The sequence below is a fragment of the Fodinicola acaciae genome (assembly GCF_010993745.1).
Classification (GTDB): domain Bacteria; phylum Actinomycetota; class Actinomycetes; order Mycobacteriales; family HKI-0501; genus Fodinicola; species Fodinicola acaciae.
This window is the reverse complement of sequence record NZ_WOTN01000001.1, coordinates 1-115343: the sequence shown is the minus strand read 5'-3', so window position 1 is coordinate 115343 and position 115343 is coordinate 1. Positions and strand designations below refer to the sequence as shown.

At 68.2% G+C, this 115343-nt stretch carries 96 protein-coding genes and 2 pseudogenes (1 of these 98 running past the window's edge); 63 read left to right on the top strand and 35 right to left on the bottom strand.

Annotation, left to right across the window (positions count from 1 at the left end):
• The 7 genes and pseudogenes from GNX95_RS44110 to GNX95_RS00465 all read left to right on the top strand — a co-directional run.
• Positions 1–3 (top strand): annotated as a pseudogene (locus GNX95_RS44110) (MFS transporter) (its annotated part extends 300 nt beyond the left edge of the window); the annotation flags it as partial.
• A gap of 70 nt (positions 4–73) precedes the next feature.
• The gene (locus GNX95_RS42320) at positions 74–367 is read left to right on the top strand and encodes a hypothetical protein (RefSeq protein WP_163504840.1); all 294 of its coding nucleotides are present in this window, start codon (positions 74–76) and stop codon (positions 365–367) included.
• Positions 348–569 carry a hypothetical protein gene (locus GNX95_RS42315; RefSeq protein WP_163504839.1) on the top strand — a complete coding sequence of 74 codons (222 nt, stop codon included), beginning with the start codon at positions 348–350 and terminating at the stop codon, positions 567–569. The genes GNX95_RS42320 and GNX95_RS42315 overlap by 20 nt, the downstream gene beginning before the upstream one ends.
• Positions 570–595: 26 nt before the next feature.
• The gene (gene glgX / locus GNX95_RS00480; protein WP_163507732.1) at positions 596–2728 is read left to right on the top strand and encodes a glycogen debranching protein GlgX; all 2133 of its coding nucleotides are present in this window, start codon (positions 596–598) and stop codon (positions 2726–2728) included.
• 111 nt (positions 2729–2839) lie between these two features.
• A complete protein-coding gene (gene treY, locus GNX95_RS00475; protein WP_163504838.1) occupies positions 2840–5155 on the top strand; it encodes a malto-oligosyltrehalose synthase in 2316 nt (771 codons plus the stop codon).
• Between the two features lie 263 nt (positions 5156–5418).
• Positions 5419–6564, top strand: a complete 1146-nt coding sequence (locus tag GNX95_RS00470; protein WP_163504836.1) for a thioester domain-containing protein — start codon at positions 5419–5421, stop codon at positions 6562–6564.
• 362 nt (positions 6565–6926) lie between these two features.
• Positions 6927–7976 (top strand): thioester domain-containing protein, encoded by a 1050-nt coding sequence (locus GNX95_RS00465; protein WP_163504834.1) that lies wholly within the window; start codon positions 6927–6929, stop codon positions 7974–7976.
• A gap of 409 nt (positions 7977–8385) precedes the next feature.
• On the opposite strand, the gene GNX95_RS00460 is transcribed toward GNX95_RS00465, so the two are convergent.
• Positions 8386–9102: an ABC transporter permease gene (locus tag GNX95_RS00460; RefSeq protein WP_163504831.1), complete on the bottom strand. Its 717-nt coding sequence runs from the start codon at positions 9100–9102 to the stop codon at positions 8386–8388.
• Positions 9092–9892, bottom strand: a complete 801-nt coding sequence (locus GNX95_RS00455; protein WP_163504829.1) for an ABC transporter ATP-binding protein — start codon at positions 9890–9892, stop codon at positions 9092–9094. The genes GNX95_RS00460 and GNX95_RS00455 overlap by 11 nt, the downstream gene beginning before the upstream one ends.
• A 48-nt stretch (positions 9893–9940) precedes the next feature.
• Between GNX95_RS00455 and GNX95_RS00450 the strand changes: the two genes are divergently transcribed.
• Genes GNX95_RS00450 through GNX95_RS00440 form a run of 3 tightly spaced genes read left to right on the top strand, consistent with a single transcriptional unit; the run spans position 9941 to position 13104 of the window.
• Positions 9941–10570, top strand: coding sequence for a TetR/AcrR family transcriptional regulator (locus GNX95_RS00450; protein WP_163504827.1), 630 nt, complete (start codon positions 9941–9943; stop codon positions 10568–10570).
• Between the two features lie 10 nt (positions 10571–10580).
• The gene (gene treZ / locus GNX95_RS00445) at positions 10581–12299 is read left to right on the top strand and encodes a malto-oligosyltrehalose trehalohydrolase (protein ID WP_163504825.1); all 1719 of its coding nucleotides are present in this window, start codon (positions 10581–10583) and stop codon (positions 12297–12299) included.
• 40 nt (positions 12300–12339) lie between these two features.
• Entirely contained in the window at positions 12340–13104 is a 765-nt protein-coding gene (locus GNX95_RS00440) for an SDR family NAD(P)-dependent oxidoreductase (RefSeq protein ID WP_163504823.1), read from the top strand.
• A gap of 4 nt (positions 13105–13108) precedes the next feature.
• On the opposite strand, the gene GNX95_RS00435 is transcribed toward GNX95_RS00440, so the two are convergent.
• Genes GNX95_RS00435 through GNX95_RS00425 form a run of 3 tightly spaced genes read right to left on the bottom strand, consistent with a single transcriptional unit; the run spans position 13109 to position 15421 of the window.
• Entirely contained in the window at positions 13109–13783 is a 675-nt protein-coding gene (locus GNX95_RS00435) for a response regulator (protein ID WP_163504821.1), read from the bottom strand.
• Positions 13762–14925: a sensor histidine kinase gene (locus GNX95_RS00430; RefSeq protein ID WP_163504818.1), complete on the bottom strand. Its 1164-nt coding sequence runs from the start codon at positions 14923–14925 to the stop codon at positions 13762–13764. The genes GNX95_RS00435 and GNX95_RS00430 overlap by 22 nt, the downstream gene beginning before the upstream one ends.
• 13 nt (positions 14926–14938) lie before the next feature.
• Positions 14939–15421: a hypothetical protein gene (locus tag GNX95_RS00425; protein WP_163504816.1), complete on the bottom strand. Its 483-nt coding sequence runs from the start codon at positions 15419–15421 to the stop codon at positions 14939–14941.
• A 146-nt stretch (positions 15422–15567) separates the two neighbouring features.
• Between GNX95_RS00425 and GNX95_RS00420 the strand changes: the two genes are divergently transcribed.
• Together GNX95_RS00420 and GNX95_RS00415 are read left to right on the top strand one after the other, a co-directional pair.
• Positions 15568–18522, top strand: coding sequence for a helix-turn-helix transcriptional regulator (locus GNX95_RS00420; RefSeq protein ID WP_163504814.1), 2955 nt, complete (start codon positions 15568–15570; stop codon positions 18520–18522).
• Between the two features lie 25 nt (positions 18523–18547).
• Complete coding sequence (locus GNX95_RS00415) at positions 18548–19279, top strand: pyrimidine reductase family protein (protein ID WP_163504812.1); 732 nt, start codon at positions 18548–18550, stop codon at positions 19277–19279.
• Positions 19280–19283: 4 nt separating this feature from the next.
• Here GNX95_RS00415 and GNX95_RS00410 read toward each other — a convergent pair whose 3' ends face one another.
• On the bottom strand, positions 19284–20342 hold the full coding sequence (locus tag GNX95_RS00410; RefSeq protein WP_163504810.1) for an ATP-dependent DNA ligase: 1059 nt from the start codon (positions 20340–20342) through the stop codon (positions 19284–19286).
• 80 nt (positions 20343–20422) lie between these two features.
• On the opposite strand from GNX95_RS00410, the gene GNX95_RS00405 reads away from it, so the two are divergent.
• The gene (locus GNX95_RS00405; RefSeq protein WP_163504808.1) at positions 20423–21970 is read left to right on the top strand and encodes an alpha/beta hydrolase; all 1548 of its coding nucleotides are present in this window, start codon (positions 20423–20425) and stop codon (positions 21968–21970) included.
• On the opposite strand, the gene GNX95_RS00400 is transcribed toward GNX95_RS00405, so the two are convergent.
• On the bottom strand, positions 21967–22164 hold the full coding sequence (locus GNX95_RS00400; protein WP_163504806.1) for a hypothetical protein: 198 nt from the start codon (positions 22162–22164) through the stop codon (positions 21967–21969). The two genes, GNX95_RS00405 and GNX95_RS00400, sit on opposite strands and share 4 nt — an antisense overlap.
• 754 nt (positions 22165–22918) lie before the next feature.
• Positions 22919–24112 carry a cytochrome P450 gene (locus GNX95_RS00395; RefSeq protein ID WP_163504804.1) on the bottom strand — a complete coding sequence of 398 codons (1194 nt, stop codon included), beginning with the start codon at positions 24110–24112 and terminating at the stop codon, positions 22919–22921.
• A 142-nt stretch (positions 24113–24254) separates the two neighbouring features.
• Here GNX95_RS00395 and GNX95_RS00390 point away from each other — a divergent pair, with 142 nt between their 5' ends.
• The gene (locus tag GNX95_RS00390; protein WP_163504802.1) at positions 24255–25148 is read left to right on the top strand and encodes a hypothetical protein; all 894 of its coding nucleotides are present in this window, start codon (positions 24255–24257) and stop codon (positions 25146–25148) included.
• On the opposite strand, the gene GNX95_RS00385 is transcribed toward GNX95_RS00390, so the two are convergent.
• Positions 25145–26179, bottom strand: coding sequence for a DNA polymerase domain-containing protein (locus GNX95_RS00385; RefSeq protein WP_163504800.1), 1035 nt, complete (start codon positions 26177–26179; stop codon positions 25145–25147). The two genes, GNX95_RS00390 and GNX95_RS00385, sit on opposite strands and share 4 nt — an antisense overlap.
• Positions 26180–26308: 129 nt before the next feature.
• On the opposite strand from GNX95_RS00385, the gene GNX95_RS00380 reads away from it, so the two are divergent.
• From GNX95_RS00380 to GNX95_RS00370, 3 genes are all read left to right on the top strand, one after another.
• Positions 26309–28669, top strand: a complete 2361-nt coding sequence (locus GNX95_RS00380) for a lamin tail domain-containing protein (protein WP_222853310.1) — start codon at positions 26309–26311, stop codon at positions 28667–28669.
• A gap of 112 nt (positions 28670–28781) precedes the next feature.
• Positions 28782–29189: a peptide-methionine (R)-S-oxide reductase MsrB gene (gene msrB / locus GNX95_RS00375; RefSeq protein ID WP_163504798.1), complete on the top strand. Its 408-nt coding sequence runs from the start codon at positions 28782–28784 to the stop codon at positions 29187–29189.
• A 268-nt stretch (positions 29190–29457) separates the two neighbouring features.
• Positions 29458–30192 carry an ArsR/SmtB family transcription factor gene (locus tag GNX95_RS00370; protein WP_163507729.1) on the top strand — a complete coding sequence of 245 codons (735 nt, stop codon included), beginning with the start codon at positions 29458–29460 and terminating at the stop codon, positions 30190–30192.
• 2 nt (positions 30193–30194) lie between these two features.
• Here the strand turns inward: GNX95_RS00370 and hemQ are convergent, their stop codons facing one another.
• Positions 30195–30902, bottom strand: a complete 708-nt coding sequence (hemQ, locus tag GNX95_RS00365) for a hydrogen peroxide-dependent heme synthase (RefSeq protein ID WP_163504796.1) — start codon at positions 30900–30902, stop codon at positions 30195–30197.
• A complete protein-coding gene (hemG, locus tag GNX95_RS00360) occupies positions 30895–32301 on the bottom strand; it encodes a protoporphyrinogen oxidase (RefSeq protein WP_222853309.1) in 1407 nt (468 codons plus the stop codon). The genes hemQ and hemG overlap by 8 nt, the downstream gene beginning before the upstream one ends.
• A 95-nt stretch (positions 32302–32396) precedes the next feature.
• Between hemG and GNX95_RS00355 the strand changes: the two genes are divergently transcribed.
• Positions 32397–33284, top strand: coding sequence for a DUF4349 domain-containing protein (locus tag GNX95_RS00355; protein WP_163504792.1), 888 nt, complete (start codon positions 32397–32399; stop codon positions 33282–33284).
• A 1-nt stretch (position 33285) separates the two neighbouring features.
• On the opposite strand, the gene hemE is transcribed toward GNX95_RS00355, so the two are convergent.
• A complete protein-coding gene (gene hemE / locus GNX95_RS00350; RefSeq protein ID WP_163504790.1) occupies positions 33286–34323 on the bottom strand; it encodes a uroporphyrinogen decarboxylase in 1038 nt (345 codons plus the stop codon).
• Between the two features lie 76 nt (positions 34324–34399).
• Between hemE and GNX95_RS00345 the strand changes: the two genes are divergently transcribed.
• The 10 genes from GNX95_RS00345 (at position 34400) to GNX95_RS00300 (ending at position 44863) form a co-directional block, all read left to right on the top strand.
• Positions 34400–34972 (top strand): DUF3000 domain-containing protein, encoded by a 573-nt coding sequence (locus tag GNX95_RS00345; protein ID WP_187369577.1) that lies wholly within the window; start codon positions 34400–34402, stop codon positions 34970–34972.
• A 57-nt stretch (positions 34973–35029) separates the two neighbouring features.
• Positions 35030–35461 (top strand): YbaB/EbfC family nucleoid-associated protein, encoded by a 432-nt coding sequence (locus GNX95_RS00340; protein WP_163504786.1) that lies wholly within the window; start codon positions 35030–35032, stop codon positions 35459–35461.
• Complete coding sequence (locus tag GNX95_RS00335; protein ID WP_163504785.1) at positions 35458–35775, top strand: WXG100 family type VII secretion target; 318 nt, start codon at positions 35458–35460, stop codon at positions 35773–35775. The genes GNX95_RS00340 and GNX95_RS00335 overlap by 4 nt, the downstream gene beginning before the upstream one ends.
• A gap of 5 nt (positions 35776–35780) precedes the next feature.
• Positions 35781–36773 carry a WXG100-like domain-containing protein gene (locus tag GNX95_RS00330; protein WP_163504783.1) on the top strand — a complete coding sequence of 331 codons (993 nt, stop codon included), beginning with the start codon at positions 35781–35783 and terminating at the stop codon, positions 36771–36773.
• Positions 36770–37291 (top strand): hypothetical protein, encoded by a 522-nt coding sequence (locus GNX95_RS00325; protein ID WP_163504781.1) that lies wholly within the window; start codon positions 36770–36772, stop codon positions 37289–37291. The genes GNX95_RS00330 and GNX95_RS00325 overlap by 4 nt, the downstream gene beginning before the upstream one ends.
• Positions 37288–38994, top strand: a complete 1707-nt coding sequence (locus GNX95_RS00320) for a hypothetical protein (protein WP_163504779.1) — start codon at positions 37288–37290, stop codon at positions 38992–38994. Before GNX95_RS00325 ends, GNX95_RS00320 begins: the two co-directional genes overlap by 4 nt.
• Positions 38984–39841: a hypothetical protein gene (locus tag GNX95_RS00315; RefSeq protein ID WP_163504777.1), complete on the top strand. Its 858-nt coding sequence runs from the start codon at positions 38984–38986 to the stop codon at positions 39839–39841. The genes GNX95_RS00320 and GNX95_RS00315 overlap by 11 nt, the downstream gene beginning before the upstream one ends.
• A gap of 51 nt (positions 39842–39892) precedes the next feature.
• The gene (locus GNX95_RS00310) at positions 39893–41182 is read left to right on the top strand and encodes an HRDC domain-containing protein (RefSeq protein ID WP_222853308.1); all 1290 of its coding nucleotides are present in this window, start codon (positions 39893–39895) and stop codon (positions 41180–41182) included.
• Between the two features lie 364 nt (positions 41183–41546).
• Positions 41547–42758 carry a thiolase family protein gene (locus GNX95_RS00305; RefSeq protein WP_163504775.1) on the top strand — a complete coding sequence of 404 codons (1212 nt, stop codon included), beginning with the start codon at positions 41547–41549 and terminating at the stop codon, positions 42756–42758.
• Positions 42758–44863, top strand: a complete 2106-nt coding sequence (locus GNX95_RS00300; RefSeq protein WP_163504773.1) for a 3-hydroxyacyl-CoA dehydrogenase NAD-binding domain-containing protein — start codon at positions 42758–42760, stop codon at positions 44861–44863. The genes GNX95_RS00305 and GNX95_RS00300 overlap by 1 nt, the downstream gene beginning before the upstream one ends.
• Before the next feature lie 246 nt (positions 44864–45109).
• Here the strand turns inward: GNX95_RS00300 and GNX95_RS00295 are convergent, their stop codons facing one another.
• From GNX95_RS00295 to GNX95_RS00285, 3 genes are read right to left on the bottom strand one after another with little or no spacing between them, the layout of a single operon-like run.
• Positions 45110–46333: a HAMP domain-containing sensor histidine kinase gene (locus GNX95_RS00295; protein ID WP_222853307.1), complete on the bottom strand. Its 1224-nt coding sequence runs from the start codon at positions 46331–46333 to the stop codon at positions 45110–45112.
• Positions 46330–46992: a response regulator transcription factor gene (locus GNX95_RS00290; protein ID WP_163504771.1), complete on the bottom strand. Its 663-nt coding sequence runs from the start codon at positions 46990–46992 to the stop codon at positions 46330–46332. The genes GNX95_RS00295 and GNX95_RS00290 overlap by 4 nt, the downstream gene beginning before the upstream one ends.
• Before the next feature lie 45 nt (positions 46993–47037).
• Positions 47038–47592 carry a TetR/AcrR family transcriptional regulator gene (locus GNX95_RS00285; RefSeq protein ID WP_246281468.1) on the bottom strand — a complete coding sequence of 185 codons (555 nt, stop codon included), beginning with the start codon at positions 47590–47592 and terminating at the stop codon, positions 47038–47040.
• 57 nt (positions 47593–47649) lie between these two features.
• Between GNX95_RS00285 and GNX95_RS00280 the strand changes: the two genes are divergently transcribed.
• Positions 47650–48186 (top strand): hypothetical protein, encoded by a 537-nt coding sequence (locus GNX95_RS00280; RefSeq protein WP_163504769.1) that lies wholly within the window; start codon positions 47650–47652, stop codon positions 48184–48186.
• 890 nt (positions 48187–49076) lie between these two features.
• On the opposite strand, the gene dxs is transcribed toward GNX95_RS00280, so the two are convergent.
• Positions 49077–50984, bottom strand: a complete 1908-nt coding sequence (dxs, locus tag GNX95_RS00275; protein WP_222853591.1) for a 1-deoxy-D-xylulose-5-phosphate synthase — start codon at positions 50982–50984, stop codon at positions 49077–49079.
• A gap of 322 nt (positions 50985–51306) precedes the next feature.
• On the opposite strand from dxs, the gene GNX95_RS00270 reads away from it, so the two are divergent.
• Positions 51307–52029: a metal-dependent hydrolase gene (locus GNX95_RS00270; RefSeq protein WP_163504767.1), complete on the top strand. Its 723-nt coding sequence runs from the start codon at positions 51307–51309 to the stop codon at positions 52027–52029.
• A gap of 63 nt (positions 52030–52092) precedes the next feature.
• Here the strand turns inward: GNX95_RS00270 and GNX95_RS00265 are convergent, their stop codons facing one another.
• The 3 genes from GNX95_RS00265 to GNX95_RS00255 form a co-directional block, all read right to left on the bottom strand.
• Positions 52093–53370, bottom strand: a complete 1278-nt coding sequence (locus tag GNX95_RS00265) for a sugar ABC transporter permease (RefSeq protein ID WP_163504765.1) — start codon at positions 53368–53370, stop codon at positions 52093–52095.
• A complete protein-coding gene (locus GNX95_RS00260; protein WP_163504763.1) occupies positions 53367–54191 on the bottom strand; it encodes an ATP-binding cassette domain-containing protein in 825 nt (274 codons plus the stop codon). Before GNX95_RS00260 ends, GNX95_RS00265 begins: the two co-directional genes overlap by 4 nt.
• A gap of 88 nt (positions 54192–54279) precedes the next feature.
• Positions 54280–55407, bottom strand: coding sequence for a substrate-binding domain-containing protein (locus GNX95_RS00255; protein WP_222853305.1), 1128 nt, complete (start codon positions 55405–55407; stop codon positions 54280–54282).
• A 251-nt stretch (positions 55408–55658) separates the two neighbouring features.
• Here GNX95_RS00255 and GNX95_RS00250 point away from each other — a divergent pair, with 251 nt between their 5' ends.
• Positions 55659–56870, top strand: coding sequence for an ROK family transcriptional regulator (locus GNX95_RS00250; RefSeq protein WP_163504761.1), 1212 nt, complete (start codon positions 55659–55661; stop codon positions 56868–56870).
• A gap of 880 nt (positions 56871–57750) precedes the next feature.
• On the opposite strand, the gene GNX95_RS00245 is transcribed toward GNX95_RS00250, so the two are convergent.
• Both GNX95_RS00245 and GNX95_RS00240 read right to left on the bottom strand, forming a co-directional pair.
• On the bottom strand, positions 57751–59043 hold the full coding sequence (locus tag GNX95_RS00245; protein ID WP_163504758.1) for a class I SAM-dependent RNA methyltransferase: 1293 nt from the start codon (positions 59041–59043) through the stop codon (positions 57751–57753).
• The gene (locus tag GNX95_RS00240; protein WP_163504756.1) at positions 59040–61073 is read right to left on the bottom strand and encodes an APC family permease; all 2034 of its coding nucleotides are present in this window, start codon (positions 61071–61073) and stop codon (positions 59040–59042) included. Before GNX95_RS00240 ends, GNX95_RS00245 begins: the two co-directional genes overlap by 4 nt.
• A gap of 141 nt (positions 61074–61214) precedes the next feature.
• Here GNX95_RS00240 and GNX95_RS00235 point away from each other — a divergent pair, with 141 nt between their 5' ends.
• Both GNX95_RS00235 and GNX95_RS00230 read left to right on the top strand, forming a co-directional pair.
• On the top strand, positions 61215–61880 hold the full coding sequence (locus GNX95_RS00235) for a potassium channel family protein (protein ID WP_163504754.1): 666 nt from the start codon (positions 61215–61217) through the stop codon (positions 61878–61880).
• A complete protein-coding gene (locus tag GNX95_RS00230; protein WP_163504752.1) occupies positions 61881–62546 on the top strand; it encodes a potassium channel family protein in 666 nt (221 codons plus the stop codon).
• A 9-nt stretch (positions 62547–62555) separates the two neighbouring features.
• Here the strand turns inward: GNX95_RS00230 and GNX95_RS00225 are convergent, their stop codons facing one another.
• The 3 genes from GNX95_RS00225 to GNX95_RS00215 are packed head-to-tail and all read right to left on the bottom strand — an operon-like array spanning position 62556 to position 66236.
• A complete protein-coding gene (locus GNX95_RS00225; RefSeq protein WP_163504750.1) occupies positions 62556–63296 on the bottom strand; it encodes a DUF3159 domain-containing protein in 741 nt (246 codons plus the stop codon).
• Positions 63293–63664, bottom strand: a complete 372-nt coding sequence (locus GNX95_RS00220; protein ID WP_163504748.1) for an OB-fold nucleic acid binding domain-containing protein — start codon at positions 63662–63664, stop codon at positions 63293–63295. Before GNX95_RS00220 ends, GNX95_RS00225 begins: the two co-directional genes overlap by 4 nt.
• Before the next feature lie 52 nt (positions 63665–63716).
• The gene (locus GNX95_RS00215; protein WP_163504746.1) at positions 63717–66236 is read right to left on the bottom strand and encodes a sensor histidine kinase; all 2520 of its coding nucleotides are present in this window, start codon (positions 66234–66236) and stop codon (positions 63717–63719) included.
• Between the two features lie 259 nt (positions 66237–66495).
• Between GNX95_RS00215 and kdpF the strand changes: the two genes are divergently transcribed.
• The 5 genes from kdpF to GNX95_RS00190 all read left to right on the top strand — a co-directional run bounded on the left by kdpF (position 66496) and on the right by GNX95_RS00190 (position 73525).
• On the top strand, positions 66496–66594 hold the full coding sequence (gene kdpF / locus GNX95_RS00210) for a K(+)-transporting ATPase subunit F (RefSeq protein ID WP_222853304.1): 99 nt from the start codon (positions 66496–66498) through the stop codon (positions 66592–66594).
• On the top strand, positions 66594–68240 hold the full coding sequence (gene kdpA, locus GNX95_RS00205) for a potassium-transporting ATPase subunit KdpA (protein ID WP_163504744.1): 1647 nt from the start codon (positions 66594–66596) through the stop codon (positions 68238–68240). The genes kdpF and kdpA overlap by 1 nt, the downstream gene beginning before the upstream one ends.
• Before the next feature lie 11 nt (positions 68241–68251).
• Positions 68252–70369, top strand: coding sequence for a potassium-transporting ATPase subunit KdpB (gene kdpB / locus GNX95_RS00200; protein ID WP_163504742.1), 2118 nt, complete (start codon positions 68252–68254; stop codon positions 70367–70369).
• A 7-nt stretch (positions 70370–70376) separates the two neighbouring features.
• The gene (gene kdpC / locus GNX95_RS00195) at positions 70377–70988 is read left to right on the top strand and encodes a potassium-transporting ATPase subunit KdpC (protein WP_163504740.1); all 612 of its coding nucleotides are present in this window, start codon (positions 70377–70379) and stop codon (positions 70986–70988) included.
• Positions 70989–71884: 896 nt separating this feature from the next.
• On the top strand, positions 71885–73525 hold the full coding sequence (locus GNX95_RS00190; RefSeq protein ID WP_163504738.1) for a 3-keto-alpha-glucoside-1,2-lyase-like domain-containing protein: 1641 nt from the start codon (positions 71885–71887) through the stop codon (positions 73523–73525).
• Here the strand turns inward: GNX95_RS00190 and GNX95_RS00185 are convergent.
• Genes GNX95_RS00185 through GNX95_RS00175 form a run of 3 tightly spaced genes read right to left on the bottom strand, consistent with a single transcriptional unit; the run spans position 73509 to position 75267 of the window.
• On the bottom strand, positions 73509–74441 hold the full coding sequence (locus tag GNX95_RS00185; protein ID WP_222853303.1) for a DUF3710 domain-containing protein: 933 nt from the start codon (positions 74439–74441) through the stop codon (positions 73509–73511). The two genes, GNX95_RS00190 and GNX95_RS00185, sit on opposite strands and share 17 nt — an antisense overlap.
• Positions 74442–74444: 3 nt before the next feature.
• Entirely contained in the window at positions 74445–74927 is a 483-nt protein-coding gene (gene dut / locus GNX95_RS00180; RefSeq protein ID WP_163504737.1) for a dUTP diphosphatase, read from the bottom strand.
• Positions 74928–74964: 37 nt separating this feature from the next.
• Positions 74965–75267, bottom strand: a complete 303-nt coding sequence (locus tag GNX95_RS00175; RefSeq protein WP_163504734.1) for a DUF4193 domain-containing protein — start codon at positions 75265–75267, stop codon at positions 74965–74967.
• A 409-nt stretch (positions 75268–75676) separates the two neighbouring features.
• Here GNX95_RS00175 and GNX95_RS00170 point away from each other — a divergent pair, with 409 nt between their 5' ends.
• Together GNX95_RS00170 and GNX95_RS00165 are read left to right on the top strand one after the other, a co-directional pair.
• Complete coding sequence (locus GNX95_RS00170) at positions 75677–76753, top strand: phosphotransferase family protein (RefSeq protein ID WP_222853302.1); 1077 nt, start codon at positions 75677–75679, stop codon at positions 76751–76753.
• Between the two features lie 161 nt (positions 76754–76914).
• Entirely contained in the window at positions 76915–77445 is a 531-nt protein-coding gene (locus GNX95_RS00165; RefSeq protein ID WP_163504732.1) for a LytR C-terminal domain-containing protein, read from the top strand.
• 4 nt (positions 77446–77449) lie between these two features.
• Here GNX95_RS00165 and GNX95_RS00160 read toward each other — a convergent pair whose 3' ends face one another.
• Positions 77450–78292: an inositol monophosphatase family protein gene (locus tag GNX95_RS00160; protein ID WP_163504730.1), complete on the bottom strand. Its 843-nt coding sequence runs from the start codon at positions 78290–78292 to the stop codon at positions 77450–77452.
• Between the two features lie 78 nt (positions 78293–78370).
• On the opposite strand from GNX95_RS00160, the gene ppgK reads away from it, so the two are divergent.
• The 5 genes from ppgK to GNX95_RS00135 all read left to right on the top strand — a co-directional run bounded on the left by ppgK (position 78371) and on the right by GNX95_RS00135 (position 86857).
• Positions 78371–79120 carry a polyphosphate--glucose phosphotransferase gene (gene ppgK / locus GNX95_RS00155; protein WP_163504728.1) on the top strand — a complete coding sequence of 250 codons (750 nt, stop codon included), beginning with the start codon at positions 78371–78373 and terminating at the stop codon, positions 79118–79120.
• 263 nt (positions 79121–79383) lie between these two features.
• Entirely contained in the window at positions 79384–80979 is a 1596-nt protein-coding gene (locus GNX95_RS00150; RefSeq protein WP_163504726.1) for an RNA polymerase sigma factor, read from the top strand.
• 775 nt (positions 80980–81754) lie between these two features.
• Entirely contained in the window at positions 81755–83857 is a 2103-nt protein-coding gene (locus tag GNX95_RS00145; RefSeq protein ID WP_163504724.1) for an outer membrane protein assembly factor BamB family protein, read from the top strand.
• Positions 83854–85887 carry a protein kinase domain-containing protein gene (locus GNX95_RS00140; RefSeq protein WP_163504722.1) on the top strand — a complete coding sequence of 678 codons (2034 nt, stop codon included), beginning with the start codon at positions 83854–83856 and terminating at the stop codon, positions 85885–85887. Before GNX95_RS00145 ends, GNX95_RS00140 begins: the two co-directional genes overlap by 4 nt.
• 88 nt (positions 85888–85975) lie before the next feature.
• Positions 85976–86857 (top strand): universal stress protein, encoded by an 882-nt coding sequence (locus tag GNX95_RS00135; protein ID WP_163504720.1) that lies wholly within the window; start codon positions 85976–85978, stop codon positions 86855–86857.
• On the opposite strand, the gene GNX95_RS00130 is transcribed toward GNX95_RS00135, so the two are convergent.
• Positions 86858–87262, bottom strand: a complete 405-nt coding sequence (locus GNX95_RS00130; RefSeq protein WP_163504718.1) for a pyridoxamine 5'-phosphate oxidase family protein — start codon at positions 87260–87262, stop codon at positions 86858–86860.
• A gap of 3 nt (positions 87263–87265) precedes the next feature.
• Entirely contained in the window at positions 87266–88045 is a 780-nt protein-coding gene (locus tag GNX95_RS00125; protein ID WP_163504717.1) for a universal stress protein, read from the bottom strand.
• Positions 88046–88263: 218 nt separating this feature from the next.
• Between GNX95_RS00125 and GNX95_RS00120 the strand changes: the two genes are divergently transcribed.
• Positions 88264–89196 carry a universal stress protein gene (locus GNX95_RS00120; RefSeq protein WP_163504716.1) on the top strand — a complete coding sequence of 311 codons (933 nt, stop codon included), beginning with the start codon at positions 88264–88266 and terminating at the stop codon, positions 89194–89196.
• Positions 89197–89249: 53 nt separating this feature from the next.
• The gene (locus tag GNX95_RS00115; RefSeq protein ID WP_163504715.1) at positions 89250–90086 is read left to right on the top strand and encodes a siderophore-interacting protein; all 837 of its coding nucleotides are present in this window, start codon (positions 89250–89252) and stop codon (positions 90084–90086) included.
• Between the two features lie 288 nt (positions 90087–90374).
• Here GNX95_RS00115 and GNX95_RS00110 read toward each other — a convergent pair whose 3' ends face one another.
• Positions 90375–92669, bottom strand: coding sequence for a glycoside hydrolase family 43 protein (locus tag GNX95_RS00110; RefSeq protein ID WP_163504714.1), 2295 nt, complete (start codon positions 92667–92669; stop codon positions 90375–90377).
• Between the two features lie 391 nt (positions 92670–93060).
• Here GNX95_RS00110 and GNX95_RS00105 point away from each other — a divergent pair, with 391 nt between their 5' ends.
• From GNX95_RS00105 to GNX95_RS00050, 11 genes and pseudogenes are all read left to right on the top strand, one after another.
• On the top strand, positions 93061–93258 hold the full coding sequence (locus GNX95_RS00105) for a DUF7455 domain-containing protein (RefSeq protein WP_163504713.1): 198 nt from the start codon (positions 93061–93063) through the stop codon (positions 93256–93258).
• Positions 93259–93313: 55 nt separating this feature from the next.
• Positions 93314–93943 (top strand): hypothetical protein, encoded by a 630-nt coding sequence (locus GNX95_RS00100; protein WP_163504711.1) that lies wholly within the window; start codon positions 93314–93316, stop codon positions 93941–93943.
• Between the two features lie 416 nt (positions 93944–94359).
• Positions 94360–94734: a hypothetical protein gene (locus GNX95_RS00095; RefSeq protein WP_163504709.1), complete on the top strand. Its 375-nt coding sequence runs from the start codon at positions 94360–94362 to the stop codon at positions 94732–94734.
• Between the two features lie 166 nt (positions 94735–94900).
• Positions 94901–96511 carry an ABC transporter substrate-binding protein gene (locus GNX95_RS00090; RefSeq protein ID WP_222853301.1) on the top strand — a complete coding sequence of 537 codons (1611 nt, stop codon included), beginning with the start codon at positions 94901–94903 and terminating at the stop codon, positions 96509–96511.
• Entirely contained in the window at positions 96508–97452 is a 945-nt protein-coding gene (locus GNX95_RS00085; RefSeq protein WP_163504708.1) for an ABC transporter permease, read from the top strand. The genes GNX95_RS00090 and GNX95_RS00085 overlap by 4 nt, the downstream gene beginning before the upstream one ends.
• Complete coding sequence (locus GNX95_RS00080) at positions 97449–98327, top strand: ABC transporter permease (protein ID WP_163504706.1); 879 nt, start codon at positions 97449–97451, stop codon at positions 98325–98327. Before GNX95_RS00085 ends, GNX95_RS00080 begins: the two co-directional genes overlap by 4 nt.
• Positions 98324–99124, top strand: a complete 801-nt coding sequence (locus tag GNX95_RS00075) for a creatininase family protein (RefSeq protein ID WP_163504704.1) — start codon at positions 98324–98326, stop codon at positions 99122–99124. Before GNX95_RS00080 ends, GNX95_RS00075 begins: the two co-directional genes overlap by 4 nt.
• 10 nt (positions 99125–99134) lie before the next feature.
• Positions 99135–101050, top strand: a pseudogene (locus GNX95_RS44105) (ABC transporter ATP-binding protein).
• A 2-nt stretch (positions 101051–101052) separates the two neighbouring features.
• Positions 101053–101844, top strand: coding sequence for a carbon-nitrogen hydrolase family protein (locus GNX95_RS00060; RefSeq protein WP_163504699.1), 792 nt, complete (start codon positions 101053–101055; stop codon positions 101842–101844).
• A 5-nt stretch (positions 101845–101849) separates the two neighbouring features.
• Positions 101850–103211: an aminotransferase-like domain-containing protein gene (locus GNX95_RS00055; RefSeq protein ID WP_163504698.1), complete on the top strand. Its 1362-nt coding sequence runs from the start codon at positions 101850–101852 to the stop codon at positions 103209–103211.
• Positions 103212–103558: 347 nt separating this feature from the next.
• A complete protein-coding gene (locus tag GNX95_RS00050; RefSeq protein WP_163504697.1) occupies positions 103559–104764 on the top strand; it encodes an IS110 family RNA-guided transposase in 1206 nt (401 codons plus the stop codon).
• Here the strand turns inward: GNX95_RS00050 and GNX95_RS00045 are convergent.
• Together GNX95_RS00045 and GNX95_RS00040 are read right to left on the bottom strand one after the other, a co-directional pair.
• Complete coding sequence (locus GNX95_RS00045; RefSeq protein WP_187369575.1) at positions 104751–105338, bottom strand: hypothetical protein; 588 nt, start codon at positions 105336–105338, stop codon at positions 104751–104753. The two genes, GNX95_RS00050 and GNX95_RS00045, sit on opposite strands and share 14 nt — an antisense overlap.
• A gap of 2 nt (positions 105339–105340) precedes the next feature.
• Positions 105341–105799, bottom strand: a complete 459-nt coding sequence (locus GNX95_RS00040) for a hypothetical protein (RefSeq protein ID WP_163504696.1) — start codon at positions 105797–105799, stop codon at positions 105341–105343.
• An 80-nt stretch (positions 105800–105879) separates the two neighbouring features.
• Between GNX95_RS00040 and GNX95_RS00035 the strand changes: the two genes are divergently transcribed.
• Positions 105880–107268 (top strand): toll/interleukin-1 receptor domain-containing protein, encoded by a 1389-nt coding sequence (locus GNX95_RS00035; RefSeq protein ID WP_163504695.1) that lies wholly within the window; start codon positions 105880–105882, stop codon positions 107266–107268.
• A gap of 5 nt (positions 107269–107273) precedes the next feature.
• Here GNX95_RS00035 and GNX95_RS00030 read toward each other — a convergent pair whose 3' ends face one another.
• Positions 107274–108239 (bottom strand): LacI family DNA-binding transcriptional regulator, encoded by a 966-nt coding sequence (locus tag GNX95_RS00030; protein WP_222853300.1) that lies wholly within the window; start codon positions 108237–108239, stop codon positions 107274–107276.
• A gap of 212 nt (positions 108240–108451) precedes the next feature.
• On the opposite strand from GNX95_RS00030, the gene GNX95_RS00025 reads away from it, so the two are divergent.
• From GNX95_RS00025 to GNX95_RS00010, 4 genes are read left to right on the top strand one after another with little or no spacing between them, the layout of a single operon-like run.
• Positions 108452–110287, top strand: coding sequence for a glycoside hydrolase family 127 protein (locus tag GNX95_RS00025; RefSeq protein WP_163504693.1), 1836 nt, complete (start codon positions 108452–108454; stop codon positions 110285–110287).
• Entirely contained in the window at positions 110284–111546 is a 1263-nt protein-coding gene (locus tag GNX95_RS00020; protein WP_163504691.1) for an ABC transporter substrate-binding protein, read from the top strand. Before GNX95_RS00025 ends, GNX95_RS00020 begins: the two co-directional genes overlap by 4 nt.
• Before the next feature lie 16 nt (positions 111547–111562).
• Positions 111563–112459, top strand: a complete 897-nt coding sequence (locus GNX95_RS00015) for a carbohydrate ABC transporter permease (RefSeq protein WP_163504689.1) — start codon at positions 111563–111565, stop codon at positions 112457–112459.
• A 10-nt stretch (positions 112460–112469) separates the two neighbouring features.
• The gene (locus tag GNX95_RS00010) at positions 112470–113369 is read left to right on the top strand and encodes a carbohydrate ABC transporter permease (protein WP_163504687.1); all 900 of its coding nucleotides are present in this window, start codon (positions 112470–112472) and stop codon (positions 113367–113369) included.
• A gap of 309 nt (positions 113370–113678) precedes the next feature.
• Here the strand turns inward: GNX95_RS00010 and GNX95_RS00005 are convergent, their stop codons facing one another.
• Positions 113679–115016 (bottom strand): IS701 family transposase, encoded by a 1338-nt coding sequence (locus GNX95_RS00005; RefSeq protein WP_425483885.1) that lies wholly within the window; start codon positions 115014–115016, stop codon positions 113679–113681.
• Between the last annotated feature and the right edge of the window lie 327 nt (positions 115017–115343).

Here is a 115343-nt window from a genome sequence, read left to right as displayed (position 1 = left end):
CCGGAAGGACCGGCGCGCAACCGCGCTTTGCTGATCTACGCCGGCACCGGCGCCGCCGGCTTCAGCCGCCGCGATGCTCCTGATCATCTTCGACGTCACGCGACTGGAGCGGCCGTCGCTGCTGACGGCCGCGGCGTTCGCCGCCGGCGGCGTCCTGCTGGCCGGGTTCGTGGCGATCGAGCGGCGGTCGCGTACGCCGCTGGTCCGGCTGGCCATCCTCCGGTCCGGCCCGCTCGTACGCGCGAACGTGGCCGTCGGCGGCCTGTTCCTCGCGGTCCTCGCGTACGCCTTCTTCCTGCCTGCTCTTCACGTCGTTCGAGTTCGGCGCGGCGATCGGTCTGTCCGCGGTGACGGTCGTACGCGGTGAGAACCTCGTGCTGGACGGTTACCGCACGGCGCTGGTCGTGCCGTTCGTGGCGGTGCTGCTCGCGACCGCGGTGCTGGCGATCGGCCTGCGGCGGCGGCCGGTCGTGAGCCAGGTCTCACGGCGGTTGTCCACCAGGGCAGATGTGGCGGGCCCGTGGGTAGGGCCGACCGGTCCGCCGGAGAAGGTCGGACCCGACCGCTAAAGTCCTTCGACGTGACACAGCCGAGCATGACCCGGGTCCCGTGGCCCGGGGCTGCCTACCCGCTTGGCGCCACCTACGACGGCGCCGGCACCAACTTCGCGCTCTTCTCCGAGGTCGCGGAGCAGGTCGAGCTGTGCCTGATCGACGCGGACGGTGGCGAGACGCGCTATGAGCTGGAGGAGGTCGACGGCTACGTCTGGCACGGCTACATGCCCGACATCCAGCCCGGCCAGCGCTACGGCTATCGCGTGCACGGGCCGTACGACCCCGGCCGCGGCCTGCGCTGCGACCCCGCCAAGCTGCTGCTCGACCCGTACGGCAAGGCCTTCGACGGCACCATCGACGACTCCGACGCGGTGTTCTCGTACGACCTCAACGACCCGCAGCGGCGCAACGAGAAGGACTCGCTCGGCCACACGATGACCTCCGTCGTCGTCAACCCGTACTTCGACTGGGGTGCCGACCGGCAGCCGCACCGGCCCTACCACGAGACGGTGATCTACGAGGCGCACGTGCGCGGCATGACGATCCGGCATCCGGCGGTGCCGCCGGAGCAGCGCGGCACGTACGCGGGGCTGGCGCATCCGGCCGTCATCGAGCACCTGAAGTCGCTCGGCGTGACCGCGATCGAGCTGATGCCGGTGCACCAGTTCGTCCAGGACCGCGCGCTGGCCGAGCGCGGCCTGCGCAACTACTGGGGTTACAACTCGATCGGCTTCCTGGCACCGGACGCGTCGTACGCCGCGTCGACCGCTCCCGGTGGCTGCGTGGCCGAGTTCAAGTCGATGGTCAAGACGCTGCACGAGGCCGGCATCGAGGTCATCCTCGACGTGGTCTACAACCACACCGCCGAAGGCAACCACCTCGGGCCGACGCTGGCCTTCCGCGGCATCGACAACGCCGCGTACTACCGGCTGACCGACGACAATCCGACGTACTACATGGATTACACCGGCACCGGCAACTCCTTGAACGTACGGCATCCGCACACCCTGCAGCTGATCATGGACTCGCTGCGCTACTGGGTCACCGAGATGCACGTCGACGGCTTCCGCTTCGACCTGGCCTCGGCGCTGGCGCGCGAGCTGCACGACGTCGACAAGCTGTCGGCGTTTTTCGACCTTGTCCAACAGGATCCGACGGTCAGCCAGGTGAAGCTGATCGCCGAGCCGTGGGACGTCGGCCAGGGCGGCTACCAGGTCGGCAACTTCCCTCCACTGTGGACGGAGTGGAACGGCAAATACCGCGACACCGTACGGGATTTCTGGCGCGGCGAGCCGGCGACGCTGGGCGAGCTGGCCAGCCGGCTCACCGGTTCCTCGGACCTGTATCAGGACGACGGCCGGTGGCCACTCGCGAGCATCAACTTCGTCACCGCGCACGATGGCTTCACGCTCGCGGATCTCGTGTCCTACAACGAAAAACACAACGAGGCTAACGGCGAGCACAACAACGACGGGGAAAGCTACAACCGGTCGTGGAACTGCGGCGTCGAGGGGCCGTCGTCGGATCCCGAAGTTGTGGGTCTGCGCGCCCGGCAGGTGCGCAACTTCCTCGCCACCTTGCTGCTGTCGCAAGGCGTGCCGATGATCTCGCACGGCGACGAGCTGGGTCGTACGCAGCACGGCAACAACAACGCGTACTGCCAGGACAACGAGCTGGCCTGGGTCGACTGGAGCATGGCCGAGACCAACGCCGACCTGGTCGAGTTCACCGCGCGCGCCGCGCGTATCCGCCGCGAGCATCCGGTCTTCCGGCGCCGGCGGTTCTTCGCCGGCAAGCCGGTCCGTTCCGGCGGACAGCTCGACGACATCGGCTGGTTCACCCCGTCCGGCACCGAGATGACCATCGACGACTGGGACTCCGGCTTCGGGCGGTCGCTCGCGGTTTTCCTGAACGGCAACGGCATCGCCGAGCGTGACCAGCGCGGGCAGCAGGTCGTCGACGACTCGTTTTTGCTGTGCCTGAACGGACACGACGAGGATCTCGACTTCACCACGCCGGACGGCGACTATGCCAAGCAGTGGACGGTCGAGCTCGACACCGCCGCGCCGACCGGTGCCGGCGTCGACGACAACGGCGACGCCTTGACCGTGGTGGCGGGCAAAGCCGTGACCGTACCGGCGCGGTCGCTGCTCCTGCTGCGCAAGACCGAATAGCTCCGTCGTCGCATTGACGTCTGCTGGGTTGGCCGGTCGATATCAGGGTAAATCGGGCATGTGATAGGCCAACTGGGCGACATCGACACCGCGACGACCAGGGAGAAGCTTGTGACGACGAGGCCCGTACTGTCCACCTACCGGCTGCAGCTGCGGCGTGAGCTGGATTTCGCCGCGGCCGCCGAGCTGGTGGACTATCTCGCCGGCCTCGGCGTCACGCATCTCTACGCCTCGCCGATCCTGCAGGCGACCGCCGGCTCGGCGCACGGCTATGACGTTGTCGACCCGACGCGGATTTCCGCCGACCTCGGTGGACCCGACGGCTTCGACGCGTTGGTCGAGCGGTTGCACGCGGCCGGCCTCGGCGTCATCGTCGACATCGTCCCCAACCACATGGGGGTGGAGATCCCGAAACAGAACCCGTGGTGGTGGGACGTACTGAAAAACGGCCGCCGGTCGGCGTACGCGCATTATTTCGACATCGACTGGACGCAGCCGCGGATCGCGTTGCCGATCCTCGGTGCCGACCCCGGCGAGTTGGAGAAGCTGCGCGTCGAGGACGACGAGCTGGTCTATGGCGACCACCGGTTGCCGATCGCTGACGACACGGCCGACGGCACGCCGGTCGAGGTGCACGGCCGGCAGCATTACGAGCTGGTGCCGTGGAACGCCGGCCGGGTCGGCTATCGCCGGTTCTTCATGGTGAACACGCTGGCCGGCGTACGCCAGGAGGATCCCGAGGTTTTCCAGGCCTGTCACCAACAGATCGTGCCGCGGGTCGCGCGCGGCCAGATCGACGGCCTGCGCGTCGACCACCCCGACGGCATGGCCGCGCCGGCAGCGTACCTGCGCAGGCTCGCCGAGCAGCTGCCAGCCGCCTGGATCGTCGCGGAGAAAATCCTGGCCGCCGACGAACAGCTCGACCCGGAGCTGCCGGTCGCCGGCACCACCGGCTATGACCGGATGCGGCTCATCGACGGCGTTTTCGTCGATCCGGCCGGTGAATCCGCACTGTCCACAGTGGCCGGACGGGTGACCGGTGACGCCGGCGACCGGGCCAGCCTGGACCTCGCGGAGCACGAGCTGAAGCTGCGCACCGCGACCAACGGCCTACGACCGGAATTGCGGCGAATTGCCCGACTTATCCCGGAAACTCCGGGCGGCCTGGACGCCGTCATCGAGGCTTTGGCGCAACTTTCCGCGTGTCTGCCGGTGTATCGCGCCGACTATCCGTCGACGTCCGCTATTCTCGCGGCTTCACTGGCCGAGGCGGTGCGCCGCGCACCGCGGCTCGAGCCGGAGTTTTCGGCCGTCGGCGCGGCACTCGCCGCCGGAGGGGAGGTCGCGGCCAGGTTTCACCAGACCACCGGCGCCATCACCGCGAAGTCCGTCGAGGACCTGCTTTTCTACCGTACGGCCAGACTGTCCTCGCTCAACGAGGTCGGCGGTGACCCTCGCCGGTTCTCCGTGTCACCGGGCGAGTTTCACCTTCGGGTGGCCGAGCAGGCCGTCAGTTGGCCGGCCGGCATGACCACACTGTCCACACACGACACCAAGCGATCGGTGGACGTACGGACCAGGATCGCGGTGCTGGCGGAAATCCCCGACGTCTGGGGCCAGGCGGTCGACGACTGGATCGCACAGCTGCCGCCGCCGGAGCCGAGCATCGGCTATCTGCTGCTGCAAACCCTGGTCGGCGTTTGGCATCCGGATGACAAATTCAATGCCGCGCGTTTGCATGCGTACGCTGAAAAAGCGGCGCGCGAGGCGGAGGTCGCCACCAGCTGGAACGCCGTCGACACCGACTTCGAGCAGCGGATGCACGGCTGGCTGGACACTGTCCTCAATGGACAGATCGGTGCGCAGATCGGCACCCTAGCTGCGAAAATCGCGCCGGACGGCTGGTCGAACTCACTCGGCGCGACGCTCCTGCAGCTGGCCGGTCCCGGCGTACCCGACACCTATGCGGGCTGCGAATTATGGGATGACTCACTCGTCGATCCGGACAACCGCCGGCCGGTAGATTTCGCCCTGCGCCGGGAAATGCTTTCCCGGCTGGTGCAGGCGCCTGCCGTGGATGCCAGTGGCGCGGCCAAACTTTGGCTCATTTCGCGCGCGCTGCGCGTACGCAAGGAGCTGGCGCACGTCTTCGTCGGCGGCGGCTATCTGCCGCTGACCGCGTACGGCCCGGCCGCCGGTCACGCACTTTCCTTCTGCCGCTTGGATTCCTTCGGCTCGCCGGCCGCGATCGCGGTCGCCACCCGACTGCCGGCCGGCCTGCGCCGCGCCGGCGGCTGGCGCGACACCGAGCTGGTGCTACCCGGCCAGACCTGGACCGATGCCTTAACAGGCACGGTTTTTCGGGGAACCGTAACGATGTCTCACCTTCTGGCGCGACTGCCGGTCGCGTTGCTCACTCGCCGCTGACCGTACAACTACCAAGAGACACCAAAACTCGGTGTCCACATCCGGCCATCCAGCCCGGGCAACCTTTCGGCCACATCGGAAAAGACGACTTTTCCCCTGGTCAAAGGGTTTTGCGGGGTGTCGCTGCAACACGCCGGCACGGAGCGTGTATACATACCGTGCCAGCGATCTTGCTGGCGTCCCATTCCACCGGCCTCTCAACGGCGAGGAGATCTGGCCAGATGCACAAAGCCCTACGGCAACTACTCACAAAAACGCTGGCGGTGACAGCGACGGCCGCCATCGTGGCGGTCGGCATGGGCGCCGCTCCGGCGCAGGCCGACACCAGCACGGTGAACGGCATCGGCACGGCGGCCAAGATGATCACGGCCGAGACCACCAAGGGTCTCGACGTACTCATCAAGGGAAAGAAGGTCGCGACCGGGCTGCACTCCCTGAAGCCGGCCAAGGCCACCAAGTCGACGGACCGGATCAGGACCTACTGCGCCGACTACTCGGTCGCCGTCAAGGCGGACGTGTCGTTTGTCGAGAACAGCTGGAAAAACTATCCGGCTCCGGTGGGTAGCGTCGCCATCGAGCAGAACCTGATCAAGGTCAGCTGGATCATCCAGCACTCCTACCCCAACGTCGGCAGCCTCGGCACCATCTCCAAGCTGCTGAACGTCAAGCTGATCAGCGAACAGGTCGCGATCGCGGCCACGCAGCTGGCGATCTGGCACTACACCAACGGAATCGTGCCGGACGGCGACAACAACGCGCTCGTACTGACGCTGTACCAGTACCTGATCAAGGGCGCCGACGCCAACGCGCTGGTGAGCAAGCTGACCGAGCCGCTCGGTTCGCTGACCCTGATCCCGCTCGGTGCGACCCACGGTCACGCCGGCGGCCTGATCGGTCCGTTCCTGGTCAAGACCACGGCCAAGCTGGCCATCCTGAAGCTGGAGGGCCTCAGCGGCCTGCAGCTGGTCGACGCGCGCGGCAACACCATTGAGAAGGTCGCCAACGACACCAAGGTGTGGGTGAAGGTCAAGGCCACGCTGAAGGCCGGCAAGGCCAACATCTTCGCCACCGTCAACCTCGGCGTCAACGCCGGCCGGCTGTTCACCGGCGGTCCCGGCACGCAGTCGCAGATCGTCGCCGGCGACAGCACCACGCCGACCGTGGTCACCGTCGGCATCAGCTGGGACAAGGACAAGGACCACGGCGGCGACAACCCGACCGCCTCCGCGTCCAACGGCGGCAATGGCGGAAACGGCGACAAGCCGACTCCGAGCACCAGCAACGCCAGCGCCGGCGGCAGCCTGCCGATCACCGGTTCCAACGTCGCGCTGTTCGCCGGTGTCGGTGCCGTTCTGCTGCTCCTGGGTGGCGGGCTGTTCTTCTTCGCCCGTAAGCGCCGCTCGGCGTAATCACCACGCCTACCCGAAACCCCACTGGGTAGACACCTCGCCGGGCCCCGGCCGCGTCCCGTACGCGGCCGGGGCCCGGCGGTTTTTGCGATATTGATGAGCAAAACAAATACCATGGCATTTATCCGCGAACACTACTTTTTCGTGCGAATCAGACATAAGCCGTACGCGAAAGTATTTCCGCTGGTGGGGAACTAATTAGTAGGTTCCGCGTAACACCACGCCAGCGACCGTGTATATCTATTGCGCCAGGGTCTGATCTCTGGCTCCCTTCGAAGGCTCTCAACGGCGAGGAGACCCGGTCTATGCGAAGTGTTTCTCGAAGAATTCTCGGCGTAACCGCCGCATTGCTGGCAGTGTTCATGATCGGCTTCGCAGCCAATCCGGTCCAGGCCGACGAAGGCGTGACCGGCAAGTTCCTCGGATCGGGCACGTCGGGCGGAAACGTCTACCTCAACGGTGGCGACAAGGCCTACACCGCGCTGCTCCAGATCAAGCTGGACAAGGGTGAGGTCCTCAACACCTACTGCATCGACCAGAAGACGCACACTCAGTCCGGTGCGCCGATGGTCGAGGACGACTGGTCGACCTATCCCGAGGACAACAAGTTCAAAACGCAGCCGGAAAAGGTCAACTGGATCCTGCAGAACTCCTACCCGCATGTCAGCGATCTCGCCGCTCTGGCCAAGGCTGCCGGCATCGACAGCCTGAAGACCTCTGAGGCGATCGCCGGCACGCAGGCCGCCATCTGGCACTTCAGCAATGGTGTCGAGCTCGATGCGAAGAAGAACAAGCCCAACGTGGTGAAGCTGTACGACTACCTGACCGGCGCGAAGAACACCGGCATCAAGGTGCAGCCGGCGCCGTCGCTGCAGATCACCCCGGACAAGGCGACCGGCGAGTCGGGCGACAAGATCGGTCCGTTCACCGTGAAGACCAGTGAGTCCTCGGTGCCGCTGACCGTCGACTCCAAGACCAAGGGTGTCACCCTTGTCGACAAGAACGGCAAGGTCGTCAAGTCGGCCGCCAACGGTGGCAAGGTCTACCTGAAGGTCCCGGCCAACGCTGACGCCGGCACGGCCACCATCACCGGTGCGCTGAAGGAGGCCGACATCCAGACCGGCCGCCTGTTCCGCGGCACGAAGGTCAAGACGCAGACCCTGATCGTCGCCACGACGACCAAGGCCAAGGCGGAGAAGTCGGTCGAGGCCAGCTGGAAGAAGGGTACGCAGCCGTCGGAGTCGCCGAGCGCGAGCACCCCGGCTCCGAGCACCCCGGCTCCGTCGACCTCGCCGGCCGGTGGCAGCCTGCCGGTCACCGGTACGAACGTCGCTCTGTTCGCCGGTGTCGGCGCGGTTCTGCTGCTCATCGGTGGCGGCCTGTTCCTGGTCGCTCGTAAGCGCCGTGCGTAGTTAGATCCCCCGCACGCTCCCGGACCCCCCACCGGGAGTGCACAACCGGGCCCCGGTCGCGTTCCCCCCAATGCGACCGGGGCCCGAGCGCGTCTGCGGGTTTTTCCGCAGCTCATCGCGGGCCTGCGTCGGCCGACCAAACAAGTACGTTGTCGACCTCCGTTCAGAGGAGCCCGATGAGCAACGAGACGTTCTGGTCGAGTGACCGCAGCTTCCACCTTTGGCGATATGGCGTCGGCCATCACAATTTGCGATGCGTACGTACGGCAATCGCGAGGACGGCACCGTAGAACTCTTCTTCGAAGCCGTGGAGCGGATCGAGAGGATCTTGCCATCTACCGCGCGACGGATGGCGATCAACACACGCCGTCGAAGTTTGGATCTATGCGTGGCAACGCCTAGCCGCGGGCTAGCGGAGGCGGAGGTAGGTGACGGTGGCGGCGGCTGTGGTGCAGAGGGCCAGCACTGAGAGGCCGAGAGCGGTCGTGGCACCGTCGCCGGTGAGAGCGGCACGCAGAGACGACACAGCCCAGTAGGCGGGAGAAAGTGGCGCGAGTACGTGCAGCCAAGCAGGCAACAGCGCGAGAGGGATGAGAGCACCACCAAAGGCGGACAGAAAGAAAGAGCCGATGTCCTGTACGGCCGACAGTGCGCCAGATGTCTTCACCAGAGCACCGAGAGCGAAGCCGAGGCTGAGTACGGTGCAGCTCCACACCAGGACCACAGCCGACAGCAGGCCGACAGAACGAAAGTCGACGCCGTACGCGACATAGCCAAACGCCAGGACGATCACCTGCTGCACCACCAAAACCGCCAGCAGGGGCGTGGTTTTGCCAATCATGATCTCGAACGGCCTTGCGGTCGCGCGCAGGCGATCCCAAGTGCCCCACAGCCGCTCGGAAAGTACGTTCGTGCCAACAATGCCGGTGGTCAGCAGGCTCACGAGCACCAGGATCCCGGCGATCACACCAATAGTGCCGGAGGGACCGGCGGCGGCTTCGTAGATTGGCTTCAGGGCGGCAATCATCGCGACCGGCATCAGCAGTCGCGCGACGACAGGGCCGGGCTGGGCCAGCAGCAGGCCGGTGTTGTGTCGGATCAGAGCCAAAGTGCGGTTAGGCCGCATCGCGTGCCTCCGTGATGGACATGAACAGGTCGTCCAGCGACGGACGCGAGATCTCGACCGCGGTTGGTACGCGGCCGGTCGCGAGCAGGTCGGCCAGAGCGTGGCCGGGGTCGGCGGTCTGGATGTCGACACCAGCGTCGTCGGCAAAACTGACCCGCAGGCGGCCAGGAAGGTGACGAAGCAACGACTCCTGACTCCCCCGTCGTACGATCCGGCCGGCATGCAAAATGGCCAGGCTGGCGCCCAAATCCACCAGCTCAGGCAAATAATGCGTCGTGTAAACCACAGCGGCACCGGCGGCGGCGCGAGCACGTACGGCGGAGAGCAGCGCCGCGCGAGTCGATGGGTCGGCGCCGACGGTCGGCTCGTCGAGGAGCAGCACCGGCGGATCGCCGATCAGCGCACAGGCGGCCTGCGTACGTCGTTGCTGGCCACCGGAAAGCCGGCCGACGACCCGATCCAGCACCGGCGACAGGCCCAACTCCTCGGCGACCTCCTCGATCGCGGCACGACCCACGCCGGCCAGCGACGCGAAAAGCCGTAGCTGCGCGCGTACGGTCAGCGTCGGATAGACGCACGTTTCCTGCGGCGACACGCCGACCCGACCAGAGACCGACAACGACCCGCTGTCGATCCGTTCCAGACCGCACACAGCGCGGACGAACGTGCTCTTGCCGGCACCGTTGTGGCCGATCAGACCACAGATCTCGCCGGCGGAGACAGTCAGCGACAGCCCGTCCAGAGCGGTCACGGGACCGTACGCCTTCACCACATCACGAGCGATCAGCATGCCTCACCTCTAAATGATCTACGCCGTATAGATCTACACTGTATAACCATGCCCGACCGCAAGCAAGAAATCATCGACGCCGCGCTGGAGATCGCCGGCCGGGACGGCGTGCCGGCCGTCTCGATGCGTGCGGTCGCCGAGAAGATCGGCGTCACGCCGATGGCGCTCTATCCGCACATCGGCAACAAGGACGGCCTGCTCGACGCGATGATCGGCCGGCTCCTCGGCAGCCTGCCGCGCCCCGATGCGGACGCGAGCTGGCAGGACCGGCTGGCGGCCATCGCGCACGGCGTACGCGACCTCGCGCACCGCCATCCGGGTTGCCTGGAGCTGATCTTCGCCCGGCCGGCCGTGACGCCTGACGCCATCCGTTTCGTCGACGCGGTTTTCGCCGCGTTGCTCGACGCCGGCGTGCCGCCCGCGGAGGTCGCGCGCGTCGAGCGGCTGACGTCGACGGCGATCATCGGCTTTGCGATGTCGGAGGTCAACGGTCGGTTCGCGGCAACCCGTGAGCCGCCGAGCAAGCGCGCTGCCTGGGCCACCGCGGCGGAGCTGCCGGCGCACCACGCGCTCAAGCCGCACCTGGACCGGAAAGTCGACTGGGACGCGGAGTTCGAGGCCGACCTCGCCGACCTGGCCGCGATGATCGAAGCTGTCGCACGCCGCGCGGTCAGGTAGCGTGGCGGTCGTGACGGAGACTTTTCGTGTCTGGGCCCCGGTCCCCCGGCGCGTACGAGTCCTCGTCGACGGCGCGACCAGCGCGATGGAGCCGGCCGGTGGTGGCTGGTGGCAGTCCACTGTGGACAGTGCCGGCCCCGGCAGCCGCTATGGCTTCCTGCTCGACGACGCGACCGAGCCGGTCGCCGACCCGCGTTCGCTGTGGCAGCCGGACGGCGTCCACGGCCTGTCGGCGGTCTATCACCACAGCTACGAGTGGTCGGACCAGTCGTGGCCCGGCCGCGCGCTGCCTGGCGGCATCGTCTACGAGCTGCACATCGGCACGTTCACACCGGATGGCACACTCGACTCGGCGATCGGCCGCCTCGACCATCTGGTCGAGCTCGGCGTGGATTTCGTGGAGCTGATGCCGATGAACGCGTTCAACGGCGTCTGGGGTTGGGGCTACGACGGCGTGCTCTGGTATGCCGTGCACCAGCCGTACGGCGGCCCGGACGCGTTGAAACGGTTCGTAGAGGCGTGCCACCAGCGCGGTCTGGCGGTGATTCTGGACGCGGTTTACAACCACCTCGGGCCCAGTGGCGGACATCTGGACGAGTTCGGGCCGTATTTCGCCGGCCGGACGATCTGGGGGCCGACGCTGAACCTGAGCGGACCGGATTCCGACGAGGTCCGCCGCTATGTGCTCGACAACGTCACCAGTTGGCTGCGCGATTTCCACCTCGACGGCCTGCGGCTGGACGCCGTGCACGCGCTCAGCGACAACCGCGCCGTCCACATTCTTGAGGAAATGGCGGCGGAAGTCGACGTGCTGTCGGCGCAGGTACGCCGGCCGCTGACGCTGATCGCCGAGTCGGATCTCAACGACCCGCGGGTGGTCACGCCGCGACCGGCCGGCTATGGCCTTGCCGCGCAATGGAATGACGACATCCACCACTGCCTGCGCGCGGCACTGACCGGCGAGCGTCGCGGATATTACGTCGATTTCGGCAGCATCGAGGCATTGGCCAAGGCTCTGGAGCGAGTGTTTTTCCACGACGGCACGTATTCCACGTTTCGACGGCGACATCACGGCCGGCCGGTCGACACGCTGACCACGCCGGCGCATCGCTTTCTGGCGTACACCTGCGATCACGACCAGATCGGCAACCGCGCGGCCGGCGACCGGCTGTCGACACACCTTTCCGTCGGCCTGCTCGGTGTCGCGGCTGCGATCGTGCTGACCTCGCCGTACACACCGATGCTGTTCATGGGCGAGGAATGGGGATCGCGTACGCCGTTCCAGTTTTTCTCCTCACATCCCGAGCCGGCGCTGGTCGAGAGCACTCGAGCCGGCCGGATCGCGGAGTTCGCCGAGCACGGCTGGGATGCGGCCGAGGTGGCCGATCCGATGGATCCGGCGACGTTCCAGCGGTCGAAGCTCGACTGGTCCGAGGTGGACAGCGCTCCTTTGCTGGAGATCTATCGCAAACTGATCGCGCTGCGGCGGTCGTACGGGCAGCTCAGCGATCCCCGGCTCGACCGGTTTTCGGTTGATTTCAACGAAGACGAGCGCTGGCTGGTATTGCATCGCGGCGATCTCCGTGTCATCGCCAATCTGTCGACGGAGCCGCGTACCGTCCGGATCGCTGGCGAGCTCCTGCTGACCAATGGTCCGTCCACTGTGGACAGTGAGGCGACGACTGTCGGCGGCGAATGTTTCGCTGTGGTGCAAGTCAAAGACCGATAAGCGCCAGCGTAGGCACCTGCCGGCTGTCAGGCTCGTGGACATGACAGAGCGGTTCACAGACAAGGTCATCATCGTCACCGGCGGCAACTCCGGCGTCGGTCGTGCCGTCGCCGAGCGCGTCGCGGCCGAAGGCGCCGTCGCGGTCATCGCCGCGCGACGCAAGGACGTCGGCGAACAGGTCGCGGGCGATATTCGTGCCAGCGGCGGAAAATCGCTGTTCGTCCAGACGGACGCGACCGTCGAGGAGGAGGTCGAGGCGCTCATACGCACCACCGTCGAGGAGTTCGGACGGCTGGACGGAGCGTTCAACAACGCCGGCGGCGTGAACGCGGCCGGGCCGGTCGGCGGCATCGCCAGCGAGTCGTGGCAGGCCGAGTTGGCGCAAAACCTGACCAGCGTGTTTTACGGCCTGAAATATGAGATCCCGGCGATTCTGGAGTCCGGACGCGGCGGTGCCGTGCTCAACCACGCGTCGAATCTGGGTGTTGTCGGCATGGCCGAAGTCGCGCCTTATGTGGCGGCGAAACACGGTGTCGTCGGGCTGACGAAAGCCGTCGCGCTGGAGGTCGCGGCCGCCGGCGTACGCGTGAACGCGCTGACGACCGGCGGCGTGGACACGCCGCTTTTCCGTACGTCCATGGGGACGACGCCGGAAGCCATCGCCTTCATCGAAGGCCTGCATCCGGTGGGCCGGATCTCGCGGCCGGAGGAGATCGCCGCGTTCGCCGCCTTCCTGCTCAGCGAGGAGTCCACCTTCGTCACCGGCGCCACGCTGGCGGTCGACGGCGGCTTCACCGCTCGCTAGAGTCCTAACGCACCAGGCCGTGGCGGTAGGCGTACGCGACCGCCTGCGCGCGGTCGCGTACGGCCGTCTTGGCGAACAGGTGGTTGACGTGCGTCTTCACGGTCGCCTCGGAGACCACCAGCCGCTCGGCGATCTCGGTGTTGGACAGGCCGGCGGCGATCAGCGTCAGCACCTCCAACTCGCGCTCGGTCAGGCCGTCCGGCGGCGGACCGGTGTGCTCGGCCGGAGCCGGCGCGGCGTCGCCGCCGGGCAGCATGTCCAGCAGCCTGGCCTGTACGCCCGGGTCGAGGTCGGCCGAGCCGCCGGCGACCCGGTTGATCGCGCGGCCGATCTCCTCGGCGCCGGCGTCCTTGGTCAGATAGCCGCGCGCGCCGGCGCGCAGGGCGGCCAGCACCGACGAGTCGTCGGCGTACGTCGTGAGGACGACCACCTGCGTACGCGGATGGTCGCGGCGCACCTTGCGGGTCGCGTCGACGCCGTCCATGTGCGGCATCCGCAGGTCCATCAGCACCACGTCCGGGTCGAGCGAGGCCACCAGAGCGACCGCCTCGCCGCCGTCGGCCGCCGTGCCGACCACCTCGATGCCGTCGATCAGCGACAGCAGGAAGCTCAACCCGTCCCTGACCACCCGCTGGTCGTCGGCGATGACGACCCTGATCAGGTCGGAATCCTCAGCCACACCCGGAAGCCCTTCCCGTCCGCCGCCGGGCCGGCCTCGACGCGGCCGCCAAGCAGCTCGGCGCGTTCGGCCATCCCGGCGAGTCCGTACCCGCCTCCGGATTCTGCCAGCGCCTGCGGAGCCGCGGCACTGGCACCTGTGTCGGTGATCTCCGCCTCGACCGCGCCAGGCGGAAAACGCAACGACACGGTCACATGCGCACCGGCCGCGTGCTTTCGCGTGTTGGTCAGCGCTTCCTGGACCGTACGCACGACCGCGACCGACACCTCGGGGCTCAGCTCCGGCACCGGCTCGTCGATGGACAGCTCGGCGGACGCGTCGGCGGCCAGCGCGCCGATAGCCTCCGGCAGCGGACGTACGTCTCCGCGCAGCGACGCCAACGCACGCCGCGTCTCGGCCAAGCCGTCGCGCGCCAGCCGCTGCGCCTTGTCGACGTGCGACAGCACCTCGTCGGGATCGTCGCGCCGCTTGAGCATCAGCCGTACGCCCTCAAGCTCGACGGTCTGAGCGGACAGCGTGTGCGCGAGGATGTCGTGGATCTCCCGGGCCAGCCGCGCTCGCTCATCGAGTACGCGCGCGTGCGCGACCGCGCTGGCGGCTTCCTTTTCCTGTTCCAGCAGCTGTTCCGCGGTGGCGACCCGCTCGCGCATCAGCCGGATGCTCCAGCCGAAGGAGGTCGTGCCGATCGCGCCGCCGACGTATCCGGCCAGCGAGCCCCAGCCGGTGCCGCGCGTCAACAGCTCCACCGCGCCGACGATGGTGACCATCGCGATCAGCACGGCGATTGCGCGGAAGGCGACCTTCGGCTTGAGACGGGTCACCAGCCACGGGCACAGCACCAGCGTGATGACACCGCCGACCGACGCCGAGTTGACCGCGAGCAACGCATCCGCGCCGGCGGCGCCGACGAACGCGAAGACCAGCGTCCCTACTTGCGATTCCTTGACGAACAACGCCATCGCGACCAGCGACACGACGACCAGCACGACGATCGCGTAACCGAGCCAGACCAGCGACGCCGGCCAGGTGTTGGCGACGTTGGAGAAACCGGCGTAGACGAACGCGACGAGAGCGACGTAGCGAACCACGTACCTGGCTCTTCCCAGAGCGGTACGCGGTCGCTCGTCGGCTATCAGGGTCATCCCCCGATCATCCTCAGGCCGCCTTCAGCAGGCTCAACAGGCCCGCACGGTAGGCGAGGACGAGGTTCTGCACTCCGAAGCTCGCGGCCGCGCAGAACAGCGCCTCCCCCATGCCTTCCTTGACACCGAGCAGATACGCGAGGCCGGCGACGCCGAGCCGCAGGCCGATCAGCGCGACCCAGGTGCCGACGGTCTTCCAGCTGCCTTTGGTGATCAGCGTGCTGCCTTCCAGCCGTACGCTCATCGTCATCGCGCGCAGCCAACCGGTGCCGGCGCCGACCAGCAGGCCGAGCAGGAGCAGCGGGATCGCCAGCGGCGAGCTGACCAGCCGGTGTCCCAGGTCGTGGTCCTGGAGGAGCGGCAGCGCGACGAACACGATCGGCATGATGGCCAGCTTGCCGATCGTCATCCGGCGCTCGCTGACCTGCCTGACGATCACGAAGGCGATCAGCACGACGCCGAGGATGGCGTACGCGTAGCTTGGCAGGTTGTTCACGGCCGGTCCTTTCACGATGTGTCGATCTGACGCCTTCGACCGTATGAACTGGCGCGTTTTGGCACATCAAGCCGGCAGTGGAACCTTAGGCTCAACCCATGGGTGGATAGTCTGGCGCCCAACTGGTCAGCCGGGGAGGCAGCAGGGTGACACCGTCATCGCCCGGCCGGCCCGGCTTCGGTGCCATCGTCGGCCGGGTCGGCGAGCGGCAGCAGCTCGCGCGCGCCCTGTCGGACGTCACGTCCGGCGGCTGCCGGCTGCTGCTGGTCTCCGGCGATCCGGGGATCGGCAAGACCCGGATGCTCGCCGAGCTGGCCGACCTCGCCGGCCGCGGCGGCGCGCTGGTGCTCACCGGTCGGGCCGCCGAGTTTGAGCGCGACCTGCCGTTCGGCCTGTTCCTGGACGCGCTGGACGACGAGCTGCAGAGCTCCGGCAAGGCCGTGCTCGACCAGCTTCCCCTGCAGCAACGACAGCTGCTCGGCACGGTTTTCCCGGCCGCGGCGCAGGGTGGCGGCCTCACCGAGCCGGCCGCCGACATCGCGCTCGCGTTGCTGCCACGCGCGGCCGGCGCGGAGACGTCGATCGAGCGGTTTCGGGTGCACCGCGCGGTGCGTACGGTGCTCGAGCGGCTGGCCGGCGATCGCCTGCTCGTCCTGATTCTCGACGACTGCCACTGGGCTGACGACGCGTCGGTCGAGCTGCTCGACCACCTGCTGCGGCATCCGCCGCGCTGCCGTGCGTTGTTCGCGGTCGGCCTGCGGCCGCGGCAGGCGTCGGCACGGCTGACCGCGAGCCTCTACTCCGCCGAGGCGAGCATGCGGATGGAGCTGGTCGAGCTGGAGCCGCTGAGCCGCGCGGAGACCGCGCAGCTGCTCGGCATGCGGATCGCCGAGATCGACGAGCTTTACGCGAGCAGTGGCGGCAATCCGTTCTACGCACAGGCGTTGCACCGCGTCGGCAGCACCGACGCGCGGCCGCTGGCGTTGCCGCTCGACGGCGCCGGCGGCGTACCGACCGCGGTCGCCGGCGCGCTGCGCAGCGAGATCATCCGGCTGCCGGAACAGACCCGGCAGGTCGCGCTCGCGGCCGCGGTCGCCGGCGAGTCGTGCAGCCTGCAGCAGGCCATCGACATCAGCGGCCTGGACGAGCCGCGGACCGTACGCGCGTTGGAGGAGCTGGAGCGCAACGACCTGATCCGGATGCGTGAGAGCGGTCAGTTCGCGTTCCGGCATCCACTTGTACGCGCGGCGGCTTATCTCGGCGTCAGCGAGCAGGCACGCGTAGAGGCCCACCGGCGAGCCGCAGCGGCGGCCGAGCGGCGCGGCTGGCAGGTGGTCGAGCGCGCGCATCACATCGAGCGTTCGGCGCAGCCAGGCGACCACGCGGCGATCGCGGCGCTGACCGAAGCGGCCGCGCAGGTGCTCGACCGCGCGCCGGCCATCGCGGCGGACTGGGCCGCGAGCGCGCTGCGGCTGCTGTCCGAGACGCCGATCGACAGCGACCAGCCGGAGCGGCGGCTGGAGTTGTTGACGCACCGCGCGACCGCGCTGTTCATGTCGGGCCAGCTGATCGACAGCCGCGCGATCCTGCACCAGCTGCGCCGCGAGCTGCCGGTCGATCCGCCGGTGAAGCGGGTCGCCGTCGCGGTGGCGTGCGCGCGCGTTGAGCGGCTGTTGGGGCTCTATGACGAGGCGTACGCGATGATGCGCGACACGCTCTCCAGTCTGCAGCCCGGTCATCCGGACGAGGAAGCGTCGCTGACCTGCGAGATCGCGATGCTGTGCCTGCTGCGCAGCGAGGTCGGCCAGGCGCGCGAGTGGGCCGTACGCGGGCTGGAGCTGGCGACCGGCACGACGCTCGCGGCTCGACTCCATGCCGCGGCGGCGGCCGGCGTACTGGCCTCATCGAGCACCATTCTGGCAGACATCCACCATGCCGCCGAGATCCTGCCAACCGCGGTCGCGTCGATCGACGCGGCGACCGACGAGGAGCTGGCGCTGCGGCTCGGGGCGATCACCGGTGTCGTACGCGCGGAGCTGGCGCTCGAGCGGTTCGATGACGCGATTCGGCACAGCGAGCGCGCCCTGACCATCGCGCGACGAACCGGTCAGCGCCAGCTCGTACCAAACCTGCTGGTCGACAAGTCAGAGGCGCATTACTGGCGCGGCCAGCTGGACGAGGCGTTCAGCTGTGCCGAGGACGCCGCCGAGATGGCGCATTTGTTGAAGGTCAGCGAGCTGCAGGTGGCGGCGTCGACGGCATTGTGCCGCGCGGCGGTGATACGTGGACAGCTCGACGCGGCGATCGACGCGGCCAGCTGGTCGGTGAAGACCAGCCGCGCGCCCGATCCGTACTATGCGCGCGAGGCCCAGGTGCAGGCCGGATACGCGCACATCATCGCCGGTCAGCAGGAGCGCGGCATCCAGGAGATCCTGGCCGCGGTCGGCGAGGAGCAGCAGCACCTGCCGGCCTCGTACCGGCCGTGGATCTTCGAGCTGCTGGCCTTCGCCGAGGTCGGCCGCGGCCGGCTGGACGAGGCTCGCAAGTGGGCCGACCGGGCGGTCGAGGCCGCGCCGGCCGGCCTGCGGCGGGGTGCGGCCTTCGCGGCGATGGCGCACGCGCACATCAGGCTGGCGGCTGGCGAGTCGGCTGAGGCGGCCGAGCTGGCGCGGTCGGCGGCGCAGGACTTCGGCGCGGTGAAGATGCAGATCAGCGTCGGTCGCGCGCAACTGCTCGCTGGTGAGGCGCTTGCGCGCAGCGGCGACCGCGAAGGCGCGCTGGCGGCTTTGGGGATCGCGAAGGACCTGTTCGCGCGCGGTGGTGCGCAGCAGGTGCTGGCGGAGGTCGTCGACTCGCAGCGGCGCATCGGCGCGCGTATGCGGCGAGCCGGCGCCCCATCGAACGCCGGCCTCGACTCACTGACCACACGCGAGCGCGAGATCGCGTCGCTGATCGCGCGGGGGCTGAGCAACAAGCAGGTCGCCGAGCGGATTTTCGTCAGTCCAAAGACGGTGGAGAGCCATCTTTCCCGGATTTACGCCAAACTCGGCGTCACATCGCGTACGGCGTTGGCGCTGACGATCGGTCCTCGCGACGACTGAGCCGCCTGCGTGATGAGATGGGCGGATGCGACTGATCTATCCGGGCGCCGGCGGCGGTGAGGTGACCGACGAACGGCTCGCCGAGTTGTACGGTCCGATCGGTGGCGAGCGGCCGCTGCTGCGGATCAACTTCGTGGCCAGCACCGACGGCGCGGCCACGCTGGACGGCCGGTCGGGTGGGCTGTCCAACGAGGCGGACACGCAGGTTTTCCAGCTGCTGCGCGACGTGTGCGACGTGGTGCTGGTCGGCGCCGGCACCGTACGCGCCGAGTCGTACGAAGGCACGCAGGTGGCGGCTGACCGGCAGTCCTGGCGCGAGGCGCACGGCCTGCCGCCGCAGCCGCGACTCGCGGTCGTCTCGTCGGCGCTCGACCTCGCCCCCAGCCACCGGATTTTCTCGCAGGCGCGGCCGATCCTGATCACGCACGCCGGGTCGCCGGCCGACAAACGCGCGGAGCTGAGCGCGGTCGCCGACCTCATCGTGACCGGTGTGTCCACTGTGGACCTGACCGATGCCGTACGACAGCTGCGGGAGCTCGGCCTGCGGCACATCCTGTGCGAGGGAGGTCCACTGCTGCACGGTGCGCTGCAGGCCGAGGACCTGGTCGACGAGCTGTGCCTGACGATCTCGCCGATGTCCGCCGGCCCCGGCGCACCGCGTATCACCGAAGGCGCGGCGACCTTCCCGCGGCAGCTGTCGCTCGCTCACGCGCTGGAGGCCGACGGCATGCTCATCCTCCGCTACACCCGCGCCTGACTTTTCAGCCGAGGACTTCGGTGAGGTCGTACGAGAGGGGCCGCTCCAGCTGTTCGTAGCCGCAGCTGCGCGGCTCGCGGTCCGGCCGCCAGCGCTTGAACTGCGTGGTGTGCCGAAACCGGGTGCCTTCCATGTGGTCATAGCCGACCTCGACCACCAGCTCCGGCCGCAGCGGCACCCAGGACAGGTCCTTCGCCGAGTTCCACCGGCTCACCGCACCTGGCAGCCGGCTCGCCTCGTGTGCCTCCGCCTCGGCCCAGGAGGCCCACGGATGACCGTCGAGCGAGTCGACGCGATAGGGCTCAAGCTCGTCGACCAGCTCGCGCCGCCGCTTCATCGGAAACGACGCCGACACGCCGACGTGCTGCAGTTCGCCGTTGGAGTTGTGGAGGCCGAGCAGCAGCGACCCGACCACCGGTCCGCTCTTGTGCCAGCGGAAACCGGCGACCACGCAGTCGGCCGTACGCACGTGCTTGATCTTGAACATGGTGCGCGCGTCCGGCTGGTACGGCACGTCCAGCGGCTTGGCGACCACGCCGTCCAGGCCGGCGCCTTCGTACTGCTCGAACCACCGCGACGCGACCTTGATGTCGGTGGTCGCCGGCGCCACGTGCACCGGCGGTTTCACGCCGCTCAGCGCGTCGACCAGGATCGACCGGCGCTCGGACAGCGGCCGCTCGGTCAGGTCGTCGTCGCCGAGAGCCAGGATGTCGAAGACCACCAGGCTGGCCGGGATCCGCTCGGCCAGCAGGCGTACGCGTGACTCGGCCGGATGTACGCGCTGGAGCAACGCCTCGAAGTCGAGCCGGTCGCCGGTCGCGATGACGATCTCGCCATCGACCACGCATCGGCTCGGCAGCTGCGCCTTCGCCAGCTCCACGACCTCCGGGAAATAACGCGTGAGCGGCCGCGTGTTGCGGCTGCCGATCTCGACCTCGTCCCCGTCGACGTAGACCAGCGCGCGGAAGCCGTCCCATTTCGCCTCGTACTGCATGCCTGGCGGGATCGTGGCCACCGACTTGGCGAGCATCGGTTTGACAGGTGGCATGACCGGCAGCTGCATCACGACATTGTGCCGTAGCTGCCGGCGGTGGCCGGCGTGCTGCCTCTACGCTGGGGTTCAGTCGAACGCGAGGGAGAAGTGTGACCGGCCTGTCCCGCCACAAAGTCGTGGCCGTCCTCGCTGCGGCGGCCCTGGTCCTCGCCGGATGCGGTTCCCGCGCCATCACCGGCGACTTCTCCCCCGGCCCCGCCGGCAGCGGCGCGCCGGCCGGCGCCGCACCGGTGCAGCCGGTCAACTGGCAGCCGTGTCCCGGCGTGATCGCGCAGCTGTCCGGCGGCCAGGCCAACCCCAACTTCACGTACAGCTGCGGCAGTGTCAGCGTGCCGCAGGACTGGTCGCATCCCGGCGGCGGCACCTTCCAGATCTCGCTCGTACGCGCCAAGTCCAAGAACCAGCACAACCGGATCGGCTCGCTGCTGGTCAACCCCGGTGGCCCTGGCGCGGCCGGCACGCAGCTCGCGCTCTATCTGACACAGTCGCTGCCGACCGACGTGACCAGCCGCTTCGACCTGGTCGGCTTCGACCCACGTGGGGTTGGCCGGTCGGCGCCGGTGAAGTGCATCCCCGACACGCTCAAGGACAAGATCACCGCGCTCACGCCGGACCCGACCACTCCGGAGGAGTTCGACCAGCAGGTCGCGCTGTCCCGGCAGGTGACGCAGCTGTGCCAGAACGCGTACCCGAAGAACCTGCCGCTCTACACCACCGACCAGACGGCTCGCGACCTCGACGCGATCCGGGCCGCGGTCGGTGACAAGAAGCTGACGTATCTGGGCTTCTCGTACGGCACCGAGCTCGGCGCCACCTACGCGCACCTGTTTCCGACCAACATCCGCGCGCTGGTGCTGGACGGCGCGGTCGACCCGAAGCTCGACCTGGTGCAGTCCAGCGAGGGGCAGGCGGCCGGTTTCGAGAGGGCGTTCACCAACTTCGCCAACGACTGCCGGCAACACTCGTCCTGCCCGATCGGCGGCGATCCGCAGGGCAGTGTGATGTCGTTGCTGCGGCAGCTCAAGGCGAGACCGCTGCCGCTGCCGGACGGCCGCAAGTTCACCGACGGCCTGGCCTTCACCGGCGTGTTGCAGGCGCTCTACCAGCGCAGCGCGTGGTCGATCATGGCCGCCGGTGTGCAGCAGGCGCTGGCCGGCCAGCCGGAGCAGCTGCTGCTTCTCGCCGACCAGTACAACGGCCGCAGCCAGGACGGCACATACGACAACCAGACCGACGCGTTCATCACGATCGGCTGCAACGACGACGACACCAAGGTGACGCTGAACCAGATCCGCGGCTACCAGGCGCAGTGGCGCGCGAGGTATCCGCTGACCGGTGGGTCGCTGGCCAGCGGCATGATCAGCTGTACGGTCTGGCAGCCGACCCGCGACCCGGTCGACGTCGGCGCCGCCACCGGCGCGCCGCCGATCGTCGTCGTCGGCACGATCAACGACCCGGCGACGCCGTACAAGAACACCGCGTCGCTGGCTCGGCTGCTCGGCACCGGCGTGGTGCTGACCTGGCAGGGTGAGGGCCACACGGCGTACCCGATCACCCAGTGCATCCGCGACGCCGTGGACGACTATCTGATCGACCTGCGGCCACCAGCCGCCAACACCACCTGCCCCACCGGCTAGCCTCCTGCCAGCCAGCCGCTGGCACTGGCGCTGCCGATGCCGCTGGCGCTGCCGATGCCGCTGCCACTGGCGCTGCCGATGCCGCTGCCGGTGCCGCTGCCGGTGCCGGTGCCGCTGCCGGTGCCGCTGCCGGTGCCGGTGCCGGTGCCGGTGCCGGTGCCGCAGAAAAACCGCCACCCACCGAACGACGACATTCCAGCGGCGCTCGCCGACCGACGACATTCCAGCGGCCCTCGCCGACCGACGACATTCCCGCGACACTCGGCGAATGACGCACAAAAGACCACAGCCACCCATTGCATACGCAGAAGACCCGCCACTCGGCGAGCGACGACATCCCAGAGACGCTCGGCGAGTGACGCACAAAAGATGACAGTCACCGATTGCGTACGCAGAAAAACCGCCACCCACCGAACGACGACATTCCAGCGCCGCTCGCCGACCGACGACATTCCCGCGACACTCGGCGAATGACGCACAAAAGACGACAGTCGCCCATTGCGTACGCAGAAAAACCGCCACCCACCGAACGACGACATTCCAGCGGCGCTCGCCGACTGACGACATTCCCGCGACACTCGGCGAGTGACGCACAAAAGACGACAGTCGCCCATTGCATACGCAGAAGACCCGCCGTTCGGCGAGCGACGGCATTCCTGTGGCGCTCGGCGAGTGACGACATTTATGTGGCGCTCGGAGCGACGCGTACGGTCGTCGAGATTGTCAGACGCGCGTGGAAGGCTTGTTTTCGGGGGACCATTTTTCGGCGCCGATCTGAGCACCCCCGAATATCAGTCTTCCAGCGCGCACCGACAGTTTTGCGGCAGGCAGCGTCACGACCGGCCGACAGCGTCACGACCGGCCGACAGCGTCACGACCGGCAGGCGCGTCACGACCGGCAGGGCCGCGCACCAGCAGGGCCGGCAGATTCGCGGGCCGGCAGAGGGCTTACCAGGTGACAGGTAGGTCGACGACGCCGGCGACCAGGCCGGAACGGGGCTCGACCTCGTCGGCTGGTACGGCGAGCCGCAGGTCCGGAAACGCGGCCAGCAGCGACCCGAACGCGATCTCGAGCTCCGCGCGCGCGAGGTTTTGGCCGAGGCACTGGTGTACGCCATAGCCAAACGCGACATGGTGCCGGTCGGCGCGGTCCACGTCCAGTTCGGCCGGCCGTTGCACGAACTCGTCGGAATGGTTGGCCGCGGCGAGCGCGATGAGCAGGCCGTCGCCGGCGTGGATCGTCTCACCGCCGACCTCGATGTCGGCGACGGCGACACGCGGCAACGCGCTGACCAGGCTGACATAGCGCAGCAGTTCCTCGACGGCGTCCGGGATTTTCGACGGATCGGCGCGCAAAGCGGCCAGCTGCGCCGGATTTTCCAGCAGCGCGAAGGTGCCGAGCGAGATCACATTGGCGGTCGTGTCGTGACCGGCGATCAGCAGTACGACGGCGAAGGACACCACCTCGCGGCGATCGAGCTTTCCTTCGGCCAACTGCTCGGCGATCAGGTCATCGAGAAGGCCATCGCCCGGCGACTTCTCCTTGTGCGCGACCAGCTCGTCCAGATAGCGATAGAGCTTCATGATCGCCTCGTGGCCCTTCTCCGGGTCCAGCCGCAGCCGCGCCTGCTCCTCGAAGAACTCGTGGTCCGCGTACGGCACGCCGAGCAGCTCGCAGATCACCATCGACGGGATCGGCAGCGCGTACGTCCGCACCAGGTCGACCGGCCCGCCGTGCTCACGCATCGCCGCGATCCGGCTGTCGACGATCCGTTGGATGCCGGGTTTGAGCGCGGCGATCCGGCGTACGGCGAAGCTGGGGATCACCATCCGGCGCTGCCGGCCGTGCTCGGGCGGATCGGTGGCGATCAGCACGGCGGCGAAGGAGTCGCGCGCTCGCTGGATCGCCTGCTGCGCAGGAAAGAAGATCGGAAAGTTGTCGTGCGACCGGTCCGACGACAGCCGCGGGTCGGCCAGCAGCGAGCGCACCTCGTCATAGCCGGTCACCAGCCACACCGGTGTGCCGTCAAACATCCGCACGCGGCTGACCGGTCCCTGCTCCCGCAGCTCCTGATAGCCGGACGGCGGGCGATACGGACAGCCGCGCGTCACCGGAAACTCCGGCAGGTCCGTCTGGGTCATATCGACGCCTCCACGATAAGAAACGACTCGTATCCAATAAGCGTAGGCCCGGTCGCCACGAACCGCAACGAAACCACGAAATAGCGATCGGTTAGCGGTGCCTGCCAGGGTCTTCCCGGACCCTGACAGGAAGGCGCGGACGATGAGACGACGGACAACCGCACTGGTCGCGGCCGCGATCGGGCTGCTGCTCCTGGCGGCGACCGGCCGCGCGGCAGCTGACGCGGCGCTCCCGGTCACGTACGCGCCCATGGTCTACCTGGCCCAGGGCGAGAGCAAGCGGCCGGCGAACGTGGCCGACTTCCTGCGGCACTCGTCGCTGGGCTGGTCGCACCGCGGCTGTCCCGACCACGAGCTCGCCAAGCTCGGCACGGTGTCGGCGGCCGGCCTCGGCAACGGGTCGTACGAGCACCAGAAGACCAACGTCGTCTGCCAGCACACCGGCAGCGCGTACGCCAGCAACCAGGACGTACGGCCGAACCAGACGTGGACCAAGGAAGGCATGTACCTCGACCTGGACGACAGCCAGCACGACCTCGGCAGCGTCCAGTCGGAGCTCTACTACGATTACAAGCGCGCAGACCACATCACTTATTGGTTCTTCTACGCGTACGACGACGGACCGCTGGTGCAAAACCACGAAGGCGACTGGGAACGGATCTCGATCCGGCTGGACGCCGACGACCGGCCGGTCACCGTCGCATACTTCCAACACGGCGGCTATTGCCTGCTCAGCTATGCTTCAGCGCCGAAAACCGGCGGCCATCTTCGAGTCTTCTCAGCCAGCGGTACGCACGCGTCGTACTCGACACCCGGCGACCACCCCACCAGCGTGCCCGGATTCACGGACCACACCAGCCAAGGCGAGGCCTGGCCGGCCTACGACCGGCCACTGCACGACGTACGCACGATGCCGTGGTTTGGCTTCGGCGGCGCGTGGGGTGAGGTCGGCGAGGCGGAGTTCACCACCGGACCGCGCGGACCGAGCGCCTTCAAGAACCCGGTCCCGGCAGACTGGTCGTCACCAGCCTGCTAAGCCTCCTCCTGGTGCTTGGCGCGCGACGGCTGTACGCGCATCGGCTCACCGGGCATTTTCGGATAGTTGGGCGGATAGGGCATGTCGCCGAGCCCTTTGTCGGCCTCGTCCCGCTCGTACCACTCCAGCAGCACGCCGATGTCGTGTGACTTGTCGTCGATCGCGGCATGCACGTCACCGAGCTTGGCGAAGCGTTCCGGCATGGTCACCATCGTGAAGTCCTGCGGCTCCACGTCCGGCAGCTCGTCCCAGGTGACCGGCGCGGAGACCCAGCCGGCCGGGTTGCGGCGCACGCTGTAGGCGCTGGCGATCGTACGGTCACGCGCGTTTTGGTTGTAGTCGACGAAGATCTGCTCGCCGCGCTCTTCCTTCCACCACGCGGTCGTCACCGCGCCGCCGGCGCGCCGCTCGATCTCGCGGGCCAGCGCGATGGCGCCGCGGCGGACCTCGGTGAAGGTCCAGCGCGGCTCGATGCGTACGTAGATGTGCACGCCACGGCTGCCGCTGGTCTTGGGAAAGCCGACCCAGCCGAGGTCGTCGAGCAACGGTTTCACGTACTCGATGGCGACCTTGCGCGCGTCCAGGAATGTCGTGCCCGGCTGCGGGTCGAGGTCGATGCGCAGCTCGTCGGGATGGTCTGTGTCCATCGCGCGCGCGTGCCACGGGTGGAAGGTGACCGTCCCCTGCGTGGCACCCCAGGCGATGTCGGCGACCGACTGCACGCGCAGCGCGTCGGCATAGCGGCCGGACGGAAACTGGATGCGTACGGTCTTGATCCACGGCGGCGCGTGCCGCGGCACCCGCTTCTGGTAGATCTCGTCCTCGGTCACGCCGCCGGGAAAGCGCTGGAAATAGGTTGGCCGGTCGCGTAATGCGCGGAGAATGCCATCGCCGACGGACACGTAGTACTCGACCAGGTGGCGCTTGGTGCCGTGTTCCTGGCCGAGATCGGGAAAATACACCTTGTCCGGATTGGACAGACGGATGTCGTGTCCGGCGACGTCGATTTCCTCCGCTGGAGTTGCTGCCATGCGCGTTACGGTACGCGTCCTATCACCCATTTACCTGCACGTCGACACCTAACTTCCACGTAAAGTTCCCCCGCGACGGCGATCCGGCTGGTATTCAGGAGCGCGGCAATCCCGTCAGAAGGAGAATCCGTGCGCGTCAGAGCAACCATCGCCGGCTTGTCGGTCATCACCATGGCCGCTGCAGTCGGCATAGGTGTCGCCATCGCGTCACCAGCGCAGGCGACCTCGACCGACGTCGTGATCAACGAGGTCTACGGCGGTGGAGGCAACACCGGAGCGCCGTTCTCGCGCGACTTCGTCGAGCTGGTCAACAACAGCGGCGCAGCCGTCGACGTGAGCGGCTGGAGCATCCAGTACGCGTCGGCCGCCGGCGGCAGCTGGCAGGTCACCAAGCTGACCGGCAGCATCCCCGCGCACGGTCTCTACCTGGTCGCCGAGGCGGCCGGCAACACGGCCTCGCAGCCGCTGCCGACGCCGGACGTCGACGGCTCGATCTCGATGAGCGCGACCGCCGGCAAGGTTGCGCTGGTCACCAGCCAGACCGCGCTGGCCTGCGGCAACACCTGCCACGCGGCCGCCGGCGTACGCGACTACGTCGGCTATGGCTCGGCGGCCAACGACTCCGAGACGGCGCCGACCGGCACGCTGTCCAACAGCACCTCCGCGTCGCGTACGGACGGCGCCGACACCGACGACAACTCCGCCGACTTCACCGTCGGCGACCCCTCGCCGGCCAACGGCTCCAGCGGTCCGGTCGAGCCACCGGTCAGCGCCAAGATCCACGACGTACAGGGCGCCGCGCACCGCTCGCCGCTGACCGGCAAGCGCGTCAAGGACGTCACCGGTGTCGTCACGGCTGTCAGCACCAACGGGTTCTGGATGCAGGACCCGCAGCCGGACAACAACCCGGCGACCAGCGAAGGCATCTTCGTCTTCACCGGCGGTGCGCCAAAAGTCGCGCGCGGCAACGCGTTGAGCGTCGAAGGCAAGGTCACCGAATATCGGCCAGGCAACGACGACAACAACCTGACGACCACCGAGATCGCCTCGCCGAAGATCACCGTCACCGCCGAGTCCGCGGCCGTTCCGGCGCCCACGCTGATCGGTCCCGGTGGACTACGCGCGCCGCAGGCCGTACGCGCCGACAACCCAAACGACGTGGAAAGCTCGGCGACCTTCGATCCGAAGAAGAACGCGCTCGACTTCTACGAGTCGCTGGAAGGCATGCTGCTGCGCGTACACGACGCGACCGCGGCCGGCCCGACCAACTCCTACGGTGAGCTGCCGGTTTTGCCTGGTGGCTATGGAAAACCGCGCAGCGCACGCGGCGGCGTCCTTTACTCGTACGCCGATCCGAACACCGAGCGGCTGTTCCTCACCGACACGCTGGCCAAGATCCCCGCGGTCAACGTCGGCGACAAACTGGTCGGCGATGTCGTCGGTCCGCTGGACTATTCCTTCGGCAACTTCATGATGGCTCCGCTGGCGACGCCGACGGTCAAGAGCGGCAACCTGCAGCGCGAGACGACGCGCCGTACGCTGCCCGGTGAGCTGTCGGTGGCGACCTTCAACGTGGAGAACCTGAGTCCGGTCAACGACCAGGCCAAGTTCGACAACCTGGCCAAGGTCGTGGTCGACAACCTGCGCGCGCCCGATCTGCTGGCGATCGAGGAGATCCAGGACAACAACGGCCCGGGCAAGGGTGGCGTCGCGGCCGACCAGACCTGGGCCAGGTTCATCGCGGCGATCAAGGCGGCCGGCGGGCCGGCGTACGACTACCGGCAGATCGACCCGGTCAACAACACCGACGGCGGCCAGCCGGACGGCAACATCCGGCAGGGCTTCCTGTTCCGCACCGACCGCGGCCTGCGCTTCGTCGACCGCCCCGGCGGCGACTCGACGACGCCGGTGACGGTCACCGGCCGCGCCGGCGCGCCGCACCTGAGCGCCTCCCCCGGCCGGATCGCGCCGGCCGACGCCGCGTGGACCGCCAGCCGCAAGCCGCTGGCCGGCGAGTTCACCTACTACGGCCGTACGCTCTTCGCGATCGCCAACCACTTCAACTCCAAGGGCGGCGACCAGCCGCTGCTCGGCCGCTTCCAGCCGCCGGCGCGGCCGTCCGAGACGCAACGGCACGCGCAGGCGACGCTGGTGAAGGGCTTCGTCGATCAACTGCAGGCCAAGGACCGCAACGCCGCGGTCGTCGTACTCGGCGACCTGAACGACTTCCAGTTCTCGCGGACCGCCGACATCCTCACCGCCGGCGGCGGACTCGTCGACCTGCCGCGTACGCTACCGGTCGACCAGCGCTACAGCTATGACTACGAGGGCAACTCCGAGATCCTCGACCACATCCTGGTCAGCCGCGGCCTGACCCGGCCCGGCGCGCTGCTCGACTATGACATCGTGCACGTGAACAGCGAGTTCCACGACCAGGTGTCCGACCACGACCCGCAGGTCGTACGCATCCGGCCGGTCCTCTGGCGCTGACCCGACCGCCGTTTCCGGGCAATCGGGGTCCGGTTGCCCGGAAACGGCGCTGGTCAGCAATGCGTAATGATTGCCGGCGGCCGGCATTGGACGTGCGAAGTAGCCTGGAGACATGACGCAGCCCAAGGTGGTCAAGACCGAGCAGGAGTGGCGGCAGCAGCTCACCCCGGCCGAATACCATGTGCTCCGCGAGTCCGGGACCGAGCGCGCGTTCACCGGCGAGTACACCGACACCAAGACCGCCGGTGTCTATCGCTGCCGCGCCTGCGGCATCGAGCTTTTCCGCAGTGACACCAAATTCGAGTCGCACTGCGGCTGGCCGAGCTTCTACGCACCGTCGGACGCGCAGAACGTCGTGCTGATCGAGGACCGTACGCTCGGCATGCGCCGCGTCGAGGTGCGCTGCGCCAACTGCGACTCGCACCTCGGCCACGTCTTCCACGGCGAGGGCTACGCGACGCCGACCGACGACCGCTATTGCATCAACTCCATCAGCCTGACCCTCGAGCCAACCCAGTAGCGCTCGTACAGCCGCGGGGACGCGGGTCACGCCTGGAGCACGCGCCACCGCGGCGAACATCTGCTGTAACGCTAAATGCCTGTCTTGCCGGTTTGAGTGATGGTCGCAAGGCCCCTTACGTGCATCCAGCGCACGTGAGGTGGCCTTGCTTGCATCAAGGGTGTTACGGATGTGGCGACTGCGACTGACGAGGCAGCTGAGGCGCCTTCAGTGCAGCTCGGATTGACAGGCAAGTAAATGCTTGCCTATTGTCGTACGCGTGCAGGACATGGCGCAGATCTTTCGCGCGCTGGCCGACCCGACCCGGCAGCGCCTCCTCGACCGGTTGCATGCCGACAACGGTCAGACGCTGAGCGCGCTCAGCCGCGACCTCGGCATGACCCGGCAGGGCGTCACCCAGCACCTCGCCGTGCTGGAGGAGGTCGGCCTGGTCACCGCCGTACGCCGTGGCCGCGAGAAGCTGCATTACCTCAACCCGGTGCCACTGCACGACATCCACCGGCGCTGGATCGCCAAGTTCGAGATCCCCGATCTCGACGCGCTGAACAGCGTTCGCTCCGACCTGGAAGGACCGTCCACAATGGACAAGCCAAGCGTCGTCTACGTCACCTACATCGCCACCACACCGGAAAAACTCTGGAACGCGCTGACCGATCCGGAGACCACCGAGAAATACTGGGGCCATCGCAACGTGTCCGGCTGGCGCAAAGGTGACAGCTGGGAGCATCAGCGCACCGACGGCGGCAACGACATCGTCGGCACGATCCTGGAGATCGACCCGCCGCGCCGGCTGGCGCATTCCTGGGCCGGCGTGAACAGCCAGGACAAGGTGTCACGGGTGACCTTCGACCTGGAGCCGGCCGGCGACCTGGTCAAGCTGACGGTGCAGCACCATGACCTGCCGGAGGAGGAGCTGGCCGACACCACCGACGGCTGGCAGGCCGTGCTGTCCAGCCTCAAGTCCCTGCTGGAGACCGGAAAGCCGCTCGACTTCGGCTGGTGAGGTTATGGCAGGGACTCGACGACGGTGGCGGGGTCGCGGCGCGGGCCGGTGAAGAACGGCACCTCCTCGCGCACGTGCAACCGCGCCCGCGCCGCGCGCAGCTCGCGCATCAGGTCGACGATCCGGTGCAGCTCGTCGGCCTCGAAGGCCAGGATCCACTCGTAGTCGCCGAGCGCGAAGGACGACACCGTGTTGGCGCGTACGTCCGGGAAGCCGCGCGCCATCTTTCCGTGCTCGGCAAGCATTTCCCGCCGCTCCGCGTCCGGCAGCAGATACCAGTCGTAGGAGCGGACGAACGGATAGACGCAGACATACTTGCGCGCCTGCTCGTCGGCGATGAAGGCCGGTAGATGGCTCTTGTTGAACTCCGCCGGCCGGTGCAGCGCCATCTGCGACCACACCGGCGCCAGATGCGCGCCGAGCGTCGAGCGGCGCAGCCGGCCGTACGCCTCCTGCAGGTCCTCGGCGCTGGACGCGTGCCACCACACCATGATGTCGGCGTCGGCGCGCAGACCTGACACGTCATAAAGGCCGCGCACCACGACGTCCTTGGCGGCCAGCTGCTGGATCAGCTCGGCCAGCTCCTCGGCGACGGCCGTACGGTCGATCGGCAGCGGTGAGGTGGCGCGGAAAACCGACCACATCGTGTAGCGGATCGTGGCGTTCAGCTCGCGGATCCGCGCGGCGTTCGTCTGCACGTCTTCAGCCATGGTCCGATTCTTGCTCTTTGCCGAGCGCCAAAGACACCCGGGCCCCGGCCGCAGTGCCGGATCGCACACACGCGGGGATGCCGACGCCGTCGTACGCGGCGCCGGCCACCGCCAGCGTGTCGAAGTCCTCGATCGTCGCGCGTACGCGGGAAACCAACGCCAGATGACCCGGCGCGTACTGCGGCAGGCCACCACCCCACCGCGTCACACGCGTGTCGATGGACTGCGGCAGCGACCGGCCGATGACCGTCTCCAGGTCGTGGCGTACGAGCGCCACCAGGTCGGCGTCGTCACGCCGCAGCACCTCGGTGTCGCCGAACCTGCCGACCGACGCGCGTACGATCGCCAGCTCGCCGGCGTCCGGGAAACCCCACTTCTGCGACATGAAGGTGGCCGCCTTGATGACCAGGCCGGCGTCGGTCGACACGAGGAACCCGCTGCCGGCCGGCAGCTCCAGCCGCGGCAGCGCCAGCGTCACCAGGGCCATGCTCGCGTAGTCGACCGTCGCGATCTCGGCCGCCGCACCACTCACGCCGGAGAGCAGCCGGGCGGCCGGAGCGGCTGGCACGGCGAGGACGACGGCGTCGGCGTCGAGCAGCTCCGGATGCCGCGTCGAGCCGATCACCAGCTGCCAGCCGGTCGCCGTACGCCGCAGCTCACGCACCGGCAGGCCATAGCGCACCTTGGCTCCGGACTCGCGCGCCGCGCTCTCGACCAGCTCGCTCAGACCGCCGTCGACGGTGCCGAAAACCGGTCCGGTCGTACGCGTGCCTCCGCTGCCGGCCGCGAGCTTCGCCGCCGCCACCAGCGAGTGCGATTTTTCCGCGGCCGCGGCCAAAGCCGGCACCGTGACGCGTACGGACAGGCCGTCGGCGCGGCCGGCGTAGACACCGCCGAGCAGCGGATCGACCAGCCGGTCGACGACCTCACCGGGCAGCCGCGACCGTACGAGCGCACCGACCGACACGTCGTCCCCGGCCGCCAACAACGGCTCGTCAGAAGGATTCGCCGGCTCGGCCTCGACGGCCGCGGCCGCTTCGGCCGGAAGCACGCCGGCGACCGTGGCCGGATCGCCGGGCACCCCCATCATCGTGCCGCCAGGCAGCGACCGGAGGGTGCCGCCGATCCACACCGACGCGCCGCCTGGTGCCGGATGGATGAGCGGCAGCTTCAGCTCGGCCGCCAGCCCCGCTGCCTCCGGCGCGCGCACGATGAACGTCTCGGCGCCGCTCTCGACGCGGTGGCCGGCGACCTCGCCGGTGCGGATCTTGCCGCCGAGCCGGTCGGTCTGCTCCACGATCGTGATCGCGGTGCCGGGCGGCGCCTGCCGTCGTACGGCCAACGCGGCCGACACTCCGGATATCCCGCCACCAATGACCACAACCTGCGCTGGGTTCACGCATCCCATGGTCTCAAGCCGACAACTCGACGGAACCGAGCGGTCGGAACTGGAGTCCTATCGGCGTCAATCAGCACACCACGGGAGGACCAGCCGTGTTGACCAACTATCGCCGGTGGCTCGCCTTCACCGCCGCAGCAGCTCTCCTGGCGCTGGCCGGCTGCGGCATGAACGCCTCCAGCTCGGAGAGCGCCGCCGCACCGCAAAGAGCCAATCGCGGCGCCGCGCCCGGCGCGGCCGACAAAGCCGCCGGAGGGACCGGAGGCGCCGGTACGCCGGCCAAGCTGCCACCGGCCGGCAACGTGTCGGTGATCTACACCGCCGACGTGACGGTGCGTTCGTCCACAGTGGACAAAGTCGCCGACCAAGCGGTCGCGATGGCGACCACCGCGCGCGGACTGATCGGCTCGGAAAGGCGCAGTGGCCAAGGAATGGACGCCAGCGCGACGCTCGTGCTGCGGGTGCCGCCGGAGGCCTTCTATCCGACCGTCGCCGCGCTCGCCAAGCTCGGCACGCAGCCCACCCGTACGGTCAGCTCGCAGGACGTCAGCGGCCAGGTCATCGACCTGGACGCGCGGATCCACACCGCACAGGCGAGCCTCGACCGTACGCGCACGCTTTTCGCGCGAGCACAGCAGATCAGCGACATCGTCACCCTGGAGGGGCAGCTCACCGAGCGGCAGACCGCGCTGGAGACGTTGCAGGCACAGAAAAAGGCGCTCGACAGCCAGATCGCCCTGTCGACCATCAGCTTCACCGTGTCGGCCACGCCGCCACCGCCGGCGCAGAAGCCGGCACCCGGTGGTTTCCTCGGCGGCCTGATCGTCGGCTGGAACGCGTTTTTGGCCGTACTCAACGGATCTCTGGCTGTCTTCGGCGCGCTGCTGCCATTTCTGATCGTGCTCGGCGCGCCGGCGGCGATCATCTGGTGGTTCGTCCGCCGGCGTACCCGTCGCGTCAAAACCGTGCCGGAGAGCGAGTAGGTCAGGCGGCGGAGAGTCGGTGGACGGTCTCGACCAGCGCGGTGAGCACGCCGGGATCGGCGTCCGGCGGCACACCGTGGCCGAGGTTGAACACGTGACCCTTCGCCGCTTTTCCCTCGGCCAGGATCCGCCGCACCTGCTCCTCGATCACGTCCTCGCCGGCGAAAAGCAGCGCCGGGTCGAGGTTTCCCTGCACGGCGAAGTCCGGACCGATCCGCGAGCTGGCGACATCCAGCGGCACGCGCCAGTCGACGCCGACCACGTCCGGACCGGCCTCGGCCATCGAGCGCAGCAGCTCGCCGGTGCCGACGCCGAAATGGATGCGTGGCACGGAAAGATCGGCCAGGCCGGCGAAAACCCGCGCGCTGTGCGGCTGCACGTGGGTCCGATAGTCCACATCGGACAGTGAGCCGGCCCACGAGTCGAACAGCTGGATCGCCGACGCACCGGCGGCCACCTGTACGCGCAGGAAGCCGAGCGTGATCGTCGCCAGCCGCTCGCACAGCGCGTGCCACAGCCGCGGCTGCGCGTGCATCATCGCCTTGGTCTTCGCGTACGACTTGCTCGGACCGCCTTCGACCAGATAGCTCGCCAGCGTGAAGGGTGCGCCACCGAAGCCGATCAGCGGCGTCTCCCCCAGCTCGCCGACCAACTGCCGGACGGCCTCGGCGACATACGGCACGTCGTCTGGCTCCAGCGCGCGCAGCCGCTCCACGTCGGCCTTGTCGCGGATCGGCTCGGCGATCACCGGACCGACGCCCGGCTTGATCTCCACGTCGACACCGACCGCCCGCAGCGGCACGACGATGTCCGAGAACAGCACCGCCGCGTCGACCTTGTGCCGGCGGACCGGCTGCAGGGTGATCTCGGTGACCAGATCCGGACGCCGGCAGGCCTCCAGCATCTGCACGTCGGCACGCAGCGCGCGGTATTCGGGCAGCGAGCGGCCGGCCTGGCGCATGAACCACACCGGCGTACGTGGCACGGATTCTCCGCGGCAGGCGCGGAGAAAAGTCGAGTTCGTCGTCATCGCGACCATCGTCGCATGCACGCCGCAAGCGCATGTCGGCGTGCCGGTACCCCACGGCGCGGACAGATGCGCCTACGCTGCGGTCATGCCGGACTCCGCCGCGGCAGCCGACAAGGTGCCGGACGTGTTCGCGCAGGCGATCGACGCCTTGCGCGGGGTACGTCCACGTGCCGAGATCTCGCTGGACGAAATCCCCCCGCCGCAGCGCCTCGCTCCGTACTCCTTCGCGATGAGCGCCGCCGTGCACCGCGGCGACACCGAGGTGGCCACCGGCCGGCTGATCCTGTTGTACGACCCGGCCGGCCAGGAGGCCTGGGACGGCCTGCTGCGGATCGTCACGTTCGTCAGCGCCGAACTGGACACCGAGATGGCCGCCGACCCGCTGCTCGCCGAGGTCGGCTGGAGCTGGCTGATCGAGTCGCTGGACGACAACGGCGCGCGCTACACGGCCGCCGGCGGCACGGTGACCACGACCAACTCCAGCCGGTTCGGCGACCTGGCCGGCCCGGCCGACACCGCCGACGTGGAGCTGCGGGCCTCCTGGACGGCGCTGGACACCGCGCTCGGTCCGCATCTGGAGGCGTGGTGCACGCTGCTCGCCTCCACCGCCGGCCTGCCGCCGGAGGGCGTCACCGCGCTGGACCTCCGCGACCGGTAAACACCTTGGCTCCGGCACTTATCCTTGAGTTTGCCGTACGAGCACGAGGAGTCGAGAGTGTCCGAGCTGGGTCGCACTGGCGCGCACGAGATCGATCGCATGGTCGCCGACACGCGCCGCATGCTGTCCCAGCTGTCCGGCGACGCGGCCGAGCCGAAGCAGCCGGTCGACACGGCGCAGCGCGGTTACGGCACAGCGGCCGACGAGCTGGTCAGGGCCGAGGTGTCCACCGGCGGCCGGCTGGAGAAGGTCACCATCGAGCCGAAGGCGATGCGGATGGACAGCCAGACGCTCGGCGAGCAGATCACCGCGGCCGTACGCGCCGCGCAGGACGACCTGCTGACCAAGCTGCCGACCACCGGCGCGCTGCCGCGGCCGGACGAGCTCGGCGGTCAGCTCGATGAGGTGCAGCTGCGGGTCGGCCGGCAGCTGGACGTGTTCGGCGAGCAGTTGGAGGCGATCGTCCGCAAGCTGGACCAACGGTCATGAGCAGTGGTTTTCAGGTCACGCCCGACGACCTGCGCGGCTCCGGCAAGGACCTCTCGGCGACCGGCGGCTCGCTGTACGGCGACGTGACGGCGCTGCAGAGCAAGGTCACCGGCGACGGATCGCCGTGGGGTGACGACGAGATCGGCTCGATGATCGGCGACGCGTACGTGGCGCTGACCGACTACGCGCTGCAGGTCTACGCCTCCTACGCCGAAGAGGTCGACGGCACCGGCGTACGCGTGCAGCAGGCCGCCGACAACCACGCCGACACCGAGACGGCCAACGCCGACGGCGTCGGCGCGATCGAGGTCTGAGACCGATGGGTCTGCAGCTGCCGGCACCGCTGGTCGAGGCGCTCGGCTGGGTCGGCTACGACTGGCCGCACGCCGACGAGGAGAAGCTCGCCGAGGTCGGCGCGTCGTGGATCGAGTTCGGCTCGCAGCTGCTCAGCCGGCTCGGCGAGGCCAACCAGTCGGCGAGCACGATCACCACGCAGCACAGCGGCGACGACATCACCGCCTTCGGCACGCAGTGGTCCGGAGCGGACGGACCATCGCAGCATCTGGCCGACGGCGCGACCGCCGCCTTCCTGATCGGCGCGGCCATGATCGTCGCGGCGGTGATCGTGCTGATCCTGAAGCTGCTGATCATCATCCAGCTGATCATCCTGTTGATCGAGGTGATCCAGGCGATCGCCTCGGCTGCGCCGAGTTTCGGTGCCACGCTTGCCGAAATCCCCGGTTTCATCGCCGCCGCAAGGGTCGCGATCCGTACGGCCATCAAGAAGGCCGTGACATGGGTCGAGGAACAGTCGATCAAGACGCTGTTCAAAAAGGCCTGGCTGCTGCTGAAAGCGTTTGCCAAACAGCTGCGCAAAGAACCGAAGATCTTCCTCAACCGCTTCCGGCACGGCGCCGGCAGCAAGCTCTCCAAGGCCGAGCGGGACACGCTGTTTTCCCGTGCCAGACAGGCGAGAGAGGACGGCATCAACGGGCTTACCAGTCGTACGGCCAAAAGCAAGACCACGGTCGGCGGCGTGAACATCCGCACCGGCGAGACCGCCTTTGGCAAGAGCGGACCGCGCGGCTGCGCCGAGGACGACGTGGTGCACCAGCTCGGCGGCAACCGCGGCGACGTGCTGTTCTCCACCGCCGAGCGGCCGCGCGGCAACCTGGAAATGCCGGTCTGCCGGAGAAACTGCCAGACCAAGTTCACCAGAGACCAGTTCGAGCCGGGCACCAAGTTCGACGGGTTCTGGACGGCCGTCGGCCGCAACTATCGCTTCGAGAAGAGAGCCGCCGGCATCTCATGACCGAATGGTTCGCCTTTCCGGACGACGAGCCGGCGGCACCGGCGTACGCCTATTCGGTGCTGTCGATCCTGCGCCGCAACACCGGATCGTGGGCCACCCCGGACCTGCGGCCGGAGGACACCTCGGCGGTGACGCGCTTCGGCGTACTCACGCTGCTGATCGACATTTGCGACTATGACGAGAAAGTCGTGCTGTCGACACTGCGGCTGGACGTCGGCGTGGGCTTCGCGCGGATGGCATGGTGCGAGGCCTCGCGCGCCGATGTCGAGCCGGACATCGAGCAGTGCACCGGTTTTCGCGCACAGACACTGCGAAATCCGACCGTACGCGAGCTGTTCCAGTGGATCTCCGAGCAGCTGCGGCTGACCGTCGTACGCGTCCGCTGGTTCGACAACATCGACGAGCCGGGCGCGACGGCGTGGATCGCGCACGACGACGCGGTGGTGCTGGTCTGGTCCGGCAACCGCCCACTGATCGACGGCGACCGGCAGGCCGACCTGGTGGAGCAGGTGCGATGAGCGATCTCAAGCGACAGCTGGAAAAACTGCGCGGCCTCGGTGACGACGCGGAGGCGGCCGAGATCGTCGAGGAGGTGCACGACGAGCTGCTCGGCGACGACGACTTCGTCTCCGCGGCCGCGTACGACCTGGTGCCGCTGATCATCGACCTGCTGCTCGACGGTCGTACGTCCGGCCGCGTGGCCTTGCTTGAGGAGCTTCTGGCTCTCGCTGAGGACGAGGAGCAGTTCGGACACCACGTCGTCCTTGACACGGCAAGAAAACACGCGTCCGCGCTGGTCAGCCTGCTCGACCCCGCGCACACCGACAATATCGAGTTGCGGCGCTGTGCGTCGTACGCGCTGGCGCGTCTGGTGCCGGAGGCGACAGCTGAGGCCGCGGCAGTGGCGGACGAACCCGATGTCGCAGCCCGGATCGGACTGGCCTGCGCGGCTCCGCGAACACTGATCGCTTCACCACATCCGGAGGTGCGCGCAGCCGCCGCCGGCCGTCTCGGTGTCGACGTGAATCCGGCCGATTTCGCCGAGATGGACGGAAAGACCGCACACCAGCAGTGGATCGGACCGGCCGACCAGTGGATCGCTTTCGAGATCGAGCACCTGGATGCCGCGCCGGCACTTGACCTGATCGATGCCTTAAGTGGCGCGGAAACACCGCAATGGCATCTCGCCACGGCTGTTGGCGCGACCGCCTTTTCGCGCATGTGGCGCACGGAAGAAGTCCTGCGACCGCTCGCTCGGCTGGCCGCCTCCACCGATGCGACGACGCAACTGGCGGCCGTACGCGGTCTCTCGCTGTGGGGTGACCGTGTCCGGCCGTACGCGGACGTTCTTGCGCATGCCTTGGAAACCGACGCGGCACCGTACGCGACCGCCGCGCTCGGCATGGCCGGCGATCCGCGCTGCGTGCCGTCTTTGCGCGCCACGCTCACGGCGTACCTGGACGGCGACCTGCCGCCATTGCACGTCGTGCTCGGACCGCTGGTCGACCACGCCGACGAGTTTTTGCCAGAGCTGCGCGGATTGCTCGCCGACGGCGTCGACATGCGCCTGCGGCGAGAGGTCGCGCTGACACTCGCCGCCTGGGGTCCGCCGGCCGCACCGGCCGTGCCTGAGCTGACCAGGTTGCTGACCGCGAGCATCGAGGTGGTGCCGGCCTGCCAGGCGCTCGTGGCGATCGGCGCGACCGCCGCGCTCCCGGAGCTCGACCGGGTCGCAGCGAGCCAGTCGCTGTGGTCGGAGGCGGCCGGCTGGGCCGGCTGGCGGCTGCGCGGCCGGCCGGTTGACCGCACGAGCCGCAAAATCGTCGAGGCAGCGGCAAAAGCAACCCTGAGGCATCCGTCAGAAGACAGCCTCGAACGCATTGCCGACTTCGGTCCACTCGCCGAGCGTTTTGGCCGGCAGCTGCGCACGCTGGCGACCGACGAGCAGGCCGGCTGGCCGGTGCGAACGGCCGCCGCTCACGCGTTGTGGCAGGTCACCGGTGATACGGCCGTCGACGTGCTGCAAGCGGCGGCTCGCGCCGACCGATGGCAGAGCTGGCTGCGCCTCGCCGCGCGCACGCTGGTGGCGATCGGCGCGAAGCTGCCGGCCGGCCTCGACCCGGCGGCACCGCGGCGGCTGGCCGGCCTGCCGTCCGGCTGGAACGCGGTCATCGCGGACATCGAGCTGATGTCTGACATCATGGCCGGCGATGTCTCCTGAGCCACAGCCGTCGGCGATCGTCGGCGCGGTCGAGATCCAGGACGGCACCGACGCGGTCGGTCGGTCCGGCGGTGGCCGCTGCGCCGAGCAGGACGCCGTCGACCGGCTCGGCGGCGATCCGGATCTGGTGTTGTTCAGCGCCGCCGTACGGCCGCGGACCGGCTATGAGCTGCCGGTTTGCCGCGCGGTCTGCCAGGTGGCCTACGCGCGCGAGCAGTTCGACGACGGTGTCGCCTTCGACTCGTTCAAGCGCCAGCGCGGCCGGAGGTACGCGGATGCCGCGGCCGAGCAGCCGTTCGAGCAGGCCGACGGGCAGTGGTTCGACGCTGGCGACATCGACGACATGGCGGCCGCCGCGACGGTCGTCGCGCTGCGCGCGGAGCTCAGCGAGCGCCGGTCCGGCGTCGAGCCGGCCGGCACGCGCTGTCACTACGCGGACGGCTGGCTCCGCGCGTACGTGGACATCTGCGATCCGGCCGCAAACCTGACGCTCGCGACCATCCGCATCGACCTCACCGATCGCTGGCTGACCGCCGGCTGGTGCTCGGCCACCCGCGCCGAGCTGGACGACGACCTGTCCGACGCCCTCGGCGGCGACCTGTTCGTCGAGCAGGCCGACAAGGTCGCGCGCGTACGCGCACCGGAGCGTGCCGCGCAATGGCTGGTCAGGCAGCTCGACCGGCCGGTCGTACGGCTCGACTGGCGGCACGGTGACGGCGTCGCGGCGCAGGCCTGGATGCTCGCCGACAGCGACCGCATGCTGGTCGAGCGCGGCGACTGGCAGCTCTCCGAACGGCCGGACAGCCGCGACGCCGCGACGCTCGTACGCGGCGCGAAACTGGCCTGAATCGGCGCGGCGGCAGGACATCGGCTGTCGTACGGCCGTACGGTGGGGATCGTGGCGGAATCTGACGACCTGGCGGCCTCACCGGCCGTGCAGCTGGACGCGGAGGAGGCCACCCCCGTACCCCTGCTGCGGCCCCGCGACGGCACTCCGGACCCGATCGCGACCGCGGACCAACTCGCCGAGACCATCGCGCGTTTCGGCCGGGGATCCGGTCCGGTGGCGCTCGACGCGGAGCGCGCGTCCGGCTATCGCTACAGCCAGCGCGCGTATCTGGTGCAGCTGCGCCGCGACGGAGCCGGCACGGCGCTGATCGACCCGCTGCCGTTCGCCGCCGCCGACGAGTTGTTGCGGCCGGCCGATCCACCGCGTGACGGCGCGCTCTCGGCGCTGGACGCGGCGCTGGCCGACGCCGAATGGGTCCTGCACGCGGCCAGCCAGGACCTGCCGTGCCTGGCCGAGCTGGGGATGCGGCCGCGCAAGCTGTTCGACACCGAGCTGGCCGGCCGGCTGGCCGGTTTCGACCGAGTCGGGCTCGGCGCGATGGTCGAGCGCGTACTCGGCTTCTCGCTGGAAAAGACACACTCCGCGGCCGACTGGAGCACGCGGCCGCTGCCGCCGGAGTGGCTGGTCTACGCGGCGCTTGACGTCGAGCTGCTGGTCGCGCTGCGCGACGCGCTGGCCGACCTGCTCGACCAGCAGGGCAAGCTCGCCTGGGCGCTCGAGGAGTTCGCGGCCCTGGCCGTACGACCGCCAAACCCGCCGCGCGCCGAGCCGTGGCGGCGCACGTCCGGCGTGCACAAAGTCCGATCGCAGCGCGGTCTCGCGCGCGTACGCGCGTTGTGGCAGACCCGCGACCGGCTCGCTCGCGAGCGCGACATCGCCCCCGGCCGCGTGCTTCCCGATGCCGCGATCATCAGCGCCGCGATCGCCGATCCGGCGGACGTACGCGGGCTGCTGGCCCTGCCGGTCTTCTCCGGCCGGGCCAACCGGCGGCTCGTGGACGTCTGGATGACCGCGCTGGAGGAAGCGCGCGCCAGCACCGACCTGCCGCCGACCTCGGCCGCACCGGAAGGTCCGCCGCCGCCGAACCGCTGGGCCGACAAGAACCCGGACGCCGCCGGCCGGCTCACCGCCGCTCGCGCCGTGATGGCGGAGTTGTCGGCGGAGCACAACATCCCGGTCGAGAACCTGCTGACACCTGACCTCGTACGACGGCTGGCCTGGGACCCGCCCCAGCCGCTCACCGGCGACGCGGTCGGCGAGGTCCTGCGCGGCCAGGGCGCGCGCGAGTGGCAGATCCTGCTCGCCGCCGACCGGCTGGCGGCCGCACTCACCACCTGAACAACAGCATTGTCAGCCTCAATAGTCACACCCGTCACAGCCCCTGGTGACCACCGAGGCGTGAAAGCCTCATTTCTTGCATCCAGCGCTAGTAACTCGACATTCACACCATCTGCGACCCTCACAAGCCAGACATTTAGCGCTCCACAGGAGCGCCCGCCGCGCAGGCGAAAACCCAACCACTCCCAAGCCGCTCCGACAAACAAGACTGTCCGCCTAGCGCGCTTTCCACACGCACACCTAACCCGCACCACGTGTCGAACAACCGCACCGCGGCTGTGAGGTACGCCAAGCTGCGCGGGCGGATGTTACTGGCGAGTAGTAGTCTCGCGGTCAGGGAGAGTGACGACAATGGAGGCCTGCCGTGTCGATAGGTAAGCAAGTCAGGGACGTCGTCTTCGTCGACGGCGCACGGACGCCGTTTGGCAAGGCCGGGCCGAAGGGTTTGTACGCCGAGACCCGCTCCGACGACCTGATCGTGCGGGTCATCCGCGAGCTGCTGCGCCGCAACCCCAACCTGCCGCCGGAGCGCATCGACGAGGTCGCGATCGCGGCGACGACACAGATCGGCGACCAGGGGCTGACCATCGGCCGCACGGCCGCGCTGTTGGCCGGTCTGCCCAAGAGCGTGCCCGGCTATGCGATCGACCGGATGTGTGCCGGTGCGATGACCGCGGTGACGACGGTGGCCGGTGGCATCGCGATCGGCGCGTACGACGTGGCACTGGCCGGCGGTGTGGAGCACATGGGCCACCACCCGATGGGCGAAGGTGTCGACCCCAATCCGCGTTTCCTGGCCGAGAAAATCGTCGATCCGTCGGCGTTGGTGATGGGTTCGACGGCGGAAAACCTGCATGACCGCTTCCCCACGCTGACCAAGGAACGCGCCGACGCGTACGCGTTGGAAAGCCAGCAAAAGTACGCCAAAGCGCTGGCCAACGGCCACATCGACCGCGACCTGGTGACGATGTCGACGCGTTCGAAGGAAATCGGCTGGGGCTTGGCCACCGCCGACGAGCCGCCGCGGCCGTCGACCACGCTGGAGGGCCTGTCCGGCCTGAAAACTCCGTTCCGTCCGCACGGCCGGGTGACGGCCGGAAACGCGGCCGGTCTCAACGACGGTGCCACCGCCTGCATCGTGGCCGCCGAGGACGTGGCGCGGGAGCTGGAGCTGCCGGTCGCGATGCGGCTGGTCGGCTTCGGTTTCGCCGGCGTGGAGCCGGAAGTCATGGGGGTCGGCCCGATCCCGTCCACCGAGAAGGCGCTCCAGAAGACCGGACTGTCCATTGAGGACATCGGGCTTTTCGAGCTCAACGAGGCGTTCGCCGTGCAGGTGCTGGCCTTCCTCGACCACTTCGGCATCGCCGACGACGACGAGCGCGTGAATCCCTGGGGTGGTGCGATCGCGATGGGTCATCCGCTCGCCTCTTCGGGCGTACGCCTGATGACGCAGCTGGCGCGGCACTTCGAAGCCCGTCCGGACGTACGCTTTGGCCTCACCGCGATGTGCATCGGCATCGGCATGGGCGGCAGCGTGATCTGGGAAAACCCGCACTACACCGGAAAGGCCGCCTGATGACGACGGTTTCTGAGCTGGCAAAGCACTTTTCCGACGAGGTCGTCACGCACGCGCACGTCCGGTATGTCACCGTGCCGGACGTCGCCGGCGAGGTCGCGCTGATCACGCTGGACAACGGACACGACCACACCCGCCCCAACACCTTCGGACCCGGCGGCCTGGCCGAGCTGGAGGCCGCGATCGACGAGATCGCGGCGCGCGAGCCGGCCGTACGCGCCATCGCCATCACCGGCAAGCCGTTCATCTTCGCCGTCGGCGCCGACCTTTCCGGTGTGCCGCAGCTGTCCAGCCGCGAGGAGGCGCTGGCCATCGCGCGCGCCGGCCACAGCGTTTTTGCGAAGCTGCGCAACGCATCCGTGCCGACGTTCGCGTTCGTCAACGGCGCGACCATGGGTGGCGGTCTGGAAGTCGCGCTGCACTGCGACTATCGGACGCTGTCCTCCGGTGCCGCGGCGATCTCCTTCCCGGAGTGTTTCCTCGGCCTGGTGCCGGGTTGGGGCGGCACGCAGCTGCTGCCCAACCTGATCGGTCCGGACAACGCGGTCAAGGTGATCGTCGAGAACGCCTTGAACCAGAACAAAATGCTGAAGGCCAAGGAGGCCTACGAGCTCGGCATCGCCGACGTGCTGCTCGACCCCGCCGACTTCATCGAACAGTCTTTTGGCTTCCTCGCTGACGTTCTCAACCAGCGTACGACCATCCTGCGCACCGAGATCGACCGCGGCGAAGCGTGGGACAGCGCCATCGCGCGCGGCAAGGCGATTGCGGACGGACGCGTACACGGCGCGGCTCCAGCGCCATATCGTGCGCTGGATCTGTTGCGGCTGGCCAAAACCGCGACCTTCGAGGAAGGCACGGCGGCCGAGGACGAGGCGCTGGCGGACCTCATCGGCACCGACGAGCTGCGCGCCGGCCTGTATTCCTTCGACCTCGTACAGAAGCGCGCGAAACGGCCGGTCGGTGCGCCGGACAAGGCACTGGCGCGGCCGGTGACCAAGGTCGGCATCGTCGGCGCCGGCCTGATGGCCAGCCAGCTGGCGCTGCTTTTCGCGCGACGACTGGAAGTGCCGGTCGTGCTGACCGACATCGACCAGCAGCGCGTCGACAAGGGCGTCTCGTACGTCCACACCGAGATCGACAAGCTGGAGGCCAAAAAGCGCTTCTCACCGGACCAGGCCAACCGGCTCAAGGCGCTGGTGACCGGCTCGCTGACCAAGGACGTCTTCGCCGACGCCGACTTCGTCATCGAGGCGGTTTTCGAGGAGATCTCGGTGAAGAAGCAGGTCTTCGCCGAGGTCGAGGCGGTCGTGCCGGAGACAACCGTGCTGGCGACCAACACTTCTTCGCTGTCCATCACCGACATGGCCGCCGACCTCAGGCATCCGGAGCGGGTCGTCGGCTTCCACTTCTTCAACCCGGTGGCGGTGCTGCCGCTGCTGGAGATCGTACGCGCGGAGAAGACCGACGACGCGAGCCTCGCGACCGCGTTCGCGGTTGCCAAGCAGCTGAAGAAATCCAGCGTGCTGGTCGCCGACGCGCCGGCCTTCGTGGTCAACCGGGTTCTCACCCGGTTCATGAGCGAGATCATCAAGGCGGTCGACGAGGGTACGCCGATCGAGGTCGCCGACCGCGCCACCGAGTCGCTCGGCCTGCCGATGAGTCCGATGCTGCTGCTGCAGCTGGTCGGTCCGGCGGTCGCGCTGCACGTCAGCGAGACGCTGCACGCCGCGTTCCCGGACCGGTTCTACGTCTCCCCCAACCTGCGACGGCTGGTGGAGGCAGGCAAGAACTCGTTCTACAGCTGGGACACTGGCCAGCAGCAGGTTGACCCGGAGGTGGCAAAGCTGCTGGACGTCGGCTCGACCGTACGCACCGAGGACGAGGTGCGCGAGCGGGCGCTCGGCGCGATCGCCGAGGAGATCAGGATCATGCTCGACGAGAAGGTGGTCGCCCAAGCGCAGGACATCGACCTGTGCCTGATCCTCGGCGCCGGCTGGCCGTTTCACCTTGGCGGCATCACGCCGGCGCTGGACCGGCTCGGCATCTCGGAGAAGGTCACCGGCCGCCGGTTCCTCGCGCCTGGTGTCGCGAGTATGCCTTAGCAGCATGAAAAACCATGACAAAACCGACTATCCATGTCTTTTCCGCATAACCCACTAGACTCGGTCAGATGGCGTTTTCCCAGCGAGACAACGACATTGCGATGACCGGCCGGTAACGGAACGGACACGACACAAAGTTTTGTCGCGATGCGGTTTCACGCTCCCCATCGTGGTGAGAGAATGACTGTGCGCAGTCCGACGGAAACCCCCCATCCGTCGGGCTGCGCCTTTTGATACCTGACCGCGTCAGCCGGGGACGGTGGCGCGGCCGGCGACCGGCATGGGCGTACGCGCGATCGGCAGCGTCACCGTCACTTCGAGGCCGCCGTTGAGCAGTGGCACCGCCTTGACCATGCCGTTGTGTGCGTCGACCACGGCTCGTACGATCGACAGCCCCAGACCGGCCCCGCGCGTGCCGGTCCGCTCCACTCCACCGCGCCGGAACGGCTCGAACAGCTGCGGCACCTCGGCGATGTCGACCTCCGGACCGGTGTTGGCCACCACCAGCCAGGCGTTGGCTGGATCGGAGCCGGTGCGCACCTGCAGCCGGCCACCGGCCAGGTTGTAGCGGACCGCGTTTTCGATCAGGTTGCCGGCCAGCCGCTCCAGCAGCGCCGGATCCCCCATCACCATCGCCGGCGCGAACGTCGTCTCCACCCGCAGGCCGAGCCGGCGCACCTCGCGGCTCACCGCGTTGAGCGTGGTCGGCACGCCGACCGCGAGGTCGACCGGCACCTCCTTGTTGAGCCGGCGACCGGCCTGCGCCTCGGTGCGGGCGAGCAGCAGCAGCGCCTCGATCAGGTCGTTGGCGCGCTTGGACGCGTCGCGTACGACCCGTCCCATCCGCCGCAGGTCCTCGTTGGACACGTCCGGGTCGGACAGCGTCACGTCGATCTCGGTGCGCATCACGGCCAGCGGAGTGCGCAGCTCGTGGCTGGCGTTGGCGACGAACCGGCGCTGGCTGTCGAACGCCTTCGCCAGCCGGTCGAGCATGCCGTCGAAGGTCTGCGCCAGCTCGCTGACCTCGTCGTCCGGCCCCATGTGCGAGATCCGCTCGGACAGCGTGTCGGTGGACAGGCCGCGCGCGGCTTGGGTGAGCACGTGCAGCGGACGCAGCGCGCGGCGGGTCACCAGATAGCCACCGGCCACGCCGATCACCGACACGGCGAGCAACGCCAGGCCGCCTTGCAGCAGCAGGTTGGTCTCGATCGACCTGGCCTGCTGCGCCTGCCAGTCGGCCACGTCCATCCTGGCCTCGGTGCCGTTGGCCTGCTTCACCGTGACCGTCGTGCCGGGCATCGCGCGCTCGGTGCTGGTCAGGCCGCCGTTGACGATCACCCAGGCCAGGCCCAGCACGATGACGCCAGCGGCGACCAGCAGGGCGCCGTTGATCATCGTCAGCCGCAGCCGCAACGTCGGCCGCAGCCGCTTGCGGGCGGACGGCCGGGCCATCGGGCCGTACGTCGTCATGACGGATAGACCCGATAGCCGACGCCGACCACCGTCTCGATCACCTGCGGATCGCCGAGCTTCTTGCGCAACGTCATCACCGTCACCCGTACCGTCGTCGTGAACGGATCGGCGTTGGCGTCCCAGACGCGCTCCAGCAGCTCCTCGCTGGAGACCACCGCGCCGCCGGCGGCGAGCAGCACCTCCAGCACTCCGAACTCCTTGCGCGTCAGATCCACCGGCTTGCCGTCCCTGGTCACCGTCCGCTTCGCCGGGTCGAGCTCGACGCCTTGCGCGGCCAGCCGCGGCGGCGCCGGCGGGGTGGCCCGCCGGCCCAACGCACGTACGCGCGCGACCAGCTCGTCGAAGGCGAACGGCTTGGGCAGATAGTCGTCCGCGCCGATCTCCAACCCCTCGACCCGGTCCGCGACCGTACCGCTCGCGGTCAACATCAGCACCCGGGTGAGCGCTCCGGAGGCAACCAGGTCTGCACAGATCTTGTCGCCGTGCACGCCGGGAAGGTCGCGGTCGAGCACTACCACGTCGTATCTGGTGACCAGGGCCATCTCGTGGCCCTGCGTGCCGTCGTAGGCCACGTCGACCGCCATGCCCTCGCGGCGCAGGCCGCGAGTGACCGCGTCAGCCAGCGCCCGTTCGTCCTCGATCACCAGCACGCGCACGCCAATGCTCCTCTCGTCGCGGACAGGTCTACCGTACGGCGGCGCTCAGACACTTATGGCGCGGTATAGAAAGCGGAGGTAGGCCGGCCGGTCGGCGTCGGTCACCAGCGTGCCGCCGCTGGCTCGCTGCGCCTGGATGAGCCCGATGTGCGCCGTGTACGCGAGCACCGCGCGCTGCCGGGCCTGCGCCGCGCCGGCCGCCACATAACACGCTTCCAGGAAATCGACGCGCCGCGCGGTCACTCGCGCGAGCACCGGCGCCACCAGCGGGTCGTCGGCGTGCGCCAGCATCGCCAGCTCGGCCCGGCTGACCCTGCCGGCGCCGAGCGTGATCTCGAACACCGCGCGCAGCCGCTCGAGCGGATCTGTGATCGGCTCCACGTCACGGATGATCTGCTCGGTCTGCCGGTCGGCCCAGCGCTCCAGCGCCGCCTGCACGAGCGCGTCCCGGTTGGCAAAGTGCCAGTAGAAACTGCCTTTCGTGGCACCGAGCCGGGCCGCCAGCGGTTCGACCGCGACCGCCGCCAGGCCGCCATCGGCCAGCGCCGCGAGCGCCGCGTCGGCCCAGTCCTGCTTGCTCAACCGTCTTTTCTCGGCCACCACCGTACGGTACCGTATGGGCTAACCATACGGCAGCGTACGGAAAGGTCTCCGCTCATGTCCCTCCGGCACTGGGGCGCCACCCCGGACGAGATCGCCCGCTCATACTTCGCCGACAGCGCCCTGCCCGGCTCGGTCACCCTGCTGACCCGCGCCGTCACGGTCGCGGCACCGGCGTCACTCGGATATCGCTGGCTCTGCCAGATCGCGGTCGCGCCGTACAGCTATGACTTCATCGACAACTGGGGCCGCCGCAGTCCTCATGCCCTCACTCCTGGCGCGGACGATCTTTTCGTCGGCAAACGCGTGCAAATCTTCGACCTGGTCGACGTACAACCCGGCCACGAGTTCACCGGCCGCACGATCCCATCCGCCGAGCGGTTCTTTGGACCAGTGGCTCTGACGTACGCGGCCGAGCCTCTGGACTCCGGGCGCTGCCGGTTGATTGGGCGGTTGGCGGTGGGGGTGGCTGGGTGGGTGGAGCGGGTTCGGGCGGAGGTGCTTGGGATTGGGGATCTGGTGATGATGCGGAAGCAGTTGCTGAATTTGAAGGAGTATGCGGAGAGGGATGCGCGGGCAGGGGTCGAGTTGTAGGTGGTGGGCTCGGTTGGGGTGCGTGGAGGGTCCCTGCGTGTCGCGGTGGTGAGTCTCCTGGTTGTTGCGATGTGCGGGTGGTTGCGGCTCAGGGTTGTTGCGTTGGTGAGGTGGCTGGGTTTTCTGCTTTGTTGCGTTGGTGAGGTGGCCGGGTTTTCTGATTGGTGCGTTGGTGAAGTGGCTGGGTTTTCTGGTTGGCGCGTTGGGTGAGTGGTGGTTTTTCGCCTGCGCGGCGGGCGCGCCTACGCGGCGAGCGACCTCAAGGGAGGGGGCGCGTGGCCGCCAATCGGTGTGCATTGGGGTGCGGGCGGTGGTTTGCGGGCGGGGCTGGGTTTTCTGGGTCACGTGTGGGAAGCAACCCGTCGGCATGGACGCCAATCACAGCGTCCGGAGTGGTGCTGGTGTGACTGGCGTGGCTGATAATGCGGGCGAGGCGGGCTGACTGCGTAATACTTGTTTAACAAGACATCAAAACCGACATTTGTTGCAGCCCAGCAGCCACAACAGCATTATCAGCCTCAGTAGTCACACCCGTCACAGCTTCTGGGGATCGCTATAGCGTGAAAGCCTTTTTTCTTGCGTCCAACGCAAGTAACTCGACATTCATGCCATCCACGACCCTCACAAGCCGGACATTTAGCGCTCCACACGCGTCGCATCCCACATGCTGGACCTTCACGCCACCCACCGGGACGCCACGGCACCGCCGGCGCCCCAGCCACACACCTGGTCCCACAGACCAACCGCACACGCGGCACCCAACCGGACCAACAGCGAAACCCCGCGCGCCCCTCCCCTTGAGGTCGCCCGCCGCGTAGGAGCCCCGCGCGAAGGCGAAAATCCTCTCAACGCAACAAAACAGAAGACGCGACCGGCTCCGAACCAGCCGACTACTCCCCTGACGACTCCGACAACCGCACATCCAGCGGCTCTTCCAGCCGCGAGACCCAGCCGATCAGTTGCCGCGCGACGTCCTGGGCAGTCAACCCAAGATCGGCCAGGATCTCCGCGCGGGTGCCGTGGGGGTGCCAGGCCTTTGGTACGCCGAGATCCCGCACGGGCACCTCCACGTCACGGTCGCGCAGCGACTGCGACAAGGTCGCGCCGATGCCGCCGGACCGTACGCCGTCCTCGAGAGTGACCACCAGCCGATAATCGCCAGCCATCTCCAGTACGGACGATGGCATCGGGATGACCCAGCGGGGGTCGACCACGGTGACGCCGATGCCTTCGTCGGCGACGCGTGCCGCGGCTTCGACGGCCATGCCGGCGAAGGCGCCGACGGCGACCAGGAGTACGTCGCGGCGGTCGGACTCGACGAGCATGTCGACGCCGTCGGACAGGCGCCTGACGGCCGGGATCGGGTCGGGGACGGAGCCGGTCGGGAAGCGCAGCGCGGTCGGACCGTCGGAGACCTCGACGGCCTCGGCGAACTCCTCCACCAGTCGCTCCGCGTCACGTGGCGCGGCCATCCGCATGCCGGGCACCATGCCGAGCAGCGAATAGTCCCAAATGCCATAGTGACTCGGTCCGTCCGGGCCGGTGATGCCGGCGCGGTCGAGTACGAAGGTGACCGGCAGCTTGTGCATCGCGACGTCGAGCAGCGTCTGGTCGTACGCCCGGTTCAGGAACGTCGCGTAGACAGCCACCACCGGATGCATGCCACCCAGCGCCAGGCCGGCGGCGGAGGTGACGGCGTGCTGCTCGGCGATGCCTACGTCGAAAACGCGCTCCGGGAAGCGGCGCATCATCTCCGACAAGCCGGTCGGCCCCGGCATCGCGGCGGTGATGCCGACGAGGTCCGGCCGGCGCTCGGCGGCGGCGACCAGCGAGTCGGCGAACACGCCGGTCCATTTCACCGCCGGCTTGGCCAGCGCCTTGCCGGTGCCCGGGTCGAACGTGCTCGGACTGTGGAAGCAGTCCTCGGCGTCCTGCTCGGCCGGCGCGTAGCCCTGGCCCTTCGTCGTCACCGCGTGTACGAGCACCGGTCCGCCGAAGCGCTTGGCGCGGCGCAGCGCCGACTCCATCGCCGCCGTGTCGTGGCCGTCGATCGGGCCGATGTACTTCAGCCCCAGGTCCTCGAACATCCCCTGCGGCGCGACGACGTCCTTGAGGCCCTTCTTGATGCCGTGCAGTGCCTCGAAAAGCGGAGGTCCGACCAGCGGCGTGTGGTCGAGCACGTCACGGATCATGTCCAGCGCGCGCTCGTAGCCCGGCGTCAGCCGCAGCGTCGCGAGGTGGTCGGCCAGGCCGCCGATGGTCGGCGCGTACGACCGGCCGTTGTCGTTGACCACGATCACCAGCCGGCGGTCCTTGCCGGCGGCGATGTTGTTCAGCGCCTCCCAGCACATGCCACCGGTCAGCGCGCCGTCGCCGACGACCGCGACCACGTGCCGGCCCTGGCCGGTCAGCGCGTACGCCTTGGCCAGGCCGTCCGCGTACGACAGGGCCGTCGAGGCGTGCGAGTTCTCGATGACGTCGTGCGCGCTCTCGGCCTGGTTCGGATAGCCGGACAGCCCGCCGCGGCGGCGCAGCTCGTCGAAGCCGGCCTGCCGCCCGGTGAGCATCTTGTGCACGTACGCCTGGTGGCCGGTGTCGAAGAGCACGCGGTCGGCCGGCGAGCAGAAGACCCGGTGGATGGCCAGCGTCAGCTCGACGACACCGAGGTTGGGACCGAGGTGGCCACCGGTCCTGGAGACCTTCTGGACGAGGAACTCACGAATCTCGCTGGCCAGGGCCGGCAGGTCGCTGGCCGGCAGGCGGCGTAGGTCTCGTGGTCCGGCGATCTGTTCGAGCAAGCTTCGTTGCTGCTCCACCAGCGGGCCTCCTCAGTCCTTGGTTTGCAACACGCGAGTCTAATCCGTCGTCCTACGCGAGGATGACCGATCACCACCGCACGTGCCCCTTCAGCCTGATGCGGCGATGTGGATCACGCAAAAGGTAGGTCCGCCGATGTGGTCGGGGCCCCACCTTTCTCGGGACCAATGCCGCTGGGTTTCCGTTATGACCCGATAAAACCGGCCGTGACGACCGCAACACCCACCCGCTCGGTGCGGCGCACGCGTCCACGACGCCGTCCCGTTGTACGTTTTCGGCCGCCAACGGGAGGAGCCGGCTTCGATGATGGGCCACACGCATGCGATCAGCGGCGCGGCGGTGTGGCTGGCCGCCGCGCCGCTGCTGACGCAGGTCGTCCACCTCGGACCGGCAGAGCTGGCCGCCGGCGCGGTCGTGACCGCCGGCGCGGCGCTGCTGCCCGATCTCGACCATCCGTCGGCGACCGTGGCGCGTACGTTTGGCTGGCCGACACGGCTGCTGGCGCGCGGCATCGCGTGCCTTTCCGGTGGCCACCGGAAAGGCACGCACGCGATCTGGGCCGTGCCGATCACCGGCATCCTCGCCCAGCTGATGGTCATCGGCGGCCAGTGGATCCCTTATCTGCCAACGATCGCTGTCGTACTCGCGGTCGGACTCGGCGCGCGCGGCCTCGGCTGGACGCGCAGCGGAGTCATCGCCAACGTGGGTACGTTCGTGGCCTGCACCGGTCTCACGGTCGCCGCGACCCTGGCCGGTGTCCACTGGGCCTGGGTCGGCGCCAGCTACGCGCTCGGCGTGGCCGCGCACATCTCCGGGGACGTCATGACCACGGAAGGCGTGCCGCTTTTCTATCCACTGAGCAAAAAGCGCTTCCGCGGCAGCAACATGCCGACCGGTGGCCTGCGCGAGCAGTGGTTCGTGGCCGTGCCACTGGCGATCGTCGGCGTCACCCTCGCGCTCTGGCAGTTCGGCGCGATGCCGTACGTCTTCGCGCTCCTCAACAGCACGCCTGCCTTCGCGCGCTAGGAAAGTCGCATGGCCCCCATGCGTGCATCCAACGCACGCATGGGGGCCATGCGACCAAGACGGTCAGGCGCGGCCGGCGGCTTTCTGGCTGCGTCGGGAGACCGAGTCCAGCGTGACGGCGGCGAGCAGTACGACGCCGGTGACGATGAACTGGATGGCGTTGCCGATGCCCTCCAGCGCCATGCCGGAGCGGATCGACTCGATGACCAGCACACCGAGCAGCGCCGAGTACGTGCTGCCGCGGCCACCGAAGAGGCTGGTGCCGCCGATGACGGCCGCCGCGATGGCGTTCATCAGCACGTTCTGGTCCAGGCCGGACTGGTTGGCCGAGGCCAGCCGCGAGGCGAAGAAGATGCCACCGATGGCCGCCATGCCGGTGGAGATGGTGAAGACGGCCATCCGTACGGCCGCAACGTTGATGCCGGCCCGTCGCGACGCCTCGACGCTGCCGCCGAGCGCGAAGACCTTGCGCCCGAAGGACGTACGCCGCAGCACGAAGTCCAGCGCCACCACGAAGGCCAGGAAGATGACCAGCGCGAGCGGCAGGCCCTTGTACTGGTTGAGCACGTACGCCGGCACGAACAACAGGATGGCCAGGCCGACGATCCGGATCACCAGCTCGCTGACGCTGCGGGTCGGGATCCCGGCGGCCTGCCGGCGCGAGTTGCCGACGAACGAGGTGACCGCGTAGACCACGACCACGACGGCGGCCAGGGCGTACGCGACCGCGACCTCGCCGAAGTAGGTGCTGGTCAGCTTGACGATCAGGCTGTTGTAGTCGAGGTTGATGGTGCCGTCGAGGCCGAAGACCCACAGCATGAAGCCGTTCCAGCCGAGCAGGCCGGCCAGCGTCACGATGAACGCCGGCACACCGATCTTGGCGAAGAAGAAGCCGTGGATCAGGCCCATCGCCATGCCGGCGACGACCGCGATGACGATCGACAGGACCGGGTTGATCCCCCAGTTGACGTTGCACACGGCCAAAATCGCCGCACAGGCGCCGCCGACCGAGCCGACCGACAGGTCGATCTCGCCGAGCAGCAGCACGAACACGATGCCGACCGAGATCAGGCCGGTGCCGACGATCTGCACGCTCAGGTTGGACAGGTTCTGCGGCGACAGGAACTGCGGGTTGAGAAACTGGAAGATCGCCCAGATCAGGATCAGGCCGACGATGACCGGCAGCGAGCCGTACTCACCGCCGCGGATCCGCCGCTGCGCCTCCTGCACGTAGCCGGCGAAACCCCGTTCGCGCACCAGCAGCCGCGGGTCGATCTGGCTGACCGCGCCGGCCGGGGCGGCCTCGGGCACCGGTTCGGTACGCGGCTTGCTGACAGTCACTTTGCACCTTCCCGCGCGGCCCGACGGGTCACCGCGTTGTCGGTCGCGCCTGTGATGGCGGCGATGATCTGCTCCTGGGACGTGTCCCTGACCTCGAAGACGCCGTTGTTACGGCCCAGCCGCAGCACCGCGACGCGGTCAGCGACCGCGCGTACGTCCTCCATGTTGTGGCTGATGACGATGACCGCCAGGCCCTGCGACCGGAGCCGCTCGATCAGGTCGAGCACCTGCGCCGTCTGTTCCACACCGAGCGCGGCGGTCGGCTCGTCCAGTACGACCAGCTTCGGCTGGCCGAGCAGCGACCGGGCGATCGCCACCACCTGGCGCTGGCCACCGGACAGCGAGGCGACCGGGATCCGTACGCTCGGGATCTTGATCGACAGCGTGTCCAGCAGCTGCCGCGAGCGTTTCTCCATGCCGACCTCGTCGAGCAGGCCGAAGCGATAGAGCTCGTTGCCGAGGAACAGGTTGCCGACCACGTCGAGGTTGTCGGCCAGCGCCAGGTCCTGGTAGACGGTGGCGATGCCGAGCAGCTGCGCGTCGTGCGGCCGGTTGATGTGTACGGTCCTGCCGGCGAACTCGACCGTGCCGTTGTCCGGCGGGTTGACGCCGGCGATCACCTTGATCAGCGTCGACTTGCCGGCACCGTTGTCACCGACCAGGGCCAGCACCTCGCCTTGGTGCACGTCCAGGTCGACCTCGGTCAGGGCCTGCACGGCGCCGAAGCGTTTGGAGATCCCGGTCAGCTTCAGCACCGGCGGCCCTGAGCGGTCCGGGGTCGGACGGTCCGCCGGCCGGTCCTTCTCCAGGTTCGTCGACATCAACTCCACCTCACTGGTGTGGGGAACGGTCGTGGTCACGGCAGCGGCGGTGGCCGTCTGGTCGGACAGCCACCGCCGCGAGGCCGGATCAGGTCAGGCCGGCCGCCTTGCAGGCAGCGGCGTACTGCGGAGTGCAGATCTCCTGGACGGTCCAGTAGCCGTCCTTGACCACGGTGTCCTTGATGTTGTCCTTGGTCACCGTCACGGCCGGCACGATGACGGCCGGTACGTTCTGCGCACTGCCGCTGCTGACCGTGCTGGTCGCCTTGTCGTACTTCTTGCCGGTCGCCAGCGCGACCGCGAAGCCGGCGGCCGCCTCTGCCTGCGGCTTGATCGACTTGTAGATCGTCGCGTACTGGTCACCGGTGACGATCCGCTGCAGGCCGGCCACCTCGGCGTCCTGGCCGGTCACCGGCGGCAGCGGGCTGGCGTTGGCGGCCTTCAGCGCGGCGATCGCGCCGCCGGCGGTGCCGTCGTTGGCGGCGTAGATGCCGATGACGTTCTTGACGCCGAGCTTGGTGATGGCACCGGCCGCCTCGGTCTGCGCCTGGTCGGGGCTCCAGTCCGGCGTGTCGTACTCGGCGCCGACGTCGACCTTGCCGTCGAGCACCGAGTGCATGCCCTTCTTGAACTGGGCCGCGTTCGGGTCGTCCGGCGAGCCGTTGATCAGCACGACCTTGCCGCGTTTGGGGTTGCCGCCCTTGGACACCGCGGCGAGGAAGGCCTGGCCCTGCAGCTTGCCGATGTTCTCGTTGTCGAACGAGGTGTAGGCCGAGATCGGGCCTTCGGCGAGACGGTCGTACGCGACCACCGGCACGCCCTGCGCCTTGGCCTTGGCGACCGAGCTGGCGATGGACTTGAAGTTCACCGAGTCCAGGATCAGCACCTTGACGCCGGCGGTCAGCACCGTGTCGACCTGCTGCTGCTGCGTGTTGGCCTGCTGGTTGGCGTTCAGGTACTGGATCGTGCACTTGGGGCAGAGCTTCTTGATGTTCTGCTCGATTAGCGGCCGGTCGAACTTCTCGTACCGTGCCGTCTTCGACTCGGGCAGCAGCAGGCCGATCTTGAAGCCCTGGTCGATGCTCGCGGCACCCGCGGAGCCGCTCGCGTTGCCGCCGGACTGCGGCGCCTGGCCACAGCCGGAGGCGAGCGCGAGCGCCGCCACCGCGACGGCGGTCAGCGCCGACCGCATCCCGGTACGCCTAGTGATCCTCACGTTTGTACCCCTCCATCCAGCGGGCCACTGTCATGTGCGCCATGTCGCACGACCCCGATCGGCTCGACCTTGGCCCTGCCGGCCGGTTGTGTCAACCGGTCGACGTAAGTGCTTTTTCGTGTCGTCCGAATTATGTTGACTGGATCGAATCAGAAACGCGGTTGCAATACGAACGACATCGTTTTCCGGCCGCCAACGCCGCCGTTAGTCAAACTATTGACATAACCGCGCGAGTCGCCGAGTATCGCCGCATGCCTTCGGCGGACCATCCCCTGAGCCGGCTGTCCGGCAACCAAGCCCGCATCGCCCAGACGTTGCGGGTGCTCGGTCCGTCCACGCGTGCCGAGCTGATCTCGGCCACCGGCCTGTCGCGCGCGACCGTGTCAGCGGTCGTCGGCGAGCTGACCGGCTCCGGGCTGGTGATCGAACCCGGCGGTACGGCGCCGGCCGGTCCGTCCGGCGGCCGGCCCGCCGCGGTCGTACAGCTCGACCGGTCGGCCGGCATCGTCGTCGGCGTCGACGTCGGCCGCAGCCATTTGCGGGTCGCCGTCGCGGATCTGGCGCACACGATCGTCGCTGAGGCGGCCGAACGTACGGTCCCAGGCGAAGAAACGCACGCCGCCGCCGTGTTGGAGCGCGCCGCCGGAGCCATCGAGCGGTTGCTGGACAGCTGCGGCCACAGCCTTGCCGACGTCATCGGCATCGGTTTTGGCCTGCCTGCGCCGGTCGTGAATCCAGCCGGCCAGATCGGCTCGCCGAACATTTTCCCCGGCTGGGCCGGACTGACACCGACACACGAACTCGGTGCGCGGCTCGGCGTACCGGTGTGCGTGGAAAACGACGCGAACCTCGGCGCGCTTTCCGAGTCGTTGTGGGGTGCCGGCCGAGGTCATGAGGCGGTCGTCTATGTCAAGCTCGGCACCGGAATCGGCGCCGGGATCGTGTTGGACGGCGCACTTTTCCGCGGCGTGAGCGGCACGGCCGGCGAGATCGGCCATCTCAGCCTCGACACCAACGGCGACATTTGTCGCTGCGGCAACCGTGGCTGCCTTGAACTGGTCGCCAGTGGCGCCGCACTGGTGACCGCTTTACAGCCGACACGACCGGAAATCACCGACCTCACCGACCTCGTACGCCTCGCCGAGGACGAGGACGCCGCCTGCCGCCGCCTCCTCGCCGACGCCGGCGGACACGTCGGCGTCGCACTCGGCGGAATCGTCAACCTCATCAACCCCGATCGTGTGTTGATCGGCGGAGAACTCGGCCGCGCGGGGTCGCTCTTGCTGGATCCGTTGAGCGCCTCCCTGCAGCGGTCCGCAGTGCCGGCGGCTGTCGCGGCGATGTCGGTCGGGCCCGGGATTTTGGGTGAACGCGCGGAGGTGCTTGGGGCGGTGGCCCTGGTGTTGCGTGAGCCGGAGCGGCTCGTACCGCCGGACGCGCCGGAGATCAAGGCGGTCGGGTGAGGTTGGCGGATTCTGCCATTTGTACGTCTGCGGTGGTTGCGGTTTTCTTCGCTGCGTTGGGCGAGTGGTGGGATTTGGTTGGTGCGTTGGGCGGGGTGGTCGGTTTTCTGATTGCTGCGGTGGGTGAGGTCGTGGGTTTTCTGATTGTTGCGGTGGAGAGGCGGTTGCGTTTTCTGACTGTTGCGTTGGGTAGGTGGTGGGTTTGTCGCCTGCGCGGCGGGCGCTCCTGCGCGGAGGGCGACCTCAAGGGAGGGGGCGCGGGAACGCCAATCGGTGTGCATAGGGGTGCGGGCGGCGGTTGCGTGCGGGGTCGGGTCTTCCGGGCTTGCTCGGTCACCTATGGGAAGCAACCCGTCGGCATGCACGCCATCACAGCGGCCGGGGGGTGATGGTGTGACTGCTGTGGCTGATAATGCAGGCGAGGCGGATCGGCTGCGTAATACTTGTTTAACAAGACATCAAAATGGACATTTGGCGCAGCCCAGCAGCCACACCAGCATTGTCAGCCTCAGTAGTCACACCCGTCACAGCCTCCAATGATCGCTGCGGCGTGAAAGCCTTGTTTCTCGCGTCCAACGCAAGAAACTCGACATTCATGCCATCAGCGACCCTCGCAAGCCGGACATTTAGCGCTCCACACGTCTTCGCATCCCACATACTGGACCCTCACGCCCCCCACCGAGACGCCACCGCAGCTCCGGCGCCCCAGCCACACTCCCGGTCCGGTTTGTCCGTTCTCCCCCGTCGGCGAGCTCTGCTTGAGCACATTCTGGCCGGGCCTGCCGCGCAGGAGCGCCCGCCGCGAAGGCGAACCCCCCAAACGCAACAAAAATGAAGAGCCCGGCCCCTCCCAACGCAACAACCAGAAATCCCGACCCGCTCAAACCCGTAATGTCGCCACGCATTCGATATGATGAGTCATAGGAAACGCATCAAAAACCCGAAGCGCGGTGAGCCGATAGCCCTGCCCGGCCAACACTTTCACATCGCGCGCCAATGCTGCCGGATCGCAAGCCACGTAACAAATAACTGGCGGCTCCAGCGCGGCGAGCTGTTTGCACACCGCTGCGCCGGCGCCGGTACGGGGAGGGTCGAGCACGACGGCGTCGAGTTTGTCGATTTGGGTTTTTCGCAGCCAGCCACCGACTCCGCCTGAGGAGACCACGACGGCGGGTACGTCGCGGAGGTTGCGGCGGGCGTTGTCGGCGGCGGCCCGATCGGATTCTACGGCGTAGACCTTGCCGTGGCGGCCGACCTGGATGCCGAGCGCGCCGGCGAAAAGACCGACGCCGCAGTATAAGTCGAGTGCGGTCTGGCCGGGGCGCGGGTCGATTTCGGCGATCACGGCGTCGGACAGGATGGTCGCGGCGGCCGGGTGGACCTGCCAGAAGCCGTCGGCGTGGACGAGCCAGCGGCGGCCGGCGGCGTTTTCGCGTACGCGGTTGTGGCCTCGGCGGGCGACGGCCGGATGTGCGCCACCGTCGAGCACCGCCAGGTTTTCCGGCCAGTCACTGACGTCGACGTGCGCCTGACCCTGCGGCCGCAGCACCACGGCGTGGTCGCCGGCCGACGACGATACGACGTCGATGCCGGCCAGGTCCGGATAACGACGGCCGAGTACGCCGAGCTGCCGGATGTCGTCAGTTGCCAAAAGACAGTCGTCGATCGGCAGGACAGTGCTCGAACGATGTGGATGGAAACCGGCGCGGCCATCGTCGCCGACGGCATAGCGTACGCGCGTGCGCCAACCCAGCGGACCGCCAGGCAACGCCTCAGCCTCGGTGTTTTCGGTCAGTCCCAACACATCCAGCTGATCCGTCGACAGACCGCCGAGACGCAACAGCTGTTCGCGAACAACGGTCGCCTTGCCGCGTCGCACGGCGGCCGGATCGGCGTGCTGCCAGTCGCAGCCGCCGCAGCCACCGGCTCCCGAGTACGGGCACGGCGGGGTGACTCGGTCCGGCGACGGCCGCAACACCTCGACGGCCTCGGCCAGCGCGTACGCCTTTCCACGGTCAGAAGTGATCCGCGCGCGTACGCGCTCACCTGGCAACGAATGCCGCACGAAGATCACCCGGCCGTCGTGGCGCGCCACGCAGTGGCCGCCGTGCGCCACCGGACCGACCTCGACCTCCACCTCGAAGCCGACCGGAAGTGCCTTGGTTGCCGTCATTTCTTGCTTTCTTCGATTTTACGCGGGCGCTCGACCGGACCACCGAGCGGAGCGGTCACGATGCCGCGCCGGATGCCGCCGACGATCCGGTCGCGGCGGTTGAGGTTGAGCCGCTCGGACGAGCTGAGCTGCCACGGCACGCTGGTGACCATCACGCCCGGCTCGAACAGCAGCCGACCTTTCAGCCGCAACGCGCTCTGGTTGTGCAGCAGGTGCTCCCACCAGTGACCGACGACGTATTCGGGAATGAACACGGTGACCACGTCACGCGGCGACTCGCGGCGGATTCCCTTGACATACTGGACAATCGGGCCGGTGATCTCACGATAAGGCGAGTCAACCACGACAAGCGGGATCGGGATGTCACGTTGTTCCCACTCCGCCTGCAAAGCGCGCGTGTCGGCGTCGTCGACGTTCACCGTGACCGCGTTGAGCGTGTCGGGACGAGTGGCGCGCGCATATGCCAACGCGCGTACGGCCGGCTGGTGCAGCTTGGACAGCAGGACGATCGCGTGGTTACGGGACGGCAGCACCGGCCGTTCCTCGTCGGTCGCCAGCTCACGCGCCACCGCGTCGTAATGCCGCCGGATGCCGACCATCAGCACGTAGATCACCGCCATGGCGGCGATCGCGATCCACGCGCCTTCGAGGAACTTGGTGATCAGCACGATGACCAACACCGTGCCGGTCATCAGGAAGCCGAACGCGTTGATGACCCGCGAGCGGATCATCCGCCGGCGTACGGCCCGGTCGGTCTCGGTCTTCAGGTGCCGGGTCCAGTGCAACACCATGCCGATTTGGCTCAGCGTAAAGGAAACGAAGACGCCGACGATGTAGAGGTGGATCAGCGAGCTGGGGTCGGCGTTGAACGAGACCAGCAGCACGATCGCGAAGATCGCCAGAAACAGGATGCCGTTGCTGAACGCCAGCCGGTCGCCGCGGGTGTGCAGCTGCCGCGGCAGATAGCGGTCCTGCGCCAGGATCGAGCCGAGCACCGGAAAACCGTTGAAGGCGGTGTTGGCGGCGAGCACCAGGATCAGCGCGGTGACCGCGGTGACCACGTAGAAACCCGGCGGGAACCAGGAAAACACCGCCTCGCCCAGCTGCGCCATGACCGTCTTCTGGACATAGCCGGTCGGCGCGCCGACCAGGTCGTGCGGGTTGTCGGCGTATTTGAGACCGGTCAGCTGCGCGAGCGCGAGCGTCCCCATCATCATCGCGACCGCGAGCAGCCCCAGCATCAGCAGCGTCGTCGCCGCGTTTTTGCTCTTCGGCTTACGAAACGCCGGCACGCCGTTGCTGATCGCCTCGACACCGGTGAGCGCGGCGCAGCCGGAGGAAAAGCTCTGCAGCAGGAGGAAAACGAAGGCCAGGCCGATGAACGAGGCCTCCGGCTTCATGGTGAAGTGCGCGCTGGCTGTCTGAACATGTTGTCCCAGCGCGAAAATCCGGAACAGACCGACGACCACCATGCCCAGGATGGCGACCATGAAGGCGTACGTCGGGATGGCGAAGGCGATCCCGGACTCGCGCAGGCCGCGCAGGTTCATCGCGGTCAGGATGACCACCACGGTCACCGTCGCGATCATTTCCCTGCCCTGCAGGAAAGGAATCGCCGCCGCCAGGTTCTGGATGCCGGAGGCCACCGACACCGCCACGGTCAACACGTAGTCGACCAGCAGCGCGCTCGCGACCACCAGGCCGTACTTTCCGCCGAGGTTGGTGGTGACCACCTCGTAGTCGCCGCCGCCGCTCGGATAGGCGTGCACGTTCTGCCGGTACGACGCGACCACGGTGAGTAGCACCACGACGACCGCGATGCCGATCCACGGGGACAGCAGGTAGGCGGACAGGCCGGCCGCGGACAGCGTCGCCAGGATCTCGCCCGGCGCGTACGCCACCGACGACATCGCGTCGGACGCGAACACCGGCAGCGCGATGCGCTTGGGCAGCAAGGTCTCGGACAGCCGGTCGCTGCGGAACGGCCGGCCCAGCAACAGTCGTTTGACCAGCGAGGTCGGAGCGGTCACACGGGGAGCGTACGGCAGCGCCACACCGTTTCCCGGCACCACACCCCCACGTCACGCGGTGCCGTGTACCGTTTCCACCGTGGGGGGACGAGGCTGGCCAAGTGCGTCCTCCGAGGTTGTCATCCGAGCGGGAGAGGCGCGTTGCACGTAGTGATCATGGGGTGCGGCCGGGTCGGCTCCACCCTCGCGCACCTGCTGGAGGCCCGCGGTCACTCGGTCTCGGTGATCGACCAGAACCCGGACGCCTTCCGCCGGCTCAAGCCGGAGTTCAAGGGCCAGACGGTGGCCGGCATCGGCTATGACCGCGAGGTCCTGCTGGAGGCCGGCATCGAGCACACCGACGCGTTCGCGGCGGTGTCCAGTGGCGACAACTCCAACATCATCTCCGCGCGCGTGGCACGCGAGACGTTCGGCGTGGAGAAGGTCGTGGCGCGCATCTACGACCAGAAGCGCGCAGCCGTCTACGAGCGGCTCGGCATCCCGACGGTGGCGACCGTACGGTGGACCTCCGACCGGATGCTGCGCGCGCTCGACCCGGACGGCACGGCCGAGGTGTGGCGCGAGCCGACCGGTGTGGTGGCGATCGTGGAGATCGAGCTGCACAAGGACTGGGTCGCGCACAAGGTCAAGCAGCTGGAGCTGGAGACCGGCGCGCGCGTCGCGTACGTCTGGCGCTTCGGCCTGGGGATCCTGCCGACGCTGAAGGCGGTCTTCCAGGACGGTGACCAGGTCTTCATGATGGTCACCGACGACATCGTCGACCGCGTCACCGCGATCGCGGCGGCACCGCCGGAGGAGCGAGAGTAAATGCGAGTCGCGATAGCTGGCGCCGGCAACGTCGGCCGCTCGATCGCCGCGGAGCTGATCGAGCACGGCCACAGCGTGATGCTCATCGAGCGCTCCTCGGAGGCGCTGAAGTCCAAGCTGGTGCCCAAGGCCGACTGGCTGCTCGCCGACGCCTGCGAGCTGTCCAGCCTGGAGGAGGCCGGCATCGCCGGTTGCGACGTGATGGTCGCGGCGACCGGCGACGACAAGGTCAACCTGGTCGTGTCGCTGCTGGCCAAGACCGAGTTCGCGGTCAGCCGCACGGTCGCGCGCGTCAACCGCGCCGAGAACGAGTGGCTGTTCACCGAGCAGTGGGGCGTGGACGTGCCGGTGAGCAAGCCCCGGCTGATGGCCGCCTTCGTCGAGGAGGCGGTGACGGTCGGCGAGCTGGTCCGGCTGATGACCTTCCGGCGCGGCCAGGCCAACCTGGTGGAGATCACGCTGGCCGCCGACTCGCCGCTGGCTGGCCGGCCGGTGCGCGACGTACCGCTGCCGCCGGACACCGCGATGGTGGCGATCCTGCGCGGTGGCCGGGTGATCGTGCCGTCCGGCGACGAGCCGCTGGAGGCCGGCGACGAGCTGATGTTCCTGGCCACCAGCGAACACGAGGACGCCATCGAGAACGCCGTCTCCGGCCGCACCGCCTGACCTGGCGGGTCAGGCTTCGGCGGCGGGGGTTTCGGGTGTCGGCTCGGGGATGCCGTGGCGCTTGTTGTGGCGGCGTACGACCCAGGCGGTGACGACGATCAGCAGCACGATCGGCGGGTTGCCGAAGATGATCCGCGCGACGCCGAGCTCGGCCGCCGACGCGTTGGCGACGTACAGCCAGGCCTGCACACTGACCTTGGCGAACCACACCACGGCCCACAGCAGGGTGAGCCAGAAGAACATCCGGTAGTGGCCGCGGTCGCGCCGCCACTCCGAGCCGATGTTGCCGAAGAAGGCCCACACCACGCCGACCAGCGGACGCCGGAACAGCACCGAGCCGGCGATGACCAGCGTGTACGCGTAGCTGATCAGGATGCCAGGCAGATAGAAGTCCTGCGCGCGCCCGGTCCGCGCGGCCCAGATCGCCGCGATCGCGATGCCGACCAGGCCGTTGAGCGCCTGCCGCGGTGACTGCTTGCGCAGCAGCCGGAAACCGGCGATGAGCAGCGCCGCCGCGACCGCGGCGATCAGCGCCGGATAGAGCGACAGGAACGTGTTGGCGATGACGAACACGACGACCGGGATCGCGCTCTCGGCGATGCCGGTCCAGCCGCCGAGCTGGCGGGCCACCTCGCGGCGGAACTCGCCGGAGGCGAAGTACTCCCTGATCGAGATGTCGTCCGGATTCGGATCCGAGCCCGGCTCGGAGGTCGTGGTCGGCTTCTCCAGCCTGGACTCGCCTGATGTCACTTGATCGCCGGCTCCAGCTCGTATTCGGGGTTGTAGATCACCTTGCGCTCGTCCCGCACCGACAGGCGTCCGCTGGCCCGGATCGGCCGGCCCGGCTCGATGCCGACGATGCTGCGCCGGCCGAGCCACACCAACAACACCGTGCCGGTGCCGTCGAACAGCTCCGCCTCCAGCGTCGGAAGGTTGCTACGCGGACAGTACTGCACGGAACGCAGCCGGCCGGAAACGGTCACCGGCCTGCCGCGCGAACAGTTGCCGACCGGGGTGGCGCCAGTCTGCTCGCAGGCCCGCTGCAGATCCTCGGCCTCCAGCTCCTCCTCCGGCGCCGTCAACCTCCTGAGCAGGCCTTTCAAACCCTGACCGCCCATAGCGAATCCCGTCCCCTGCTGACGCCAGTGCCACGCACACCGGCTGATGCCATCAGGGTACGACGGCCGGTGCGGTTGTCGAATCCGCCGGAAGAGCGATGACCATCGTCACGCCGCCACCGGGAGTGTCCTCCGGAGTGAGCGTGCCACCCATCGCCTCGGTGAAACCGCGCGCCACCGCGAGACCGAGCCCCACACCGGTGCCGGTGTCGCGGTCGCCGAGCCGCTGGAACGGCGCGAAAACCTTCTCCCGGTCGTCCGGCCGGATGCCGGGACCGCGGTCGATGACGCGCAGCTCGATCTGGTCGAGGTGGACGCTGGCCGACACCTTCACCGGACCGGTCGGCGCATGTCGTACGGCGTTGGACACCACGTTGGCCACCACGCGCTCGAGCAAACCGGGGTCGGCTCGTACGGACGGCAGGGTGTCCGGCACGTCCACCTCGATCCGCGCCAGCTCGGCCTTCTCCAGACCGCGAAGCGCTCGCGCGACCACCTCGTCGTAGCCGACCGGCTGGCTGGTCGGCGCCACCGTGCCGGTGTGCAGCCGGCTCATGTCGAGCAGGTTGGCCACCAGCGAGGTCAGCTGGTCGGCCGACTCGTCGACGGCGGCCAGCAGCTCCTTGCGGTCGGTCTCGTCCAGCTCGATGTCCTCGGCGCGCAGGCCGGCGATGGCCGCCTTGATGGAGGCCAGCGGCGTACGCAGGTCATGGCTGACCGCCGCCAGCAGCGCCGTGCGCATCCTGTTGGCCTCGGCCAGTTTCTCCGCCTCGGCCGCCTGCCGGAGCAGCCTCGCGCGCTGCAGCGCCACCGCCGCCTGCTCGGCGAAGGAGACGAGTACGCGCCGGTCGGCGGCGGCCAGTGCCCGGCCGCACAGCAGCAGCCGCAGGTCGTCGGTGACCGGGATGTCCTCGTCGGCCTGACCACCTTTCTCGCACGGGTTGGGCCCGGCGAACCCGGCGACCGCCCACCGCTCGCCGTCGCGCTCCAGCATCGTCACCGAGGTCAGCGCGAACGCTTCCCTGATCTGCTCCAGCAGGCTTGGTACGCCACGGTTGCCGGCCAGCACGCTGCGCGACAGCGAGGCGAGCATCGCGGTCTCGGCGCGGCCGCGAGCGGCCTGGGTCGCTCGCCGCGCCGACCGGTCCACGACGGTCGCCACCGCGACCGCCACCAGCACGTACACCAACAGTGCGACCACGTTGTTGCGCTCGGCGATGGTGAACGTGCCGACCGGCGGTACGAAGAACCAGTTGACGATCAGGCCACCGGCGACCGCGGCGATCAGCGCCGGATAGAGGCCACCGATCAGCGCCACACCGACGACCAGGATCAGGAACAACAGCAGCACGCTGGCGCTGGTCACCTCGTCGCCGAAGGCCAGCAACAGCTCGGTGAGCAACGGCAGGCCGACGGCGGCCACCACCAGCGCGGCGACCCGGCGACGCCAGTTGAGGCCACCGGTCAGCCGGGGCAGCCGGCGCCGCCAGCCGCCGGACTCGGCGTGCGTCACCATGTGTACGTCGATGTCGCCGGAGGCGGCGGTGACGGTCGCGCCGATGCCTTCGGCGAAGGCACGCGCGAGCCGCGAGCGCCGGCTCGTACCCAGGACCAGCTGCGTCGCGTTCACCCCCCTCGCGAAGTCCAGCAGGGCCGCTGGAACGTCATCCCCCACCACAGTGTGGAAGCTGCCACCGACACTTTCGACGAGTTCGCGCTGCCGTCGCAGCTTGGCCGGCGACGCGCCGGTCAGGCCGTCGCTGCGCAGCACGTGTACGGCCAGCACCTCGCCACCGGCCGATCGCGCGGCGATCCGGGCCGCACGGCGTATCAGCGTCTCCCCCTCCGGGCCGCCGGTCAGCGCCACCACGACTCGCTCACGCGCTTCCCACACACGCCGGATGTCGTGCTCGGCCTTGTAGCGGTTGAGCACCTCGTCGACGCGGTCGGCGACCCACAACAACGCGAGCTCGCGTAACGCGGTCAGGTTGCCGACGCGGAAATAGTTGGACAGCGCCGCGTCGACCCGCTCGGCCGGATAGATGTTGCCGTGCGCCATTCGTTTCCGCAGCGCCTCCGGCGCCATGTCGACCAGCTCGATCTGGTCTGCCTTGCGTACGACCTCGTCCGGCACGGTTTCGCGCTGCGGCACACCGGTTATCTGCTCGACGACGTCGTTCAGGCTTTCCAGATGTTGGACGTTGACGGTCGTCAGCACCTCTATTCCGGCGTCCAGCAGCTCCTCGACGTCCTGCCAGCGCTTTTCGTTGCGCATGCCTGGCACGTTCGTATGCGCCAGCTCGTCGACGATCGCGACCGCCGGTCGCCGCGTCAAGATCGCGTCAACGTCCATCTCCTCGAATGACGCGCCCTTGTAGTGGACTGTCCGGCGCCGGACGGTTTCCAGGCCGGTCAACCGCTCGGCGGTGAGCTGGCGGCCGTGCGTCTCCACGAAGCCGACCACGACGTCGGTGCCGCGGTCCAGACGCCGCCTGGCCTCCCCCAACATCGCGTACGTCTTGCCGACCCCGGGTGCCGCACCGAGGTAGATCCGCAACTGACCGCGCGCCATGCCATCAGTGTGCCGCGCCCGGCCGGCTCCGCTAGCGAGGCCCGTCACAGCCCCCGTCAAGAACACGTTAACGCGGTCTGGAGCGGCGTATGGGAGCCGTCAACGAGCCGTACGCGCCCGCCGGTGCTTTCTAACGTCGGCACTGTCGGAATTTCTTCTGGAAAGGGGGTCGGTCGCTGATGAGCGACCTGATCTTCGTGGTGCTCACCGTCGCGGTGTTCGCCCTGATCGCCCTGGTGGCGAGAGGAGTCGAGCGGCTGTGACCGTACAACTCGTGGCCAACCTCGTCGGCCTGGCGGTCGCCGTCGTGCTGACCGGTTATCTGATCGTGGCGCTGCTGTTTCCGGAGAAGTTCTGATGGCCGGCTGGCTGCAGGTCATCGTGCTGGTGGTGGCGGTCGCCGCGTTCTACAAGCCGCTCGGCGACTACATGGCGTGGCTTTTCACCGCGGCCAAACACAATCGTGTGGAGCGCGTGCTCTACAGGGTGATGGGCATCGACGCCGACGCGGACATGACCTGGCCGGTCTATCTGCGCAGTGTGCTGGCCTTCTCCGCCGTTTCGGTGCTGTTCCTCTATCTTTTCCAGCGGCTGCAGGACAAGCTGTGGCTGTCGCTCGGATTCGGACCGGTGGCGCCGGACCAGGCGTGGAACACCGCGATCAGCTTCGTCACCAACACCAACTGGCAGTCCTATTCCGGTGAGTCGACGATGGGTCATCTCGTGCAGATGGCCGGCCTTGCCGTACAGAACTTCGTGTCGGCGGCCGTCGGCATCGCGGTCGCGGTCGCACTCGTACGCGGTTTCGCGCGGTCCAAGACAAATCGGCTCGGCAACTTCTGGGTCGACCTGACGCGCGCGAGCCTGCGCGTGTTGCTGCCGATCGCGTTCGTCGGCGCGCTCGTGCTCGTCGCCGGCGGCGCCGTACAGAACCTGTCGTCCGGCACGGACGCGCACACGATCGCCGGTGCCACACAGCATCTGACCGGTGGTCCGGTCGCCTCGCAGGAGGCCATCAAGGAGCTCGGCACCAACGGCGGCGGTTTCTACAACGCCAACTCGGCGCATCCGTACGAGGATCCGCGTGCCTGGACGAGTCTTTTCGAGATCTTCCTCATCCTGCTGATCCCGTTCGCGTTGCCTCGTACGTTTGGCAAAATGGTCGGCGACAACCGGCAGGGTTTTGCCATCGCCTCGGTGATGGGGACGTTGTGGGCCGCTTCGGTCGGCCTGCTCACCTGGGTCGAGACCGCGCATCCGGGGCTCGCGCCACAGCTGGCCGGTGCGGCCATGGAAGGCAAGGAAGTGCGTTTCGGCGTACCGCTATCCGCGCTGTTCGCCAGCTCCACCACCCTGACCTCGACCGGTGCGGTCAACTCCTTCCACGACTCGTACACGGCACTCGGGGGCGGCATCGCGATTTTCAACATGATGCTTGGTGAGATCGCTCCTGGCGGCACCGGATCCGGACTGTACGGCATGCTGGTCCTGGCCATCGTCACGGTTTTCGTCGCGGGTCTGATGGTCGGCCGTACGCCGGAATATCTGCGGAAGAAGATCGGTGCGCGCGAGATCAAGCTGGCCTCGCTCTACATCCTGACCACGCCGGCGCTGGTGTTGATCGGCACCGGCCTGGCGATCGCCATTCCGTGGGGAACCAGCGGCATCCTGAATCCCGGCGCGCACGGACTTTCCGAGGTGTTGTACGCGTTCACGTCGGCGTCCAACAACAACGGCTCGGCTTTCGCCGGCCTCTCGGTGAACACGCCGTTCTACAACACCGCTTTGGGGCTGTGCATGGTGCTCGGCCGGTTCGTGCCGATGGTTTTCGTGCTGGCGCTGGCCGGATCACTGGCGCAACAAGGTGCCGTGCCGGAGACCGCCGGCACGCTGGCGACCCACAAAGGCATCTTCGTGGGGATGCTGGTCGGCGTGATCCTGATCGTCGTCGGCCTCACGTACTTCCCGGCGCTGGCTCTCGGCCCGCTGGCCGAAGGTCTGTAAGAGGAGAGAGAGTGACCACCACCGAGGCGCCTTCTCAGGCGCCGGAACAGAAACATGCCGACAAGGCGACTCCGCACCGCGTACAGGGCGGGTTGCTGGAGCCCAAACAGCTGCTGGTGTCGTTGCCTGACGCGGTCAGAAAGCTCAATCCGCTGACGCTGTACAAAAACCCGGTCATGTTCATCGTGGAGATCGGCTCGATCATCACGACGATCATGGCGATCCTGCAGCCGAGCGTGTTCGCGATCGTGATCGCCGTGTGGCTGTGGTTGACCAACGTCTTCGCCAACCTGGCCGAAGCGGTCGCCGAAGGCCGCGGCAAGGCGCAGGCGGAAACGCTGCGGAGGACGCGCACCGACACGGTCGCGCGGCGGCTTTCCAGCTGGCGGAAAGGCCGCGCGGACACACCGGAAACCGAGGTGCGCGCCAACGACCTGTCGGTCGGCGACCACGTCGTCGTCGAGGCCGGACAGGTCATCCCTGGCGACGGTGACGTCGTCGAAGGCATTGCCAGCGTTGACGAATCGGCGATCACCGGCGAGTCGGCGCCGGTCATTCGCGAGGCCGGCGGCGACCGGTCGGCGGTGACCGGTGGCACGCGCGTGCTCTCCGACCGGATCGTCGTACGGATCACCTCGCGCCCCGGCGAGACCTTCGTGGACCGGATGATCGCGCTGGTGGAAGGCGCGTCGCGGCAGAAGACGCCGAACGAGATCGCGCTCAACATCCTGCTGGCGAGCCTCACCATCATCTTTCTGCTCGCGGTGGTGACACTGCAGCCGATGGCGATCTACTCCCAGGCGCCGCAGTCGTTGATCGTGTTGGCCGCGCTGCTGGTTTGCCTTATTCCAACGACGATCGGCGCGCTGCTGTCGGCGATCGGCATCGCCGGCATGGACCGGCTGGTGCAGCGCAACGTGCTGGCGATGTCCGGCCGGGCGGTCGAGGCCGCCGGTGACGTGAACACGTTGCTGCTGGACAAGACCGGCACCATCACGCTCGGCAACCGGCAGGCCGTCGAGTTTCTTCCGATCGGCGCCTTCTCCGCCGAGGAGGTCGCCGACGCGGCGCAACTTTCCAGCCTTTCCGACGAAACTCCTGAAGGCCGCAGCATCGTCGTGCTGGCGAAGACCCAGTTTGGCCTGCGGGAGCGCGCGGCCGGCGAGCTGCCCGGCGCGGATTTCGTCGCGTTCACCGCGCAGACCCGGATGAGCGGCATCGACCTGCCGGACGGCCGGCAGATCCGCAAAGGCGCCGCGGCCGCCGTCGCCGACTGGGTCCGGCTGGAAGGCGGGCACGTACCACCGACGCTCGGCGAGGCGGTGGACGGCATTTCCGGTTCTGGCGGCACTCCGCTGGTGGTGGCCGAGAAAAACGCCGAAAGGATAGCGATCGTCGGTGTCATTCACCTCAAGGACGTGGTGAAGACCGGCATGCGGCAACGCTTCGACGAGTTGCGCACGATGGGGATTCGTACGGTCATGATCACCGGCGACAACCCGTTGACCGCCAAGGCGATCGCGGACGAGGCGGGCGTCGACGACTTCCTCGCCGAGGCCACGCCGGAAGACAAGATGGCGCTGATCAAACGCGAACAGGCCGGCGGCAAACTGGTCGCGATGACCGGCGACGGCACCAACGACGCCCCGGCGCTGGCGCAAGCCGATGTCGGTGTCGCGATGAACACCGGCACGTCGGCGGCCAAAGAGGCCGGCAACATGGTCGACCTGGACTCCAACCCGACCAAGCTGATCGAGATCGTGGAGATCGGCAAGCAGTTGCTGATCACCCGCGGCGCTCTGACGACGTTTTCGATCGCCAACGACGTGGCCAAGTATTTCGCCATCATCCCGGCGATGTTCGCGGTCGCCTACCCTGGCCTGGACGCGCTGAACATCATGCGGTTGCACAGTCCGACATCGGCGATCGTCTCGGCGATCATCTTCAACGCGCTCATCATCGTCGCGCTGATCCCGCTCTCTTTGCGCGGCGTACGCTACAAACCCGCCTCCGCGGCGTCGATGCTGAGCCGCAACCTGCTCATCTATGGTTTCGGTGGCCTGATCTCGCCGTTCATCGGCATCAAGCTGATCGACCTGGTCATCCAGTTCATCCCCGGGATTCGGTGATTTTCTCATGCGTACACTGCCAAACTGGATCCGCATGCACGTCGCGGCTCTGCGTGCACTGTTGGTCTTCACGGTGATCCTCGGCCTGGCGTATCCGCTGTTGGTGACCGGCATTTCGCAGGTCGTCTTCCCCAGCGCCGCCAACGGCTCCCGCGTCGAGGTCAACGGCAAGGTCGTCGGCTCTGCGCTGATCGGCCAGAATTTCACCGACGACAAGGGAAACCCGCTGCCACGCTATTTCCAGCCACGACCGTCGGCCGCCGGCAAGACCGGCTATGACCCCACGTCCTCTGGCGCGTCCAACCTCGGCCCGTCAAACCCTGACCTGGTCAAGGCGATCAAGCAACGGCGGACGCAGGTCGCGCAGTTCAACGGCGTACCGGAGTCGTTGGTGCCGGCGGATGCGGTGACGGCCAGTGGTTCTGGACTGGATCCCGACATCAGTCCTGCGTATGCGGCTATTCAGGTCAATCGGGTTGCCAAGGCGCGGGGACTGTCGGTGGCTCAGGTGGAGAAGGTCGTGGCCGACAATTCGTATGGTCGGGGGTTGGGGTTTGTTGGGGATCCTGGGGTGAATGTGTTGGGGGTGAATGTGGCGTTGGATAGGTTGCAGCGGTGAGGTGAAGGGGGTGTGGTTGCGACTTCTGATTGTTGCGTTGGGAAGGTGGTCGCGTCTCTTGTTTGTTGCGTTGGGTGGGTGGTTGGTTTTCGCCTGCGCGGCGGGCGCTCCTGCGCGGAGGGCGACCTCAAGGGAGGGGGCGCGTGGCCGCCAATCGGTGTGCATAGGGGTGCGGGCGGCGGTTTGCGGGCGAGGCTGGGTCCTCTAGGCTTGCTCGGTCACGTATGGGAAGCAACCCGTCGGTCTGGACGCCAAACGATCCTGCTGGGGCGGCTGACTGCGTAATACTTGTTTAACAAAACATCAAAACGGACGTCTGTTACAGCCAGGCGATCACAGCAGCATTGTCAGCCTCAGTAGTCACACCCGTCACAGCCTCCAGTGATCACTGCGGCGTGAGAGCCTTGTTTCTTGCGTCCAACGCAAGTAACTCGACATTCATGCCATCCGCGACCCTCACAAGCCGGACATTTAGCGCTCCACATACCTTCGCGTCCCACATAGTGGACCTTCTCGCCACAGGGCGGGACGCCACGGCACCGCCGGCGCCCCAGCTACACTGCTGGTCCACACCACAGACCAAACCGCACGCGCGGCACCCAACCCAACCACAAACAAACCCCGCGCACCCCTCCCCTTGAGGTCGCCCTCCGCGCAGGAGCGCCCGCCGCGCAGGCGCCACCACCCACCCAACGCAACAACCAGGAAAACCCAGCAGCCTCTCCCCGCCTCCTCCCGACCTCGCTGGCACACCCCGCCGGCACAAGCCGGCCACGCGAAATCGCCGCTCGGCCAGCTTCGGCTCTTGACCACGGACCCAACGCCGGCCACGCTCTCAACGGACCAAATCCCCCGGAAGGGTAGTCATGCGGCCAAAACTAGCACTCTGGCGGGTAGTGATCGCGGCCGCGGCGGCCTTCCTGGTCGTCGGTGGGGCGCAGGCAGCGGTCGCGAACGTACAAGGCGATCCGTTGTACGCGCCGGCGTCGGCCAGTGAGGGCATGGCGTATGCGCGGATGATCCGGCTGTCGACCGGGACGGTGCTGGCGACTTTCGAGCACTGGGACGGAAACGGTGGCGTCTCGTCGTACGTTGTCAGGCGGAGTGACGACGACGGAGCAACCTGGTCGACGCTGTCCGAGGTGCCGGGCGACACCTACTCCTTCCAGCCGTTCCTGTACGAGCTGCCACGGCAGCTTGGTGGCCATCCAGCCGGTACGTTGCTGCTTTTTGGCTTGACAGTGGACAAAAACAGCACGGCGACGACCATCCGCGAGTGGCGCAGTGACGATCATGGCGCGACCTGGTCGTACGTTGGTGCGCCGCAGGTTGGCGGACCGTCGCCGCGCGGCATCTGGGAACCCTTCGCGATGCTCGACCGCGCCGGCCGGCTGCTGCTTTACTTCTCCGACGAACGGCAGTCGGCGACCTACAGCCAGTTTCTCGGCCACATCGTGTCGGCCGACGGTGGCGACAGCTGGACGGCGGCACCGGTCAAGGATGTCGCGTCGGCGACGCAGGCGGACCGGCCGGGGATGGTCACGGTCGCGTACATGCCGGCGACCGACCGCTACATTATGAGTTTCGAGGTCTGCGGACCAGGAAACTGCGCGGTCAGAGTGAAGACCTCGGCCGACGGCGCGACCTGGAACGCCGGCGATCTCGGCACCGCCGTACGCACCGACGACGGACGCGGTCTCTACGGCTCGCCGGTGATCGTGTGGAGCCCGGCCGGCCGGCTGCTGCTCACCGGTTATGGCGAGACCCTGGTCGGCGGCGGCGCGCCGGAAGACCACCAGATCGTGCTGAGCAGCGCGACCGGCGACTCGTGGTCGTGGATGCCGGCACCGATCGCCGTGCCGATCGGGAATGGCAGCACGTCCAACTGCAATCCCAACTACAGCCCCGATCTGCTGCCGTCGGCCGACGGCACGACGGTGCGCTATGCGGCGGCCGGGATCACCGGACCGTACGGCTGCCAGGAGCTGACCGGCCAGAGCAACGCCGGGGTGCTGCCCTACGCGGCGGACTTCGGCGCCGGCGATCCCGGCTGGATCCGCTATGGCGGCAGCTGGAGCGCCGCGAACGGCGTCTACGGCGAGACCACCGGCGGGTCCGGCGGCAACAAGGCGATCGCCGGATCGACGGCCTGGACCTCCTATCGGGTGTCCGCCGACGTACGGCTGGACAGCGTCGGCACCAACGGCAACGCAGGTTTGCTCGTACGCGCAACGGATCCGACCGTCGGCACCGACAACCTCGACGGCTACTACGTCGGCGTGACCGCGAACTCGATCGTGATCGGCCGGCAGGCCGACAACTGGACACCGCTCTCGGTCACGCCGATCCCGAGCGTGCCGGCCGGCAGCTGGTATCACCTCGCGGTGACCGTCGACGGCTGCACGATCACCGTCGACGGCACCGCCGCCAGCGCGACGGACTGCACCTTCACGCATGGCGCGGTCGGCGTACGCGACTTCAACGCCACCGCGAGCTGGCGCAACCTGCGCGTGGAGCCGGTCAGCGGATCTCGGTGATCTCCGGACCGCGCTGCGGCGGGTCGAGGTGGCGGTGCCGGCCGCTGTCGTCCTCGGCCTCCTGCTGCGCGGCGGCGGCCTGCTCGGCCACCTCGGCCGGCAGCTGCAGCGGCAACGGGTCGCGCACCGGCATCGGCTGGTTGCCGCGTACGACCACCAGGTTGTCGAGCACCTCGCCGAGCGGACCGGTCTGCTCCGGATCGATGGCGGCGTGGCCGGAGAACACCGCGCGGACGAACCAGCGCGGACCGTCGACGCCGACGAACCGCAGCGGCTGCAGGCCGTCGGGGGTCGGCACCTGCGCGTACAGCTCGATGCCGTAGTCGCCGTCGACCTCCTCGACCCGGCCGCCGTCGTTCTGGATGCCGTTGCGCAGGTCCTCGCGCACCTCGTCCCAGATGCCTTCGCTGCGCGGCGCGGCGAACACGCCGAGGTTGAGGGTGCTGACGCCGTGGAACAGCGCGACCGTGACGATCTGGCCGTTGGGGTCGGCCTCCAGCCGGAGCTCGACCTCCGGCGGCGTCGGCACCTGCATGGCGCCGAGGTCGATGCGGTTGACGCCGTCGTCGCCGGGCGCGTCCTTCTCGTCCCACGGCCCACCGGCGCGCCTGCTCGCCGGTGCCGGGGTCGGAGCCGGTGCCGGGGTCGGAGCCGGCGCCGGGGTCGGAACCGGGGTCGCGACGGCCGCCTCGTCGTCCTCGTCGTCGGCGCGGTGCCGGCGGCGGCGTCCGGCCGGTTTCGGCTCCGGCCGCTCGTCACCGGCGCCGCCGGTCAGGTCACCGTCGTGGTCGCCGCCTGGACCCTCCGCGATCCAGGCCTCGATGTCGTCGACGCCTTCCCGGTTGTCTGCGCTGAGCGAGAGGTCGGCGAACTCCGCTTCCTTCTCGGCCTGCCTCTGCTTGCGGCGTCGGAACACCGTCTACTCCCCTCCCGAGGCCGCGAGCGCGTTTGCCGCGTCGAGCCGGTCATGCCCGCCGGTCGATCCGTATCCGCCTTCCCCGCGCACCGAGGCGGGCAGCTCGGTGACCGGGGTGAAGACCGCGCGCTCGACCCGCTGGACCACGATCTGCGCGATCCGGTCGCCACGGGTGATGTGCACGGCTTCGGTGCCGTGGTTCACGAGATTGACTTTTATCTCCCCACGGTAGCCGGCATCGACCGTACCCGGCGCGTTCAAGATGGTGATGCCGAGGCGGTGCGCCAGGCCGGACCTGGGGTGCATGAACGCGGCGTACCCCTCCGGCAGCGCGATGGACACCCCGGTCGGCACCAACGACCGCTGTCCGGGCGCCAGGTCGACGTCGACGGCGGCGACCACGTCAGCGCCGGCGTCACCCGGATGGGCGTACGCCGGCGCTGGCAGGTCGGGGTCGAGCATCCGCAGCTGGACTTCCACAGTCATCAGGCCATCTTGACCCACGCTGTCGGCGGCCAGCCGCTTAGGCCGCACACTCCTTGCAGATCGGCTGGCCGTTGCGCTCCTCGGCCAGCTGGCTGCGGTGGTGCACCAGGAAGCAGCTCGAACAGCGGAACTCGTCGTTCTGCATCGGCTGGACCTTGAGGGTCAGCTCCTCGCCGGACAGGTCGGCACCCGGCAGCTCGAACGCCTCAGCGACGTCCGCCTCGTCCTGGTCCACCTGCCCCGACTGGGCCTCGGTGCGACGAGCCTTCAGCTCCTCCAGGCTGTCCTCTCCGAGTCCGGAGTCGTCGGTACGACGCGGCGCGTCGTAGTCGGTTGCCATATCGGTTTCTCACTCCCAGCTGGGTCACTCTGTGTCCGGAACTCCGGGACGGTTGGGCCTTCAGGTTGCTGCCGGGCTGTCCCTTCCTGAGCCGCGTAAGGGACCCGGCGAGCGCGTGACCTTACCGCCTCCGGCCCCATTAGTACGCATCAGGAAGCCCGCATGTTCCCGACATGTGACCGAACTGACATCCAGGCCCCCGACAGCACTTGGCCGACATAGTAAATGTGCTGGTCACCGCAGTGCCAGCGAGATTGCGGCCAAGCCGAGACAAGGTGGCGAGCGACACGCGGAGAACGGCGTGTCGCGCACCGTACGCGTGTCGGGACTGTCCCATATGCGAGGGACGTTTTTCCGGAGCACGGCCGAGCGTTGGCTCTGGAGGGCCGGCGATCTAAGGTCATCGATCGTGGCGTCCTCCCGCGAAGAGCAGTCGACCGGCGCGGACCCGTCGGTGGTCGGGCCGTATCTGGCGAAGGTCCTGGACGAGCCCGCGTGGGCCGGCTCGTCGGTCGAGCTGATCACCGGCGGCAAGTCCAACCTGACCTACCGGGTCAGCAGCCCGGCCGGCGCCGTCGTCCTGCGTCGGCCGCCGCTGGGGAACGTGCTGCCGACCGCGCACGACATGGTGCGCGAGCACACCGTGATCGCCGCTCTGGCCGGTACGCCCGTGCCGGTGCCGCCGGCGCTGCACCTGTGCACCGACACGGACGTGCTCGGCGCTCCGTTCTACGTGATGGGTTTCGTCGAGGGCCCGATCGCGCGCGACGGCTTTCCGCCTGGGTACGCCGACCGGCCGGAGGACCGTAAGGCGGTCGCGGACGGCCTGATCGACACGCTGGTCGCATTGCACGCGGTCGAGCCGGCCGAGGTCGGGTTGGCGGACTTCGGCCGGCCGGAGGGTTATCTGACCCGGCAGGTGTCGCGGTGGATGCGGCAGTGGGCCGCGACCCGCGAGGCGGTCGAGTCGACCGGTGCGGCCAGCCGGCTGGACCGGCTCGCCGAGCTGCTCGCCGACACCGCGCCGGCGGCGCCGACCGGGCCGATCGTGCACGGCGACTACCGCCTCGACAACACCGTGCTCGACCCCGCCGGGCCCGGCCGGATCGCGGCCGTACTGGACTGGGAGATGTCGACCCGCGGCGACCCGCTGGCCGACCTCGGCCTGCTGCTCGTCTACTGGGTCCAGGCCGGCGACGACAGCGACCGCACCGGCGTACTGCCGATCGCCGCGGTCAGCAGCCTGCCGGGGTTTCCGACCCGCCGCGAGGTGGCCGAGCAGTACGCCGCCAAATCCGGGCGCGACCTGAGCCGGCTGCCGTGGTACGTCTCCTTCGGCGCTTTCAAGCTCGCCGTGGTCGTGGCTGGCATCGTTGCCAGGCACCGTGCCGGCGCGATGCTCGGCGACGGCTTCGACAACATGGAGTCCCGGCTCGGACCGCTGGTCGATCTCGCCTATCGCGCGCATTCCGGCCAAGATGAGTGACCGGTCCTCCTTTACGTACTGTTAGCAGGCCTGTTGTCGCACCCTGGGTCGGACGACGGGTCATCCCGGAGGCGCAAATCCGCCTCCCCAGTGCGTATTCAGCGACCATGACCAGCCCAGACGCATTACGCTGAAGGCATGGACGGGGGTGGAATCCGGTCATGAGCATCGCCAGAGCGCGAGCGCTCATCATCGTCGGCGCGATGCTGGTCTTCGCGTTGGCCTTCGCCGGCTGGGCGATCGCGACCAAGGGCGGCACGCTGGCCGAGGCCCAGTGCCGCGCCGCCTCCGCGCCGAAAGACCTGCCCAAGCCGGCCGATGTCGCGGTGAACGTCCTGAACGCCACCGACCGCGACGGCCTGGCCGGCGCGGTCGGCAAACAGCTGACCAGCCGCGGGTTCCAGGTGAAGAACATCGGCACCGCCAGCGACGGTGTCCCGGTCAACGGGGTCGGCCAGGTCCGGTTCGGCCCGTCCGGCTTCGGCGCCGCGCAGGTGCTGCAGTCGCAGATCATCGGGCTCGACCCGGTGATGGACCAGCGGCAGGACTCGACGGTCGACGTCGTCCTCGGCGCCGGCTACACCCGGATGGCCACCGCCACCGAGGTCGCCGCGGCGGCGAAGCGGCTGGCCGACAACCCGCCGACGCTGTCGTGCTCGGACAAGAAGGCCAGCGGGGCCGTCGGCCCGTAGAACGTCAGTTTTCCCTTGGTACGCGCCGTAATGCGGCGGCGAGCCGGTCGTGCAGCTCCTGGTGCACGGCCGGCGCGGCGGCGATCACCAGGTCCGGGCTCGGTGGCGCGCCGTCCAACCCGGTCACCAGCAGCCCCGCCTCGGTCGCGATCAACCCCGCAGCGGCGAAATCCCAATGATTGAGGCCAATTTCGTAGTGCGCGTCGAGCCGTCCGTCGGCGCAATAGCAGAGGTCGATCGCGGCGGCGCCGATCCGCCGGATGTCGCGTACGGCCGGCAGAATCTCGACCAGGATCTCGGCCTGCCAGCGGCGCCGCTCGGCGGCATAGCCGAAGCCGGTGCCGACCAGGGTCTGCGACAGCTCCGGCTGGCCGGAGCCGTGAATCGGTTTGCCGTCAAGAAAAGCGCCGCCGCCGCGGGTGGCCGTCCACACCTCGCCGGTCGGTACGCTCTGCACCACGCCGGCCACCGCGACGCCGTCGACCTCGGCGGCCAGGCTGATCGCGTACGACGGGAGGCCATAGAGCAGGTTGACGGTGCCGTCGACCGGGTCGACGACCCACCGTACGCGGCTGCTGCCGGCGTGCTCGCCGCCTTCCTCCCCCAGCACCGCGTCGCCGGGACGCGCCGCTTTCAGCTGCTCGATCACGTACGTCTCGCTGGCCTTGTCGATCGCCGTGACCACGTCGGTCGGCGACGACTTCGTCGACACGTGGTCGCGCGCCTCGGCGCGATGCGCGGCCACCAGCTCGGCCGCACCGGCCGCGACGCGTACGGCCACCGCCAGCAGCCCGGCCGGATCTTCGGTGCCTTCCGCGTCATCCTCGGTACTTCCCGCATCAGCCATGGCCCCAGTCCAGCACACTGGTGACCGATCGTCTTAGGGTGTGTGCCGGCGCGACGTGATCAGCAAGGAGATCTGAAGATGGCGCAAGCCTTCGGGGTGGACGTTGGCGGCACCGGCATCAAGGCCGCGGTGGTCGACCTGGACAGTGGCCAGCTGGTCACCGAGCGGGTCAGGGTGGAGACGCCGAAAGGTGGCAAACCCAAGCCGGTGGTGGAGACGATCGCCGGCCTGGTCGCGGACGCCAAGTGGGACGGCCCGCTCGGGGTCGCCTTCCCCGCGGTGATCCGGCACGGCGTCGCGCATTCGGCGGCCAACGTGGACAAACATTGGATCGGCACCGACGTGGCGCAGCTGGTCGAGGACGCGACCAAGGTGCGGCCGACCGTCCTCAACGACGCCGACGCCGCCGGCCTCGCCGAGATCCGGCACGGCGCGGGTGCCGGAGTCGACGGCGTCGTACTCGTGCTGACCCTCGGCACCGGCATCGGCAGCGCGCTGTTCGTCGACGGCACGCTGGTGCCCAACACCGAGCTCGGCCACCTCGAGCTGGACGGCCACGACGCCGAGCGGAAAGCGGCGGAGCTGGCCAGAGAGCGCGAGGGGTTGAGCTGGAAGCAGTGGGCCCACCGCGTCGAGCACTACCTCAAGCACGTCGACGCGCTGCTGTGGCCGGACCTGGTCCTGCTCGGCGGCGGCGTCAGCAAGGTGGCCGACAAGTGGCTGCCATACATCGACGTACGGCCACCGGTGAAGCCCGCGAGCCTGCGCAACGAGGCGGGTATCGTGGGGGCCGCGATGGCCACCGCGGACCCGGTGGCCGGCAGGTAGTTGCTGGTGATGGCGGCTCTGATCGGACCGCTCGGCGTGTCGGCCCCGGCGCGCCGCGTCCCCGTCGGCGAAACTTCTGCGCCAGACGGCGTTACAATTGAACATCGCGTACCTGACCGCCCCGCTCACCATGGCACAGAGACGGCGTGGACGCGTGAAGACCACCGCTCATCTGTGAACCCCAGCTCGCAACTGACCGGGCCCACACACTCGTCCCGGTCCCCCGGCGCGTGTAGCGCGCTCCGGCTCGTGGAAGGTCGTTCGTGACAGCAGCTGACCGCACATCCGTTCGTACCGATGTCATCCGGTCGACCGTCGATGATCTCGCTTCCCGCGCCGCTGCCGCGGGTTCGATCACGTCCGCGGAGATCGCCCGCGTCCTGGACGCGGCCGGTCTGGACACCAGCCAGAGCAAGAAGGTGCTCCAGGCGCTCAGCCAGGCCGGGGTGACCGTCGTGGTGGACGGCTCCGCTCCGACCCGGTCCCGTACGGTGGCGGCCCGGTCCGCCACCTCGTCCCGGAGCACCACGGCCAAAGCCACCACCGACAAGCCGGCCGCCGACAAACCGCCGGCGAAGAAGGCCGCGAAGTCGGCGGCCAAGCCGGCCGCGAAGAAGACCGCCGCGCCGAAGAAGGCCGGCGAGGACGGCGAACCGCCGGTCGACGGCGAGGACATCGACCCGGTGGACCTCACCGACGAGGACCTGGACGTGTCGCTGGACGACGTCGACCTCGGTGAGGACGAGGTCGTCGCCGAGGACGACTCGGACGATGAGTCCGAGGAGTCCGAGGAGAGCCAGAGCGGCGACGGCAAGAGCGTCGCGGTCGACGAGACGATCGTCATCAACCAGAACTCCGAGGACGAGGACGACTCCGAGGACGAGGAAGAGGAGGAGTCCGCGGCGCTCAAGCAGGCGCGCCGGGACGCCGAGCTCACCGCCTCCGCCGACTCGGTCCGCGCGTACCTGAAGCAGATCGGCAAGGTCGCGCTGCTCAACGCCGAGGAGGAGGTCGACCTCGCCAAGCGGATCGAGGCCGGCCTGTACGCGGCCGAGCGGCTGCGCCAGTCCGAGGACACCAACCAGAAGATGTCCCCGCAGATGCGCCGCGACCTGCGGTGGATCGTCCGGGACGGCGAGCGCGCCAAGAACCACCTGCTGGAGGCCAACCTGCGGCTGGTGGTGTCGCTGGCCAAGCGCTACACCGGCCGCGGCATGGCGTTCCTGGACCTGATCCAGGAGGGCAACCTGGGTCTGATCCGCGCGGTGGAGAAGTTCGACTACACCAAGGGTTACAAGTTCTCCACGTACGCGACGTGGTGGATCCGGCAGGCGATCACCCGGGCGATGGCCGACCAGGCGCGGACGATCCGCATCCCGGTGCACATGGTGGAGGTCATCAACAAGCTCGGCCGCATACAGCGTGAGCTGCTGCAGGACCTCGGCCGCGAGCCGACTCCGGAAGAGCTGGCCAAGGAGATGGACATCTCGCCGGAGAAGGTGCTGGAGATCCAGCAGTACGCGCGCGAGCCGATCTCGCTGGACCAGACCATCGGCGACGAGGGCGACTCGCAGCTGGGTGACTTCATCGAGGACTCCGAGGCGGTCGTCGCGGTCGACGCGGTCAGCTTCACGCTGCTGCAGGACCAGCTCACCTCGGTGCTGCAGACGCTGTCCGAGCGCGAGGCCGGCGTCGTACGGCTGCGCTTCGGCCTGACCGACGGCCAGCCACGCACGCTGGACGAGATCGGCCAGGTCTACGGCGTGACCCGCGAGCGGATCCGGCAGATTGAGTCCAAGACGATGTCCAAGCTGCGCCACCCGTCCCGGTCGCAGGTGCTGCGCGACTACCTGGACTGACCCAGCTCGGCACTTTTGGTCGCATGGCCACCATGCGTGCGTTGGGCCTTGAGTCTTCACCTGTTTGGCTCTGGCGGTCTGGGGCTGTGTCTGTTTTGCGGTCGGTGCCGCAGCACCACAGCCGCATGGCAGGTCCTGGGTCGGGTCGTGATCGCGTGAGCTGGCGCGGCGGATCAGGATGGAACGCAACGACGTCCGCGCCGCCGCGATCCAGGCGCACGTCGGAGTCCGCACGTAAGGGAGTCTCTGTGAACGTCCAGCGGCGGCTAGGGCGGTGCTGGTGTGACTGCTGTGGCCAACCATGCCGGTGAGACGGCGTGACCGGGTGGTTAACAAGACATCAAACCCGGCAATTGGCTCCCCTGGAGCTTGAGCCCGGCCGGGCGAGCAGTCACAACAGCATTACCCGCCTCCGGTAAACCTCACAAGACAGACATTTAGCGTTGCACGCGCTGTGGATCTCATTGAGTGGACCCTTTCGCCACCTACCGGGACGCCATACACCTTCCGCGGCGGTCCGCGCAGCCGATGGCTGGAAGGACATCACTCGGTCGCTGCGCCCCGGATGGGCGGCTCTCGGAGCAGAGTAGGCCAGCCGGGGACCCTCACGTTGCCAGCCATCAGACGTCCAGTGGCGCGGAAGCACTCATCACCCCAGAGGTTGAAACTCAAGCGGACGCACGTATGGGGCCATGCGTGCGTTCCGGCCCACATACCCGGACGTAAGTGGGGTCCGGAAAAGTGGCGGGCGTAAGTGGGCAGGAGGGATGGCAGGTTGGGTTGGCAGCCGCTGACGCGGTCCGATCCGCGTACGGTCGGCGGGTACGCGCTGTTGGCGCGGCTGGGGTCCGGCGGGATGGGTGCGGTCTACCTCGGCCGGTCGGCCGGCGGCCGGCTGGTCGCGGTCAAGGTGGTGCACGAGGACCTGGCCGCCGCGCCGCCGTTTCGTGAGCGCTTCGCGCGCGAGGTGGCCGCCGCGCGCGCGGTGAGTGGCGCGTACACGGCACCGGTGGTCGACGCCGATCCGGCGGCCGCGGCGCCGTGGCTGGCGACCGCGTATCTGCCGGGCATCACGCTCCAGGAGGCGGTCACCAAGCACGGTCCGTTGCCGTCCGTGTGGCCGCTGGCCGCCGGCCTCGCCGAGGCACTCGCGGCGGTGCACCGAGCCGGGGTGGTCCACCGCGACCTGACGCCGTCAAACGTGTTGTTGCTGGCCGACGGGCCGCGCGTGATCGACTTCGGCATCGCGCGGGCCGCGGATGGTACGGCGGTGACGCGTACGACCGGCTTCATCGGGTCGCCGGCGTTCCTCGCGCCGGAGTACGTGAACGGCCAGACCAGCGGTCCGGCCGGCGACATGTTCTCCTTCGGCGCGGTGCTCGCGTACGCGGCGACCGGCCGGGTGCCGTTCGGCGAGGGTCCGCCGCACCTGCTGCTCTATCGCGTCGTCCACGAGCGGCCGGATCTGAGCGCGGTCACCGACCTGCACCTGCGCGGCCTACTGGCGGCCTGCCTGGACCGCGATCCGCGAGCCCGGCCCACTCCGGAGCAGATCCTCGCGACGCTCGGCTCGGTCGCGCGGCCGGACGGCAAGTGGCTGCCGGACGCCGTACTGTCCGACCTCGCCGAGCTCACCCGCGCCGCCGAGCATCCACCGACACCGGCCGACGACCGCGTGCACCAGTCGGCCGACGCGACCGCGCGCGGCCGGCGGATCAGCCGGCGCGCGTTGCTGGCGGCCGGCGCGGGCGCGGCGGTCGTCGCGCTCTGCGCGGGGACCGGCACCGGAACGTACGAGCTGGTGGAAGCCGCGCAGACCAACCGGTGGATCTTCAAGAAAGGTGGCGCGATCGCGCTGGCCGGCGGCCTGCTTTTCGTCGCCACCTCGGACAGCACGTTGTACGCGTTGGACGCGATCACCGGAACAACGCGATGGCAGGCCGGCCTGAACTCGGCCGGCACGCTCAACGTGGTCGTCGCGCACGACATCGTCTACGTGCTGAAGCAACGCGGAGTCGAGGTTTTTCGGGTCAGTGACGGGCAAAACCCGTGGGCGCAGTCGACGCCGGCGACCGGCATGGCGACCGTCGCCGGCGCCAACATGTATTTCACCGACGACACCGGCGTCAACGCGGTCGACGCGACGACCGGCGAATACCGCTGGCGATACGCGGCCAGGGAGGTCGGCTTCATCACGCCGGTCGTGAGCGGATCCCTGGTCGTGGCGGCCGGCTTCGACGGCACCGTCTACGGCATCGACGCGCAGAGCGGCCAGGCGTTGTGGACCTTCAAGGCGACCGGCCAGTTCAGCGAGGCGGGCCTGGCCGCCGACGCGAAACGCTGCTATTTCGGCGGCGGCAACGGACCGCTGCTGGCGGTCGACCTGCAGACCGGCAAACAGGCGTGGAGCGCGCCGGCCGGCTCCAGCTCGTCGCCGCTGCTGATCGGCGACACCATCTACGCCGGCGAGTCCAGCGGCAACCTGCTCGCGTACGACGCCGCCACCGGCAAGCAGCGGTGGCCGTTTCCGGGCCAGCAGGGCACCGACAACTCCGGCTCCGAAGGCGTGCCGACGGTGATTGGCGACACCGCGGTCTTCTATGGTGCGCCGCGGCAGCTTTACGCCATCAACACGAAAACCGGTGTCCGCAAATGGGACTTCGACCTCGGTGACACCTCGCTTTCCGAGACGCCGCCGGCGGTGCTCGACGGTGTCGTCTACGCGACCAGCGACAAGCTCCTCGCGATCGACGTGCGCACCGGCAAGCAGATCGCCTCGCGGCCGGTCGGCGACCTGCCGGAGCGTACGTTGGCCAGCATGGACACCGTCTACGTCGCGTCGCTGGAGGACGTGACTGCCGTGAAGGCCGTCCGTTGACCGACGGCGACCCGCGCCAGATCGGACCGTACGCGGTGCTCAACCGGCTCGGCGCCGGCGGCATGGGGGTCGTCTATCTCGGCCGGTCGGCCGGCGGCCGGCTGGTCGCGATCAAGGTCGTACGGTCGCGTTTCGCGCGTGATCCGGAGTTTCGCGCGCGGTTCGCCCGCGAGGTGTCCGCGGCGCGCGCGGTCAGCGGTGCATTCACGGCTGCCGTCATCGACGCCGACACCGAGGCCGACTCGCCGTGGCTGGTCACCGCTTTCGTGCCAGGCCTCGCACTCGACGACGCGCTGGACACCTTCGGACCGTTCCCGCCGCCGACCGTACGCGCGCTGGCGGCGAGCCTGGCCGAGGCGCTGCAGTCGATCCACGCGGCCGGGCTGGTGCACCGCGATCTCAAGCCGTCCAACGTGTTGCTGTCCAGCGAAGGGCCGCGGGTCATCGACTTCGGCATCGCGCGCGCCGCCGACGACAGCAAGCTCACCCAGACCGGCACGATGATCGGCTCGCCGGCTTTCATGTCGCCGGAGCAGGCGTCCGGCTATCAGGTCGGTCCGGCCTCGGACGTGTTCTCGCTCGGCGTGCTGCTGGCGTACGCGGCGACCGGCACCGAGCCGTTCAGCGGTGACGGTCCGTCGCACGCGCAGCTCTACCGGATCATCTTCACCGACCCCAACCTGGATGGGTTGACCGAGCCGTGGCTGCGGCAGCTGGTCGCCGGCTGCCTGGCCAAGGAACCGGCACACCGGCCGACGCCGGCGCAGATTTTGGCTTTCTTGAACGCGAACGCGCCGCAGCCGGCCGGCGACTGGCTGCCGCCGCCGGTGGCCGCCGCGATCGCCGCGCAGGTCCGCCGCGCGCATCACGTACCAGCGCCTGACGCCGTGTCCGCCGACCACGTCTCGGTCAGGAAGGTGTCGCGTCGCGCGGTGCTGCTGTCCGCCGCCGGTGCCGTCGTCGCCGCAGCCGGTGCCGGCGCCACCGCTCTCGCGCTCGCCGGCCGGCGTACGCCGACACCGCGACCGTCGCCGGCCAAACCGGTGCCGGCGGCGGTTTCTCGTTGGCAGGCTCAGGTTTCCGGTCTGCAGCCGGCGTTGACCGCGGTGGCCGGCAAGGTGGTCGCCGGCACGGACGGCAAGCAGCTGGTCGCTTTCGACGTGACCACCGGGAAACGCGCGTGGACGTTCAACGTCGGCGCCGCCATCCTCGCGTGGCCGCTGGCCAGCGGCGACCTGGTCTGTGTCGCCACGGCGCGTACGGTCTTCGGAGTGTCAGCGGCCGACGGCAAACAGCGCTGGCGCTACACCATCGGCCAGGACGATGCCGGCACCGACCACACGGAGGCCGGCGCACTGGTCACCTCCAGCACCGACATTCTCGTACTCCTGACGACGACGTCATCGGTCGCCTTCACCTACTTCGTGGACGCGAAAACCGGGAAAGAGCTCGATTACGCGATCAACAACCACCAGAACGTGGCGAGTTCCGGCCGGATCCTGTACGAGACGTTCACCGAGGACCCGCAACGCGGCGTCACGGCCGAAGACCTGAGCACCGGCAAGGACATCTGGAAGCAGGGGCTCGGCACGTCGACGCCGCTGGTGGTCGGCGACACCGTGGTGGTCAACGACGGCAGCAGCTTCTTCGGCTACGACGCGCGCACCGGTGCGGCTCGGTGGCACGCACCGGTCAGCGAGCTGGACAGCGGCAACGCGCCGGTCGCGGCCGGCACGACGGTGTGTTTTTCCTACGAAGGCGGCACGATCGGCGCGCTGGACGCGAAAACCGGCCGGCAGCGCTGGTCGGCCGCCGGCTCCAAGGTCGGCGTCAACTTTCTGGTGGCCGCCGACAACCAGGTCTATGCCGTACGCACCGACCAGAGCATCACCGCGTACGCGCTGGCCAGCGGCGCCGCTCTTTACGCGGTCCACTCGGCCAGGGAGGTCAAGAGCGCGGCCGCCGTCAACGGCATCCTGACGTACGGGACCGCCGACGGCTTCCTGCACGCGGTCGCCTCCCCGTCGTAGGTTTTTCGGAAAATCGCAGCCGAAAGTCCCTACTGGCCGCCGCCTTTCGGCGCTAGCCGAGCGCCGGGTGGCGGCGGACAGTCAGGCTATGGACAAGTCAGCCAACGCACCGATCGTGGTCGGCGTGAGCGTCGGTCCCGGCAGTGACGACGCGGCGCGCTGGGCCGCGGGCCAGGCGCAGGCGACCGGGCGGTCCATCCGACTGGTGACCGCCATCTGGCCACCGGATGACGGCGAGGCACAGCTGCTGCTGCGCGCCAGATCGCGCGCGATCGCGGCCATCGCGCGTACGACGGACGTCATCGAGGCGGTCGCACCCGCCATCGCGATCACCTCGCGGCTGCGGATCGGTACGCCGGAGTCGACGCTGCTGGAGCAGAGCCGCGACGCGTGGCTGACGGTCATCGGCCGGCACAACGGCTCGACCGCCGCGCACCTGCTCCTCGACTCGGCGGCGGTCAACCTGATCGGCGGACCGGCCTCACCGGTCGTCGCCGTGCCACCGCAGACCCGGCCATACGAGCCAGGCTCGCCGGTCGTGGTCGGCATCGACGGCTCGGAGGCGTCGTACGCGGCCGCCGAGCTCGCAGCCGACCTGGCGATCATGCACAACGCGCCACTGGAGCTGTGCTGTGCGGCGCTGTCGCTGGAGTGCGCGCCGACCGCTATGCGCGCGCGTTTCACCGCTGCGGAGGAAATCCTCGCCTCCGTCGCGAGCCATCTGCCAGGCAATGGCACCGGCCTGATGATCAACGCGCACACCACCGGCAGCAACGCGGTGGCCGCGCTGATCGAGCGCTCCGACCGGGCGCTGCTGCTGGTGCTCGGGTCGCGCGGCCAGTCCGGACGGCGCGGACCGGTGCTCGGCGCGGTCTGCCACACGGTCGCCGACATCGCGCGGTGTCCGGTGGTCGTGGCGCATCCGCAGGTGCGGCAGCCGAGCCTGCGGCCGGTGACGACACCGGTCTGATCAGGCCGGCAACCGCCGTCCGTTGACGATCTGCGGCCGGATCCGGATGAACCGGTCGTCGGCCAACGGCATCCAGGTGCGTACGTGCAGGTCGCGTACGTCACGCAGCTCGTTCTCGTCGCTGACCTCGCTGGCCTGGCCGACCACCACGACGCTCCAGCCAGCCCGCAGGTCGGTCGCGAACTCGTCGACCTCGAAGCCGACCACCGCGTTGGCGGTCGCCGCGGCCAGCTTGCCGCCGTCGGACGTACGGATCACCACCTCACCGCGATACATGGCGAAGTTGACCACCTGCACGGCCGGCATCGCGCGCTCGGTGAGCACGACCCGGCCGAGACCGGCGCCGGCCAGCAGCCGCAGGCACTCCGCCGCCTCCAGCTCCTGCAGACCCTCGGTGTCGAACACGGCTCAGCCATGGATCGGCACGACGGCCACCGGACAGCCCGCGTCGCGCAGCACGGCCCTGGTCACCGGGCCGAGCACCAGCCCGGTCTGGCCGCCGCGCGCGCGACCGCCGACGACCAGCAGCTGCGCCTCGCGCGCCGCCGCGACCAACGCCTGCTCCGGCGGGCCGGCGACCAGGTCGTCGACGACCTCGACGTCCGGGAAGCGGGCCGACGCCAGCGGCCGCGCGGCCAACGTGCGTACGACGTGCAGCGGCGCCTTGTGCCGAGCGGCGGTCTCGAACGCGAACCGTACGACCGGACTGTCGGCGTCGGCACGTTCGTCGGCGCCGAGCACCACGGTGGCTCCGGAGCGGACCAGCTCGGCGGTCCGCTCGCCGCGTACGACGACGATCGGACACGCGGCGCGGGTGGCGACCTCGGCCGGCAGGCCACCGGCGCCGAGCACCACGACCTCGGCAGCGGTCGTCGTCAGCAGCACCAGCGCGTCGACCGGATTGGCCTGCAACGTCGACGTGCCCACGTGTACGCCCGGCACCGCGGTCGTCGCGGCGGCCACGGCACGGTCGAGGACCCGCCGCGCGGCGACACCGAGACCGGCGCGGTCCCACGGCCCGCTCTGCCGGCTGATCGCGTATCCGAGGCGCAGAGGCACGCCGCGGCACTCGGCCTCAGCGGCGGCCCACCGTACCGCCTCCAGCGCCGCCGCCGACCCGTCCACGCCCACCGCGACCGGACGAAGGCCCGGCCAGTACGAACTCGTCATCGCTCGGTTTCCGGTCATCGCGCCACATTCCGTGGTTGTACGTTATCGACGCTAGCGTTTGGTGCAGCAGAGCCGAAAGTCCTCGTCGGCCGGGGACGTCTCCGGTCAGGATCCTTTTTACCGTACGTGACCACGCGGCGACATCCCTGTGCGAGCATGGATGTTCGAGACGGGACCCTCGACGACGAGGAGCACCATGTCAGCTCACGAAGCCTGATTTCCCGGCTATGGCAACGGTGTCCCCCATCTCGCGCCGGCCGGTGTCGGTCGGCGTCGACGGCTCCGCGGCGGCGATGGCCGCGGTCGGCTGGGCCGCCGCCGAAGCCAGTTGGCGCAAGGTCTCGCTGCGGCTGGTGCACGCGCTGTTCCAGATCCCGACCGGCCTGCATCCCAAGGCGTCGGAAGCGGACCGCCGGCGGGTCTCCGAGCGGCACGGCCAGCGGATCCTGGACGCGGCCAGTCACCGCGCCAGCGCGGTCGCGCCGGAAGTCGAGCTGTTGTCGCAGCTCGCGCGCGTGTCCTCGGCCGCCGCTCTGGTCTCCGCGTCGACCACGTCGTGCCTGGTCGTGGTCGGCACGGACGGCTCCGGACAGGCGAGCAGCGCGCTGCTCGGATCGACCGTCGCCGCGGCCATCACGCAGGTGCAGTGCCCGGTGGCCATCGTCCCGCCGGACCGGCCGCCGCGTACGGCCGGCGGCATCGTGGTCGGCGTCGACTATGACCACGACGTCGTCCATCCGCACGTACGCGCGGCCGTTGACTACGCGTTCGAGGCCGCAGTCCGGGAGGGCAGCCGGCTGCTGGCTCTGCACGCGTGGAACGACCTGTCCACCGAGCCGACGCCCGGCATGGTGATCCCGATCCTGGTCGACTGGAAGCGGCTGGCGACCCGGCAACGATCCCGGCTGGCCACCGCGCTGCAGCCGTGGATGCTCCGGTTTCCGCAGGTCAAGGTGGATTTTGTGACCACGACCGGCCCGGCCCGGCGAGCGTTGGTGGAGCTGTCGCGTACGGCCGGCACCGTCGTGCTGGGATCGCGCGGCAGCGGCGGCGTGGCCGGCCTGCCACTGGGCTCGGTCGCGCGCACGGTGTTGCACAGCGGTCACTGTCCGGTCGTCGTCGTGCATGACGTGGCCGGCGGGCACTACATCCAGCAGACCGCGGACTAGAGTTAGGAGAACCTAAGAGGCCGCGCGGACCTCTAGACTTTCCAGGGGAGCAGATGTCCGAGAAACGCCGTACGGCCCACCGGGGCGAGGTGCTCGGCACCGAGCGCATCACACCGCACATGATCAGGGTGACCCTCGGCGGCGCCGGCTTGTCGGCGTTCGACTGCGGTGACTTCACCGACCACTATGTGAAGCTGCTGTTTCCGCGGCCAGGCGTGAGCTATCCGGAGCCGTTCGACATGGCGCGGATCCGCGCCGAGCTGCCGAGCGACCAGTGGCCGGTGACGCGCACGTACACGGTGCGCTCCTGGGACGCCGACAGGCGGCGGCTGGCGATCGACTTCGTCTACCACGGCGACCGCGGACTCGCCGGGCCGTGGGCCGCCTCGGTGCGACCCGGCGAGGAGATCCTGTTCATGGGTCCAGGCGGTGCGTACGCGCCGGACGCGGAGGCCGACTGGCACCTGCTGGCCGGTGACGAGAGCGCGCTGCCGGCGATCGCGACGGGCTTGGAGCGGATCGGTGCCGGTGTGCCGGCGTACGCCTTCGTGGAGGTCGCCGGCCCGGACGAGGAGCAGCTGCTGAGCACCCAGGCGAAGGCCGAGATCGTCTGGGTCCACCGCGGCGACCGCACGCCCGGCGAGGCGCTGGCCGAGGCGGTACGCGGGTTCGCCTTTCCGGCCGGACAGCTGCACGCGTTCGTACACGGTGAGGCGGCGATGGTGAAGGACCTGCGCCGTTTTCTGCGGGTGGACAAGGACATCCCGATGTCGCGGCTGTCGATCTCCGGCTATTGGCGGATCGGCCGCGACGAGGACGGCTGGCAGAGCTCCAAGCGCGACTGGAACCGCCAGGTCGAGGAGGAGGAAGCGGCCGCCCTGTCCGCCTGACCGACGAGTTTCGCGTCCAAGAGCTAGACGCGCTCTGTCGAACGGGTCACCCGCAGCGGTTTGATTGTCGATCTTGCATTTCTTGTCTACTCAAACCGGACATCGCGTCCGAAATATCGGTTTTGGGTAGGTCAGGCGCGCGCATCGGGACCCGGTGAGCGTCCCTGCCAGCCACCCGCTTGGTAGTGCACTGTGGCCAGACGTGACCGACGACGCAATCGGATTCCGATTGCGTCGTCGGTGCCAGGCTGACCTGCGGCGATGCCGGCGGAGGTTACATTCGGACCATCAGCCGCGATAGACGCGGAAGTAGTCGAACTGCGCCAGCGCCTTGCCGTAGGTGGCCTCCGCGGTCGGCGTGGATCCCTGTGACACCAGGCCGATCTGCGGAGTCGTACCGGCCGGCATGGTCCAGGTCGCGCCCCACGTCCAGTTGCGACCGTCGCGGCTCGACGCACCCTGGTAGAGGTTTTCGCCGTTGGCCGCCACCGTGTGCCGGATCCGGAAGTACGTCGTGGTCGCCGGCGGCCCGAGCACCGCGCCACCCCACGAGCTGATGTTGCCGACCATCACCCGCTTGCCAAACTCGGTGATCCGGTTGGGCCCGGTCGCCACGTGGTCGAGCCGCAGGAAGTCGTTGTCGGCGTTGTAAACCAACAGTCCGGCCTGCTGGAACTCGCGGGTGGTGTCCGTGCCCAGGTCGATGGTCAGCTTCGTCTCGATGGTGTACGTGCCGGTCGGCGCGGCACGCAGCAGCAGACCCGTCTTGCCGGCCGTGTCACCGGTCAGGTCCGCGCTCTCGGTCGGCCACCGCAGGCTGCCGTCGGCGACGTGCGCGTTGGCGTCCTGCCGCTTCCAGGTCCAGCCGGGTCCGAGGTTGCTGGTGAAGTTGTCGGAAAAGACCAGCGATCCCGGTGTCGGCGGCCGCACCAATGACGTGTGCGGCACATAAAGCGGCGCCACCGACGCGTTGTCGACATCGCCGACGCCGGTCACGCCGGCGTCGCCACCATGCAGCTTCGCCGGCAGTTTTACGTTGAGCAGAGCCGAAGGATCGCCGAGATCGGCGTCGCTGTAGGTGGCACTGAGCTGGCTGCCGCGCACTTCCACCACCAGCTTGTGCCACTTGGACATGTCGATGCTGTTGGCGACCGGCGCACTCGTCGTCGTCGCACGGCCGTTGGTCGTCACCACGACGTTGAGCTGCCGGGTCTTGCCGTCAGCCAGCACGACGACGTTGTTTTTCGCGTCGGCATAGCGTGCCGTGACGCCCGGCGTGTCGCCGCGTACGTCCGCCTCCACGCGTACGTCCGCCGGCGCTGGTTTCGCCGAGACCGCGACGCCGTTGACCGCCGCGTAGCCACCGGAGTCGCTCTTGGTGTCCGGTCCCTGCGCGGTCAGACTTCCGCTGAGTGTCTTGAATCCGTCGGTGTTGCCGTCGAACCTCTGGTCCAGCAAAGGACTTGTCACGACCGGAGCCGGCTGCGGGCTGTCCGACGGACCCTCGCCGCCGCGTACGATCGGCCAACCGCCGATCCAGTCGAGCCGGTCGAGCAGCATTGGCCGCATGGTGAATCCCGGCGAGACCTGCAGATAAGGCTTGTAGCGGTCGACGCCGTGGTAGGTCATCCACTGCTGGCCGGTGCGGTCGGTCACGATCGAGTTGTGGCCGACGCCGACCCAGCGGTTGCCGTTTTGCGCGATCACGATCGTGCCGCCGGCACGCGAGTCGGCCATGGACACGCCGTCGCGGTCGAGGAACGGACCCCACGGGCTCTTCGACCGGCCGGCGAAGACGGTGTAGCCGGTGGTCGGGCCGGCGCAGCAGTTGGCCGACGAGGCCATCAGGTAATACCAGCCGTCCCGCTTGATCACGTAGCCACCCTCGAACCGGCTGGTCGCGACCTGGCGCGGCGCGGTGACCGAGTGCAGGCCGTCCGGCGAGAGCTGGACCAGCCAGATGCCGGAGCCGTAGCTCCCCCAGTACATGTAGCGCGTGCCGTCGGAGTCGGTGAACTGCGCCGGGTCGATCACCGTCTCCCAGCCGGCGCCGGTGTTCTTGCGGGCCGGGATGAGCGGCGCGCCAGCGTCCTTCCACGGACCGGCCGGGCTGTCCGCGGTCGCGACGCCGATGGCCGGATCGAAGCCCTCGGAGCTGGCCGTGGTGTCTGGTCCGACGAAGTACAGGACGTACTTTCCGTTGATGTAGCGGATGTCCGGCGCCCAGATGCCGCTGGTCGTAGCGACCCAGGACGGCCAGTTCTTGCCGACCACGAACGGCGCGCCGAGCTTGGTCCAGTGCGTCAGGTCGGTGGAGCTGGCCATCTTCACCGGGTCGCTGGCGGCGCCCTGCTGGTCGTACGGACCGCCGGTGGAGTACGCGTAGTACTTGCCGTCCTTGCCGCGCATCACCGCCGGGTCGGGGAAGTCGATGGAGTATCCGTCCGTGACGGCGTTCTGGTAGCTGCCGGCGGCCGGTGCCGCCGTGACTGATGCCGCGGCCGTGAGGGTGGCCATCGGGGTGGCCACAGCGACCGCCAGCGCGGCCAGGAAGGCGCGGCCGCGTACTGCTGAGAGTGACATCCTTCGGTCTCCGTTTCCTGCCTCGCCGTGGCGCGGGTGACGGGGCTCACCGGCGTACGGCCGGAGCCAGTTTGATCAGCGACTGCAACGTTGTAAAGGTGTCTTCCAGGCTCGATGTCCCCTACCGGTCACCGAGCCGGGACAGATCGTGCAGTATCGGGTCTGCCTGATGGTGCGTGTCGTGCGTTCTGCTGAAAGCGTAAGAGCGATGAAAAATCGCCCCTTTCGCCCGGATAATCCCGTATGAATCGGGACAACTCGGCACTGCTCACTGATTGTGACAAGGGTGACGTCTTCTGTTTGGGAAGCGCATCGGTGGCTCTGATGTTGGACGATATGTGAGTACGAAGAACCACCAACGTCAGACCCCGACCCGAAGAGGAGGCGCGCGATGACCCCGACTCTCACGCCGTCCGGCACGTCGGCACCACTGGCGGGCGAGCGCTGCGACCGCTGTTCGGCGGCCGCGAAGGTACGCGCTGTCCTTCCCGGTGGTGGAGACCTCGTCTTCTGCCAGCACCACGCCAACCGTTACCGCGAGCAACTCGAGGCACTGGCGGCTGACATCGACGAGACCTCCCTCAACTAACCGCGCGATAGATCCGCACATTCGGCCCCGGCAGCTCGCTGCCGGGGCCACTTCTTTGTCCCAGATCGTCACGGAACGTATCGATGTCGTCGCTTCTTGGTCTATTCTTGGTGGCATGACGGGGAGATTTGTGTTGGTTGTCGGGTTGGTGGTCGTACTCGCCGGCTGCGGCAAGCCGGCGCAACCAGGCGGCCTGCCGTCCGCGCCGGCGTCGCCATCCAGTGCTCCGTCGCCAAGCGCGTCGGCAAGCCAACCCCTCACTCCCCCAGCCCCCGCCACCACCGGCACCCCCGAACAACAAATCCTCGCGCAATACGTCAGCTTCACCACGGTCGCCCTGCCACGTGCCTACGTCGCTCCACCAGCCAAGCGCCGAAGCCTGCTGGACCCAGTCACGACCGAGCCAGCCTTGTCGATCTACTTGCGACAGATCGCTCAGCTCGACAGCAAATCACAACAGGCAAAAGGCCATCCCGTTCCAATTAGCCAGACAGTCCAGCGCAGCGGGCACACAGCGCTCGTCCGAATGTGCGTCGATTCCAGCAAGACCGGAATCTACAATCAAAAGACCGGCGAACAGCTGACGATCGGACCGTCTCGTGAAGTCCTTCTCGGGACGCTGAAATTGACACCTGGAGGCATCTGGAAAGTCAGTGGCACATCGTTCCAGGAGCAATCGTGTTGATTGCCTGGCTGTGCCTACTAGCGCTCGCTCCAACCGGCGCTTATCCGCAGGACCCGCCTAAACCTCATCCTCCACGCGTCGTCGGCGGCGCTGGCGGCACACATGTCGACACTCGGGTGAATCTCCCAGGTTCCCAAGTAACGTCAGACGATCCGACCGGTCAACGAAACACCACGCGACAAAAGAACGGCGGCGCCGACCTTCCATTCTGTCGCGTCACAGATATCGGCGGAGAGCTCGAACAGCAGAAACTACTGGACGTAAACTGCGGCATGCCCGCCGACGGCCCGATCATAAGCACCGCCGTATTGGCGCAGCAGGTGGCAAATCAGTTGCCGATTCCGAGGCCGGACTTGGAGATTCGGCCGTTTACGACCTATGGCGATGGGGCGCGTGGTGGGTTGACTGGCGCACCGATGTGGTTGTGGATCGGCAAAACGTGGAAGCCGCTGACGCAACGTACGACTCTTGGCCCGGTCTGGGTCGACGTCGTCGCGACACCGACGTCGTCGAGCTGGTCCTTCGGCGACGGTACGACAATCAACTGCCGCGGTCGCGGCACACCGCTGACCGACCCGTCACAGGGCCTACGCGGTTCACCGGACTGTGGCCACGTCTACAAGACCACCTCGGCGAAAGCGCGCGGCGGCGCGTACGCGGTCACCGCCACGGTCACCTGGGCCATCTCCTGGACCGGCTCCGGCAACACCGGCGGCATCCTCGACCCACTCCTGCTGACCAACACCACCGCCTACACCGTCAAGCAAGCACGCTCGCGGCTCGTTTCATAGCGATAGCCGCATAACCGGATCTTTCCCGGTAAGAAATGACTCTTCACACCAGAAGAGCGTGACGACGCGATCGCCTGCAGTGACAGTGTGTTCTGTAACAGAAAGAGTCTTGTTCGGCCCCTGCCGATCAGATTATCTTCGCTGGCATCCCCGGACGCTCCTCGATGTGAACGCAGGAGAGCCAGTGCCCTATCACCTCAGTCGCCGGGACGCGATCAAACTCGGCACTCTCGGCGCCGCTGGAATCGTCGCGGCGTGCGGAAATCCGGCCCGCCTCGACCCGCGTGCCGAGGCGATCAGCAATCCAGGCAACGGAAAGCCGAGCCGTGGCGGGGTGCTCAGATACGGCCTTTCCACCGATGTCTCAAACTTCGAGCCGCAGGTGTCGACCGGCGCCGCGGCGACGACCGTGCAGCAGTTGGCTTACAACACACTGCTGCAGTACGGCCCGACCGGCGCGATCGTCGGCGATCTGGCCAGCGACTTCGGTTTCGTCAATCCGACGACGTACGAGCTGACGCTCCGCGACGGTGTCACCTTCCACAATGGACAGCCGCTGACCGTCGACGACGTGATTTTCAGCCTGCGCCGCATCATGGACAAGAGGACGGCGGCGACCAGCGCGAAGTTCTTCACCGGTGTGACCAGCATTTCGGCGGCCGGACGAAACAAGGTCGTGCTGAAGCTGCGCGAACCCAACGTCGTCCTGCCACACGCGCTCGCCGCCACCAGCACGACGATCCTCTCGAAAGAATGGATAACCGGCGGCGCCGACACCAAGACGACCATGATGGGGACCGGGCCGTTCAAACTGGTCGAGCGAGTGCCTGGCGTTTCAACTACGCTCGCGCGAAATCCGCACTATTACGACTCGGACCTGCCACACCTCAACGCCGTGCAGTTTCTGCCGATGCCAGACGACTACTCCAGGGTCGAGGCGCTGCTGTCGGCCACCGTCGACTTCATCGACTATGTGCCGGCCACGCACATTGACGTGGTACGCAAGGCAAAAGGCGTCACGTTCGCCGGCGACAACACCTTCGGCTTCGGGTTCGTGGGGTTTGTCACCAACCGCAAGCCGGTCTCCGATCTCCGCGTCCGGCAGGCGTTCGCGTACGGCCTCGACCGGCAGTCGATCGTGGAGACGGCTTTCCTCGGCAACGGAAAGCCGATCACCGGCGGCCTGTTGCCACCGGGGATCCTCGGCCATGACCCGGCGCTGGCGAGTCGATATCCCTACGACCCGGACCGGTCCAAGCATCTGCTCCGCCAGGCCGGACTGTCCACACTGGACATCAACCTGCTGACGACGAGCACCTACTCGGTGATCTACCGGCCGGCCGAAGCTGCGCTGGCCGGCCTGCAGCGCTCCGGCATCAACCCGGCGCTGACCCGCCAGGAATGGCTGCCGTTCCGGGAAACCGTGAAGGCACACACGTTTCCGGCACACGTCTGGGGGACCTCGATCACGTACGGCGACCCGGACGCGCTGCGCGACTTCTTCGGCAGTGGCGGCACCTGGGCCAAATACTGGAACTTCGCCGACGACCGCGTCGACGCGCTGCTCGGCCTCGGCAGACGGACCGCCGATCCGGGAAAGCGCGCGGAAATCTACCACGAGGTCGAGTCGCGGGTGCTGGACCTGTTGCCGTGCACCTACACGGTGCGGCGCGTGCAGGGCGAGGCGATGCGCGACTACGTGAAAGGTTACGCACACCCGAAAAACGGCACCTGGACGCAGGTCAGCCTGCGCGGTGCCTGGTTGGACAAGCCATGATCCGCTACACCGCGCGCCGGCTGGCGATCACCGCGATCCAGCTCTTCTGCGTCGGCACGATCGTCTTCGTCCTGCTCCGGTTGGTGCCAGGCGATCCGGCCAAGGCCGTGCTCGGCGAGAACGCCACCGAAAGCCAGCTCGACCAGATCCGCCACCAACTCGGACTGGACCAGCCGCTGGTCAACCAGTTCCTGGGATTCTGGGAAAAACTGCTGCACGGCGACCTCGGCAGCTCGTTGATCAGCGGTCGCGCGGTCGTCAGCGATCTCAACCTGCGCTTCGGGAACACGCTCGAGCTGGTCGTCTGCGCGGTCGTTCTCGCCTTGATCGTCGGCATTCCACTGGGCATGCTGGCGGCCGTACGCGCCAACAAGGCGACGGACCACGTCGTCACCGGCGGCGCCGTGCTCGGGTTGTCCTTCCCCGTCTTCGTTCTCGGCGGCCTGCTCGTGCTGATTTTCTCCCAATGGCTGCCGATCCTGCCACCGACGCGTTTCGAAGCACTACAAGACGATCCGCTCGTCCATTTACGATTGCTGATCCTCCCCGTGTTGACCCTGACGGCGGCACCTGCCGCTGTCGTCACCAGGATGGCTCGGTCGGCCATGCTGGAGGTCCTGTCGACCGACTACGTCCGCACGGCGCGCGCGAAAGGCATCGGCGAGCGCAAGGTCATCGTCAAGCACGCGCTGCGAAACTCGATGAACGCGGTCGCCAGCGTGACCGGTCTGGAACTGGCGACGCTGCTCGGCGGCACGGTCATCGTCGAAACCATTTTCGGCTGGCCAGGCCTGTCGTCGCTGCTGATGTCCGGCATCCGATCGAGCGACTATCCGGTCGTCCAAGGCGTCGTGCTGGTGATCGCGGTCCTCACCATCCTGATCAACATGCTGGTCGACTTCACCCTGCGGGTGCTCGACCCGCGGATCGGAGCGGCATGACGACACTTGCTTCCACCGACATCGCCGCCCCAACCTCGACCGGGCGGCGGCGACCGCGGCTCAATCCGCGAATCACCATCAGCGGCGGATTTCTCGCGATCGTCGCCATCACGGCGATTTTCGCGCCGCTGATCGCGCCACACTCCTACGGTGACATGGTCGGCCGGCCACTGGCCGGACTGGGTCTGCTCGGCACGGACGACTACGGCCGCGACATCTTCTCCCGGCTGATCTACGCCGGCCGGGTTTCGCTGAGTGTTTCGGTGGCTGCCGTTCTCATCGCCGGCGTTGTCGGCACCGCGCTGGGCCTGGTCGCCGGCTACGTACGCGGCTGGACCGAGACGGTCATCATGCGCGGCATCGACGTTATGCTGAGTTTTCCGACGATCGTACTGGCAGTCGCGGCCGTCGCGGCGCTTGGCTCCGGTCTGTCCATTTTGGTCGGTGTGATCGGCGTGCTGTACATTCCGCGGTTCGCGCGAGTCGTGTACGGCTCCGCACTTTCGGTCCGCGCCAACGATTACGTCCTCGCCGCACGTGCGATGGGAGCCGGTCCCGTACGAATCATGGCCGGCACCATCCTGCCGAACATCCTCGCACCGATCGTGGTGCAGGCCTCGCTGTCCCTCAGCTTCGCGATCCAGGTCGAGTCAGGCCTGTCGTTCCTCGGCCTGGGCGCACAGCCGCCGCTGCCGTCGTGGGGAAGCATGGTGTCCGCCGGCCGCGATTTCCTTGCCGTGCAACCGGTCCTGCTGATCGCACCGGCACTGGTCATCGCCGCGGTCGTGCTCGCACTGAACGTCCTTGGTGACGGCCTCCGCGACTCTCTCGACCCGCAACGTACGACCAAGACCAAGAAGAAAGGAAACGCATGACCTCCTGGCGCACCCGCAACCTCGGCGAGATGGGCTGGACCGAAGCACGTGAGGCGGCCGAGAAAAACCCGGTCGTCCTGCTGCCGGTCGGCACCATCGAGCAACACGGTCCGCACCTGCCGCTGCACGAGGACTCGATTGTCGCCGAATACGTGGCAAAAGCGGTCGCGGAGGCCACCGACGCACTGGTGCTGCCGACCATGATGTATGGCCATTCACCGACCTTCCGCGGCTACGCCGGCACGATCAACCTGCGGCACGAGACATTGACCGCCGTCATCACCGACATCTGCGACGAGCTGATCCGGCACGGCTTCCGGCGGATCGTGATCGTGAACAACAACGGCGGCAACACCTCGCCGGTGGCCACCGCCGCGGTCGACCTGCGGGCCAGGCACGGCGTCCTCATCGGCACGGTTTACCCGTGGTCGCTGGGATATCAGCTGATGCGTGACCAGTACGACGACCCGGCGATTGCCTATGGTCACGGCGCCGAGCCGGAGTTGTCCGCGATGCTCGCGATGTTTCCCGAGCAGGTGCGGATGGATGCCGCGGAAGGCGGAAAACTCCAGTCCTACCAGGGCTGGCAGCCGACCAGCTACGTCTCCGCGCGGGTCGACGGTCACCCGGTGGATGGCACGGTTTACTGGGATTTCTCCGATGTCAGCCCGTCCGGAGTCACCGGCGACGTCACCGTGGCCAGCAAGGAGACCGGCCAGGTGTGGATCGACCGGGTGATCGGCTTCTGCGTCGACTTCGTCAAGGAATACGACCGAAACACCGTTTCGGTCGGTTAGGGAGAAGGTCATGGAGGCACCGCTGCTGGAGGTCGACAACCTGACGGTGACCTTTCCGACACCGGACGGACCGGCCACCGTCGTACGCGGCGTCAGCTTCACGCTGGCCGAGCGCGAGGTTTTCGGCGTGGTCGGCGAATCCGGATCCGGAAAGTCCGTCACCAGCTTGGCGATGCTCGGCCTGCTGCCGCCGGCGGCGGTCGTCACCGGCTCGGCGCGGCTGCGCGGCACCGAACTGCTCGGCCTGCCGGCGCGAGAGCTGGATCGCGTCCGTGGCAAGGACATCGCGATGATCTTCCAGGATCCGATGACGGCGCTGAACCCGGTCTATCGGGTCGGCGACCAGATCGCCGAAGCCGCGCGAGCACACAACTCCGGCATGTCCGCGCGCGACGCTCGCAAGAGAGCGGTCGAGATGCTTGATCTGGTGGGGATTCCGGCGGCTGCCGAGCGGGCACGTGCCTATCCGCACCAGTTTTCCGGCGGCATGCGGCAGCGGGTGATGATCGCGATGGCGATGGTCAACGATCCGGCCGTGCTGATCGCCGACGAGCCGACCACCGCGCTGGACGTCACGGTCCAGGCGCAGTTGCTGGAAACTCTCGACCGGCTGCGGGAGAAACTGGGGATCTCCATTCTGCTGATCAGCCACGACCTCGGCGTGATCGCGCAGTTGGCCAGCCGGGTGATGGTGATGTATGCCGGCCGGCCAGTGGAAACAGGGCCGACCAGCGCGCTTTTCGGCGCACCGGGCATGCCGTACACCCGTGGCTTGCTGGCCTCGCTCCCCCGTGTCGGCGAACGCGGCCACCGGCTCGTACCGATTCCTGGACAACCGCCATCGATGTTGTCACTGACCGGCGGTTGTCCGTTCGAACCACGTTGCGAGCGCGCCGACGCCGAATGCTCCGACGAACCGGCATTGGAACCGCTCGGCATCGACCGGTTCGCCGCGTGCCATCACCCTCTGGTCGGGAGTCCGGCATGAGTGCGCTGTTGGACGTGCGAAACCTCGTCACCGAATACAAGGTGCCGGGTGGAAAACGCCTGTCCGCGGTGGCGGACGTGTCGTTTTCCTTGGCACCTGGCGAAACACTCGGCGTGGTCGGCGAGTCGGGTTGCGGCAAGTCGACGCTGGGCCGCAGCCTTCTCGGCCTCACACCGATCACCGGCGGCCAGGTGCGGATCGCCGGCAAGGATCTGCGTACGACACCGATGAAAGCCGTGCGCCGGCAGGCGCAGATGGTGTTCCAGGATCCGTACGCGTCGCTCAACCCGCGCCGGACGGTGGCCGGCCTCATCGCCGAGCCGCTGAGAATCCACGGCCAGTGGGACCGGCATAGCGGGCCCGGCCGGATTTCCGAGCTGTTGCGAGCGGTCGGCCTCGACCCGTCTTTCGCCGACCGCTATCCACATCAGTTTTCCGGCGGGCAACGGCAGCGGATCGGCATCGCTCGCGCGCTGGCGTTGCGACCCGGCCTGGTGATCCTGGACGAGCCGGTGTCCGCATTGGACGTTTCCGTACAGGCCGGCGTCGTCAACCTGCTCGAAGATCTGCAGGCCGAGCTGGGCGTCTCGTATCTGTTCATCGCGCACGATCTCGCGGTCGTCAGCCACATCTCGCACCGGGTCGCGGTGATGTACCTCGGAAAAATCGTCGAAATCGGTCCGCGCGAACAGATCTACGTTCATCCGAAGCATCCGTACACCACCGCGCTGCTGTCGGCGATCCCATCGACGACGCCGGCGAAGAAGAGCTCCAGGCGGGTGCTGGCCGGCGACGTGCCGTCGCCGGTCGACCCGCCGTCCGGCTGCCGGTTTCGTACCAGGTGCTGGAAAGCCACCGACATCTGCGCGACCGATCCGCCGGCCCTGAACGGAAAAGCCGGCCATCTCGTCGCCTGTCACCATCCGGAGGAAAGCTGACCATGCGTGTCGCCATCGCTCAGTACGGTCCCGGGCAGGACAAGACCGCCAACCTGGACATCGTCGCCGGCTACGCCCGCCGTGCCGCCGAGGCCGGCGCGGACATGTTGATATGCCCGGAGGCGGCGATGGTGGATTTCGGCGACGACAAGGAGAAAGTGCGGCAGGCCGCCGAGCCGTTGGACGGGCCTTTCGTAACCGGCCTGCGTAAACTGTCCGCCGAGCACGGCGTGGCGGTGACGATTGGCATTCACGAGACAGCGGACACCGACGACGGCCGCGTCTACAACACGTCGGTCGTCGCCTCCGGCGGCGAGTTGGCCGCGTACTACCGGAAGCTGCATCTCTACGACGCCTTTTCCGCGAAAGAGTCGGAAAACATCGTGCCTGGCGTCGAGGACCCTGCCACGTTCCGCTGCGCTGGCCTGACCGTCGGACTGGTGACCTGTTACGACCTGCGTTTTCCGGAGATCTTCCGGGATCTGGTCGATCGCGGCGCCGACCTGTTCGCGGTGCCGGCCGCCTGGGTGCGCGGACCGTTCAAGGAGGCGCACTGGCTGAGCCTCCTGCGCGCGCGAGCGATCGAGAACACCTGCTATGCGATCGGATCCGGAAAGATCAACGACCGGTGCATCGGCCGCAGCGCCGCGTACGACCCGATGGGTGCGCAGCTCGCCGATCTCGGCGAGGTGCCGGGGATGGCCGTGGTCGAGGCCACCGCCGGCCGGCTCGCGGACGTACGCGAGAAACTGCCGTCTCTGGCACACCGGCGCTATCGGGTTTCGTTAGTCTGACAGCGATGCAAGCAGCAACCCTCGCCGACCAGCTCACCGAGAGATCCGCACGCGGGATCGCGGTCGGCATCGGACACCTGGTCCGCAGCGGCGGCCTGCGGGCCGGTGACCGGCTGCCGACCGTACGCGACCTGGCCGCGCAGATCGGCGTCTCGCCGACCACGGTCGCGGAGGCGTGGCGGCTGCTGATCGCCGCGCAAGTCATTGAAACGCGCGGAAAACTCGGCACCGTCGTGCGCGGTGTCGCCCGGCCGCGCGGCATGCAACGGATGCTGCGCGGCCCGGCCATCCATCCGTATCCGCTCGACCTCAGCCTGGCCGTACCCGATCCACAACTGCTTCCCGATCCTCTCCGGGCCTTCGCGACGATGCCGCCAGTGCCGGCGCTCAACGGATATCCGGCGCATCCCGACGACACCGTTTTGCCGGCGCTGCGCGACATCCAGCAGTCCGAGTGGCCGTTCCAGCCGGAGCAGATGATCGTCGTCAACGGCGGCTACGACGGGATTTATCTGCTCTGCCACGAGCTGCTGCGGCGCGGCGAACGAGTGATGGTCGAGCAGCCAGGCACCGGACGGTTGCTGGACATCCTGGATTCCCTGGACGCACAACCGATCCCGGTCGAATGCGACGAATACGGACCGGTCCCGGCGGCGGTCGAGGAGGCGCTGCAGGCGCGGCCGGTGATGTTCGTCTATCAGCCTCGCGCGCAGTCTCCGACCGGCAGTGCGCTCTGCGCCGAACGGCTCGACCAGCTGGCTTTCGCCTTACGGGACACCGATCTCGCGATCGTCGAGGACGACCCGGTGTGCGCGCTGTCCCGTTTCCCCGCGTACAGCCTCGGAAACTTCTTCCCTGACCGGACCGCACTGGTGCGCAACTGGAGCAAGTCGCACGGCCCCGACCTGCGGATCGGCGTACTCGCCGGAGCATCGCGGCTGATCGAGCCGGCGCGGCTCGGCCGCGAAATGGGTGCGGAATGGTCCAGCCGGCTGCTGCAAGGCGCGATCGCGCACATGCTGACCGATCCGGACAGCCTTTCCCTGGTGGAAAAAGCGGCCTCGACGTACGCGCGTCGCCGCGAGTCGCTCGCGGCGGCGCTGGCAGAGCGCGGTGTGCGCACCCGCGCCAGGGACGGCCTCGTGCTGTGGGTCCCGGTGCACGACGAACACGAGGCGCTGGTCACGCTGGCCGTACACGGGATCGGCGCCGGAGCGGGATCGTTGTTCTCCTGCGACAAAATCGAGACCAACCACCTGCGCGTGGCCACCACCAGGCTGCCCGAAGAGCGCATCAACGAGATCGCCGACGTGCTTTCGTCGGTGGCACCCCATCAACGCCAATCCCGCCGCGGCCGACCGATCTAGTGGTACCCATCGATGGATGCGCGGCACGCAGGAGCGAATGGCGATGTTGTCCAGTTGTGATGGGCGCACCAATGTGAAAACGGACCGGCCATTCGACGGACGCCGATCACGTCACCCCCGTTACCTTTTTCGTGGCTCCTGATCAAGGGAGTTGTGGTCGCCAGGTTCGGCATGACTAACGTCCCCAGTCGTTCGCATGATCCGGGGGGTGGTGTCACCGAGCCTGGTGGCATCGAGGGACCGCTGATAGGGACACGGCCGCCGTCGGGTAGGTCTCGTCGTAACGTGGGTGCCGGCCGTCGATGCCTGACTGGCGACCGCCTGCGACGCGACGAAAGACACGGTGGATGAACAGCGAATATGGCGTGTTCCTCGGCTTGGACGTCGGCAAAGGAGAACACCACGCCGTTGGTCTGGACCCGGCTGGTAAGCGGCTGCACGATGCGCCGCTGCCCAACAGTGAACCCAAGCTGCGGGCGGTGTTCGACAAACTCGCCCGACATGGCCGGTTGCTGGTCGTGGTGGATCAGCCCGCCACCATCGGCGCCCTGCCGGTGGCGGTCGCCCGCGCCTGCGGGCACCAGGTGGCGTATCTGCCCGGCCTGGCCATGCGCCGTATCGCGGATCTGTATCCCGGCCACGCCAAGACCGACGCCCGCGACGCGTTCATCATCGCCGACGCCGCCCGATCCCTGCCGCACACGCTGCGACAGGTCGACGTCGGCGACGACACGCTGGCCGAACTGGAAGTCCTGGTCGGATTCGATGACGATCTGGCCGGCGAGGCCACCCGCATCGGCAACCGCATCCGCGGCCTGCTGACCGGCATCCACCCCGCCCTGGAAGGCGCGATCGGACCGAAGATCGCGCACCCGGCGGTCCTGGAAATCCTGTCCCGGTGCGGCGGCCCCACCGGCATTCGCAGGGCCGGACGACGCACGCTGACCGCGATCGCCACCACCCACGCGCCCCGCATCGGCGAGAAACTCGTCACCGCGATCTGGGCCGCGCTGGACGAACAGACCGTCATTGTTCCCGGCACCACCGCCGCCGACACCGTGCTGCCCCGCCTGGCTGACAGCCTGAAAACCGTTCTGGCGCAACGCGAACAGGTCAAACACGAGGTCGAGGAGATTCTCGATGCACACCCTCTTGCCGCGGTCCTGACCTCGATGCCTGGCATCGCGGTCAGGACCGCCGCCCGCATCCTCCTGGAAATCGGTGACGCCTCGGCGTTCGCCTCCTCCGCGCACCTGGCCGCCTACGCCGGCATCGCCCCAGTCACCCGCGCCTCGGGCTCCTCTATCAAGGGCGAACACCCCGCTCGAAGCGGTAACCGCAAGCTCAAGCGCGCGTTCTTCCTTTCCGCGTTCGCCGCCCTGCACGACCCCATCAGCCGCGCCTACTACGACCGCAAACGCGCCGAAGGCAAGAAACACAACGCCGCCCTCATCTGCCTCGCCCGCCGACGCTGCGACGTCCTCTACGCCATGCTCCGCAACAAAACCCAGTTCCGGCACCCCCAACCAGCCACAGTCGCTACGGCGGCTTGACAAATTCATAGGGACACCCCCCCGCTGGATTTCCCGGGTCGTTGGGTTCCGGCAGCAGATACGCGGCGCCAGCGACATCGGCCAGGACCCTGGCGAGATCGGCCAAGGTTTGCCGCGTCTGTTCGATGCGGGCGCGAAGCTCGGCGGCGCGAGGCCAGGCTTGCTCGTGATCGTACGGCGCGACACCGTCGGCCCGGGTGGCTTCCCATGCCTGCAGCGCCGGGTGCCACTCGGTCAGGAGTGGCCGTATGGCGCCGTTGAGGACCAGGATGGAAAGCGAGCCGAAGGTGATGGCATCCTGGCGGGATCTCGGCGCCACCGCCGGACCGTACGATCGGAGAATCCCCCGGCTCGTGTCGAAAAGCGTGTAGAAGCTGCTCAGCGCCTCGCGGAGCAGGCCACCGCCGGGCGCCAGCTCGACAACCGCGACCCGGGTGATGAGCTCAACGTAAAGCTCCCACGCCGCCTTGCTTTCCGCGAGATCCGGTTCCCAGGTGCCACTGATGCCGCCGACGAATGGCAGCGTGATGTTGACGCTCACCTGCCTCGGCCGGATGACACGCCTGAGCCGCATTCCTACTCCTCGGCCGTAACGGACAGCAGTGAGGCCCCACCGGCCAGCTCCGCGAGGCGTTCCGCCACCGGACGCAGCCGCGTCGTGAGGCGTTGGAGGTCCGCGCGCATCTCGGTGGCCTGGTCCCACGACCGCTCATGATCGGCGTCGCCGACACCGTCGGGTTTCCTCGACCGCCAGGCCAGCAGCGGAGCCCTCCACCGTACGAGGAACGGGTCGATCACGTCGACGAGCAGCTCCCGCGCGGCCACCTCGACCTGGTGGTTGACACTTCCGGTGTCGGGCAGCGGCCGGTGACCGCGCATGCTCTCCCGGCACCGCGCCGCCATGTCGGACAGACTGGCGACGGCCTCGGCCAGCACCCCGGAGTCGGGCGCGAGCGGCACGACGGCGATGCGTGTGGCGAGCTCGACATGGAGCTCCCAGGCGACCTGCCGTTCCACGTCGATCGGGTCGGACACGCCGATCATGGTAAGCCGGGTCTCGGCGGCGGCGCACACCCACGGGTACGGTCATAGAGGGTGACACGAAGTGGAGGCAGATGCCCGACTGGGATGTGTTCGTCAGTTACAGCCGGGACGACGACGCCGCGCCGGCGAGCATCCTCGCCTCCGCGCTGCGTGACCACGGCCTGCGCGTCTTTTGGGACGATCACGACGTTCCGTTGTTCCAGCCGATCTCCGACACGATTCTCGGTGCGTTGAGATCGTCCCGCGCCCTGCTCGCCTTCTATTCGGCGCGATATCCGCTCAGGCAGGCCTGCCAGTACGAGCTCACCGCCGCCTTTCTGGCCGGACAACAGGAAGGCGCGCCCTCTCGGCGAGTCATGGTCGTCAACCCCGAGCCGGGCGTCGACCACATCCACCCACTGCAACTGCGCGACGCCCGGCACGCACGCGCCCCGCGTACGCGCTCGGAGCTGGCCGCACTGGTCGCGCGAATCACCGAACACCTGCGCACCATCGAGTCTCCCATCGGCGACGTGGAAACACTCGGTCCGCCGCTCTGGCTGCCGGCACCGGCACGGCCGCCGGCGGCCAGTTTCGACAACCGGTTGGCCGAGTTGTGGCAGCTGCATTCGGTCCTGCACCCGTACGACGGCTCGATCACGTCCGGCCGCATTCATCCGATCGCCGTCGTCATCGGACCGGCCGGCGCCGGCAAGACCGCGTTGGTCACCGAGTACGCACACCGTTTCGGCGCCGCCTACCCAGGCGGCATATTCTGGCTCGACGCAGCGGAAAACGACCTGATCAGCCAGCTCGACCATCTGGCCCGAGCCGTCACCGGCGCGACCGCGCCTCCCGGAGCGGCGATGAACGCCATCGCGACCGAGCTTCATCGCCGACGCCAGCGGACATTGTGGATTCTGGACGGGCTGGTCGCCGAGCCGAGCGCCGCCAGGCGGTTCCTCGCCCCGCATCCACTGTCCCGGTCGATCGTGACGACGCGGGATCCGGCCCTCGCCGCGCTCGGTCGCGCCATCACCATCGGCGATCTGGCCGTCCTCGATGTTCGGCCGACGAGTGCGATCGAACGGACCTTGGCCTGGCAGCTCCAGGTGGAACTAGCGCACTATCTCCCGCTGGTCGCGGCGGGACAGCAACGCGACGCGATGACCGCGCTCCACCGGCTTTTTGGTCTCATCAGGGACATGCTGCGCGAAGGCCGGTCGGCGCCTTTCGCTCTGCTGGGAATATGCGTCGAGCTGCTGCACAAACATCTGCGCCCGCTGCTCGCCCATTGGCATCCCGCACTGCAGTCGTACGAGGCGACGCGCACCGGCACCGATCCGCTCCAGCACGAACGAAGCTGGGCTCGCCACGACGAGTTGGCGGCGGCGCTCGGCAACGTACGCGAGCAATTGTCGCGTACGCTGGCCGACCTCGCCGTCATCACCGGCAGCACCTACGGCTCGCCCTCCGTGTGACGGATTTATCTGGTCGACTCGCGGACGACGAGGCCGCAGGGGATTTTCCGTACGCCCGCCACGTCCTCACCGGCGATCTTGTTCAGCAGGTTTTCCGCGGCGACACGGCCAAGATCGTGCAGGTGACGGTCGACCGTGGTCAACGGCGGCCGGCAGGCGGTCGCCATCACGTCCCAGTTGTCGAAGCCGGCGAGCGCGATGTCGTCAGGCACGCGCCGGCCGTTTTCCCTGAGATGGTCGGCGACACCGCGCGCGATCTGGTCGCTGCCACAGAAAACGGCGTCCACGTCGGGCTGCGACCGGAGCAGGATGGCGGCCGCCTGCCGGCCCCACTCCTCGCTCCACTGTCCGAAGTAGACAGCCGAGGAGGCGAGCTGCAGACCGGCGGCGGAAAGTGTCTGTCGTACGGCGTCGGCGCGTACTTTCGCGGCGAGGTGCGTCTCCGGGCCGGTGATGTGGCCGATCCGCTGGCGGCCGGTCGCGATCAGATGCTCGATCGCCAGCCGCGCGCCGCCCGCCTCGTCGGAGACCACGGACGTGTCGGTGGGGTCGGCTGACGGCCCGACCGCGTAGACGACCGGCACCGAGGTCTCCAGTGGTGGTCGCGGCTCGATCCGGCGGCCGGTGACGATGATGCCGTCGACGCGGCGCGCCAGCAGCATCCGCGCGTAGTGCTGCTCACGCACCCGGTCGCCGCGGCTGTCGCAGAGAAAGACCGACATCTGGCCGGCACCGAGCGCCTCCTCCGCGCCGAGCATGACCGGGATGCTGAAGCGGCCGAAGCTGTCGGTGGTGATCAGGCCGACCGTGAAGCTCCGGCCGGAGAGCAGGCCACGTGCCAGCGCGTTGGGCTCGAAGCCAAGCTCGGCGGCCGCCGTGAGCACGCGGGCGCGGGTCTCTGGCCGCAACTGGCCCCGGCCGTTCACGGCCTTGGACGCGGTGCCGACCGAGACGCCAGCCAGCGCCGCCACCTCGGTTATGGTCGCGGTGCCAACTGATTTGCCGCGTCTTGCCATTCGTTTTCCTCCGCGCGTACGACGGCGTTAGCCGCCTATCCTAACGACTTCACCGGGCACTGGCCGGCATTGACGGGCCTACGTCACAGCCGCTACCTTGCCGGTACGGAAAACCTTTGCCTCGGAGGTTGCGAGTGTCCGGTCCCGTCCAACCCACTTCAGCGGCGATGGCGGCGCTGCGCCCGGCCGGCGGGCGGATCGCCGGCGGCTTCTGGGCCGACCGGCAGCGCGCTAACCGTGAGGTCAGCATCCCCGATGGCGTCGTGCGGTTGGACCGGGCCGGCAACCTGGCAAACCTGCGGCTGGCCGCAGGCCGCGCGACCGGGCCGTATCAGGGTGACTATCCGTTCCAGGACTCCGACGTGCACAAGTGGCTGGAGGCGGCCGGCTGGGAGCTCGGCCGTGCGGACGACGCGGTTTTACGGTCACATGCCGAAGAAATCATCAGTCTGCTGGCAGATGCGCAGCAACCGGACGGATATCTCGACTCGTACTATCAGGTTGTCAGGCCGGAGAAGCATTTCGAGGAGCTGGCCTGGGGTCATGAGCTCTACTGCGCCGGTCATCTGATCCAGGCCGGCATCGCGCACGCGCGGGCCACCGGCGACACCAAGCTGCTCGACCTGGTACGCCGGGTGGCCGACCACCTCGACGCGGTGTTCGGCGCGGACGGCCGGGACGGTGTCGACGGCCATCCGGAGATCGAGACCGCGCTGGTGGAGCTCTTCCGGCAGACCGGCGAGCGCCGTTATCTGGATCTGGCCGGCTTCTTCGTCGACCGCCGGGGCCACGGCCTGGTCGGCGGCGGACACTTCGGCGCCGGCTACTTCCAGGACCACGTGCCGGTGCGGCAAGCCTTTTCCGCGGTCGGTCACGCCGTGCGGCAGCTCTATCTGAACGCCGGTGTCACCGACCTCGCGCTGGAGACCGGCGACCGGGAGCTGGCCGGGGTAATGGTCCGGCAGTGGGAGGAAATGGTCGCCACCAAGACATATCTGACCGGTGGGCTTGGTGCGCACCACAGCGACGAAGCGTTCGGCGACGCGTACGAGCTGCCGTCCGAGCGCGCTTACTGCGAGACGTGCGCGGCGATCGCGTCGATCCAGTGGAGCTGGCGGATGCTGCTGCTGACTGGCGAGTCGCGCTATGCGGACCTGATGGAGCGCACGCTTTTCAACGGTTTCGCGGCCGGCGTGTCGTTGGACGGCCGCACCTATTTCTACGTCAATCCGCTGCAGGTCCGCGACGATCACTTCGACTCCGGCGCGGACCGGGAGACCCGGCGTACGCCGTGGTACAAGTGTGCGTGCTGTCCGCCGAACATCATGCGGTTGCTGTCCACTGTGGACCATTACTTCGCCACCACCGATGCCACCGGCGTGCAGCTGCATCAGTATGGCTCCGGCGACTTCGGCGGCGTACGCGTCCGGACCCGCTATCCGTGGGAAGGCGCGGTTTCGGTGCGAATCACCGAAAACCGGCCGGAGCCGTGGACGCTGAGCCTGCGCGTGCCGCATTGGTGCGACCAAGTGTCCATTGTGGTCAATGGCGACGCTTTTCCCGTCAATGCCACGAAAGGATACGTCCGCGTCGAACGCACGTGGTCGACCGGAGACATCGTCGACATGGAGTTTGCCATGCCGGTGCGTAAAACCATGGCCAGTCCACGCGTGGACGCGGTCCGCGGTTGCGTGGCGCTGGAACGCGGTCCGCTCGTCTACTGCCTGGAATCGGTGGACCAGCCGGAAAACGTACGCCTGGACGACGTCAGGATCGACGGTGACGCCGAGCCACGGACCGAATGGCGGCCGGAGCTGCTCGGCGGCGTCACGACAGTCGCCGTACGCGGGCGGCACGTCCAGGATGACCAGCCGTCGTGGTGGCCGTATCGTACGGCCGGCGACAGCTCAGCCGCCGGCGATGAGGTCGACCTGGTGGCGGTGCCGTACTTCGCCTGGGCCAACCGCGGCGCCGGTGCCATGCGTGTCTGGATCCCGACATGAAGACCTGGGCAGCCGCGGTGCTGGCTCTGTTGGTCGCGCTGCCGCTGGTTGCCTGCGGCCGCACCGAATCCGGCCCGACGACATTGGCATTGTGGGCACGCAGCGACGAATCCGCGTTTCTGCAGAGCGTGGTCGACGCCTTCAACCGTACGCACACTGGCATCAAGGTGCGGATGACGCTCATCCCGACCGGCAACTTCGTGCAGAAGTTTGGCCTGGCGGTGGCCGGTGACGCCGGCCCGGACCTGGCGTCCATCGACCTGGTGTACGTGCCGTTTTTCGCGTCCGCCGGCGTGTTGCGCGACATCACGCCGCAGGTGCGCCGGCTGTCCTATTTGGACAAGCTCAGTCCGGCGCACATGCGGAACGCGCAGTATGGCAGCCGGTTCTACGCGCTGCCGTTCAGCGGTGACGCCTCCGTGCTCTACTACAACGTCGATCTTTTCCGGCAGGCCGGCCTGGATCCGGACCGACCGCCAACCACCTGGTCGCGGATCGAAAACGCCGCGACAGCGGTGAAGAAGCTCGGCGGCGGCCGCTACGGCTTCTATTTCTCCGGTGCCTGCGGCGGTTGCAACGTCTTCACCTTCGCGCCGCTGATCTGGGCCAGTGGTGGCGACATCCTGCGCGGCACCGGCACGTCGCAGCAGCCGTCGGTCGCGGCCAGTCCGCAGGTGCGGCAGGCGCTGCAGTTCTATCGCCGGCTGTGGACCTCCGGGGTCGTACCACCGCAGGCGCAGACCGACAACGGCGCCAACCAGTTCACCCCGTTCGAGACCGGAAAAGTCGCGATGTTCGCCACCGGCGCCTTCGGGATCTCCACCTTCACCCACGACTTTCCCAACCTGCACTTCAAAGTGACCCCGCTGCCGGGCCGTGACGGCGGATCGTCATCGTTTTCCGGTGGTGACGAGATCGCGATCTCGCGTACCAGCCAGCACCCGGACGCGGCCTGGACGTTCATCTCGTGGGCCACCAGCATGCGGGCCCAGGACAGGTATTTCGGCGCTGCCGGCGTGGCGCCGATCCGCACCGACGTGGCGCTTGGCAGCTACAGTGCCAAAGGAGCGACGTACGCGACGCTCGCGAAGGCGCTCGTGTCCGGCCGGGCCGTCTACAGCGTCCAGGAGAACGCGCTGATCAACGACAGCACCGGACCGTGGACGACGATGATCGCCGACGCGGTCTTCGGTGGGGACATCGACGGCGCGATCTCGCGCGCGCAAAAGGCCATGAGCAACACCATTTCCCGCGGCTGACCGCCAGGAGCGTGCGATGACACTGGCATTGCGTACCAGCACCAGATCGCGCCGGCGTGGCGTGGTCGGTTTTCTCTACACGCTGCCGGCGCTCGTCCTGGTGACGGTGTTTTTCCTGGTACCACTGGCATTGCTGATCTGGATGTCGCTGCATCGGTGGCCGTTGCTGGGAAAACCGATCTGGGTCGGGCTGGCCAACTACCTGGCGATCGGTGGCGACGGCACTTTCGGCCAGAGCCTGCTGTTCACGGCCGTCTACACGGTCATCATCACCCCGATCCTGTTTCTGCTCGGATTCGGCCTGGCCATGCTGGTCAAGGAACAGCGGCGCGGCGCCGGTGTCTTCCGTACGGTCTATTTCATGCCGTACGTGATCGGCTTCGCCTCCTCGGCCTATCTTTGGCTCTGGCTCATCGATCCCAGCGTCGGGCCGATCGACAAGCTGCTCACCGATCTCGGCATCACCGGCCAACCGTTTGGCTGGACCGACACACCGACCGGCGCACTTTTCGCGGTCATCATGTCGGTGGTCTGGAAGGTCGTCGGATTCACGATGTTGTTGCTCATGAGCGGCATGCAGTCGGTGCCGGGCGATGTCCAGGAGGCGGCCAAGGTGGACGGCGCCGGCCGGTTTGCCTCGCTGTGGCATGTGATGTTGCCGTTGTTGCGGCGAAACATCGCGCTCGTGCTGGTTTTCTCCGTCGTCGGCTCGATGTTGGCCTTCGAGCAGTTCTACATCCTCACCGCCGGCGGGCCCGGCAACAGGACGCTCACCATCGTCTACTGGATCTACAACAGCTCTTTCGCCAACTTCCAGCTCGGCTATGGCGCGGCGATGTCGGTCGTCCTGCTGGTGATGCTCATGCTGATCAGCGGCGTACAGCTCTATCTGCTGCGCGACCGGTCGGAATAGGGGTGCGCGGATGGCCATCGTCCTGTCACGCAGCAAGCCGGCGCCGCACCGCGCGGCCGCGGCCGACTCGTACCGTATCCGCGACGTGATGCCGCGATGGGCCTGGTGGGTGGTCTGCTCGCTGGTCGCGGCACTTTTCCTGTTTCCGCTCGCGATGCTGGTGTTGACCGTGCTGAAAAGCCCCGCCGAGGCCAACGCGTCGCCGCCGGCGTACCTGCCGCACGGGATTTCCTGGGGGAACTTCGGCAGACTCGGCGCCGCCGGCTCGGGAGTGCTGCACTACATCGGAAACACGGCGCTGGTCTCGGCCGGCACGACCGTGGGCACGGTCATCGTGAGTACGCTCGCCGGCTATGGCTTCGCGCGTTTTCGTTTTCCGGGTCGGTCGGCGCTTTTCGCGGTCATCCTGGCGACGCTGATGGTGCCCTTTCAGGCGTTGCTGACCCCGCTCTACATGGTGATGCAGTTTCTCCACCTGCAAAACTCGCTGCTCGGCCTGACGCTGGTCTATGTCACCTTCCAGCTGCCACTGTCGGTGTTCCTGATGCGTAACTCCTTCGCGCAGATCCCCACCGAGTTGGAGGACGCCGCGGCGATCGATGGCTGCGGCTCGTTCGCCGCCCTGCGCCGGGTCATGCTCGCGGTCGTACGACCCGGCCTGGTGACTGTGGCGCTGTTCGCGTTTTTCGCCTCCTGGAACGAGTTTCTGGCGGCTCTGGTGTTGTTGTCCGACGACTCGCGGTATACGTTGCCGGTCTTCCTGACCACGCTGGTCACCGGCAAGCTCGGCGCGATCGAATGGGGTGTGCTGGAGGCCGGCGTACTGGTCACCATGGTGCCCTGCGTGGTGATCTTCCTGCTGCTCCAGCGCTACTACGTGAAGGGCCTGATCGCCGGCGCGGTCCACTAGGCAGTTGCGGTGTCGATTGGGGACGGATGCTGCGGTGCGCCCTGGCGGGGCTCTCCCTGGAGTGCTAAACGTTGGATTTGCGGCTTTGGGGGCTGGTAGCGAGGCCCCCATGCGAGCGTCCAGCGCAAGTATGGGGCCTTGCGAACATCGGACCGGGTGAGCATGTGACACCGGTGATGGCATCCGACGGCCGCGATACATCACTGGCATTGCCGCGCAGCGTACGCAAGGAGTCCCACGACCGCTCGCCCGGAGACCTCCGCCGGCCAGCGCCAATGCGACCTTAGTACTCCAACCGCACTTCGTGATTTAGGCCTGTAGCGCCTGTTGTCGCTGGTAGTGGGCTTGCTTGGCGGTGGCTTGATGGTGTCGACGCCAGAGTGACCAATGGAGAACTTCGTTGACTGTTTGGCGGATGTGGATGACGAACGCGTTGAAGAGGCGGCGGATCTCGGCAAGTGTTAAGGGAATGACTGGCTTTCCGTTGACGATCGGCGACTGGGGAGCGGTTGCCGCGAGCGCGGTGAGGAATGCGTGCGCGAGCATGACCAGGACTGTCCATCGGTACCAGGAGATCCAGTGCCGGACCTGGTGGGCGTCCAGGCCGGTTTGCCCTTTACTGGTTTGGAAGTTCTCCTCTATTGGCCAACGCTGGCCGGCGACACCGACCAGAGTGGCCAGTTTGACCGGACGTGGTGAATAGCAGTGGTAGTAGGCCAGTTCCCCGGTGCTGATGCTGCGACGCACCAGCAGCCATTGGTGACCATCCTCGGCGGCGATGGGGACTCTGGCCCAGTCGTAGAGGCGCTGCCCTTTGGCGCCATCACCGGCCGAGTAGCGACCCCACCTGGAAGCGTCGAGGCCGGCGATCAGCGCGTCAGCGCGAACTCGCCGGCCATCTCCGGTATCTGCGTCAGTGGTCGGCACCAGATAGGAGCACGGCACGGCGAGCACGTAGCCGATCCGGGCCGCGGACAGGGTCTCACGCAGACCAGGATTTTGCCCGTACACCTCATCCGCTGTCGCCCATTTCGCCAGAACACCGGCATCCAGCGCGGCCAGGATCATCATCCTCGCCAGCTCCGGCTTGGTGGCGAACTCGATGTCCTCGGGAACCCCGGCGACAGCTCGACGGCCCTGGCAGCTGGGATCGTCGTCCATCCAGCTGCGCGGCAGATACAGTTCGCGATCGATGAAAGCGTGCCCACGTTTGGTGACGTAGCTGAGATAAACGGCGATCTGGCAGTTCTCGATCCGTCCCGCGGTGCCGGAGTACTGCCGCTGCACCCCGACTGTCTTATTGCCCTTCTTCAGATCTCCAGTCTCGTCAACGACCAGCACCGCGTCGGCATCAGCCAACCGGTCCACCACATAGGCACGCAGATCATCACGCACGCCATCCTGATCCCACGCCGCGTTGGCCAGCAGCCGTTGCATCCCATCCGGCCCCGTCTCACCTGCATGCTCGGCGATCGTCCAGCAGTTCTTCACGGGCATATCCGACAACAAACCAGCCAGGAACCGTTGGACCCTCAGACGAGGCTCCACCCGAAAGAACCGCGGCCCGATACTCGCGACCAGCTCATCGAACTCCGCCTGCCATCGGACCGGGTCCACCCCGTGTTCTACGCTGTGACCAGCGGCCACCGCAAAATCATTGGTTGTCTTCACAAACACTGCATGATCACGCGGTGGCCGCGCCATCTCACCACGCCACGCCGACGGCCCTCAAACCAAGATCACGAAGTGCGGCTGGAGTATTAGGGGGCCCCTCCCCCTCCCCCGCCCCACCCACCGCCACCACCTCCGGGTGCCGCGCGCGGGCCGGTCGGGGACCGGCCCGCGGCCGTCGCGAGGGTTGGCGGCGCGTCGGCTGCGAGCAGCCGAGCGCCGGTGGCCCGGGCGACGGGTGGCCGGCGTCCCGGCCAGCTGCGGCGTGTACGTCTCGGAGACTGTTGGGGAACTGAGGTGCGT

Excerpts from the sequence above, each read along its gene's own strand:
- GNX95_RS42320 (WP_163504840.1), top strand. The coding sequence starts at position 74 with ATGCTCCTGATCATCTTCGACGTCACGCGACTGGAGCGGCCGTCGCTG.
- glgX (WP_163507732.1), top strand. The coding sequence starts at position 596 with ATGACCCGGGTCCCGTGGCCCGGGGCTGCCTACCCGCTTGGCGCCACC.
- GNX95_RS00465 (WP_163504834.1), top strand. The coding sequence starts at position 6,927 with ATGATCGGCTTCGCAGCCAATCCGGTCCAGGCCGACGAAGGCGTGACC.
- GNX95_RS00460 (WP_163504831.1), bottom strand. The coding sequence starts at position 9,102 with ATGCGGCCTAACCGCACTTTGGCTCTGATCCGACACAACACCGGCCTG.
- GNX95_RS00455 (WP_163504829.1), bottom strand. The coding sequence starts at position 9,892 with ATGCTGATCGCTCGTGATGTGGTGAAGGCGTACGGTCCCGTGACCGCT.
- GNX95_RS00450 (WP_163504827.1), top strand. The coding sequence starts at position 9,941 with ATGCCCGACCGCAAGCAAGAAATCATCGACGCCGCGCTGGAGATCGCC.
- GNX95_RS00440 (WP_163504823.1), top strand. The coding sequence starts at position 12,340 with ATGACAGAGCGGTTCACAGACAAGGTCATCATCGTCACCGGCGGCAAC.
- GNX95_RS00430 (WP_163504818.1), bottom strand. The coding sequence starts at position 14,925 with ATGACCCTGATAGCCGACGAGCGACCGCGTACCGCTCTGGGAAGAGCC.
- GNX95_RS00415 (WP_163504812.1), top strand. The coding sequence starts at position 18,548 with ATGCGACTGATCTATCCGGGCGCCGGCGGCGGTGAGGTGACCGACGAA.
- GNX95_RS00410 (WP_163504810.1), bottom strand. The coding sequence starts at position 20,342 with ATGCAGCTGCCGGTCATGCCACCTGTCAAACCGATGCTCGCCAAGTCG.
- GNX95_RS00400 (WP_163504806.1), bottom strand. The coding sequence starts at position 22,164 with ATGTCGTCGTTCGGTGGGTGGCGGTTTTTCTGCGGCACCGGCACCGGC.
- GNX95_RS00395 (WP_163504804.1), bottom strand. The coding sequence starts at position 24,112 with ATGACCCAGACGGACCTGCCGGAGTTTCCGGTGACGCGCGGCTGTCCG.
- GNX95_RS00390 (WP_163504802.1), top strand. The coding sequence starts at position 24,255 with ATGAGACGACGGACAACCGCACTGGTCGCGGCCGCGATCGGGCTGCTG.
- GNX95_RS00385 (WP_163504800.1), bottom strand. The coding sequence starts at position 26,179 with ATGGCAGCAACTCCAGCGGAGGAAATCGACGTCGCCGGACACGACATC.
- msrB (WP_163504798.1), top strand. The coding sequence starts at position 28,782 with ATGACGCAGCCCAAGGTGGTCAAGACCGAGCAGGAGTGGCGGCAGCAG.
- GNX95_RS00370 (WP_163507729.1), top strand. The coding sequence starts at position 29,458 with ATGGCGCAGATCTTTCGCGCGCTGGCCGACCCGACCCGGCAGCGCCTC.
- hemQ (WP_163504796.1), bottom strand. The coding sequence starts at position 30,902 with ATGGCTGAAGACGTGCAGACGAACGCCGCGCGGATCCGCGAGCTGAAC.
- hemE (WP_163504790.1), bottom strand. The coding sequence starts at position 34,323 with ATGGTCGCGATGACGACGAACTCGACTTTTCTCCGCGCCTGCCGCGGA.
- GNX95_RS00345 (WP_187369577.1), top strand. The coding sequence starts at position 34,400 with ATGCCGGACTCCGCCGCGGCAGCCGACAAGGTGCCGGACGTGTTCGCG.
- GNX95_RS00335 (WP_163504785.1), top strand. The coding sequence starts at position 35,458 with ATGAGCAGTGGTTTTCAGGTCACGCCCGACGACCTGCGCGGCTCCGGC.
- GNX95_RS00330 (WP_163504783.1), top strand. The coding sequence starts at position 35,781 with ATGGGTCTGCAGCTGCCGGCACCGCTGGTCGAGGCGCTCGGCTGGGTC.
- GNX95_RS00325 (WP_163504781.1), top strand. The coding sequence starts at position 36,770 with ATGACCGAATGGTTCGCCTTTCCGGACGACGAGCCGGCGGCACCGGCG.
- GNX95_RS00320 (WP_163504779.1), top strand. The coding sequence starts at position 37,288 with ATGAGCGATCTCAAGCGACAGCTGGAAAAACTGCGCGGCCTCGGTGAC.
- GNX95_RS00315 (WP_163504777.1), top strand. The coding sequence starts at position 38,984 with ATGTCTCCTGAGCCACAGCCGTCGGCGATCGTCGGCGCGGTCGAGATC.
- GNX95_RS00300 (WP_163504773.1), top strand. The coding sequence starts at position 42,758 with ATGACGACGGTTTCTGAGCTGGCAAAGCACTTTTCCGACGAGGTCGTC.
- GNX95_RS00295 (WP_222853307.1), bottom strand. The coding sequence starts at position 46,333 with ATGACGACGTACGGCCCGATGGCCCGGCCGTCCGCCCGCAAGCGGCTG.
- GNX95_RS00280 (WP_163504769.1), top strand. The coding sequence starts at position 47,650 with ATGTCCCTCCGGCACTGGGGCGCCACCCCGGACGAGATCGCCCGCTCA.
- GNX95_RS00270 (WP_163504767.1), top strand. The coding sequence starts at position 51,307 with ATGATGGGCCACACGCATGCGATCAGCGGCGCGGCGGTGTGGCTGGCC.
- GNX95_RS00260 (WP_163504763.1), bottom strand. The coding sequence starts at position 54,191 with ATGTCGACGAACCTGGAGAAGGACCGGCCGGCGGACCGTCCGACCCCG.
- GNX95_RS00250 (WP_163504761.1), top strand. The coding sequence starts at position 55,659 with ATGCCTTCGGCGGACCATCCCCTGAGCCGGCTGTCCGGCAACCAAGCC.
- GNX95_RS00245 (WP_163504758.1), bottom strand. The coding sequence starts at position 59,043 with ATGACGGCAACCAAGGCACTTCCGGTCGGCTTCGAGGTGGAGGTCGAG.
- GNX95_RS00230 (WP_163504752.1), top strand. The coding sequence starts at position 61,881 with ATGCGAGTCGCGATAGCTGGCGCCGGCAACGTCGGCCGCTCGATCGCC.
- GNX95_RS00220 (WP_163504748.1), bottom strand. The coding sequence starts at position 63,664 with ATGGGCGGTCAGGGTTTGAAAGGCCTGCTCAGGAGGTTGACGGCGCCG.
- GNX95_RS00215 (WP_163504746.1), bottom strand. The coding sequence starts at position 66,236 with ATGGCGCGCGGTCAGTTGCGGATCTACCTCGGTGCGGCACCCGGGGTC.
- kdpA (WP_163504744.1), top strand. The coding sequence starts at position 66,594 with ATGGCCGGCTGGCTGCAGGTCATCGTGCTGGTGGTGGCGGTCGCCGCG.
- kdpC (WP_163504740.1), top strand. The coding sequence starts at position 70,377 with ATGCGTACACTGCCAAACTGGATCCGCATGCACGTCGCGGCTCTGCGT.
- dut (WP_163504737.1), bottom strand. The coding sequence starts at position 74,927 with ATGACTGTGGAAGTCCAGCTGCGGATGCTCGACCCCGACCTGCCAGCG.
- GNX95_RS00175 (WP_163504734.1), bottom strand. The coding sequence starts at position 75,267 with ATGGCAACCGACTACGACGCGCCGCGTCGTACCGACGACTCCGGACTC.
- GNX95_RS00165 (WP_163504732.1), top strand. The coding sequence starts at position 76,915 with ATGAGCATCGCCAGAGCGCGAGCGCTCATCATCGTCGGCGCGATGCTG.
- GNX95_RS00160 (WP_163504730.1), bottom strand. The coding sequence starts at position 78,292 with ATGGCTGATGCGGGAAGTACCGAGGATGACGCGGAAGGCACCGAAGAT.
- ppgK (WP_163504728.1), top strand. The coding sequence starts at position 78,371 with ATGGCGCAAGCCTTCGGGGTGGACGTTGGCGGCACCGGCATCAAGGCC.
- GNX95_RS00135 (WP_163504720.1), top strand. The coding sequence starts at position 85,976 with ATGGACAAGTCAGCCAACGCACCGATCGTGGTCGGCGTGAGCGTCGGT.
- GNX95_RS00125 (WP_163504717.1), bottom strand. The coding sequence starts at position 88,045 with ATGACCGGAAACCGAGCGATGACGAGTTCGTACTGGCCGGGCCTTCGT.
- GNX95_RS00115 (WP_163504715.1), top strand. The coding sequence starts at position 89,250 with ATGTCCGAGAAACGCCGTACGGCCCACCGGGGCGAGGTGCTCGGCACC.
- GNX95_RS00110 (WP_163504714.1), bottom strand. The coding sequence starts at position 92,669 with ATGTCACTCTCAGCAGTACGCGGCCGCGCCTTCCTGGCCGCGCTGGCG.
- GNX95_RS00105 (WP_163504713.1), top strand. The coding sequence starts at position 93,061 with ATGACCCCGACTCTCACGCCGTCCGGCACGTCGGCACCACTGGCGGGC.
- GNX95_RS00095 (WP_163504709.1), top strand. The coding sequence starts at position 94,360 with ATGTGGTTGTGGATCGGCAAAACGTGGAAGCCGCTGACGCAACGTACG.
- GNX95_RS00085 (WP_163504708.1), top strand. The coding sequence starts at position 96,508 with ATGATCCGCTACACCGCGCGCCGGCTGGCGATCACCGCGATCCAGCTC.
- GNX95_RS00080 (WP_163504706.1), top strand. The coding sequence starts at position 97,449 with ATGACGACACTTGCTTCCACCGACATCGCCGCCCCAACCTCGACCGGG.
- GNX95_RS00075 (WP_163504704.1), top strand. The coding sequence starts at position 98,324 with ATGACCTCCTGGCGCACCCGCAACCTCGGCGAGATGGGCTGGACCGAA.
- GNX95_RS00060 (WP_163504699.1), top strand. The coding sequence starts at position 101,053 with ATGCGTGTCGCCATCGCTCAGTACGGTCCCGGGCAGGACAAGACCGCC.
- GNX95_RS00055 (WP_163504698.1), top strand. The coding sequence starts at position 101,850 with ATGCAAGCAGCAACCCTCGCCGACCAGCTCACCGAGAGATCCGCACGC.
- GNX95_RS00050 (WP_163504697.1), top strand. The coding sequence starts at position 103,559 with ATGAACAGCGAATATGGCGTGTTCCTCGGCTTGGACGTCGGCAAAGGA.
- GNX95_RS00045 (WP_187369575.1), bottom strand. The coding sequence starts at position 105,338 with ATGCGGCTCAGGCGTGTCATCCGGCCGAGGCAGGTGAGCGTCAACATC.
- GNX95_RS00035 (WP_163504695.1), top strand. The coding sequence starts at position 105,880 with ATGCCCGACTGGGATGTGTTCGTCAGTTACAGCCGGGACGACGACGCC.
- GNX95_RS00025 (WP_163504693.1), top strand. The coding sequence starts at position 108,452 with ATGGCGGCGCTGCGCCCGGCCGGCGGGCGGATCGCCGGCGGCTTCTGG.
- GNX95_RS00020 (WP_163504691.1), top strand. The coding sequence starts at position 110,284 with ATGAAGACCTGGGCAGCCGCGGTGCTGGCTCTGTTGGTCGCGCTGCCG.
- GNX95_RS00015 (WP_163504689.1), top strand. The coding sequence starts at position 111,563 with ATGACACTGGCATTGCGTACCAGCACCAGATCGCGCCGGCGTGGCGTG.
- GNX95_RS00010 (WP_163504687.1), top strand. The coding sequence starts at position 112,470 with ATGGCCATCGTCCTGTCACGCAGCAAGCCGGCGCCGCACCGCGCGGCC.